Genomic DNA, 115,343 nt, shown 5'->3' with positions numbered 1-115,343 from the left:
AAGGAAATAGACGTCTTCTTGTCAAAAAGTAAAGCGTAAGCGCATTCGTGGTATTCATTTCGAATTGGAGTTGATCGACGATATGTGTGCCAAGCGTTCCGGCGACCCGGCGATTGAGCAATTGCTGGAGGCCATTATGAAGCTGCAAAGCATTGAGGAATGTTATGATTTTTTTGAGGAATTGACGACACCCAAAGAACTGCAGGCACTGTCCCAACGGTTGGAAGTCGCCAAATTGCTGTTGAACGGCAACACGTATATGGAAATCGAAGCGGAGACTGGCGCAAGCACGGCCATTATTTCGCGCGTCAAGCGAATCCTGCACAATGGCAACGGAAGTTACCAGCTCATGCTCAGCAGACTTGAGCAGCAATCGTAATAAAATTCGGTGCTTACAGTGTTACGGGCTCGTCAAAGCCGACACATGTTAAGTGGGGGAGTTAGCACATGTCGGCCTCTCTACCCGTCTTGCTTGACTTTTCGAGCCAAATTGGCTGAAGTGCGGTGCAACTGTCGCGCCCCGCATTTTGTTTTCAGCGTGGGGGACAAATGCTGAATATGACAGTATGCTTATTTTCCGCATCAGCCAGAAAACAACATTTCATTTGCAAGCAGCATTACACTGCTTAATTTTCCTCTAAAAACCTGAACAACATATTCATTAGCTATACACTCGAAAATATCATCATGAAAAGTAAAAATATAGTGTTTTCTCGCGTCCCATAACTCTTGCTTGAAATTAGAGTGTACTGAATTGATTTTCTTTTGTTCATTTATCCAGGAAGAATTTTTTATTTCGTGCATCTCATAACCTTCAAGCCCATGCTCATAGAGCGGATGTCCATGCAGCACTTCATCATTAACTCCACCGAATCTAATGCTGTAACACCTTTCAAATTGGATAAGTGCAACATAATCTTTCGATTGCGGATCAAGTACGTGAATGATGTTTGTACTTTCATCCCAATCGGGGTTACTAGTGCCTATATAGTATAATAAATAGGTTTTGTATCCATTTGAAACAACATGAGGAAGCGGAGCTCCAACATCCTGCGGAAATGTTGTTTTAATGGGTATAGCTGTTTCTTCACCCTTCATTAAGGATACTTTCCTGTTCAATATTCTGCGCTCATCAATTAGGTCATACATTTCTTGATCTATTTTGTTTCTCTTTTTATTTAAAATGCTTTTTATTTGCGAAAGCCTTTGCTCAATCTCCATGATGCTCGCCATTAGTTCCTTCACACCTCCTAATTTATCTAAATAAGAGATTTCGCCTCCCTCCCCATACAATCTTCCTTCGCTGCATGACTCCCTGTCTCCCCGCACAAAATGAATAAGGGCTGCCTCTGCGTTATGAACACAACGCAGAGGCAGCCCCTCTCCTCACAGCAATTATACCTGCGGACCGGCAAGCTTGATGGACTCCGCTACATCGCTGAATTTTATTTCGAAATTGCGAGCAAAGATCTCCGCCAGCTGCTTCGCCTTACAATCATAGGCCGATTTATCCGCCCACATCCTTCTCGGATCAAGCAATTCATAGGGAACGAATGGCACCACATCAGGGATAAGCATGCCGAATACAGGATGAGGAGTGAAGGCTGCTTTCTCGATACTTCCATTTATAATCGCCTTGACCATCGCCCTTGTGTACGACAGATTCATCCGCTCACCAATCCCGTAAGGACCGCCGCTCCATCCTGTATTGACCAAATAAACCTTCACACCGTATTTCGTGATTTTGTCGCCGAGCATTTCTGCGTATACATCCGGTCTCAAGGGGAGGAATGGAGCTCCAAAGCATGCCGAGAATGTCGCTTCTGGTTCGACTACGCCGCGTTCCGTACCTATCATTTTGGATGTATAGCCGGACAGGAAGTGATACATCGCCTGCTCCTTCGTCAGCTTGGATACGGGAGGCAGGACGCCAAAGGCATCGGCGGTCAAAAAGATAATGACATTCGGATGGCCTGCGGTACCCGGAATGATCGAGTTATGAATATTATCAATCGGATAAGCGGCCCGCGTGTTCTCCGTTAGTGTATTACTATGGTAATCTGCCTCACCGGTTACGGTGTCAATCCACACATTTTCCAGGACAGAACCGAACCGGATTGCATTCCAGATTTGCGGCTCCTTCTCCTGCGACAGCCCGATGCATTTGGCATAGCAGCCGCCTTCGAAATTGAATACGCCCGCATCGGACCAGCCATGCTCATCATCGCCGACTAAGCCGCGATCCGGATCAGCCGACAAAGTCGTCTTCCCTGTTCCCGATAATCCAAAAAACAATGCCGTGTCTCCATCCTCCCCGACATTCGCCGAGCAGTGCATCGGCATGACGCCACGGAAGGGAAGCAAATAGTTCAGCACGCTGAAAATCGATTTCTTTATCTCGCCTGCGTAATGGGTACCGCCGATGAGCACAGTCTTTTTCTCGAATGAGATCGCAATGAACGTCTCGGAATTCGTCCCGTCGACAGCGGGATCCGCCTTCATGCCAGGCATTGCAATCACAGTAAAATCAGGTTCATGAGTTAACAGCTCATTCGTTGTTGGACGTATAAACAATTGCTGAACGAATAAATTTTGCCACGCGTATTCATTAATAAAGCGGACAGGCAAACGATAAGCCAGGTCTGCCCCTGCATAACCGTCGAATACAAAGAGCTTGCGATTCTTCATATAGTTGATCGTTTTGTTATACAACGAGTCGAATTGCTCAGAGGTGATTGCCTGATTCACCTCGCCCCAAGCGACATGGTCTGCTGTGTCCGACTCTCTGACGATGAACTTATCCTTCGGGGAACGTCCCGTATATTTGCCCGTTGTGACTTGCAAAGCGCCAGTCGAAGTCAGATGACCTTCTCCGTTGCAGAGAGCGGATTCTACCAGCTTGGCAACCGCCAGGTTCCTCTGAGATTCATCTACATACAGACCAGCCAATTGAGTGCTTTCCTTATTTTTCGCGATCACGGTTATCCTCCCTATTCCACTGTTACCGAGTTCTTGTTTCATCCCGTCTCCAACAACTAAGAAAATGTATATTTTATCCTTTTTCATTTAATGTATACTATAAATAAATAATACGCAATATATAAAAGCGAATTGGGTGAATCCAATTATTTATTACGTCATTTTGAAAATGTTTTCACAATAGACAAATAAAAAAGGTGTCAATGCTTCTCTAAGAGATGAACTCTCTTTTAAAAAAGCATAACACCTTTTTCCCCATTTCTGGCTTACTTCCCTCAGCTTCCTTGACGCTATCTCTTCTATATATAAGTCAGAAAATAGGATCAACTCCTACTTCGCCCAAACGGATTGCACAACAATTCCTTCATCACTCAACCGTTGCCGCAAGCTTTGGGCAAAGGCAAGCGCATGTGTGCCATCACCATGAATGCATACCGTATCGGTTTGAATCGCCACATCAACACCCTGGACAGCATGGACAACCCCTTCTTTTACCATGCGAATGACCTGCTGTACTGCTTCTTCAGTATCCGTGATCAGCGCATTGGACTCCCGACGCGGCGTCAATGAACCATCCACTTGATACGTCCGGTCTGCGAATACTTCATGCACACAGCGAAGTCCAACGGCTTGACCCGCCTTGATCAGTTCACTTCCCGATAGTCCGAATAACACCAGCTCTGGATTCATATCATGGACAGCTCGGGCAATCGCCTCAGCCAGCGCGTAGTTGCTTGCAGCCATGTTGTACAAGGCACCATGCGGCTTCACATGCTGCATCTTGCCGCCAGCCGCTGTGACAAATCCGTATAGCGCCCCCACCTGATAGACGACCATATCATAGGCTTCCTCAGGAGTGATTGCGAGGTTGCGCCGTCCGAATCCAGCTAGATCTGGTAGTCCGGGATGAGCCCCAATTGCTGTCCCACGCTCAAGTGCTGCTGCTACAGTCCGCTTCATGACGGATGGATCGCCAGCATGGAAACCGCAAGCAATATTCACGGATGTTACGAACGGCAAAATTGCTTCATCAGAGCCGAGCCGATATGCGCCAAAGCTCTCTCCCATATCACAGTTTATATCGATTTGATGCATAGTACTTTCCCTCCTAACGAATCCGCAGGGATAGTCCCTGCCGGAATTGGGCAATCTCTTGTTCCCGCTTCACATACAAGTCCTGTGCTTCTTCTTGTGTAACCTCTGCAAATCGAATATACCCGCCTGGTCTCACTTGGGCGATGAGCGGCAAATCCACACTAATTACATGAGCGATTCGCGGATATCCACCGACCGTTTGTCGATCCGCCAACAACACGATCGGATTGCCTTCCGGCGGTACTTGAATCGTGCCTGTGCTAACGGCAGACGATATCATGTCAATAGGTTCTGCCACAGCCAGCGGTACATCTGCGAGGCGGTAGCCCATTCTGTCCGACTGCGTCGTAACGCGGAATGGCTCCGTCCATAATCGATGCTTGCTTTCTTCACTGAATGTATCGAATTCAGGACCACGGACGACGCGAAGCACCGGATTTTCTTTGTAAGCAGGACGAATCGCAAAGCTGGCTCCCCATGGCATGACAATCGTTTCAAGGGAACATAACTTGAACGGTTCGGCAGCTTCTCCCATCTCCAGCACATCTCCAGCTTCAAGCGCTCGACCATGCAATCCACCTATTCCTGCCCGTAAATAAGTGCTGCGACTACCCATCGCTTCCGGGACGGATATCCCGCCGCTTATTGCCAGATAGGTTCTGCAGCCCGATACAGTTCTCCCGAATTGTAATGTGCTTCCTGCAGGAACATATACGGGACGCCATAGCGGAATGCTCATTCCATCAATGCTAGGAGACAAGTTGCCCCCCGCTAGAGCGATTACGGCGCCCTTTTCAAATATAAGCTGCGGCCCAAGCAACGTAATCTCTAAAGCTGCTGCGGCCTCTTCATTGCCTGCCAGCAAGTTCGCCAGCCTGAGTGCGATCCCATCCATTGCGCCACTTGTTAGTACACCGTACTTTTGTAACCCAAAGCGACCGAGATCCTGAACCGTTGTCAGCATGCCCGCCGATTTTACCCGGATACACATGACCCGCGCTCCTCCCATTTCGCGTATTCTTCTTCTGTAATAGGCAAAAAACGTATTCTATCCCCTGCTCTTAGCAGGGTTGGAGGATTCATATCCGGACGAAATAACGGCACGGGTGTCCGACCGATCAACTGCCAGCCGCCGGGCGTGACGATTGGATATACTCCCGTTTGCATGCCGGCAATCCCTACTGTACCTGATGGAATCGCAAGCCGTGGAGTGGAACGCCTTGGTGCGGCAATCCGCTTCGACATTCCTCCCAGAAACGGAAAACCTGGCGCAAACCCTAGCAAATAGACTATATATTCCCCGCTGCTGTGAATGTGAATAACCTCATCCGGTGACAGCTGGTTAATCGCGGCGACTTCATTCAAATCAGGACCGAAGCTCCCACCATAGCATACCGGTATGTCGACAGTTCGAATATTGCATTCAAGCTTCATATGTAGCGATTGAGCAACAGCAATTTCCAGCCGCGCTTGTGCCTCATCATACCGCAGCAGACTCGGATTATAAAATACGGTTACAGTCGTATAAGAAGGGACATATTCAATCATCCCTTGCATCGGATGTTCGTCAAGGTAGAGTGACAACAACCGAACTTGCTCATGTGCAGTCTGCCCGATGAGGGTACCAAATTCCACGACAACCGCTGAATCCCCGAGCGGAAAATATCTCATGCAGCTCCCCCTTACGATATTATTTAGTTCATGATAGCATGATTTCAATTCCCCTATCCATGCCGGGTACGTATTGTGCGAAGTGATAGGCGTTAACGTTATTTGATAAGATGTATACCCCCATTATTTCTGATCCATGTAGAAAAATCTGCATGAAAAAGAAAAAGAGCAGGCTGCAAGGCATCCGCCTGCATCCTGCTCTCCACTGAACCTAAATTTATTCCGTTACGATATCATGGACAAGCACTGGTGCCTCTGCATGGTCGCTAATCCGAATGTTCTCATAAATCTTCGCAATGACGTCATCCACGTTCTCACGATTTGCATGAATCGTTACCAAGGACTCGCCTGCCTTAACCGCATCCCCAACCTTCTTGTTCAGCATCAAGCCTACAGCAAGATCGATCTCGGACTCCTTCGTTGCGCGGCCAGCGCCAAGCAGCATCGCTGCTGTACCAATCTCGTCAGCGACGATTTCTGCCACTACGCCGTCTTCCTTAGCAGGAACTTCGATCTTGTAAGCAGCCTGCGGCAGCTTGTTCGGATCGTCGACGACCTCTGGATTGCCGCCTTGGTTCGCGATGAATTCCTTGAACTTCTCCAACGCTTTGCCGTTCGTGATGACTTCCTTCAGCTTCTCTTCCGCCTCTTCCAAGGAGGACGCCTTGCCAGCAAGGAATACCATCTGTCTGCCAAGCGCGAAGCACAGCTCTTCCAGATCCTCAGGGCCATGTCCACGCAGTGTATCAATCGCTTCCTGTACTTCAAGCGAGTTGCCGATTGCACGTCCGAGCGGTTGGCTCATATCGGATATAACAGCCATCGTCTTGCGACCGACATTGTTGCCGATGCTGACCATTGCATGCGCCAATTCCTTCGCATCCTCAGCCGTCTTCATGAAGGCCCCTGCTCCAGTCTTCACATCGAGCACGATGGCATCGGAACCTGCTGCAATCTTCTTGCTCATAATGGAGCTTGCAATAAGCGGAATGGAATTGACAGTTGCTGTAACGTCACGCAGGGCATACAACTTCTTGTCCGCAGGCGTTAAGTTGCCTGTCTGACCGATTACCGCAATTTTATGGTTGTTGACTAGGTTTACGAACTCGTCCTTCGTAATTTCCACATGGAAGCCTTCGATTGCCTCGAGCTTATCAATCGTACCGCCTGTATGGCCAAGCCCACGGCCTGACATCTTGGCTACCGGAATATCCAATGCAGCAACTAGAGGGGCGAGTACAAGCGTCGTCGTATCGCCAACACCGCCAGTTGAATGCTTATCCACCTTAACGCCCTCAATTGCTGAGAGATCAATCGTTTCACCGGAGTTGACCATGGCCATCGTCAAATCAGCCCGTTCCCGCTCCGTCATATCTTGAAAATAAATGGCCATCGCAAATGCACTGACTTGATAATCCGGGATATCACCCTTGGTATAGCCATCAATAACAAAGTTAATTTCCTCTGTCGTCAGTTCCTTGCCGTCACGCTTCTTCGCAATCAGATCCACCATTCTCATCGTTGATTCTCCTCGCTCTCCATTGGATATATGCTTGAACGCAGGTTCGTTCATCATTCTTAACCAAAAACGAATTCACTATAATGCCAACCCTATAAACGCCTTTGCTTGTTGCTAATGACAAAACTACTTACAGCGAAATAGCTGTCTCCAGTGCCACTTCCATCATGTCATTGAACGTTGTTTGACGCTCTTGCGATGTCGTTTCCTCACCTGTCAGCAAGTGGTCACTAACTGTTAAGATTGTCAATGCATTCACACCATATTTCGCAGCCAGTGTGTACAGAGCCGTTGTTTCCATTTCCACGGCCAATACGCCATAATCCATCAGCTTCTGAACAACAGACTTGTCATCGCGGTAGAACATGTCGGAAGTGAAGATGTTGCCGACATGAACGTTCATTCCCTTCGCAACCGCATTCTCATAAGCCCCCTTCAGCAAGGAGAAGCTGGCGATTGGAGAGTAGTCATATCCACCGAAGACATGACGGTTCATGCTGGAATCTGTACAAGTTGCTTGAGCAAGCACGACATCACGCACATGAACGTCCTTCTGCATCGCACCGCAAGTACCTACACGGAACAAGTTCTTCACACCGTACTCATTGATCAGCTCATTTACATAAATGCTTGTTGTTGGAACCCCCATGCCCGTACCTTGTACGGAGATGCGCTTGCCTTTGTAAGTTCCCGTGAAGCCGAGCATCCCGCGAACCTCGTTATAGCAAGTAATATCCTCCAAGTACGTTTCTGCGATATATTTCGCACGCAATGGATCTCCTGGCAACAATATCGTTTCTGCAACGTCGCCTTGTTTCGCTCCAATGTGTACACTCATAGTTATGTTCCTCCAGTATGATGAATTATTTCAAATCCGAATTATTTCAAATCAGATAAAAAGCTCTTGCCATACGCTGGTGCCGCAACTGCAAAGTTCTCAGCAACCGTTGCCGCGATATCTGCAAATGTTCCACGAAGTGGAAGCTCCTTGCCTCCATCTACAAAGCGCGGTGAATATGCAATCAGTGGAACGTACTCCCTAGTATGGTCAGTGCCTTTGTACGTTGGATCATTGCCATGGTCTGCTGTAATGAGGAGCAGATCCTCATCCGTCATCTTCGCAAATACTTCAGGCAGCCGAGCATCATATTCCTCTAGCGCACGTCCGTAACCCGCTGGATCGCGGCGATGTCCGTACAATGCATCGAAGTCAACGAGATTTATGAAACTTAATCCCTTGAATGGCTCATCCAGTGTCGCGATAAATTTATCCATGCCGTCCATATTAGACTTTGTTCGAATTGCTTGTGTAATTCCTTCGCCATCATAAATATCTGAAATTTTGCCTAATGCGATCACATCGTAGCCTTGATCCTGCAGCTCATTCATTGTTGTGCGGCCAAATGGCTTCAAGGCATAATCATGTCTGTTCGACGTACGCGTGAAGTTCCCAGGCTCCCCTACAAATGGACGAGCAATAATTCGTCCAAGCATGTAAGGGTCATCACGAGTAATTTCGCGACAGAACTCACAAATCTCGTACAGCTCCTTCAATGGAACTACCTCTTCATGCGCTGCAATTTGTAGTACAGAATCCGCAGAAGTATAAATAATGAGAGCGCCTGTCTTCACATGCTCTTCACCGAGCTCATCGATAATTTCGGTTCCGCTTGCCGGCTTGTTGCCGATTACCTTGCGTCCCGTCTTCGCCTCAATGCGTTCAATCAGTTCCGCTGGGAATCCATCCGGAAACACGCGGAATGGAGTATCAATATACAGCCCCATGATCTCCCAATGTCCAGTCATTGTATCTTTGCCGCGGGAGGTTTCTTGCATTTTGCCATAATAGCCTAGGGGACGTTCGGCCACCTCTATGCCAGGAATCGAACGAATATTGGACAAGCCGAGTGCAGCCATATTAGGCATGTTCAGCCCTCCGCATTCCTGTGCGATATGCCCGAGTGTATCTGAGCCTACATCATCGAATTGTGCCGCATCAGGCGCTTCACCGATGCCTACCGAGTCCATAACGATAAGATGAATCCTTTTGAATGTTGTCATCATGTCGTTCCCCTTTCCCAAGCTGATTTAGATGCTTACAACGTCCACTTAACCAGAAGTGGACGTTGTGAATATAGTTATAGGAAAATACCTGCAACAATCGCAGACAATACGCTTACCATAGTAGCGCCGTACAGCAAGCGAAGACCGAAGCGTGCCACTACGTTGCCCTGCTTTTCATGAAGTCCCTTCACCGCACCAGAAATGATGCCGATCGAGGAGAAGTTCGCGAACGATACCAAGAATACAGATACGATACCTGTAGTACGCTCAGACAGAGCTAGCTTGCCAAGATCCAGCATCGCGACGAATTCGTTCGCTACCATCTTCGTTGCCATAATGCTTCCCGCATCGACCGCTTCCTTCCAAGGTACCCCCATCAGGAATGCGAATGGTGCGAACACATACCCAAGCACTTCTTGGAATGAAATTCCGAAGATACTGCCGAAGATGCCGTTGATAAGTGCAATCAAGGCAACGAAACCGATCAGCATCGCAGCAACAGTAATCGCGACCTTGAAGCCGTCCATAATGTATTCGCCCAGCATTTCGAAGAACGATTGCTTATGCTCTTCTTGTACTTCCAAGATATCTTCTTCCTTCGATACCTTATATGGATTCAAAATCGAAGCGATAATAAATCCGCCAAATAGGTTCAATACAAGCGCAGTTACTACATATTTAGGCTGAATCATTGTCATATAAGCACCGACAATGGACATCGATACTGTCGACATCGCAGAAGCACAAAGTGTATATAAACGGCGCTCCGGCAGCAATCCAATTTGCTTTTTCACCGAAATAAATACTTCGGACTGACCCAGAATTGCAGATGCTACTGCGTTGTATGATTCCAGCTTACCCATACCGTTAACCTTGCTCAATCCAAGACCGATGTACTTAATAATGAACGGCAAGATTTTCGTGTATTGCAAAATACCAATCAAGGCGGAAATAAAAACAATCGGCAGCAAAACGTTTAAGAAAAATTGAGTTCCTTGAATATCATTCACGATTCCGCCAAACACAAAGTTAATGCCTTCGGCTGCATAACCGAGCAATGATTCAAAAACTTTAGCAAATTTGCCGATTATCACTTCCCCGACACTTGTATTCAACAACACAAATGCCAGAATTGCCTGCAACACGACCATTATGGCCAATGGACGATAGCGAATGTTGCGTCGATCCTTACTTGCGATATATGTGAGTCCGAATACAGCCAGCAGACCAATGATCGCAATTACAAATTTCATGTAAAGTTCCCCCCATGCTAGAGCATGCATCGATTTCTTAAAAATGATTTAGAGCACCTTGTTACCGCTTTCAAATCGAACGTGATTTCTATCTTTGATTTACTCGCTATCCTTTTCCATATCGGCACCTGAAAACGCGCCAGGAAGCAGTTGGGACATTGTCCATTCCTCTGTGTCACCCTTAAGATTCGTCAAGTAAATCTTCGTATCACCATCGCAGAACTCTGCCAACACTTGGCGACAAGCTCCACACGGAGATACAGGACCTTCCGTATCCGCAACTACAGCAACAGCTTCTACCTTACGTTTGCCTTCCGATACAGCCTTGAATACAGCCGTTCGTTCCGCACAGTTCGTCAAGCCATAGGATGCGTTCTCTACGTTGCAGCCACGATAAATGGTTCCATCCGCTAAAATAGCCGCCCCAACCTGGAAATGAGAATATGGTGCGTAAGCCTGCTTGCGCGCCTCCAACGCTTCTTGAATCAACTGTTCTTTCATGGGCTGATCCTCCTCATTGGACAGTGAATCATCCCTTCCATAAGCGACTCGCCTACCGAAGGAATGATTCACGTCTCTATTTTAATAAGAAGATGTCGATGTAATGCCATTCATGATGCTGACGCCAGAGCTTGCTCCAATTCGAGTTGCTCCCGCTTCAATCATGTTGTTCACATCTTCCAAGCTGCGAACACCGCCAGAAGCCTTCACACCTGTCTGCTGGCCAACCGTCTTGCGCATAAGTGCTACATCTTCACGAGTCGCACCGCCTGTCGAGAAGCCTGTAGATGTCTTCACGAAGTCAGCTCCTGCCTTCACAGCCAGTTCACAAGCGCGAACCTTCTGCTCATCAGTAAGCAGGCAAGTCTCAATAATGACCTTAACGAGCGCTTTGCCTGAAGCCGCTTTCACAACCGCCTCGATGTCCTTCAGTACGAATTCATCGTTGCCGGCCTTCAGCTCTCCAATATTAATAACCATATCGACTTCGGTTGCACCATTAGCAATCGCATCTTGCGTCTCCAATGCCTTAACGGCAGATGTAGATGCACCGAGTGGGAATCCAATAACCGTACATACCTTAACTTCTGTACCAGCAAGCTGCTCTGCACAGTAAGCCACCCAAGTCGGGTTAACGCACACTGAAGCGAATTGATACTGCTTCGCTTCCTCAACCAGCTTGGCAATATCCGCTTGAACAGCGTCTGCCTTCAACATCGTATGGTCAATCATACGTGCTATGCTCATGCTGCACACCCCTTATATTCTTGTGTCATATCCATTTAACAAATGTAATATTGATTTCATGGGTATCATATCATGCGGTCTGAACAGATGTAAAGCTTGCTCAGAAATTTTGTTCATTACAATATTATGAACAGCTTTCTTACAATATTTTGAACAAAAAGCGCATAAAAAATCCCTCAGAATAGAATATGGGGCTTCGCCTCCACGTACCTACTCTAAGGGCTTTCATTGTCGCTGCAAAGCGGTAATTATTGCAATAATGCTTGCGCCGTAAATTGATCGGTTACGAGTATATTGGCATATTTACCAACAAGCGCTGCACGGATCGCATCAATCTTGCGCTGTCCCCCTGCTACAAGTATCGACTTGTCCTTCTCTCGCAAATCCGACAAATCAATTCCTACGGTTCGATCATTAATTCCTTCACTGCAAATGCGGCCCTCCGCATCGAAGAATCGCGAGCATATATCACCAACACCTCTGCTCTGCAGCAGCTTCTTCTCTTCACTGCTGAAGTAGCCAAGCTGGAACAACAATGCATCATCATTCACCGTACCCACGGTGAACATCGCAATATTGGCCTGCTTGCCAAGCTGAATGATTCGGCGGATATGCCGATCCTCCTCCACCATTTGCTTCAAGGCGACGCTGTCAAATATAACGGGCAGCGGCAAATAACGGGCAATCGTATGAAAGGCTGATGCAAACAGATTCACCGTCTCCGCCGCATAAGTATTCACATGCGAGTGGCTAATGCCTCCCTTGAGCTGTACGACCTCAACGCCTCGAACCTGCTTCTGTTGAAGCTGCTGTGCAACTGCATGCATCGTACGTCCCCATGTTACACCGATAATATCTGTATCTTGAACCGTTTCGGCTAAATACTCAGCTGCTCGCTTGCTAATATGTTTCTGAATTTCCTTGTATTCGTTCGCCGGCGAATAGCAGACGAGTGCCGTATCCAGTCCATACCGATGTCTAAGTCGTGCTCCCAATGCGTCCAGATCCTCAAGCGGATCGACAATATCGATCCGTACGAACCCTTGCTCCTTCGCATATTGCAGCAGCCGGGATACAGTCGGACGGGATACCCCTAACTTGGCTGCAATGTCCATCTGGCTATAATCCGATAAATAATATAATCTTGCCGCTTCAATACTCAATCGCTGTTTGTCATGATCCATGTCTACAACCCACTTTTGTGAAATGATTCTATGAATATGCCGTCAACACGCATAGGCAAGACAGCCGCAATCTTACTTCATTGAACCTATACTATCATAATCTGCAGATATGTAAACGCTCACGAACGAATCAGAGACTTCTGTCCAATTGTGAACAATCGTGAAAACATTAGCTCCAAATCCTATATTTCCATCACTTTATGAAGCCTTATTCTATTATTCAATAATTCAGTAATTACCAATCACAAGCGGGGAAATTACTTGAACATGCGAACAATCATGTCACAATCAGGCATGCTGAAATATTCACCCGCTTCAATCTTCATAAGCGCCAGACCTTGAATCATGGACCAATATAGCGTAGCCAGCCGCTTGGCATCCCCGCTGTGAATCTCACCCCTGCGCTGACCTTCCTCTATTATCCCTACCATATGCTTCATTGGACTGGTTAATTGCTGCATCTGTGACTTCACGGAATCCGGCATCGATTGATACGTAGAGGCTTGCAGCATAATGTGATGATAATACACGGCCTCTTCGCGCTCCGCGAACGCACTTAAAATTTGCTGCGTCATCCATGCAATCTGATCCAAGCTATTCCCTTGACTCGACACCGTCATCAGCATCAATTGATCGGAAGATTGCAGTGCCCGTTCCACTAAGGTTTCGAATATCTCATCCTTCGACTCAAAATAATGATAGACAAGACCATGACTCAAAGAAGCTTCCTTTGCAATGTCGCTAATCTTGGTAGCTACGAATCCTCTATTGGAAAATACCTTTAAAGCGCTGCTTAAAATCTGTTCCTTACGCTCGTCCCGAATCAACTTATTTTGATCCGCATTTCTAGGTGACATAAACATACAGCTCTGCACGAACAGCAGCTAATGGAACTAGCAACCGCACGGCAGAGCCCCCTCCTTTACACAATGAATCATTCTACGAATGCCTATACAGATGTATGATCCGAATACTTCGACTGCACAGCATTTGCCGCATGAAACCGTTCATTCCCCATCAAGAGACCCATCGGCAGAACTAGGGCGGCAGCTATAACCAGCAGCCAGAAGCCGGAGTGAATGGAAGCGACGAGCGACGCTCTTAATGCTGCAGCTGCATGGTCTGGTAACAGCGATGTCGACCCAATCAGCATTTGCGCATTGCTCAACTTATCCAGTACTGCCGAATCCAGCTGCAAAACCGAAGCCTGACGCTGAATTTCTGTTGCCAGATGCTGATTTACAATGGCCGCCATGATAGACGCTCCAAGCACACCGCCAATCGTACGAAAGAAGGTAACCATCGAGGTAGCGACTCCTCTGTATCGTTCAGGTGCAGTAAGTGTTGCAGCCGTCTGCGCATTCGGCATAAGGATTCCAATCCCGACACCTATTAAGGCTGTATTTCCCCTAACATACCACATATTTACGTCAAGCGGCAGAGTCGTAAATAAGAATGCACTCATTCCCATAAGACTTGACGCGAGCAGCACCGATCCCCTCCAACTGAGCCGCTTCATCAGCATTGTTCCCAGTACAGTACCAACCATAACCGAGAACATCATCGGCGTTAGCGCATTCCCCGCATCCTTCACGTTTCCCCCAAGCCCCGCCTGAATGAAAAATGGAATGTAGAGCAAAGCACCATACATAATCATCCCTTGAACAAAGGAAGCTAGCGAAACGCCAGCAATCGTCCGATTGCGGAATAAGTGAAGAGGGATAATGGCCTCAGATGCCCGCAGCTCGATCTCGATAAATAGAACCAGTGCCAGTGCCCCACCTAGCAGCATAAGCAGTACTTCCCACGACCCCCAAGCATAATCCTCACCCGCCAGCTTGAATGCTAACAAGAGAATCACAGTTGTCACAATAAGAAGCAGCGCGCCAGCATAATCCACCTTCGGCTTGCCTGAATTAGCGCGTGATTCAACCAATGACCAGCACATGATGAAGATGGCTGCGATACCAAACGGAATATTCACGAAGAAGTTCCAATGCCAGTTGAGTTGGTCCGTAATAAAAGCGCCAATTGTCGGCCCAACGACAGAAGAGAGCGCAAATACCCCCATGAAGAGAGCTTGGAATTTGCCTGTACGTTCCTGCGGAATAATCGTAAAAATAAGCGTGAACGTAATCGGCATGAGGAAACCAGCTCCTAGTCCCTGAATTCCTCGAAAGACGATAAGCTGCGTCATTGAAGTTGCGAGCCCACATAGCAGTGAGCCTCCCGTGAACAGGGCCAATCCTGCTATATAAAATCGCTTGCGCCCGTACATATCGGACAGCTTTCCCACTACCGGCATGATCGCTGTTGATGCCAGCATGTAAATCGTGAATACCCATGATACAACATCTAGCCCACCAATTTTCTGAACAATGGAAGGCAGTGCAGTAGATACAATTGTTTGATCCAAGGACGACAGGAATATGCTTAACAGCAGCGCTGCTATCGTCCAATTTCGTTTGCTTCGGTTCATTTCCATACGAATGTTCCTTTCTGCAATGCGGTAATTTGCGCGGGTTTTTACATTGACTAATTATTCAATCAAAAATATTGTAGAACCACCCTCACAAATAATCAAGTTAATATTCGGAATTCACCCTCTCTTTTTTTGTATTCATGAACAAGATCATCAAATAACCGCCTCAAAGGTGGTTTTTTGTTTCTCGCGTTTTACGCTCTCAACTGGCTAAAGCCTAAATAACAAAAACGAGAACCCGCTCCAATTCGCTTTGGAGGGGATTCCCGTTTTTTTATTTACTATTTATAAGTTCCAAATAGCTTTCGGCAATTTTCATCAAGCTTTCTTTGCTGATTTTATCCATCTTGCCCTGGACATTATAGACGTATCTTTTCTTTTTGTCCGGACTCTCGTATACCCATGTCAGATTGTGCACATGCGCAGGACCATATTCTGTAAGCAGCATTTCTACCCCCTTCACTTGAACCTTGTCCTGTTTAAACTCACTTTGCTCGTCAATATACATTCCTCCATTCTTTTTGTTCAGATTAGTGATCGTAACCTGGATTGTATCCTCTCCATTTCGATAAGTGACCCAAATACTATGAAATTGATCTGTCATTTCGACCGGCATCATGGCATATCCTTTTTTGGACTTTTCTGCCTGTTTTCTCAGCTTTTCCGTCATCGCCTTTTTTTCTTCCGGAGAAGGAGGATTTACTTCCTGAGCATTTTTAAAGAGCACTTGCGCTTCTTTGAATTTATAATTTCCATTGACACTGTCTGCAATCTTAACGGTTTTATCCGTAATCTTATCGCGCAATTGAGAGAGATTTTGGAATGGAGCCAACTTCGTTCCAAGGTCTGTTTGATGATTCTTGTTATTGGCAACCACATAGAACAACCCAGCTTCCCCGTTCTTTAGCACCTTCTCCTTAAGTTCAAAAAATGCATCGTAACGCTTTCTTTCATCCTTCGATTCTGTTTTTCCGGCCTCTAGCGTCTTCGTCGATTTCGTCTCATATACGACTTCGCCATCCTTATTCTTCAAAGAATGATACTGTACGGCCGCGTAACTCGTGGAGGCCATCAACATCATCCCTACAACCGCAGTCAAAGCAACTTTATATTTCATGAAAAATCTCTCCTTTTCTTTTGGCTCAGCACGTAATATTTGCATAACCTTTCATGTCAAGTCGGCATCGGGAATGCACGGATTCATCAAATTAGCCCGCTTCAATCTGCAAATCGATCTCGAATTTGCCGTATTCCATCCGGCATCTCTGCGATGATCTGACTTAACTCCACGTCATTCAATCCCTTCCCCCCTTTCACTCTATACAACGAACAGCTAGGCCAAAAATGTGACAACATAAAAAAATCATTCCGGTAATCATGGGATCTGACGACAAAAAACCTGCATCCGATTTTGCTCTTGAGCGTAATTCCTATGCGGCTCATGCGATTTGATCCGCCGCAATATGGCCGGCGGGAATCCGCTCCAATTCGCTTTGGAGCAGCCCTCATTTTTTAGTCGTTTATTATTCCAAATAGCTTTCAGCAATTTTCATCAAGGCTTCTTTACTTACCTTATTTATATCTCCATCTATCGTATAGACGTATTTCACCTTTTTGTCCGGGCTCTCGTATACCCATTTCAGCTCATGCCACTTTGAACGACCCCAATCTGTATACAGCATTTCTACTCCCTTCACTTGAACCTTCTCCTGCTTAAACTCTACTTTCTCGTCAATATACAATCCAGCGTTCATGCCCTTTCCACTCAGATTAGTGACATTAACCCCGATTTTATCCTCTCCATTTTGATACGTAGCATTGAGAATGAAAAACTGATTTGTCATTTCAACTGGCATCATGGCATATCCCTGATTGGATTCTTCTGCCTGCTTTCTCAGTTTTTCCGCCATCGCCTTTTGTTCTTCCGGAGAAGGTGGATTTACTTCCTGAGCATTTCTAAAGAGTACATCCGCTTCTTTGAATTTATAATTTCCATTGACACTGTCTGGAATCTTGATGGATTTATCCGTAATCTTTTCGCGTAATTGAGAGAGATTTTGGAATGGCATCGCCTTCGTTCCAAGATTTGTTTGATGATCCGGGTTATTGGCAACCAGATAGAACAGTCCAGCTTCACCGCTCTTTAACATCTTCTCCTTGAGTTCATGAAATGCCTTGAAATGCTCTTGTACATCTTTCGTTTCTGCTGGTCCCATCTCTTTCGCTGATTTAGTCTCATATACGACTTCGCCATCCTTATTCGACAATGAATTATACTGAACGGCCGCGTAACCCGTCGAAGCCATTAACATCAGCCCTACAATCACAGTCAAAGAAACTTTATTTTTCACAAAAAACCTCTCTTTTTTTTGGGGTTCAGCATGCAAAATTCTCATGACCTTTCCTGTCAAGTCAGCGTTGGGAATGCGCGGGTCATTAAATAATTTTTTCAAATCCCGATCCTTGTCCATATTCATCCACTCCCAGCCCCTTTACATGAGCATAATGCTCTCGGAATTTTGCAGCCGTACGTTCGTATTTTTTACGCAGGCTTGCGCTGTTTTTACCCAAAATCAAACCGATCTCTTGATAGCTCTTATCCTCGACGCAGCGTAAAATTAATAAGTTCCGTTCTTCGGCCGTTAATTTTGACAAGGCTTGATGCACGGATTCATCAAAATAGTTGGCTTCAATCTGCAAATCGACATCGTTATTTTCCTTCTCGTCCCGGTAAAAAAACGGCAAATATTTCACCAGCTTCCGCTTGCGGATCATATCAATGCATTGATGATAAGCAATCTTGTACAACCAGGCTCGAAAGGGGACCTCACTCTGATATTTCCGCAAATTGCGAAATGTCTTTAAAAATACTTCCTGTGCGTTATCCTCCGCTTCGGTATAATTGCCGAGCATGTGATAACAATAGAGAAAAATCGGTTTTTGGTATTTTTCCATAATCATCTCAAATTTTGCTGTGTTCCCATCCAGAACCTCTGCGATGATCTGACTTAACTCCGCGTCATCCAAGCCCTACTCCCCCTTCCACTCTGTATAACGAACAACTGGGCTAAGAATGTGACAACATGAAAAAATAATTTCGGCAACTATAGGATATGACGACAATAAACGACCTGCGGATTAAGGTAAATTGAGGATAAAAGGGCACGCAACGATCAATTCGTTCCCAGCACTTAATGAGGGGATGAAAATGGGGACGTAATCTGTCCATATGTAGGGTTCAACCTTTCCTCGTTCCAAAAAGGGAACTGAAGAATGGGAGGCCGCCAGCATTTCGAAAAAACCCACGCTACGCAAATTTCGATAGAAAAAGAGGCCGGGTTTCCCCCTGTAGCATTGAAGAAGCGGCCCCTTTCCGACATTATTTGATTTTTTCCAATATCATTTTCCCAGACGAAGTCGTTACATCCAGAACAGGCGACTCCGATGTGGCCTGATTGACACTTGCCTCGAAATTTCTCTTGCTTTCCTTATGCTCGAGCGTTACCGGAATTTTCAAATCGGCACGTTCCAGCTTCGTATCGCCTACAATTCGGAATACTGCGTCCGGCTGGACTCGAATGGTCGCATTGCCCGAACTTGTATGAACGCGAACCGATTCATGGAATGGATCAATAGCCACATCTACGTTGCCAGAGGAGGCCTCTATACTGCCTTTTCCCGCCATTCTTCCGAGTTCAATGTTGCCCGAACTAGCTTCCACCTTATATTCCTTCCCCGCATATCCTTCAACAGATATGTTTCCGGACGAAGCTTCGACAGACAATTGACCAGCTTCAATCTCACCTGTCGTAATATTACCGCTCGAAGCTTCTATCTTTAATTCCTCATAGACCTTCGCGGGAACCTCAACTTCCAGCGATAGAGACATGTTGGAATATAACTTTCCCATTATTGGCCCCACCTTGATCGCTAGCTGATCTTGATCCATTTCCGTGGCCAGGAGTTGTTCTTTCTCTTCTTCGCTGCCATCGAATGTGCCTTTTAATTGAACTTGAATCTGATCGCTAGTTCCAATCTTATATTGGATGTTGGAACTCTTCGTCTTAATCGATATGCGAGATACATTCCCAGCGTCCAAAGATCGCTCTACATGAACAGGGATATCTTTCGTAGAAAGCACATTTGATATTCCTTGCTTACATGCACTTAGGCCGAGTAGAATAGGGATCATCAACAGAGCAGTTATCCATCTTTTGTTATTCAATTTGATTAATCTCCTTTATGAAACTACATCATAATTTAAATGATATTGGAATGAGTTATCCGTATGACGCTGATTAGGATCATCGCTACTTCAACTTGTGAAATCTTTGAATCCTTATTTCCTCATCAATGAATCATCATTTATACTGCATCTCATCTACAATAACTTTGCCTGTCAGATCGAAGACACAGCATGGGCTTGCAGATCAACATATCGTTGTAAAAAATCGGAGGCTTTACTCACGGCACAGGTCTCCGGCAGCCGCTTATACGCCGAGCAAGCAGTCATCTTATAATTAGGATGAACGGAATAAGACTTCCAATAATACGGGATGTCGCTAGGTGACGCTAATTGCCATGCAGCCTCGCCAGTCAGACTAGGGGTGAATGAACACAAGTCAATAGGCATGGATAACCCTTTGCCATCAGCCTTCACATAACTTTCCTTATAGGTCCACAGCTCAATAAAGCGCTCTATCCGTTCGTTCACCGGTACAGAGTCAAGCACCCGCTTCTCATCGATTGACAAAATGCTTGCAAAGCTCCCTAGCTCCATATCTTCATCAATCTGTTCTATATCAATCCCTACTGGGTGATCCTGATCGTTCGCAATGCCGACAACCCATGTTCCTGAATGCGAGATATTGAATTGAATGTGATTGTAAGGCCCACTCATATAAGGCTTGCCGAACTGATCCGCTTGAATCGCAATTTGATCAGATGAACAGCCTGTCATCTCTATTATTAAGCTCTTGGCAACGAGCTCACTTAGCACACAACGAATAGAGTCCATCTCTCGATAGAAACGGCCTACCCTCTCTCTTCGCTCTGGCGATAGAAAAGGCAGCCAGTCGTTCAGCCTGATCATGCTGTCGATTCGAACGGCAATTACTTTCATGATGCCTCCTTCTGCCATACATTCCTGATATATGACAAAAATTATACACCCGCCCCAATCATACTACAATATTTTCCTTTATTTCCTCTACATACGCCCGTAATGGTAAAACAAATAAACACCCAACCGCACGAGTTGGGTGCCTCACTGCAACATTCTATTTAGTACGATGTTTACTGATTCCACATATACATCAACAACCAATTCCCCACCAGAACAATGAGAAAGATAGCAGCCCACACATGCTTTCCTACCACGTACAGCGATAATGCAGCCAGACCAAAAAAAGCGGCCTCGAACAGCGCTCGGATCCAGCCTTCAAGCGGTATCGTTGCCTTGGGAGAGCCAAATGTCCCCCATATCAACATCGCCACGATAACGAAACCACCACCGAGCAAAACCTTCGTTAGAGTGCTGTTGCCCATCTGTATTCCCCAATACGCAAAAGCTGCTAATGTACAAAGCTCTAACACGAACCGCAATCCTAAATTACACATTTGCAACACGTAGATGAACGTATCCATGCTCTCTCCCTCCATACGACTCGATTACACTGTAAAACAATTGGTATTATTGATATAGCTAATAACATTAGTTATAATAGATCATGGTAGGGGGGATTTGTCTACTGGACGATGGAAGTTTACATTTAATCTTAACAATGCACTACGAAATAAATGAAAAGCGATTAACCAATGACTTAAAAACAGAGGAGAAATGAACATGTCACCAAGAGTTGGTTTGACTCCCGCAATGATACTAGAAGCAGCTACCCTAATTGCGGACAAACAGGGGATCGAAGCAGTCACGCTGGCTTCATTAGCACAGCAGCTGAAGGTACGCCCCCCGTCCCTATATAATCACGTTGACGGTTTGCAGGGAATACGACTTTTGTTGTCTATTCATGGCCTGGAGCAATTAAACCACGCCTTGACACGTGCAGCTATTGGACGTTCAGGCGATGAGGCTGTTCGCTCGATAGGCAAAGCATATGTTGCCTTCGTCCGCAATCACCCTGGACTCTATGATGCAACACTCCTAGCCCCTGATCCACAAAACGCGGATGTGCAGCGTGTCAGTACGGAAATTGTTGAACTGGTCGTTCAAGTCCTGCATGCATATGAACTTACTGGCGATGCTGCGATTCATGCTGCACGCGGTCTTCGCAGCTTACTGCACGGGTTCGCATCATTGGAGCAAAAGGGAGGCTTCGGCATTCCCCTCGACCTCGATGTCAGCCTAGAACTGCTAATCAATGCTTTTATTGCCGGCATTCACACGATCAAGGAATCTGCAGAGACGCAATAGACAGCAATTCCACTCGACCAAAATCAATAATTGAAACATCGTTTAGACTAGCAACTTATTATTCGATATAAGTAGAACGAATAAATGCCGATCGAATGATCGGCATTTGTTCATCCGTGTATGCTGCTGACGAAATTTTGACCATTCCCCCTACGCACATATCCGCCTGTTCCATTCTAATCCGAGCAGCGGGTGATTCATGTGAATGAAGAAATTCAACGATTGGAACAGTATCAGCAATCGGTATCTAAGTACGCAGAACAGTATCAGCGCTTTCCCGAGCAGATGAATCAGTCTAGAAATTCCGTCTCCCAGATTGTCGAGGAGCATCGCTTGAAGCTCGTGCGTATCGATCCATACGGCAAGATTGAAGAAGCACAGCAGAGTAATGAGCAGATGCTTGATCGCCTGAAGCTTGGAGATATTCCTGCCACGGCACAGCATGCCGAGCGCGCAAGCCTACTGCTCGCTGAAGCTGTCCAGATCACGCAGCGTCTAGCGGACTTGAAGTTGAAGAACGCTCGCGATATCCAATCCATTGAAACGAAGCTGTCCCAATATGCAGCCCAGGATAAGGAACTGTCTGCATTGACTGCCCGTGCACAGACGCAATATCGAGGCAAGCACTGGGAACAGGCTTGGAGGCAGTATCGTGAGGAGCTTCAGGCTGTAGATACCGTACAATCCGCTCTTCGTCGAGTGACTCAATGGTGCGATGAGGACGTGCAGGAATATGAACAAGCAAGAAGCGAGCTCGATCACACCCTTGCACTCCTTCAGAAGCTTGATCAAGCGGCTGAACAGTACAACGACTTAATCCACAAGCTCGATCGCAAGTTGGAGGAAGCAAAGCAGATGCAAGCATCTGCTGAAGACAGCTTCGCTCAAGGCTTGCATACGATCGATCGCCATCGTATCTACTCCAATTGGCAGCAGCAGGAGAAGCGCTTGGCAGCCATGCAATCCAGCATACGCCAGCTCCTGGCACAGCAGCCGTATGATATTGATTTGCTTACAGATACGGCAACACGGTTCTTGAATGAAGCCAATCAATTCTTGAGTGCAATCGAACGAGCTGCGATTCAGAAACAAAATGTGGAACAGGAACTGGCTAGAATGGAGCAGCGATATCGTTCATCCAGCGCCAAATATGGCAGCAGGCTGAATGTTCACCAATATGGCTCACAGTTCTCATCCATTAGCACTGACGTTGATCGGTTAATGCATAATGGCGCTTACGACGAAGCCGCCCGCAAGGCAGCTGCCTTAGCAGGTATCCTTACAGCAATGGAGCAAGCTTACGAATCGATCATAAGACAAGAAAGACAGCAAGAGGAAGCTGCCGCACGGCAAGCAGCTAATCGCAATACGAGCGGCAACTCATCAGGGGGATCAAGCTGGGGCAACAACAATAATTCTAATTCCTCAGGCGGATCAAGCTGGTAAGCAACATGTTGAAGGATAACACAATTGGATAACACAACTGTAGGTAACTTTGCTCATCTAGTTACCTTAGGTTATCTTAGGTTATCTTAGGTTATAACAGGGTAACCATTGCTACCTCGCAAGTGCTGCATAGCAAGAAGAGAGCTATCCCAGTCACAGTATTCCTGTGTAAGGATAGCTCTCTTTCGATTGTAGAAGCATTACGTAAAGGACATGCACATATAGCTGAGTGTCCCCATCTCATAGCTGCGATGAATGACCTTCGGATCATAGGCAGCTCCTGCACTTCCAAGCGCAATGAAGAATGGGACAAAATGTTCTGCCCGCGGTACTGCTAATGCAGCATGGGGAGCATGATCCCGATAAGCAGCCAGCTCACTCCATTGCTTCTTCTCCAGCTTCTCAATGAGCCAGTCATCGAACTGAACGGCCCAAGCTTCCGGCTCTGTCTGCTCCCACTTCAACATGCGCAAATTATGCACGGTCGCTCCGCTGCCTATGAGAAGAATATCCTCATCCAACTCACTTAGCGCCTCGCCGATTAGCAGCTGCTGCTCTATGGGAAGGAATGGGTTTACCGAGATTTGTACGACCGGAATATTCGCATTCGGGTACAAATGCTTCAACAACGACCATGAACCATGATCTAGACCGCGTGATTCATCACGGTTTACGGCAATCCCACGTGCGGACAAGCAGCGTTCTACTTCAGTGGCAATTTCGATGGAACCTGTAGCCAGATACTTCACCTGAAACAGTTCATCTGGAAAACCATAGAAATCATAGATCGTCTCATACGTTCCAGTTTGGAACGATATTGTAGTCTCTTCGGTTTCCCAATGGGCACTGAACAGAACAATCGCCTTCGGCTGCATGCTTGCTCCGAGCTCAGTTAGAAATCGAGTATATTCATTATCCAATATGGCAATCATCGGCGAACCGTGACTAAGAAAGATTGATTTTGGCATCTCGATTCTCCTTTATTGTTCAACTTTGCTGTATGCTGGAGCCTAGCCGCAGCTAGGCATCCATTCATACGTTCGAATTGTTAATCGCAACGATTAATATGCTGCTGTGAAGCGACGGCCTGTAAATTGCGGGTTCTCCACTTCATCCAAGATGGCCACGGAGAAATCTTCTGCTGAGATGCGGCTGTTGCCTTCTGCGTCTACAACCAATTGGTCAGTACCAGTACGATATTGTCCAGTACGCTCTCCTGGCTCGATCAAGGCAGCAGGACTTACATTCGTCCATGCCAATGTGGATTCATGACGATATACATCAAGTGCATCACGGTGTGCGAGTGCAATTGGTTTCCATGCATCTGGGAAGTCCGGAGTATCTACCACTTGAACGCCTGGAGCCACTTCAAGACTGCCCGCTCCGCCAACGGAAATCAAGCGCTCAACACCTGCCTGTTTCACCCCGTTAATCAAGGCGCGAGTAGCTTCGACAAGCGCAGATTCTTCACCCATCTTAGGACCGATGGAACTAATCACAACATCATGGCCTGCTGTACGCTCCGCAACACTTGCAGAATTCAGAATATCTCCGGTTACCACTGTCAAATTCGTATGCGACTGTGCAACACGTGAAGCATCACGAACAACTGCAGTTACCTCATGTCCTCTAGTCAAAGCCTCGTTCACAATACGTTGTCCAATTGTACCTGTAGCACCATATACTGCAATTTTCATAATCATCGATCTTCCCTTCTATATTCAATATTCGTTATTGCCTTCAAGTAAGCAGTGCACGCTCACAACCACAATAAAACTTTAATGTAATAAAGACAGTTACAACTAGCCCGCGAAAAACTCCATTAGTCACTGGAGTATTTCTAATTCGAATTGATAACCGCCTGCATCCTAGAACGATTTACTCATTCTCTTCCATTCGATCCTTCAGGTCAACTGCCAGATGATCCAAGGTCATTTCTGCCAGCACCTGCTCCATGGCAGATTGCGCACGCAGCATAACCAGTTGTAACACCGATTCTATATTGGCTCCGATTGGACACTTCGGATTCGGATGATCATGGAACCCGAACAACTCTCCCTCTTCAACAGCCTCTACAGCACGATATACATCAAGAAGCGTAATATCGCCCGCCGGCTTGTTTAACGTTGCTCCACCAGTTCCAGGCCGTACATCGACGAGTCCAGCCTTCTTCAATTGAGACGTTACCCGCCGGATAACAACAGGATTCGTGTTGACGCTGCCCGCCATCCACTCCGACGTATGATGGGCGTTCGGTTCAAGCGCCAGCAAGGATAGAATGTGGACGGCTACACTAAAGCGGCTGCTTATCTTCATGCTGCTCACCCTTTCGTGTAACCATTATAGTTACAACCAGTTTGAATTGTCAAGCTTCCTTTTTTTCCACCTGCAAAGGAAAAGCGGCCACGCCGTTCGATACATTGGCGCACACCGCTATCTCACTTAATAGTGATAACACACTCATTCCTCGCAATTCCCTATATGTCCTAGCTGCCTATTTTGCAATTTGGCATAAATTACAGAAGCAAAGCGCTTATCTTTATGTGCAATTGAAATGAAGCACATTTGTACGTTTCCCTAGTAACTAAATTCGGATTCAACCAAATGATTCCACAAACAAGAGAGCTATCATCAGAACTTCTTTTACACAAACATGCAGAATAAGGACAAGTATTCATACAGGAGGAGACACGTGATTAACCGCAAAACGTACCGTTGGAATCATCGATATGCTGCTCACTCCATGTCTTATGACTCGCACAAGCTTTCATTAAAAATATTCAACGGTAATACGACCCTACGTTAAAGCACGGAAGCAAAAAGGCTGCAAAGAGCCCTTATAAATCAAAAATCATAGAGATTCATTTTCCCGAGATATGTACCTATGCCAATGTTCCAAAAGAGTTATGCATGCTCGATATTGCGAAGCGGAAGCGCATCAGGAGAAGGTTCATATACTTGTTCAAAAAAACGACTGGCCCCTGTATGAAGCAAATCATAGTAGTTGTGGAACAATTGATCCGCTTCCTTGCCTAACCACACATCTGGCAACAGTTCTTCAGGGAAGTCCGGATCAATGAATAAGAACTTCCGGTACCAGTGAACCAGTTTGCTCTTCTCTACGAAGCAGTAGCCGTCAGGTATGGCATCCCCCTGCTGCATCATCGTGAGCAATTTTTCATAACTTGGGCGGTATACCTCAATAAATTCAGCATAAGCCGCATTAATCTCATCGATGTTCCAGCACTTCTGCACCAACTGCCTAGATTTGCTCCAAGCGATATGATCCGCCTTAAAAATTTCCACATATCCGGATATCCCGCGTGATTCCACGATGTCCCTCACCTTGTCAGTCAGATCGTTAGGGCTGATCCAGGTGCTCGTCGTCAACATGCCGAAGCCGAGCCATGCCAGTTCCTTGCGCAATTGATCCCGTATGCCCCGATCCTTTTCGGGAATGTTGTAGCTCGCAATGCACCATTTGCCATCCCACACATCTGTCTCTTGCTTATAAATGCGGGCCGCCGCCTCATCCAAGCGCCGCTTGCCGCGCGGGGACATTGAATAATAGCTGCGATTTCCCACCTTGCGCGACTCCAGCCACCCTTGGCGAAGCATGCGCGAGATAGCGGCCCGTACGGCCTGGTCGGTCAAACCGAACTCCCCCATCAGGGCGGTCAGGCTCCCAACCCAGATTTCGCTACCATAATGACGTACATACTCGCCGTATATGGTAAACAGCATCGATTGCGGCCTCATGTTCACCACTCCTAGTCAATCACGTGATTTCCAAATGTTGTATCTCGTCAAATTGTATCACTTGATTCTCCATAGCTCAAGCAAAATGGAGGGCATATCGGAGTGGAGGAACCACCGCTCAGCTTGTCAAGACAGCTTCTGCTCTTCTTCCGCCTTGCGGCGCAAAGCCGTGAGCCGCTCTGCCATCGTATTTTTATAGAAAACCGCCTGCGTAAACGTTCCTTTGCCGACTAGATTGATTCGCGTCTCTGCTGTCACCTCGCACACCATGCGCTTCGCTCCCACCTCGACACATACAGCTCGAAACGTTACCTCCTGTCCGGCGACCGCAGGCCCTACATGCTTGATATCAAGAGCTAGCCCCGAAGCTTCTTCCTCTTCGTCCAAAAAAGAAACGATCATCTCTCGACCAGCCTTCTCCATATAGTAAATCATGGTGACGGTAGACATCACTTCGTGAATGGTCGTTCCGTCAAAAGCAGGATACATATCCGGTGTAACAGTCACAGCAAAAGCTATTTCAGCGCCTGGAACCAATCCTTGCTTCACGTCGATTCCTCCTCGCCAAAAAAATCAACCATGCCCATTCAGGCTGCCGGCCTGGTCATATTCGCTCAATTATAGTGGCGATGCCTTGACCGACGCCGATGCACATCGCAGCCAAGCCGTAACGCACCTCTCGGCGCTCCATCTCATTGAGCAGTGTCGTTAATATCCGAGCCCCGCTGCACCCGAGCGGATGGCCAATCGCAATCGCCCCGCCGTTCACATTCACCCGAACCGGGTCGATATTCAACTCCCGCATGCTGGCAATTGCCTGTGCAGCAAATGCTTCATTCAGCTCGAACAGATCAATGTCCTCAATACTCAGTCCAGCCTGCTGAAGTGCTTTGCGCGCGGCCGGCACGGGGCCGATTCCCATCACGGACGGATCGACGCCAGCAGATGCAGCAGCAACTACGCGGGCGCGTGGGCGAAGTCCGAGCGAATGTGCGGCCTCCTGTTCCATAATGAGCAGCGCCGCTGCCCCGTCGTTCAGTCCCGACGAGTTCCCGGCCGTCACAGTTCCCCCTTGCTTGAAGGCCGGCTTCAACTTCTGCAACTGTTCCAGCGTCGTCTCAGGACGAGGATGTTCATCCTGCTCGATCTTCATGATCTGGCCCTTGCGCCCGGTCACCTCCACCGGAACAAGCTCGGCTGCAAACTTCCCGGCTGCTTGGGCTTCAGCATACTTCCGTTGGCTGGAGAGCGCAAACTCATCCTGCTCCTCCCGGCTGACGCCGTATTGCTCCGCCACGTTCTCCGCTGTCTCCCCTAGACTGATGGGAGGATAGAGAGTGGCCAGCTTGTCATTGGTCATCCTCCAGCCCAAAGTCGTATCGTAGATCTGCTGGTGCCCACGCTGAAAAGCGGCCTCCGGCTTCATCATCACATAAGGTGCCCGCGTCATGCTCTCCGTTCCGGCGGCAATATACATATGTCCCGCCCCTGCCATAATGGCATAGGCGCTTTGCAGAACGGCCTCCATGCCAGATCCGCATAGGCGATTTACCGTCACGCCCGGCACCTCGACCGGCATTCCAGCCAGCAGCAGCGACATGCGCGCCACATTGCGGCAGTCCTCCCCCGCCTGATTCGCACAGCCGACAATAACGCCGTCTACCCGATCAGGGGCGACCGGATTCCGCTCCAACAGGCTGCGAATAACGATCGCGCCCAGATCATCGGCGCGCACATCCTTGAGCGCTCCGCCGTAGCGTCCGATCGGCGTACGTATCGCATCAATAATTACGGGTGTTGCCATCTTGTTCCCCCCCAATATCATAGGAATAGAAGCCTTGGCCGCTGCGGGAGCCAAACCGGCCTGCTAGCACGAGCTTGCGCAGTAGCGGAGCTGGGCGGTACCGCTCTTCACCCAGATCGCGGTGGAGCCCGCTCAGAACCGCCAGCACATCATCCAGCCCGATTCTGTCTGCCCATTCAAGCGGACCGTACGGATAACCGGTTCCCAGCTTCATAGCCGTATCGATATCCGTAGCGGAAGCCGTTCCTTCCATTAGAGCGAAAGCAGCTTCATTTACGATTAAGGCGAGAATGCGCGGGAAGACGAGCCCCGCCTCATCCTGCACAATGTCTACCTGTTTACCCAAAGAGCGGAACAGTTCCTCCAGACGATGAAGGGTTTCCTTTGATGTCTGCAAGGCAGGAGCCACTTCAATCAACTCGCGTTCTTCCAGAGGTGCGAGCGTTCCGAATCCGCATATTCGCTTCGGTTGAGATGCCCATGATGCGATCTCAGTGGCAGAGAGAGCTAACGAGGTAGCCGCGATTGGTATTTCTGGCGGCAATAGCCGATCCATTTTCACGATATTCGCCTGTTTTTCAACCACATCATCATTGGTTACTTCCATACCGTATCGAACCGAGGAGAGGGCATCCCTGCACTCCTCCGACTCTGCCAAGGAAATAATCTGATATCCGCTTCGTTTCAGCAGCACATGAAGGCCTTCCCGCAGTGGGCCGTTCCCATCCAACAGGATTGTGTTATTGGTCATATGAATAAAACCCCTCTCCTGTCTTCCTGCCTAAGCTTCCTGCCTGCACCATGCGCTGCTGTATCCGGCTCGGCTTGAAGCGGCTCTCATGATTGAACCGGGTATAGACCGATTCCGTTGTCGCCAGATTCACGTCGAGACCAATTAGATCCTGCAGCTCGAACGGCCCCATTTTGAAACCGCCAGCCTGCTTCATAATGCGATCAATCTGCTCCGGTTTAGCCACTCGGTCGCTTATGATGCGCAGCGCTTCATTATAATAAGGTCGGGCGACGCGGTTGACGATAAATCCGGGCGAGTCCTCCGCCAACACAGGCACCTTGCCAAGTTCCTCCGCAAACCTGCGAGCTGCAGCGACGCAGGCATCTGCCGACTTGTGGCCGCGGATGACTTCCACGAGCGGCATAACCGGCGCAGGGTTGAAGAAATGAAAGCCTATGATGCGCTCCGGATGAGGCAAGCCTGCTGCAAGTTCCGTAATGGAAAGGGAAGACGTATTGCTCAGCAGCAGAGCATCACTGCTGCAAAGCTCTGTTAAGCGGGCGAACACAGAGCGCTTCAACTCCTGATTCTCGGGGATCGCCTCGATGACGATCGAGCATGAGCTTAATGCTGCCATGTCCTGCACTAACTCAATAAGATTATGTGTCGACCGTTTCTCTTCCGCCGAGATTTTCCCCTTCGCAACATCCTTCGACAGAACCGTACCAATATAGGTTTGCGCAGCTTCCAGCACCTCTGGCTTAATATCCTGCAATCGAACACGGCGACCCCGCCGAGCGCATACGAGCGCGATCCCCGCTCCCATCGTGCCAGCACCGATAATACCGACCATGCCGAGGCTTCCTCCGGAAACATAGTCTTCCATCGGCTATACCCCCTTGAACATAGGCGGCCGCTTCTCTAGAAAAGCCTGCATGCCTTCCCGGTGATCCTGCGTGCGTCCGGCAATCTCCTGGGCATATGCCTCCTGCTCCAGTGTCTCCGCCAGCCCCTTTTCCAGTCCCCGGTTCATTGTCTGCTTCATCAGCCAGATCGCCCGCGTCGGAAGCTGAGCTAGCTTGGCTGCAAGCTCAGCTGCTTCCTCGTCCAGCCGTTCGGCAGAGCATACGCGATTGACCAAGCCAATCCGATGCGCCTCCTTCGCCGTAACGCGATCCCGAATCGTGGCAATTTCTATCGCCTTGGCCAAGCCGACAAGGCGCGGCAGGAAGTAGCATCCCCCTGAGTCGGGAACAAGCCCTATATTAATGAATGCACTGACAAAATAAGCCCGCTCAGACATCACACGCATATCGCAAGCGAGGGCAAGGCTCATCCCGGCTCCTGCCGCTACGCCGTTCACAGCCGCGATAACCGGCAGCTCCGTGTTGCGAATTTGCATAATGAGCGGATTGTAGCGCGAACGCAGCATGTCGCCGTGGTTTGCAGCTCCGTCCTGCCCGGCTACCCCCTCACCGCCGACACCCGGCACATCGCCCAGATCCTGCCCTGCGTTGAATGCTTTGCCCGCTCCGGTCAGGACGATACAGCGCGCCGCGGCATCTTTGCCTGCCTGACGGAACGCATCAATGATCTCGGCGATCATCTTCCCGGTGAAGGCGTTGTACTTATCCGGCCGATTCATCGTGATCCGGGCTACTCCTGCTGATACTTCGTACAGAATCGTCTCGTACACAGCCATGATTCCTCCTATCTGCCCTTGAATTGGGGACTTCGCTTCTCTTGAAAAGCAAGCATGCCTTCCTTCTGATCCTCGCTCGCGAACAACAGATGGAAACATTGCCGCTCAAAATCAAGCCCTTCGACCAGCGAAAGATCCTCCGCCTTGCGAACAGCCTGCATAATAAGGGAAACAGCCAGTGGCGGCTGGTTGGCAATGCGCCGCGCAAGCTTCAGCGCTTCCTCCAAATAAAGCTCAACTGGAGTTACCTTGTTAATTAGGCCACAGCGAAGAGCCTCTTCCGCGAGCATCGTATCCCCGGTCAGCAGCAGTTCCATCGCCTTGCGCTGCCCCACTGCCCTGGTCAACCGCTGCGTTCCTCCAGCACCGGGCATAACACCAATGCGAATTTCCGGCTGCCCGAAGCGCGCCGTATCCGAGGCAACAATGAGATCACAGTTCATCATCAGCTCACAGCCTCCGCCGAGCACATATCCGCTCACAGCGGCGATGATCGGTTTAGTGATGCCGCCGATGCGATCCCAGACATCGAACTGTCGCTTCAACAGCAGCGAAACAGCGGATTCATCCGCCATTTCCCTAATATCCGCTCCTGCGGCGAAGGCCTGATCATTCCCTGTAATAACAAGCACCTTCACAGCATCGTCCCGATCCATTCGTTCCAGTTCAGCCACAAGCTCCTGCATCAGCTCGCGATTCAAAGCATTCAACACGTCAGGCCGATTCAGGGTAAGCACACCTACAGCGCCGTCCACCGACACGATCACATTCCTACTGCCCATCTTCGTCATCCCGCCCCCACTCCTTCACTTTCTTGAACGTCTGCCGCTCGCTTGCGGTTATCAACAATGCGTACTGCTTTTCCCTCGCTGCGCGCAATCGAATCCGGCTCATTCACATGCAGTAAAACAGAGACACCGAGCGAGCATTTGATCGCCTTGCCGATCTCCTTTACCAGTTCGGCAACCTCCTGGCTTTCCAGAACGCTGCCTACCCGATTCCAGAATTCCGGCGTAATCTCGCAATGAATCTCGAAGCGGTCAAGTGCATTGTCCCGCTCAATGACGACTTGATAATGGGGCGCAAGTTGGGAGAAGTTAAGCAGCACAGCCTCGAGCTCGGTTGGGTAAACGTTGACGCCGCGTATAATCAGCATGTCATCTACTCTTCCTTTAATCCGGGACATCCGCATCGTCGTGCGGCCGCATTTGCAGGTACCCGGGTGAAGCGAAGCGATATCGCCCGTCCTGTAGCGGATGACTGGGAATGCTTCCTTGGTCAGTGAAGTAAACACCAGCTCGCCTTCCTGCCCGTACGGCAGCGGTTCACCCGTCTGGCGATCGACCACTTCCGCCAGAAAATGATCTTCGGCAATATGCAGACCATCCTGCGCTTCCTGACACTCGATAGCGATACCTGGCCCAAGCACCTCACTCAATCCATAAATATCAATCGCCTTAATGCCAAGAGCATCCTCAAGATGGCGACGCATTTCCTCCGACCAAGGCTCCGCGCCAAAAATGCCGTACTCGATGCTCGTTGAACGCGTATCAATGCCCTGCTTGCGCATTTCCTCCACCAGATTCAAAATATAAGACGGTGTACCTGACAACCCGCGCGGCTTGAAATCCTGAATAAGCGTAATCTGGCGCGGTGTATTCCCTCCCGACACAGGCACAGCGACTGCGCCCAGACACTCGATGCCATAATGCAGGCCCAATCCGCCCGTGAACAAGCCATACCCATACGCGTTGTGAAAAATATCCCCGGGCCGACCGCCTGCGCAGCAAATGGCGCGCGCAACAATTTCCGCCCAAGCTTCAATATCCTGCTTCGTGTACCCCACAACGATCGGCTTGCCTCTCGTGCCGGATGAACCATGGATACGTACAACTTCGCTCATCTCGGTCGCGAACAATCCGAACGGATAATAATCGCGCAGATCGGATTTCTTCATGAACGGTAGGCGGCGGATATCATCCAAACTGCGAATGTCCTCCGGATCAAGGCCCGCCCGATCCAACGCGGCACGATGAAAAGGTACTCGGTCATATGCCCGCTTGACGGCGTGACGTAGTCTCTCCAGTTGAAGCGCTCGCATCCGTTCATGCGGCATCGTTTCCATTTCGACATTGAATATCACGCGCTACCCTCCTACTCCCCACGGAAGACAGGCTTTCGTTTGTCCGCAAAGGCTTCTAATGCCTCCGCCCGATCCTTCGTCGGGATAATCATCTCATAGGCTTGTGCCTCAACCTCTAGACCGGAATACAAACCAACATGGCTGCCCCGGTTTATGGCGTATTTGGCCTGATAGACCGCAAGCGGCGCATTAGATGCAATCTCATTCGCCAAATCAAGCGTCATTGCGTGGAGCTGCTCTGCGTCATCGGCTATTCCGTTCAGCAATCCGTATTGCAGCGCATCTTGGGCGTTCATTTTCCGCGCAGTCAGGATAAGCTCCTTCGCCCGCGTTGGCCCGATAAGCCGCGGCAGCCGCTGCGTTCCACCTGCACCGGGAATGATGCCCAGACTCACCTCGGTAAGTCCCATACGGGCATCCCGGACAGCTAAGCGCAAATCGCAGGCCAGCATTAATTCGAAACCGCCGCCGAACGCATATCCATTCACCGCTGCAATCGTCGGCTGCGGAAGCTCCTCCACGGCGGTGAATACATCCCGGATCGTACGCACGTTGCGTCTCACCTGTTGTTCATTCAGCGTGCGCCGTTCCTTTAGATCAGCCCCTGCGCTGAAGGCTCGGCCCGCGCCCGTCACGATGACGGCACGAATCTGATGACGATCCTCCCGGATTTCCACGACGATTTCTCCCAGGCGCACCAGCGTTTCATAATTGAGGGCATTTAAGTCGGCAGGCCGATTCAGCGTAATGACGGCAACATGACCGTGGCGATCCAGCTTCACTGACTGTTCCGTCCCTTGCTCCTGAAGCGTACCTTGAACTTGTACCTGGTCTTTTACCTGGTCTTTTACCTGTTTCAGATTTTTCTGATTCTGACCCTGTTCTTGATCCTGCACTGGTACCTCACTTTGCACCGACACCTTGCTCAGCCTCTGCTCCTGCATCTCCATCGATTCGTTCAGCCCCCCTCTTTTCCGCTGATCCGTCTGCTCGACAACCTCCCACTGCTTTTACTCCATCGCCTTATTCCTGCTTCGTGGAACGCAATTCCGTGCCTTGCTCCCCTCGTTTTGGACTGACGCGCGCGTATGTCCCCAAAGCGACAGCGACAAGCTTCCCATCGCAGGTAATACGCGCGTCCGTCACAATTAAATTGCGCCCCCGCTTCAGCACCCGAGACTCCGCAACGAGAAGTTCGCCGATGGCCGGAGACAAATAATTAATCTTGCTCTCCACGGTTACACACTGCTGCACCCCGTCAATCGGGGGTGCAGCCGCATGGCCCATGGCGGCGTCAGCCAACGTGTTCGTCACGCCGCCATGTACGAAGCCTTCGATGCTGTTATGAAGATCAGGGTGGGTATGCAATTGCATAACACAGCCATCTTCATCCAGCCGAACGATCTCGATTCCAAGCAAATCATTAAACCGGTTGCGATGCGTCGGCTTGCTCACTCATGAACCTCCGCCATATGCATGGATACCACTTTGCCGGCAAATCCCATCAAATCCTTGCCGGACGCCTTGCCCTCAGCGGATGACAGGGCTGCCTTCAAGGCCTCTTTCGATTCAAAATACATCTCGCAAATCAGGTGCAGATCGCTCTCCCCCATTGGCGTTCCATAAATCGTTCCCACTTCCATCTTCACGAGTCCAGGCATTTTTGCTGCCAATGGAGAATGGGTATTAAAATAATGCTCGTTGAACGCCTCGACATCCTCAGGCTTGCGGTAGATCGCGATTAATTTGACCATGAATAAATCCTCCCTTATCTCTCAATATTCATTCATTACATGTATCAAAACGATGATTACAACCCGAACGAAACAAATTTCGTTTCCAAAAATGCATCCATTCCGTAGCGTCCGCCCTCCAGGCCAAGTCCGCTTTCCTTCCAGCCTCCGAATGGCGCCTGAGTCTGTGTTGGTGAACCATCATTAATACCTACGATGCCGTATTCCAAAGCCTCCGCCAGACGGAAACAGCGGCTGCTGTCGCGCGTATAGGCATAGGCAGCCAAGCCATATGATGTGTCGTTCGCCATTTGGATAACATCCGTTTCATCCGTGAAGGTCATCATCGGCACAACTGGGCCGAATGTTTCCTCGGCAGCAATCTCCATTTCCTTAGTTACGCCCGTAATGACGGTCGGCTCGCAATAGAAGCCTTTGCCGTATTCCCCCTCCATCAAGCGCTTGCCGCCGAAAACAATTTTCCCGCCTTTGTCCTGTGCATCCTGAATATGGCGCAGCACTTTATCAAGCGCCCGTTGGTTGACGAGCGGGCCAATTTCCGTCTCTTTGCTGCGTCCGTCGCCGACCTTTGCCTTGCTCAGCCGCTCGATCAGCTTGGCGCTGAATTCCTCCGCCACAGACTCATGCACATACAGGCGGTTCGTACAGATGCACATTTGCCCCGAATTGCGGAACTTGCTCTCGAACAGCCCTGCAACCGCCGCGTCCAAGTCTGCATCCTCGAACACAATAAACGGCGCATGCCCGCCCAATTCCAGACTGACCCGTTTCACGTGCTTGGCCGCCCCTTCCATCAACAGCTTGCCGACACGCGTCGAGCCGGTGAAGGCAATTTTGCGAACCTTTGGATTGTCGAGCAGTTCCTGGCCCACCGTCTCCGGCTGGCCGATGACCAGATTAGCGACGCCAGCTGGGAACCCGGCTTGTGCGATCAGCTCGAATAACTTAATTGCGCTTAGCGGCGTGCTCTCGGCTGGCTTCAAAACGACCGTGCACCCTGCGGCGAGTGCGGGCGCAATCTTCCGCGCGACCATATTAACCGGGAAGTTCCATGGTGTAATCGCTCCGACGACGCCGACCGGGTGGCGGCTGACCATAATCCGCTTGTTCGGCACAGAGGATGGAACCGTCTCGCCATACACCCGCTTCGCTTCCTCCGCATACCACATGAAGTTGTCGGCAGCTCCCAGCACCTCGCCCTTGGCCTCCCGCAGCGGCTTGCCCATCTCGGCCGAGATAATGCTCGCCAATTCATCACGATGGTTGCGCACCAATTCATATAATTGGTACAAATATTTTGAACGCTCACGGGCGGTCAAGCGAGACCAGCCTGGGAATGCCTGATGAGCCGCATCGATGGCCGCTCTTGCGTCCAAATGATCACCATAGCTTACCGTCCCTACCTCTTCTCCAGTTGCCGGATTAACGACACGGAGCATACCGCCGCCTTGTGCTTGCGTCCATTCTCCGTTGATAAACATCGACTTCAATTCAACAGTTTGCATGCTTTTTTCCATCGTTATCGGATACCCTCCCTCTTCCTCTGCAGCTTATTCCGCTCCAAAGGCAGCGCAAATGTGCGCAATAGTGTTTCTTGCCTTGCATGACGTTGCCTTTAAAATAACTTGATCAACCCTTACAGAACCTTGTAATACCACACAAAAAACGCAGTGCAACAAACCAAACGTCTAACAACATCACATTCCCGCTAAACTACAGGCATCAATCCTTAAAATCTTAAAGCCTTAGAGCACTAGAGATTAAGCATTAAGCATTAAATACTAAGCACTAGAGCATTAAAGGCATTACGAACCATACAAGCCCAAGCCTAGCCTCACAACACTTTCAAGGCTTCGAACGGATTTTTGCAGTGCCTGCAATATAAAATGCTGCGGCAAGCCGCGGGGCCGAACATATTGTCCATGCGAGTGTACGGAGAATCGCAGTAGGGGCACTGCACCTTCCACTCTTCGCCCGGCGTACAACCGCGCGGCGGTGCAACAATGCCGAACGAACGCAGCTTCTCCCGGCCTTCGTCGGTAACCCGATCCGAGATCCAGGCTGGCTCCCGCAGGAAGTGGACGGTCGCCTCGCGCACTTCCTCGATGGAAAGCAGCTTCTCCTGAATTTCGCTCCTCATCAATTCCAGAGCAGGACAGCCAATGAAGGTCGGCAGTACCTCCACCTCAACCACGTTCTCGTCTACAACTACCCTGTGGATCATCCCCATCTCGATCATGCTGATGACGGGGATTTCTGGATCCTTGACCTCCTGCAGCAGTGCCCAAATTCGTTCCTCAAGCCCCGTTGGCATCTGCCGCATAATCTGCGTCACGATGAACCGCCTCCTTTACCAGCTGGCCGCCGGGTCAATCCGGTACACCTCCGACAAGATGCCGACGACTTGCGTCAAATCGTCGGTATGCTGCCCGTCGCGTCCAGTCCTGACAGGAGTATTCCAGTCTCCTGGCCATGCGAGCCCACTCGCTTCGAACAAGCTCTGCGCCGATGTCTTCCAGCGCCGTGCCAATTCATCGCCACCTATGCTCAGACCGAAGCGTACGATCGCCTCCTCCTCGCTGCCTAGCGGGAACAGGCTTCCAATATCGCTCCACGCCTGGGCTACAGCCGCAATCAATCGGGAACGCGCCTCGTTCGTGCCGCCTGCCAGCCGCGTGAACCAGGAGCGCCAATACCGGCTGTGATACTGATGCTCGCGCAGCATTTTGCTGGCCGCCTGCCTTAGCGGCACATACGAGGAATGGGTCAGCACTTCCAGCCGGATTTCCTTGAATAGGCCGTATAGGCTGCAGCGGGCAATCGCGAACGCCCAGTCGTAATGCGGCTCATTCGCATATTCGCCTGGTCCGTTCGGTCGCTCGAGCAGTATGGCATTGCGGAACGCCTCCGGGCTGCGCAAATGCGCCAGGTCATCCGCCTTGCCAGCTCCCAACTCCTCCAGCATCTCGTATAGCATCGCTGCATGCCCCATCATGTCCTGCGCCATCGAGGAGAAAGCGACATCTTCTTCGATGTGAGGCGCCAGCCCAAGCCATTCCGATCCCCGGTATGCCACAATATAGTCATCGTCTGCAATCTGCAGCAAAAGCTCCTGCAGCGCCCGAGTATAATCCGGGCGGCGCTTGGCCTCTTCCGCCGCCGCTACTTCGATATGCTCCGACATTTCACCCCTCCTTCTGTGCTGCGATATCCACCTTGCTCTCATACTCTTCCTTGTGGCGCCGCCACCTCGATTGGATGTCGCCATATCCCTTTGTTTCGCGGTAGCTTTTGTTGTCCAGCCGTTCGAGGCTCTCGCGTTCCTCCGGTGTCAGTCCGTGAATATCATCGCGGTTCACAACCCAGATGTTGATGCAGGGCTCGCGGCGCATGAAGTTCTCCCGCGCCATCAGGAGCGCGGCTTCCGGGTTAGGCGCCAACAAGCTGAACTGGTGCACGAAGCCGGCAGACGGGCTCTTTTGGCTGAATACCTCATAGACGGCAAATTTCTCTTTCCGTTCGCTGCTCATATCGCCCCTCCTCCCGCCGCATAGGATGTACGGGGCGGAGGCGCCACCAGCGCTTCCCGCACCCATTCCGCCTCTTCGTAGGACGTTTTCCGCAGCCGCAGCCGCTGTGCCGAGCAAGGTCCGTTTCCACGCACAATTTGTACAAAGAGATCCCAATCGGGCTGCTGGTAATGCCAGACGCCCTCCGCTTCGTCATAACGAATCGTGTCGTCCGGAAGCGTCAAGCCCAAATGATAAATCCGGTTCACATATTTATGGAAAAAGGCCTGCCTCAGCTCCTCGTTCGTCTGCGTGCGAATCTTGTAACGCATGTTCATCTGCTGGTTGCTGGACACGGTTCCGCCTTCTGGCGGGCCAAAGAACATCAGCAAGGAAGGCCACCAGCGGTTTACGGCCTCCTGCAGCATCCGGCGCTGCGCCGGCGTTCCTTCGGCCAGCCCCAATACAATGCTTTCACCGTGCTGGGCATGGAATTTCTCTTCCGCGCATATGCGCTGGAGCGCGCGGGCATATGGCGCGTAGGATGTCTCGAGCGACATAGACTGGGTAATGATCGCGGCGCCGTCGACGAGCCAGGCGATGACGCCTGCATCTGCCCATGTGGGCGCCTCCATATGGAACACGTTGTGGAATTTCAGCTTTCCTGAGAACAGATTGCGCAGCAGATCCTCACGAGTCTGGCCAAGCGGCGCCATTAGATCCTCCGCGACCCGCAGCAGCAGCTGTCCATGTCCCATCTCATCCTGCACCTTGGCCATAATCGCCAGTTTGCGGCGCAGCGTCGGCGCCTTCGGAACCCATTCCTTCTCCGGAAGCGCCCCCATTATTTCACTAACGCCATGCATCGATATCAGCTTAATTAACTGGTTGCGGTAATCGTCTGGCATCCAATCGTCCGCTTCAATCTTGTCGCCCCGGTCAATTCGGTTCAGAAAATGCGCCAAACGCTCGTCGTCCAGCGATCCATCCTGGCCCTTCCGATTACTCATCTTCCAGCCTCCTCTCGTTCACAATGTGTATGGCATGCCCCAAAGCGGCGGCGGCGGCTTCCAGCCAGCCTTCACTAAGCGTCGGGTGCGGATGCACCGTCATAGCCACATCCTCCGCTCTCGCAGCCATCTCGAGGGCGAGAACCCCCTGGCCAATCAAGCTGCCGGCATCCGCCCCAACCGCATGCATGCCCAGCAGCAAGCCGGTTTCCTCTTCGACGACTACTTCCGCAAAACCGTCTGTCTTCCCAGCCGCCAATGCATATCCGTTGGCACGGAAAGGAAAGCGGCCCGTCTTCACCTTCATGACCTGCTGCTCGGCTTCCGCCCGCGTCAGTCCCACTCCGGCAATTTGCGGGTCAGAAAAAATAACGTACGGCACATACGGCGAGTCGAAAGCACTCGGCAAGCCGCCGATCACCTCCGCGGCGACGGTGCCCTGCCTCGCGGCGCGATGAGCGAGAGCAGGCCCCGGCGTAATATCACCAATGGCGAAAATGTGGCGCACATTGGTTCGGCATTCCGCATCGACCGGAACATAGCCGCGCTCATCCATTCGTACCCCGGCCTGACTGAGACCGAGTCCTTCTGTGTTCGGCATGCGTCCGACCGTCACAAGCACCTTGTCGCAGAGGACGCTCTCCTCCCCTTGCTGTCTCGATTCGAGACGCAGCTCGACATCATCGTCATGCTCCATAATCGCGCGCACTTCCGTGCCCGTCTTGATAACCATCCCTAGCTTGCCGGCGCGCCGCTTCACTTCCGCAGCGAGGCTGCCTTCCACAAGGGGGAGAATTCGTTCCTCGCGCTCAATAAGTGTGATGCGGCTTCCAAGCTTGGCGAATGCCATGCCCAATTCGATGCCAATATAGCCGCTCCCGATAATGACTAAATGCTCCGGTATGCTGTCCGATTCCAGCGCCCCCGTGGAAGTGAGGATGCGGGAACCACCTGCCGCAGCAAATTCTGGGAGATGCGGCCGCGATCCTGTCGCGATAACCGCCTGCCTGAACTTGTAGGTCTCAAATCCGAATTCCGTCTCTACCCCGACGCGGTCATCGGACAGGAAGACTGCGCTCCCTTTCACGACCGTAACCCCGTTAGCGGCGCAGAGCTGCGCCACTCCGCTTCCCAGCCTGCCGACAATTCCGGACTTCCACAACTGCCAATCGGACATATTGAAGGAAAGAGCCCCAGGCTCCATCCGCAATCCCAGCTTGGAAGCCGATCTGGCTTCGTCATACAATCCGGCCGCATGAATCAGCGCCTTGGACGGAATGCAGCCCGAATGAAGACAAACACCGCCGAGCTCCTCTTTTTCCACCAACACGACTGATTTGCCCAACTGACCCAGCCGGATCGCTGACGTATAGCCGCCGGGCCCGCCGCCAATGACAACAACATCCGTTTCTACTGCAATTTCACCGACAACCATCTATACCATCTCCGCCCATAATAAGTCAGGCTGCTCTAGCAGCTGCTTGATCCGATTCGTGAATCGAATCGCCTCCGCCCCATCGATAATCCGATGGTCGAAGGAAAGCGCCATATTCATCATGAGGCGTATGACACCTTCCCCATTGCGAACGACCATGCGCGGCTCCATTTTGTGCAGCGCCAGGATGGCCGCTTCCGGATGGTTAATGATCGGCGTTGCGAGCAGGCTGCCGATCGGGCCGACATTGCTGATCGTGAAGGTACCGCCGGTAATGTCCGCAAGCTTCAGCTTTCCTTCCCGCGCCCGCTCCGACAACCGCCCAATTTCTTCTGCCAGCTCAAATATTGTCTTCCGATCGGCGTCTCGGATAACCGGAACGATAAGACCGTCCGGTGTATCGGTCGCAATCCCAATGTGATAATAACGCTTCAATACAATTTCCTTCGTCTCGTCGTCAAGCGAAGCGTTGAAGAATGGGAATTCCTTAAGCGCGATGACAATTGCCTTGATGAAAAACGGCAAGTATGTCAACTTCACCTGCCGTTCGGCCGCCAGCGGCCGAAGCCGCTCACGCAGCGCCTGCAGGGCATCGGCTTCCAGTTCATCCACCTGCGTGACATGCGGGATGATGGTCACTGCCTTAACCAGCCTCTCGGCGATCTTCAAGCGAATGCCGCGCAGCGGAAACCGTTCCTCGGCGCAAGAAGTCGGTGCGGCCCCTTGCAACCTGGCAGCGGCATTCTGCGGCCGGACAGCGGAAGCCGTCCGCTCCAGCGCAGGCTGAACCGCATTTTCCCATGATAGGTCTGCCCCTGCCCCTTCCGCTTCCTTAGTCGTGCCCGCAGCAGCATAGCGCCGTACGTCCTCTTCCGATATCCGCCCGGCGGCTCCGCTTCCCTTCACCTGCTCGATGTCGACATTCAACTGCCGCGCAAGCTGGCGAACATAGGGAGCTGCGCGCACTCTTCCCACAGGTAATTCAGCAGACACCGACGGCGATGTCGCTGCAGACAATGGCAAGGCCACTGCTGGTGATGGCGAAGGAGCGTTGACAACCGCTGCTACTGAAGCCGCCTGTTCCGCCTTGCCTGCTTCCATTGCAGGAATGCGCCCCTCCGCTTCGAGAAGGAACAATACCTCGCCTACTCGAACTCCAGCACCCTCGGCGAACATCAGCTTGCGCACCACGCCGGCCGCCGGAGCGGTCAGCTCGGCGTTCACTTTGTCCGTCTGCACCTCGACGATCGGCTGATCGCAGGCCACCCATTCCCCTTCCTTAATGAGCCATTTTCCGATCTCCCCTTCGTGGATGCCTTCTCCTACGTCGGGAAGCTTGAACTCTATCATTCGCGTTCCTCCTCCTGAACGGTCAGAACTGTATCGCTGCAGCGATTCCTTCTCTTACCCGCCCGACCGTCGGAACATAGACATCCTCGAGCGAGAACTGCGGAACTGGCACATCAAAGCCAGTAATTCGCTGAATCGGAGCCCGCAAATACATCAGCGCTTCGTCATTGATCAGCGAAACAATTTCTGCTCCGACGCCGGCCGTTTTCTGCGCCTCATGAACAATTATCGCGCGGCCTGTTTTCTTCACGGATGCGGCAATTGCATCCCGATCAAGCGGATACAACGAGCGGAGATCGATGACCTCACAAGACCAGCCCTTCTCCTGCTCCAGCTGCCGCGCCGCTTCAAGCGCCACCCGCATCATGGCCCCCCATGAAATCAGCGTCACATCTGTGCCTTCCCGGACAATGTTCGCCTTCCCTAGCGGAATGCGGTACATCTCTTCCGGCACTTCTGCCTTGAAGGCTCGGTAAATCCTTGCCGGTTCCAAAAATACGACCGGATCGGGATCCTCAATGGCGCTAACAAGCAAACCCTTGGCATCGTAAGGATTGCTCGGTACGACCACCTTAAGCCCGGGCGTATGAACGAAGAATGCTTCCACACTCTCCGAATGAAGCTCTGGCCCTCTAATTCCCGCGCCGTAAGGCGTGCGAATAACAAGAGGGACATTGTACTGTCCCCGCGTCCGATACCGCATGCGGGCCGCATGTGTGACGATCTGCTCGAAGCCGGGATAAATGAAGGCCAAAAACTGAATTTCAACGACTGGAATGAAACCATTCAGCGCCAGCCCGATTGCCGAGCCAATAATGCCGGCTTCAGCCAGCGGCGTATCCACAACCCGTTCATGGCCGTACTTCTCGAATAGTCCTTCCGTTGCTCGAAACACACCGCCGTTGACGCCAATGTCTTCCCCTGTCAGCATGACGCGCTGATCGTCCGCCAGCTTCTGATCAAGTGCTTCATTAATCGCTTGCAAGATCGTTACGTTCCGGCTCATGCTTCACCCTGCCTTTCCGCACACTGGCCGCTCTGTTCCCGCTGCTCAGCCACAGGCCACAGCATGTCAGCATTTACGTGCATGAACATATCCTCAGGCTGGGAATTCGGATAGCTCTCCGCCTCTGCAACCGCGGCCTCGATAAGGCCGCTGATCCGATCCACAAGACGCTCCTCATGCTCCTGGCCCCAAATTCCCCTCTTCACGAGATACCGCTTCAAGCGCTCTATTGGATCGCGCTGCTCCCTCCACTCGGCAGAGAGCCGGGCTTGATCCCGATATTTGCGCGGATCGTCGCTGGTCGTATGCGGCCCGTAACGGAACGTGACTGCCTCGATAAGCGTCGGTCCGCCGCCGTTCAAGCCGCGTTCAATCGCTTCGCGTACGGTCAGCCAGACTGCGAACACATCGTTACCATCCACTCGAACACCCGGCATATCGTAAGCAGCCGCGCGCTGGGCGATCGTTCGGGAAGCGGACTGCGCATGGAACGGCACGCTGATGGCGTAGCCGTTATTCTGGCAGAAGAATACAGTAGCCGTCTGATATACCCCGGCAAAATTCAAGGCCTCATGGAAATCTCCCTCCGAGGTTGCCCCTTCGCCGAAGTACACGATGCTCGCCTGCTTCTCACCCTTCAGCTTAGCGGCCCACGATGTGCCTACGGCATGCGTCAAATGCGTGGCTATCGGCACGCATGGCGGCATAATATGGCGGCCTTCCGGACTGATCGAGCCTTCCATATGCCCCATCCAATAAAGCAGCACCCTGCTGAGCGCCTGCCCATGCGTAATTGCAGCAGCATGATCACGATAGCTGGGAAACAACCAATCATTGGGGGACAGTGCCAGTGCACTCCCGACCTGCGAGGCTTCCTGCCCCTCATAAGGGGCGTACGTGCCCATTCGGCCCTGCCTTTGCAGGTTGACCGCCTTCCGATCGAACATTCTTGTCAGCATCATGTTCTCGTACATTTTTATTGCCAGATCCTCGTCAATGGCTCCCTCGGTAGGGTGGCGAAGCTCTCCGTCCGGCGCCAGCACCTGATAGGGTTCAAGCACTTGATACGGCTCAAGCAGCCCGCGCATATCTTCATGCCGCATTCTCTTTCCTGCCTTCTCTATTACTGGCGAGGCAGACGGATGCCCCTGACTTTGAATCATCAATACCGCTCCCTTTCCCTTTTTTGCTATCCCAACAGCAAGCGGTCATCCGCGACTCCCTTCAACTGGGCGAATTTTTTCAACAATACCTCAATTGTCAAATGCTTCTTTTCCTCTTCCGGCACATCCAAAATAATCTCGCCTGCATCCATCATAATCAGGCGATTGCCAAGCTCGATGGCTTGCTGCATATTGTGCGTCACCATCAGCGTCGTGAAGTTGGAACGCTCGACGACTTCCTTTGTCAGCGCTGTAATCAATTGCGCCCGCGCCGGGTCAAGCGCAGCCGTATGCTCATCCAGCAGCAGCACCTTCGGCTGCGTGAAGGTCGCCATCAGCAGGCTAAGCGCCTGCCGTTCTCCGCCTGACAGCAGTCCGGCCTTAGCTGACAGCCGATTCTCGAGCCCTAGGTGCAGTGAGGCAAGGCTCTCGCGGAACAGATCCTTCCGCTTCTTGTTCACACCCCGGTGCAGGGTACGTCCTTTGTCACGCGAGTAAGCAACCGCGAGATTCTCCTCAATCGTCATCGTCGGCGCCGTGCCAGCCATCGGGTCTTGGAACACGCGCCCGATCTTGCGCGAGCGCTCGAATTCAGAGAGGCTGGTCACGTTCTCGCCGTCGATTTCAATGGCTCCGCTATCTGGAGTCATCCCGCCCGAGATCATATTCATCAGCGTGGACTTGCCCGCCCCATTGGAGCCGATAATCGTTACGAATTCACCCTCACGAAGCGTCAAGTTTATATGTTGCAGAGCAATTTTCTCGCTCGCCGTCCTGCGGTTGAACACTTTTCGAATCCCCTCAAGTTTCAGCATGGCTTTCCCCCCTTGCTCCGTGGTCGATGGACAGGTGTGGAGCATCTTCTTGAAAGGATCTCATTCGCCTTTCTTTCCATGTTGTTAGAACCCGTGACATGACAAGGGCAGCGACCACAATGACGGCGGTTAGCAGCTTCAGGTCATTCGGATTCAACCCGATGCGGAGTGCAAGCATAATAATGAGGCGATAGACTATAGCTCCTCCGATTACGGCGAAGGTTGCCCGCCGAATGGAAGCATGACCGAACACGGCTTCCCCCATAATGACGGAGGCCAAACCGATGATGATAATACCGATTCCCATTGAGACATCCGCAAACTCCTGATATTGGGCGAAAAGCGCGCCGGATAGCGCTACCAAGCCATTAGACAGGCTCAGCCCGATAATTTTCATATTGTCGGTGTTCGCAGAGAGGCTGCGGATCATTTTCGTATTGTCGCCGGTGGCACGAATCGCGAGGCCAATCTCTGTATCCAAAAACCAGTCAATGGCCCATTTAATGAGCAGAACGAATATCCCTACGGCTGCCAAAATCGCAAGCGGCTGCAGACTGGACAAGAAGGATTTGAGCTGTGTGAATAGAGTGCTTTCCCCCAGCAGCGGTGTATTCGCCTTACCCATAATCCGCAAATTGATCGAATATAAAGCAATCATCGAAATAATACCGGACAGCAGCGTATTGATTTTCCCTTTCGTATGGAGCAGTCCGGTCACGGTTCCTGCCACACATCCTGCCAGCAGCGCCCCCAATGTAGCGAGCAGCGGGGAATAGCCGGATGTAATCATGACAGCCGCAACGGCCCCGCCGGTGGCAAAGCTGCCATCTACGGTCAAATCGGGAAAGTCGAGAATTCGAAACGTTACGTAAACGCCCAGAGCCATTAACGCGTAAATGACCCCTGCTTCCAAAGAACCTGTCAGCGCATATAGCACGATAGCATCCTCCTAATTTGGAACGACTTATTTCTCTATCAGGATTGCGCCTTGTGTCATCTCTTCCGTCAATTTGATTCCTTGCGCCTCCGCCGCCTTCGGGTTAATCATCAGATCCAACTTCTTGGAGACCTCAACGGGGATATCTGCCGGCGATGTGCCCTTCAGAACCTTCACAGCCATCTCACCTGTCGCGTAGCCGAGATCATAATATTTGAATCCGATTGATGCGAACGCGCCTTCCCCAACCGATTCACTACTCTCGCAGAAGAGCGGAATGTCCTTGTCATTAGCGACCGAAACGACTGAGCTTAGCGCCGAAATGACCGTATTATCAGACGGGAGATAGATGATATCCGCGCGGCCTACCAGCGAATCGGCAGCCTGCTTCACCTCCGAACTGTTCGTCACGGTGGCCTCGACCGTCTCCAATCCGCCTTCCTGCAGCACCTGTTTCACATTGGCGATGTTGACAACAGAGTTCTGCTCCCCGGAATTGTAGATAACGCCTACCTTGCGGGCCTCAGGGAAAAACTTCTTCATCGTCTCCATCGTCTTCTTGATCGAGTCTGGATTCGTGTCGCGCGTGCCTGTTACATTGCCTCCTGGCTTTTCAAGACTGTTGACCAGCTTCGATGCAACCGGATCCGTCACAGCCGTGAACAGCACGGGAATGTCTTTCGTTGCCTTCACAATCGCCTGTGCGGTCGGTGTAGCGATTGCCAGAATCAGGTCATTTTTATCGCCCACCAGCTTTTGAGCGATCGTGAGATTGTTGTTCATATCCCCCTGTGCATTGTGGAAATCAACTTGCAAATTAACATCTTTCTCGTACCCAGCGTCCTTCAGCGCCTGCAAAAAGCCTTCTCTCGCCCCATCCAGCGAAGGATGATCTGCGAACTGCGCAATGCCGATTTTGATCATCTTCTTGCCGTCTGCATCCTTACCCATGTCCTTCGGTTCGTCTGAGTTCCCACATGCTGTCAGCAACAGTGAGCAAACCATAAAAATCGGGAAAAACAGTTTCATCCAACCTCGCTCCTTTGCAACAATAATTGGTATTGATTGCGCTTTCAATATAATGATTAGATAAAAAGCGTATTGGCGAGTTGTTTAGATATAAGGCTTTCAAGGCTCTCTAGTGGTATCAAGACATGTTAGGTATTCGCTCTGCTGCTTCGCAGAAAATTCGTTCCTAGTCTGTTGCTGTGTTTCATCTGGAAGGATAAATGTGAATGCGCTTGCCCTCGTGGCTGAGCGCTGCTGCCTGATGGCTTAGATGTGGAGATGTCGCGTATGTATGCGTTGTAAAGATCGCGTAGATGCACAGGGCCGTGCTAAATGCTGGAGTTTTTTCAATTCGAAATCGTTGAGTTGCTCAACATAATTGAACATTTGTAATACGTTTTTTCTATGGTGCGTTATTTTAACGTTATATTATCACGCCGTCATAACTAATGTCAATATTTGGACAAATTTTTATATGAAATGTGTGATTTATGTTATATCCAATTCCATAAAAGAAAAAAACCTGAAAGGTATAGGGCCATTCAAGGTCGATTGAGCACTTATGCAAGCTTGTATAAATTTGTTGACTGGTCAAAAAATAAAGCGGTGACACCGCGATCATCAGATCATCAGGGTACACCGCTATCCCGTATTTAGAGCAATAATCCCCATTCCTTTTGCTCAAAAAATTCCGTATGTATAGGATTAAAAATCCGAAATCTCCGGTTTTTTCCACAGCATCGCTGATCCACCCACAATAAGGAGTGCTGCTAATGTAATCCCGATTAGGGAAGAGCTTGCAAACGCGCTTAATGAAAAGACGGCAAAGAACAAAAGCGAAACACAGGTCAGAATACATATCGGAATCAAGAGCCATTTATTACGGTTCCCCATGATATAAAATTCAAATAATCCGAAGGCCACCGCAAGCGGAAATCCAGGCCAAACCGTACCGAATGCATCGAACAGCATCCCGATTTGACATACTACACCGCTAACGATCAAGATCCCACCAGGTATAAGCAGCCCCGCTGCGCGCCTCTTGGTGACAAAGAAGAACATAAAATGAAAAAACAAACCGAGTGGGATGACAAACAATGTTGGCCAAAAATAACCGAATATGCTCCCCGCAGTTGAAAACTTATCGGCGCCCCATCCGCTCCATGTAACCAGCATCAGCAAAATACCGAAGCCGATTAATGAGAGCGCCTTAATACTTCTACTATTCAAGCTCCTCTACCTCCCTTTACTTTCCCATTGTTACCCCTATTTCGTTATCCATACTCCGCTTCCTAGGACGACATTCCCTTCGTTAATCCCTTCATTCCCTTTATGAAAAAAATTTTATGTGACATGAATGACCTGCTCTCTCCGTTCAGCCTCCTTATAGGCGCTTGCAATCCCTGACTTGTGTATTTGCTCCTTGGCTACAACTTTATAAGATAACACGGCGGTAAACGGTTCCGTAAATGGAGTTGGAGTTACCCGAATTGTCCTGTCATCCAGCCACTCGCCTTGCAATTGCTCACCTGATTCCATATTAAAAGGCTCTGTGCGCTCGAAGCCGTCCTGGTACCAAGGGAACTCTTCTGCTTTTTGTACTCCTGGTTCATTCAGGCACACATACAGGGACAGATCATCGCAAAATTGAAGCATTCGAAAATGATTGGCTATCGTCGAATCGGACAAATCCACAACTTGTTCCCTAATTCGCTGCTGACGCTGCCGTTCATGCTGGAGAAATTCGATTACGTCCTGCTGCTCCTCTACATGAAAGAAAGAGGCGAAATGCTTGCTGCACAATAGGCTGGCATATGGATTGGCTTTCTCGATATCGTCCAGCCCCTTTCGATAGAACACAAGCTTTAAGGCCATCGGATAATCCATGAATGTATACGGCTCCTGTTGTGCGTCATTCCAAATTGGTGTATCGTCAAGTCCGATCCAGCTGCAATCATGCTCGTAGGCAGCATATACGGCATCCTCATATCTGTCACAAGTACCAAGCAATTCCGTGCGGAACTTCGAAGCGATTTCGCCGGATAGATATCCATGGTCGTGCTGTGCAATGCATACGATTTCATCTTTCCTCGTCCGAATAATCATTTTCATACAGCTCCTTTATCGTCGTACCGTCCATATAAGGCAAAGGAAATGCCATCTTTGATCCTTACTTAGGACTCACGGTTATTGATTTTTCCATTGGCAGCAGTTATGCTGTGTGAGATGAACATTTAGGAGGGATATTATGAGTAAGACATCCAACAAGCGCCGCAAGTCAGAGCGCGCAGGACATTTAGACCCGAGCTTACTGCGGGGAAGCTGGACACGGAAGCCGTATACACAAGTCGTGCCGAATAAGAAAGCAGAGCAGCGCCGAAGCCTATGCCGGAAACGGGTAGATGACGGCGCTGTTGCTATTTAACGACATCTAATCTATTTGTATCTCCTCATCTCCTCGAATTTGTTATCTTTTCGAAAAATGCCATTGATCATTTGCAGCTTCTTCCCTGCTTCGATACAATATGAGTAAGCAGATCCGATTGGACGGATCCCACAGAAAGGAAGGTGCCGCCGTATGGCTAACACTCACACCTATTCGCGCGGCGAAGAAATCGCTAACGCGATTACGCACGGCATTGGAGTCGTTATGAGCATAGCTGCCCTAACACTGCTTATCGTATTCGCCTCATTGTATGGACAACCCATCCATGTCGTCAGCTTTACGATTTATGGCATATCGATGCTTCTCTTGTATACCTCGTCGACATTGGTGCACAGCTTCCCTGAAGGAAAAGTAAAGGACTTGTTCGAGACCTTCGATCACGCATCCATCTATTTATTCATCGCAGGCACTTATACACCGCTTGTCTTAATCGCATTGCCTAAGATTATCGGCTGGACACTGTTCGCCATCGTATGGACCATTGCTGTCGGAGGCGTTGTATTCAAAGCCTTCTTCACGAAGCGATTCCTCTTCATGTCCACGCTGCTCTATATTGCTATGGGGTGGTTGATCGTGTGGGCGTGGCATCCACTGACGGAGGCTATGCCATCCTTCGGACTGACGATGCTGATCATTGGCGGTATCCTATATACACTAGGCACTATATTCTACGTATGGAGAGGTTTCCCCTTCCATCATATGATATGGCATCTATTTGTGCTTGCAGGTTCCGTTGCTCACTTCTTCTCCGTACTGACCTTAGTCCAAATTCATGTATAGCTCTATGTAGGATTTACCCGATTGATGAAGCCGTCAATCTCCGCTTGCCGCAGAGATTGGCGGTTTTGTGTAGGTTATTGCAGAAGTTATTGTTCGCTCTGGCATGGGCCAGTTGAACGTCTATTTACGAATTGAGGCTCGAGGATAACCTTGTGGTACGCTTCCTTGCTGGTTAGACCTTCCTGATCAGGACGCTCCATAATATCCGCTAATATAGTAGCGGCACGGCGTCCAATCTGTGCTTCATTCTGATAAATATGACTAAAGAATGTCTCTCGCTCCTCCAAGTGCTCTGGATCATCAAACGTTACGATCGAGATATCCTCTGGCACTCTCAGTCCCGACCGCTTCGCGATCTGATGCATGCGCATGCCAAGCTTGCCATGCAGCGCAATATACGCAGTGGCCATCTCACTCTTCATATATCGAGCAAGTACAGAATCATCGGCTTCCTCTCCGACAGGAAGCGTAAAATCAGTTAGAATGAGTGCCGGATTGATCATGGCCCCCCGTCTCTGATATTCATTCATATACCCTGCTATGCGATCCTGCACACTCACACAATCTCGGAACGCATCTGTGCAGATCGCAATATTCCGGTGACCGAGTTCCCATAAATGAGCTACCGCCATCTCCGCGCCTTTGCGGTTGTCCGAGCATACATAATGGGTGTCCACTCCAGGCAAATATCGATCGATAAGCACGAATGGGAAACCATTTACCTTCAATGACAATATTTCTTCATTGTAGATATCTTCATCCACAGGGAATAACAGCAAGCCTGATATGCCCATGTCCAGCATCTCCCGAATTTGCTGCTCTTCCCGCTCCTTCGAGCCTCCGCTAAAGGCCACGATTAGAGAGTATCCTCGCTCGTTCAACGTCTGCTGAATCGAATTAATAAGCCGCATCGCAAAATAATCATCCAATGTCGGCATCATGAATCCAACTACATTTCGTCTTCGTTCCTGGCTTCCAGAGCCTGCTCCATTGACATCCAGTCCTTCTGTACCTCCGGTTTGCTCTTCGCGCACCGAGCTGGTGCCAGTTGATTTCGGCTCCGCTACGAAGCTGCCTCTTCCAGGGACTCGATAAATCAATCCTTCCTTCACAAGAGCTGCAAGCGCATTCACAACTGTAATGCGGCTAACTTGGAACTGCTCCATCAGTTCCTTCTCTGTCGGAATCCGGTCATTCGTCTTCAATTGTTTCGTATGAATCATATCCTCAATATATCGCTGAACTTGCAAATATAGCGGCGATCGAGAATCATAGCTCATTTAGATCATCCTTAATTATTAATTTAATATATATAATATAGCATTTAGGTAGAAGTGACAATCATTAGGGAAAATTCGGAAGCAAAAAAAGAGCGATGCACCATCTCCACCGCTCTTTCCTCGATTCATATCTAAACGGACGACTATCGCTCGTGCTTCGGGATATACGCAAAGATATCACCAGATTCAAACGCATCTATCAATTGATTAAGCCATCCATAATACGCTTCCGCCTGCTCCATCTTGGCGATATCCTTCGCAATGACTGCCGCAAGCTGTTCATCCTCCGAGCTGCCGCGCAGCAGCTCCAGCTCTTTGACTGAACGCCGAATCGCAGACAAGTTCATCTCTACAGCTTTTCTCCATTTCAGACCGAAGTAATCAGCAAATGTCTGATGCCAGTCCTGTTCTGCCTCATATAAATCCTTGCGCGTCCCCTTCTCCCACACTTTATGCACCATCTTCATGTCTACAAGTGTGCGCACGCCCGTACTCATGCTTGTCTTGCTCATCTCCATCTCCTGCTTCATGTCATCCAACGTCATCGGATGATCACTGAAGAACAGCAGGCCGTACAAATGCCCAGTAGAATGGGGCATGCCGTACAAGTCCATATTTTGTCCGATCGCTTCAATGACACGATTGCGAGCCTTCTCAACAGCGCTCTTCTGCTCCTGTGTCAACTGTGCGAACGTAGTCATGAGTCATTCCTCCTGTACCGAATCCTATCCCTGCAGCAATGGCAGACCGATTCGAAACCGCCCTTTATATATTTGTCGAACATTGCTGTAAAAGCTCATTCTCTATGTTCCACGAACATTGTAAGAGAATAGGAACAAATTGTAAAGAAGCAAATGGGATAGCAATATTTAGCATATTGGAGAATTCGAAAGAATAAGTTTATAAAGTTTTTTCTGAACGTATCTTACAAACTGTTTTCATGGTTGTTCTCTGTTTTTTCCAAGGGTTAAAATGGATATAGCGTATACAACGCTCAATTCCATACGCAAGAGAGGTGACAGGATTGTCCATGATCAAGGTCAACCAAGTGACTAAAATATTTGGACAGCATGAACAAAAAGCACTCACTCTACTGCAACAAGGGTGGTCAAGAGAGCGGCTCGCCACAGAAAAACAAGCGACCGTAGCTGTGAACCAGGTATCCTTTGCCGTGGAAAAAGGAGAAATCTTCGTTATTATGGGCTTGTCCGGCAGTGGCAAATCCACACTCGTGCGCATGCTAAACCGACTCATTGAGCCAACCTCAGGTGAAATCTGGCTGAAGGATCGCAATATTTCGAGGCTGAATGCAAGCGATTTGCGAGAGGTGAGGCGAAGGACAATTGGGATGGTATTTCAAAAATTCGCACTCTTCCCCCACCGTACTGTGCTTGACAATGCCGCATATGGCCTCGAAATACAAGGTCTCTCCAAGGAACATCGCTACCGCAAGGCGACTGAAGCGCTAGAGCTCGTCGGCCTAGGTGGCTGGGAAGACAAATACCCGGAAGAACTGAGCGGCGGCATGCAGCAGCGAGTTGGATTGGCACGTGCCTTAGCTAATAATCCAGATATCCTCCTTATGGATGAAGCATTCAGTGCACTAGATCCGTTAATCCGCCGCGATATGCAGGATGAACTGCTTGCCCTGCAGCAGAAAATGCACAAAACCATCATTTTCATTACCCATGACTTGGATGAAGCGCTGCGCATCGGCGATCGCATCGCCTTGCTGAAAGACGGCAAGCTTATTCAGATTGGAACCCCTGAGCAAATGTTGATGCAGCCAGCTGACGAATATGTAGAGCGATTCGTTGAAGGTGTAGACTTATCCAAAGTCCTTACCGCCTCGCATATTATGCGCAGGCCAGAGACGATATCCTTAGATCGCGGGCCGCGAGTGGCGCTGCAATTAATGAGGGATATCGGTATTTCCACACTGTTCGTCGTCGGAAAGGATAAGTCCCTTCAAGGAGTCGTTACAGCCGAACAGGCTAGCGAGGCAGCACGCAGAGGCCTATCCTTGCAACAAGTCATGCACATCGACGTTCCCATCGTATCTCCCTCTATTGTTCTTCATGAACTGCTCGCTCTATCTGGCGAAGCGAAGCTTCCTATTGCTGTTGTCGATCCGGATGGCAAGCTAATGGGCGCCATCGTACGCGGTGCCGTACTCGGAGCGCTGGCAGGCAATCTAATTGACTCAGCGGATGAGATGGATGATTCTACGAAATCTATTTCAACTGCCTCACCAGGACTCGAACGCCTAGAACCCTTAGCTAACGCTGACAACAGCAGTCGCTCTACGGAAGGAGTGACAATCGATGCAGCTGAGAATCGGTGATTGGGTCGAGCACGCCGTCAATTGGCTAAGCACGAACGCAGATGGATGGTTCCGACTGCTCTCCAAATGGATTGAGCGAATCGTTGAGGGCATCTCAGATCTCTTTTTGCTGCCACCGTCTTATGTGTTCATCTTCATGGCCGCACTGCTTGCCTTTGTCATCGGCCGGTGGTCATTATCGCTGCTTACGCTTATCGGGCTCTTTATCATTGACTGGCTTGGATACTGGGAACCCACAATGAATACACTTGCACTCGTAATTGTCGCCACAATCCTATCAATCATCATCGGCGTCCCGCTAGGCATCGCTTGTGGGAAAATAAACCGATTGTCCCGAATTGTTAAGCCAATACTGGACTTCATGCAGACGATGCCAGCATTTGTCTACCTGCTTCCCGCCGTATTTCTATTCGGCCTAGGAATCGTTCCTGGCGTGATCGCCTCTATTATTTTTGCCGTTCCTCCTACCATTCGTCTAACTGAACTCGGCATACGTCAAGTGCCGCACGATATGATCGAAGCCGCTTCTGCGTTCGGCTCTACATCCATGCAGACCTTATGGAAAGTACAGCTTCCCGTAGCCATGCCGACACTAATGGCCGGCGTGAATCAGACCATCATGCTGACGCTATCCATGGTCGTGATCGCATCCATGATCGGGGCACAAGGGATTGGCACCGAAGTCTATCGAGCTGTCACAATGCTTAAAATCGGCAAGGGATTCGAGGCAGGACTGTCTGTTGTACTGTTAGCCATCATCTTAGATCGTTTCTCTCAACAATGGCTGAAAAAACGGAAAACGAATAAACAAGGAGCGTGATGGAAATGAAACAACGTCGCACAAGGTATTGGGTGCTGGCTGGACTTGTTGCTATGTTAGGCTGGACTTTGGCCGGATGCACTGGTACATCAAGCAGCACGGCCGGCAATGATGGAACCGCGAGTTCAACAGGTGATAGCATCGGGAAGCAGGTTGACTATAAGATTATCGGAATTGATGCCGGTGCAGGCATTATGCAATCAACAGAAGCAGCTCTTAAGGAATATGATCTGACCGATTGGAAGTTGATCGAAGGCTCCGGGGCTGCGATGACTGCCGCTCTGGACAAAGCAATCAAGAAGCAGGAGCCTATCATTATTACGGGCTGGACGCCGCACTGGATGTTCGCGAAGTATGAATTGAAATACTTAGAGGATCCGAAGGGTATCTATGGCGGCGATGAGCAAATTCATACGATTGCCCGCAAGAGATTGAAGGAAGATGAGCCAAGCGCGTACAAGACATTGGATCGATTCGAATGGGCGGCTGAAGACATGGCGAAGGTAATGGTGGACATTCATGATGGTCAGGAGCCGAAGGATGCAGCCAAGGCTTGGATCGAAGCGAATACAGACAAAGTCCAGGTTTGGACGAGCGGAGTCGACAAAGTTGAGGGTAAGAAGCTCAAGCTTGGATATGTGGCGTGGGATTCCGAAATAGCGAGTACAAATATCATTGCATCCGTATTAGAAAATGAAGTCGGGTATAAGGTCGATCTGATTCAGGTAGAGGCTGGTCCAATGTGGACAGGTGTTGCCAATGGCGACGTTGACGCAATTGTAGCAGCTTGGCTGCCTACTACCCATAAGGACTATTATGAGCGCTTCCAAAATAATGTGGACGATCTTGGACCGAATTTGAATGGTACCAAAATTGGGCTCGTCGTCCCTTCTTATGTTACTATTCAATCGATTGAGGATATGAAGAAATAGACCCCACATTATGGGCAGTTCCTGTCTGATAGATAGAGCGGAAGCATCGTACCGTGATATCCAAGCCATCGTAGATGATTATGCACATCGTAATGGCGAATACACGATACCATCATCCTTTTAAAAAAAGCGCCTGTGGCAAGGATCGGATTCCCGATTCAATGTCACATGGCGCTTCTTCAATTGCGTACATATAAGTTGTTATCCGTTAGCTTCTTCCTTGGTTCCATGAATCAAGGAACGGTGTCACTGATCCAACTGCCAACAAGGCAAGGCGATGCATCGCTCGCGTACACACCGTGTAGAACAGCTTGCGATCTGCTTCATTCCCATAAGCCTGCTCTTGCGCGTCAAATACAATAACTCCATCGAATTCAAGACCCTTCGCCAAGTAGGACGGGACAACCCATAGTCCGGATACGAACTGCTTCGTATGCTTCGATACCCGCTTCAATTGCGGGAAGCTGTGCTGCAAGCGTTCGTGAACCTGCGCCGCTGTCGCTTCATCCTTCGTAATAATTGCGATGGAAGCAAGCTCCCCTGCCTCTGTCCATGCCGATAGCTGCTTACTAGCTTGATCCAGCTGCTCCTCTTCGTCCTCGCAGCGAATGAGAATCGGCTCTTCACCCTCTCTACTGAAAGGCTCTACCTTCTCGCCATTCGGCAGCACACTGCTTGCGAGCTCCATAATATTGCGGGTGGAGCGATAGCTCTTGCGTAGTGTGATAACATCGGACTTCTTCTCTGAGAATACAGCTTGCAGCGCGGACGCAGACCCCATACGATTCGATTCGTAGATCGCTTGATTCCAATCGCCCAATATCGTGAAGCGGCTGCGTGGGAATAATCGAGTCAGCAGCGCATATTGGAACGGCGAGTAGTCCTGCGCCTCATCGATCACCACATGTCGAATATGGTTGAAGGTGTCGAATCCTTCTACACTTTCAATTAAATACAGCAATGGGGAAGCATCCTCAAATGGAATTATCCCTGATTCGAATTGATTTACTGCCCGCTGGCCAATTGCCCGTATCGTCTCCACGTCAATGGTTTCATTGACGCTCGCGATACCATCTGTCTGACGTGCCCAATGCTCAAGCTTGCGCATGCAGTCACAATACATCTCTTCCCAATCGACGAAGCGAAGCTCCTTCGCCTGCTTGCGGAACCGCTTCAACCACTTGTTCACCTGCTTGCGGCTCAAGTCGCGAAGCTCTTCTTCCGTCCCTAAATAGTTCGGCTGCTGCTGCAGCTTGCGATAGACACGCTTCTGTTCCTTCACTGCCCAAGCACGAAGCTGTTCCAGCAGCCAATCTCTCAGCTTGTCCATCCGAGCAGGCAATGACCAATCCGCAAGCTGGCCATAGAATTGCTCCGCAAGCTGTTCGGTGCTAATAATCGTCCGCTTCGGCGTTCCGAAGCGAATGAAGCGCATGCCTTCCCGCTGCAATGATTCAATATAGCGATCGAGGACCTGCTGATAACCCGCCGAAGCTTTCCATCTTGCCGCAGCCGCTTCGACTCTTGCCTCTCTAGAAGCTGTCCAGCGTTCCATGCCCTGCATGAGGCGTTCCGTCTGGTCATAAATGTCCTCAATATTACGCTCGGTGACGAGGCGATGCTCGATATAAGATTGGAACGTCGTCTGCGTCATATTCTCCTCGCCAAGCTCAGGCAATATGCTGGACACGTAATCGTTGAATAGATCATTCGGTGAGAATAAGATAATTTGCTCGGAACGCATGCTGCTGCGATATTTGTACAGCAGGTACGCAATTCGCTGCATAGCTGCTGACGTCTTGCCGCTTCCTGCCGCTCCCTGCACTATAAGCACATCATGCAGGTCATCCCGGATAATCGCATTCTGCTCGCGCTGTATCGTGCTGACGATACTCTTCATCTTCGTGTCAGCGCTCCGCTTCAGCATCTCCTTCAGCATGTCGTCGCCGATCTGAATACCGGTATCGAAGACAGCCTCCAAGCGGCCATTTCGAATAAGAAACTGACGCTTGAGCGTCATCTCTCCTTCAATAACTCCTGCTGGAGTCCGATATTGCACCGGACCTGGCGCATAATCATAGAACAACCCGGCAATCGGCGTACGCCAATCATAAACAAGATGTTCTCCGCTCTCTTCATCCGACACGGACATGAGACCGATATAGACTGGTAGTGTCTCCATGTCTCCATCTTCTATAAAGTCAACGCGCCCGAAGTAAGGCGCCTGAATATGCTTGCGCAGCTTGTTCAGCCATTTGGCTGCATGCTTCTGTACGCGTTCGTGACTTGCCAAGTCCTTCGCCTGCTGCATGATGCTCACATACGTCTCGAACATCTCGTCATTATCGACCGATACCTCGTCCCAGAATTGGCGCTTCATCTCCACAATTTCTGCTTGACGTTCCTCAGCGGTCGCTTCTAATGCAGCGATCTGGCGATCCATTAAGCGAAGCACGCCTGTTAGATATAATTCTTCCTCATCCCTCATGGATGGTTGTTCGTTCACCTTGCAACTCCTTTCCGCCTGCTGGCCGATTCGAATCCTCTTCGGATCTGTATCGAAAAGTACTATTATATCCTAAACTTAGGCCCCATGTAACGTCCCTGCACTTTCATTTGCATTCTCCGCATCATCTAAGTGAAGAATGACCGTTTCAAGCGCCTTCACCACATCATCCTGCGACATGCTCGGCATGTTGGAATAACGAGCTGCCTGTACGGGCAAAAAAGGGATATGAATAAATCCGCCGCGCTTATAATTTGGATCTTGCTGCTCATTAAGAAGGTGCATCAGCTGGTAAAATATCGCATTACACACGAACGTTCCAGCTGTATAGGAAATCGAGCAAGGGATGCCCTCTTCTTGTACAGCCGCGCGAATTGCCTTCAAAGGCATACGGGCCCAATAGGCAACTGGCCCATTCTCGACAATGGCTCCATCGGTTGGCTGCGCCCCATCATTATCAGGTATGCGTGCATCCTTCAAATTTATGGCTACACATTCCAGCGTAATATCCGGTCTGCCTCCGGCTTGACCGACACAGATCACGGCTTCCGGTTTCACTTGCTCCATTGCTTCCGCCAGCACGGTTCCCGCCCGCTCGAACGAGGTTGGAAGCTGGATGGCATGAACGTCGTAACGTCCAATACTGCGACCATGAAGCAGCTTAACTGCCTCCCAAGAAGGATTAATCGTTTCATTGCCAAATGGGTCAAACCCTGTGATGATTACTGTGTTGCTCATCGATACAGCACCCCGCTCTGTTTTATTTTCAATACGTAGGAAATATGCTATTCTTGTCAACGAATGTGAAAGGAGATACATACCATGTCACAACTAGATATTTCATCCCTCATCCTGCTCGGATTTGCAGGACTCGGCATTGTAAGCGGCAATTCTACCGTTACGATCGCAATGGTCGTTCTTCTGCTGCTCCGCGTGACGAACATGCAGAGCTTATTCCCTTGGATTGAGAAGTACGGACTAACCGTTGGCATCATTATCTTGACGATCGGAGTCATGGCACCGATTGCAAGCGGCAAGATGTCCATCGATACGATCGCGCAATCCTTTATGAATTGGAAGTCGCTGTTAGCTATCGCCGTCGGAATCCTCGTTGCGTATTTGGGAGGCCGCGGCGCCCAATTAATGACTCAATCTCCAACTGTGGTCGCTGGTCTGCTCGTAGGCACCGTCCTTGGCGTGGCCTTGTTCCGCGGTGTTCCGGTCGGCCCTCTCATTGCTGCAGGCATACTGTCTTTGCTGCTCGGGAAATCATAACGATGACCTCGAATCATCTTCATCATACGATGATTCCTGATATACGGCAAATCACCTATTAGGGCTATTTTTCTCGCATAGCAGCTGTTTTAGCTGCCGCATATTAGCAGTTAAACAGCATATATGATCGATGGGATTAGGCACTTCAAATGTTAAATTTGTGCAACAAAACGATTGACAATATTTCATCCACAGTGCTAGAATCAACAAGCAGACAGGACGATAACAATGAATCGTCCAACTAAATTGATGCAGAAAGGCAGGTAAACTCCATGTTGACAGTACAATTGCTAAATCAACACATTGATAACGCAGCTCAAGCAATTTCATATCAGTGGAGCCCTGCTGAACCGAGCGATCTGACTGGTTTCTAACCATTAGATCGAACGGAAGAATGAATCCATTTCGATAGATCATGAGGTACTGATTGGGTAATCGCCAATCAAGTGCCATGATGGATTTCGGATCGTGGAATCAGGATTGGACAACGGGCGCTCACCGCTCGTACATATGACCTTATTCATCAAGGGATATCGTTTACGAACGGTATGCCCTTTTTTTATTGTCTTACGATCAATCTGCAACAAATGACAAAGGATGTGAATGTATGTTTTCCGTACTAGGAAAGCTCGGCTGGTTCTTTAAAGAACACAAAACGAGATACTTAATCGGGGTAACCCTGCTCATCGCAGTAGGCATACTTGAACTTCTGCCTCCCCGACTGCTTGGTAATGCTATCGATGAGATCGTAACAGGTGCGATCACGTGGCAATCTCTTACGAAGTACCTATTTTACATTCTCGGTTCCATGGTGATCATTTATGGAATTACGTATGTATGGATGTATCAAATCTTCGGCGGAGCCAACCTTGTGGAGCGCAAGCTGCGCTCCAAGCTGATGCGCCAGTTCTTGAAGATGACGCCTCCGTTCTTCGAGAAGAATCGTACAGGCGACTTAATGGCCCGATCAACGAATGACCTGCGTTCCGTTGCCATGACAACTGGCTTTGGCATGCTTACCTTGACCGACTCGACTGCATTTCTCGCGACCGTGCTAGTCGCAATGCTTATTATGCAGTGGAAGCTGACACTTGCGGTGCTGCTCCCGCTGCCCTTCATCGCCATCGCAATGAAGATATTCGGCAAGAAGATTCATGAGCGCTACACCATTGCACAGGATGCGTTCGGCAAAATGAATGATCAGGTGCTCGAATCAGTTGGCGGTGTGCGCGTGCTTCGCGCCTATGTACAAGAGAAATCAGATGAACAGCACTTCCGCAACATCGTACAGGACGTGTATGAGAAGAATGTCGCTGTTGCCAAAATTGACGCGTTGTTCGATCCGGTTATTCGCTTGTTTATCGGACTTAGCTATATGATCGGGCTTGGATTCGGTGCTTATCTGATTATTCATAATGAGATGACACTAGGTGAATTGCTGACATTCAATATGTACCTCGGATTTATGATCTGGCCAATGTTTGCCATAGGAGAACTTATCAATGTTATGCAGCGCGGGAATGCCGCAATGGATCGGGTAAACGAAGTTCTTCATTACACCCCAGATGTACAGGATGCAGCGCAACCGAAGGAAGTCGATGTTCCAGCGACTTTTACTTGGAAGCATTACAAATTCCAGTATCCATCGTCGACGGTGCCTAATCTGGAGGACATTTCACTTACGCTGCGCAAAGGTCAGACGTTGGGCATTGTCGGGCGTACCGGCAGCGGCAAGTCAACGTTCATTAAACAATTGCTGCGGGAATACCCGATTGGAAATGGTCAGTTCTTAATTAATGATGTGCCGCTCGATCAAATTCCAATGGATCAACTCCACAGCTGGATCGGTTATGTGCCGCAGGAGCAAATTCTATTCTCAAAGACCGTGAAAGAAAATATTCTACACGGTTCAGAACACGGTACGGAACAAGATGTGATGAATGCCATCGATACGGCCTCCTTCACACATGACCTTCCTACCCTGGTCAACGGTATCGACACGATCGTTGGTGAGAAAGGTGTGGCGCTGTCTGGCGGTCAGAAGCAGCGCGTATCTCTGGCACGTGCCTTCATTAAAGACCCAGAAGTGCTTATTTTGGATGATGCCCTCTCTGCGGTAGATGCACGGACAGAAGCGAATATTATTAAGAATATTCGTGAGCAGCGTGCCGGCAAGACGACACTCATTACAACACACCGTCTGTCTGCCATCGAGCATGCAGATATGATTATTGTCATGGATGACGGACGCATCGTCGAGCAAGGCACGCACGAGCAACTGCTCCAGCAAGGCGGCTGGTATAAGGAACAGTATGACCGCCAGCAATTGGAGTCTGGATTGTAAGAAGGGAGGAAATACAACGTGGAAATAGAACAACAAAAAGAAGCGCCTCGTCATGTAGGCAGACGATTATGGCGCTATGCGTTGAAATATAAAGGTACATTCATACTTGCACTACTCATGTTGGCGCTGGCCGTGGCGGCAGAGCTGTCCGGCCCATTCATCGCCAAGACGATTATCGATAAGCATATCTTGGGGATTGAGAAGCCCTATTATGAAGTTAATACGCTAGCAGAGGGTGCCATCACATACGAAGGACGTACCTTAAAGCGCGAGGATCGTTTTGAGCCTGGCGAGGAGAAAGGCGCCGAAGCACGCATTCTGCAAGTCGGCTCCCAATTCCTATTCGTAAATGGACACATTCCTGAACAAGCAACGGGTGATCGGATATTCAAGGATGGAACCTTGACGATCGGAACGGGCGATAAGGCTTATAGCTCCCCTGCTGTCGTCATGTCTCTGCAAGAGATATTGCATTTCTACGAGCCGGAGATTGCAAGCATCGTGAAGTTGATGGCTCTCTATTTTGGATTGCTTGTTGTGAGTATCTTCATGAGCTTCGGCAAGACACTTGGCTTACAGACGGCTGCGAACCGAGTTATTCGAACACTTCGCGGCGATGTCTATGCCCATGTGCAGCGTCTGCCAATCCCGTACTTCGATAACCTGCCCGCAGGGAAGGTTGTCTCACGTGTAACTAATGATACCGAAGCAGTGAAAGACTTGTTCGTCTCCGTACTGGCGAATTTCACATCCGGGATCATTACGATATCCGGTATTTATGTCGCACTGTTCATCTTGGATGTAAAGTTGGCGCTCGTCTGCATGTTCGTGCTGCCACTTATCGTATTGTGGGTTATTCTGTACCGTAAGTTCGCAACTCGCTACAACAAGATCATTCGTTCGCGACTGAGCTCCATTAACGCCATGATCAACGAATCGATCCAAGGGATGCCTGTCATTCGTGCATTCCGCCGTCAGCGTCACACAATGGATGAATTCAATGCCATGAACGACGAGTATTTTACGTACCAGAATAAGATGTTGAACTTGAATGCATTCACCTCGCACAACTTGGTTAATGTATTGCGCAACATCGCATTTGCGGTTGTCCTCTGGTATTTCGCCGGGGCTTCCTTGAACGGCTCCGGGATCATCACGCTCGGCGTGCTGTATGCATTCACAGATCTGTTGAACCGCTTGTTCCATCCCATTATCGGAATGGTGAACCAACTGGCCAATCTCGATTCATCCATCGTCTCGGCTGGGCGCGTCTTCGAGCTCATGGATGAATATGGCGAAGAGCTCGACGAAGGCTCCATGCCGCGCTATAAGGGGCATGTTGAGTTTGACAGCGTCTCCTTCGCATATAAGGAAGATTACGTCTTGAAGAACATCAATTTCGAGGCGAAGCCAGGACAGACGGTTGCTCTCGTCGGCCATACTGGTTCCGGAAAGAGCTCAATAATGAACTTGCTCTTCCGTTTCTACGACCCGCAAAAAGGGGAAATCCGCATTGACGGTACGCCTATCACGAGCGTTCCGAAGCAATGGATTCGTGAGCATATGGGAATCGTGCTGCAAGATCCGTTCCTCTTCACCGGAACAATCGCCAGTAATGTCAGTCTCGGCGATCCGCGCATTTCGCGCCAACAGGTGGAGGACGCCTTGAAGGCCGTCGGCGCAGATCGAATATTGAAGCAGCTTCCGAACGGTATTGATGAGCCCGTTATCGAGAAGGGAAGCACACTCTCAGCCGGACAGCGTCAGTTGATTTCCTTCGCCCGTGCTCTAGCGTTCCAGCCTTCCATCTTAATCCTGGATGAGGCAACTGCGAACATTGATACGGAGACAGAGGCTCTGATTCAAGAGGCACTCGATGTATTGAAGCGTGGACGTACCACATTCATCATCGCCCACCGCTTATCGACGATTCGCAGTGCGGATGTGATTCTTGTGCTCCATCGTGGTGAGATTGTAGAACAAGGCTCCCATGATGAGCTTATGGAACTGCAAGGACGTTACTATAAGATGTACCAGCTCCAGCAAGGTTCAGTCGCTGCACCTATAGAGCATGCCGCAGCAGTTTCATCCAGTACGAACCTTGGAACGCGTTCGGCTTCTGCTGTCCCTACGACCTAATCGATCATGCTCAATAAGAAGAGCGTTCACTACGTCTGCATAAGCAGACATGGTGAACGCTCTTTCTGATCGATACAATCATTTAACGCAGGGAACACTTATTTTTAATAAAGTGGATTTGATTCTCTACTCGATTGAGTTCCTGCTCCAGATCATAAGACATCCCTCCAATCGCCTTTGAACGAAGCGATTCAAGTTCTGCCTTAAGCTGCGGCAAATCGGTACTTGCCTGAGAGCAGGAATAGTCGCTCTCCAGATTCAGATGATCCATCGTTTTGGCATCCTCCTTGAAAGGCGTTAGACAACAGGAACGGCAATACTTCATAACTGCAATATCGAGGATAAGTCAACATGATTGCTGTATACATGCTTAATTGCTGTTGCAATTACTTGTGTTTGCCTTTTGCATTATTGGCATCTGAAGTACGCGTCGTCGTATTTTGACGGGAATGTCCTTGTTGTTTATGTGCCATTTGTTTACACTCCTTTGTCTTGTACTTTGTCATCTGCTATCCATGAGTTGAGAAGGTCAGCGTTGCACGCAAGTTCATTCCTTCATCCGGAGTACGAGGCATCAGGCATCATATAATGAATGAGTATCCGTCTAGCCTTGCTGCTTCGGAATCTGGTTCAAGCTTGCTGCACGGTGGGCAATCTTGCCGGTCTTTGGAGTTATCTGCTCCTCCATGATGCTGGCATGATTCTGTTGTTGATGAATTCGCTGCGCTTTGTTATGCGGCATATCACTCACCTCCACTTATAGACTTCCCTCTTATCTCACATTTATAACGTCTTAAGGCGATCTAATTCCTGTAGGATCTCTTCAAGTATCTTCAAACATAGCTTGGTACTATCCTCCGAGCACAACCCGATCATCCACGAATTTCTCCCCACGAACACGCTCGAACTCGCGAAGCAAGGAATCTACCGTTAATGTCTGCTTCGACTTCGATGGAATATCAAGCACGATTTTCCCCTTATCCATCATGATAAGGCGATTGCCTAGCCGAATGGCCTGCTCCATGTTGTGTGTCACCATGAGTGTAGTAAGCGCTGATGCTCGCACAATCTCTTCTGTTAGACGAGTAATAAGCTCTGCACGGCCAGGATCAAGGGCTGCCGTATGCTCATCAAGCAGCAAGATACTAGGCTGCGTGAACGTGGCCATCAATAAGCTTAAGGCTTGGCGCTCACCGCCAGATAATAATCCCACCTTAGCGTTCAAGCGATTCTCCAAACCAAGCTTAAGTCTGGACAATTCCTCTTTGAACAAGGTTCGGCGAGCGCGCGTAACACCGAATCCCAGCCCCCGTCTCGTTGCACGGCGCAGGGCAATGGACATATTTTCCTCAATCGTCATATCCGGTGCCGTTCCAGCCATCGGGTCTTGGAACACACGACCGATCCAGCGACTCCGGCGATGTTCTGACATGGATGTTACCTCATGACCATCTAACGAGACGCTACCTACATCAGGTGCAATCACTCCGGAAATAATATTCATTAGGGTCGATTTGCCTGCACCATTGCTGCCAATAACCGTAACGAAGTCGCCAGGTTGTAAATGCAGTTGAATATGAGATAATGCCATCTTCTCATCAGCCGTATTCGCATTAAAAAACTTACTTACTTGATTGACATGCAGCATCTCTATTCACCACCCTTTTGAATCATCTGGATAGCCCGAAGCTTGCTTGCACGACGTTGATTCCATGACTTGCGAATCATCGGTATCGTTAAGGCAATAATAACGATAATTGCTGTGAGCAGCTTCAAATCGGTTGCATTCATTTGCATTCGCAAAGCAATTGCGATAATGACCCGATACAGCACAGCACCTAGCACCACAGCTAGCGTAGCACGCATGATCGTGCGATGGCCAAATATCGCCTCACCGATAATGACAGAGGCCAGCCCCACAACAATCATGCCTACCCCAGATTGGATATCCGCGAACCCTTGGGATTGCGCGACAAGTGCGCCTGATAGAGCAACAAGTGCATTCGAGAGACTGACGCCAAGAATAATCGTATTGTCGGTATGCACACCGAAGCTGCGAATCATCCGCGGGTTGTTCCCCGTCGCGCGCAGTGACAAACCAATTTCCGTACGCAAAAACCAGTCCAGACCAAATTTAATAAGCAGCGCAAATGCTCCCATTACCAAAAGCAGCGTAAGTCCATGCGATAGAGGCGTCAGCAGCGTTTCATTCTGCATCAGGCCAATATTGGCCTTGCCCATAATCCGCAAATTAATGGAATGCAAAGCAATCATCATCAATATGCCAGATAGAAGTGCGTTGATCTTCCCCTTCGTATGAATAAGACCCGTAATCATGCCTGCAATTCCACCACCGAGAAATGCAAGCAGCGTACCAATCCAAGGCGATATGCCCGAAGTTATTGATAATGCAGCGATCGCTGCACCCGTCGTAAAGCTTCCGTCTACCGTTAAATCCGGGAAATCAAGTATGCGAAATGTTAAGTATACCCCTAACGCCATTACAGCATATAACACGCCTAACTCGGCCGATTTCAGCATCGCTAATCCAAATCCATCCACGAGCCATCGCTCCTTCCTCGATTCGTATAAATGAACGAACGGCCCGTATCGAAATCAACCCGAACGACCACTATGATTGCGGTCGCCAAGCCGTTATCGTACAGGCCGTATGTATTACGGCTGCCTGCATACACGTGATGCATATAAGAGCCTCATGGAAACTGTTCGGTAAAGCATGTTGATGCCCTCATTCGCCATGTGCTCGTGCAGCGAAGCAGTGCCTTCCGTCGTTATTGGAACAAGTTCTCTGGCTTGGCCTGCTGCTTCATCGCATCCGATACATCGAATCCTTGAGCAGCTGCTGCCTTCAGGTTCAACGCCAAATCGAGAGATTCAGGAATACGAGCAGAAACATCAGCCGGTTTCTTGCCGTCCTTAAGGATTTCAACAGCCATCTTGCCGGTCGTATAACCTAGATCGAAATATTCGAAGCCGAAGGAAGCAACACCGCCGTTCTTTACTGAGTCTTTCTCTGCAACGAACACCGGAATCTTATTGTCATTGCCCACACCAATAACTGAGTTCAACGCACTTACGACTGTATTATCAGAAGGAACATAAATGGCCTGTACCTTGCCAATAAGCGATTCCGCAGCTTGCTTCACTTCTGAGCTATTCGTTACGGGAGCTTTGACGACCGATAGCCCGAGCTTTGTTAGAGCTTCCTCAGCTTTCTGGACATTGACAACAGTGTTTTGCTCGCCCTCATTTGCGATGATGCCTACTGATGCAATATTTTTGACGTTGTCCTTAATGAACTCCATCAGTTTGGAGATCGCTTCAGGGTGCAGATCTGTCGTTCCTGTCACATTGCCGCCCGGGCTCTCCATGCTCTGTACAAGACCTGCTCCTACAGGATCCGTAACCGCCGTAAACAGCACAGGAATATCCTTCGTCTCCTTCGCTGCAGCTTGAGAAACCGATGTGCCAATCCCTAAAATGAGATCCACTCCGCCCGTCGCGAATTTCTGCGCGATCGTAGCTGCATTTGTCTGATCACCCTGAGCATTCTGATAATCCAGTACTAAGTTCTCTCCTTCGACATAACCATTATCCTTTAATGCTTGAACGAAGCCTTTATAGGCCTCATCGAGGGATGCATGATTGACAACCTGGGTAATGCCAATTTTGACTTTCTTGCCTTCAGCAGAGCCCTTAGCTTCTCCGCTCCCTTCACTAGTGGCATTATTGGCAGATCCACCATTCCCACATGCAGCTGCAAACAGCATCAGAAGCGACATCATTGCAGCCATAACAAGATGACGACGAGATTTCATCATGACCATTCTCCCTTTCACATCATAAATTCTTGTAAACTATCATTTTTTCTTGGTTCACCACAACACTATTGTTGTTAGCAGTGGTCAATTTCAACAAAAAATGATTTATCGCGTAAAAGCATAAAACCACAAAAGCTTAAAAGCATGATCCAAGTAACGCGTTATAGGCATATTGTACCTACATATTCCAACTCGTCAATAATAACGTTTGATAAATATGGCATTTTCTAGTATTTTATTTCATTTTTTTGTGTTTTTCTCTACTTTTTAAATAATCGCTGTCCTACATATAAAACAGCCACCCCTTCAGACATCGTAGTTTGAAAGAGTGGCTGTCATGTATGATTGTTTTCAAATGTATTTCTAAGCATGAAACACAAGCAGAACAAGGTGCATCAGGAAGCCTCGAGACTTATCCGCTTCCTACGATATTCAATTTCAGCAAGAAGCATATCGACAAATGTAGCCTCCAATTGCATACGAACAGCTTCCTGATAAGCTTCTTGTAGTGATTCGTCGGTCAATAACGTGTACATAACGTGTAGATTATACCCCTTTGTTCACGTCTCTGTAATCACGTCTGCGTGCCACGCCATCCGCATAGGCCGCATCTACGACCGCATCACGAACCTTCGGCACAACTTGTGCATTAAAGACGCTCGGAATGATATAAAGTTCATTCAGCTCATCGGCAGGTACAACTTCAGCAATTGCATGTGCCGCTGCCAGCTTCATACGTTCTGTCACCTTGGACGCACGGCAATCCAGCACGCCGCGGAACAGCCCTGGGAAACAGAGAACATTATTGATTTGGTTCGGGTAATCCGAACGACCTGTTGCAATAATGCGAGCAATATCTTCGATTTCGTCCGGATCGATTTCTGGAGTCGGATTGGCCATAGCAAATACGATTGGGTCGGAAGCCATTGTCATGACATCCTCTCTCTTCAATACACCTGGCCCGGATACGCCGATAAATACATCCGCACCTCGGATAACATCACTCAGAGAACCGCTCTCCAAGTTCGGATTTGTCTTCGATGCGTACCGATTCCATGCTTCATTTTCATACACGGTATCGCGTACTAGCGCACCCTGACGATCGACACCAATGATATTCACAACTCCTGCTGTGAGCAGCATCTCCGTGCATGCCATTCCGGCTGCACCTACGCCGCACAGCACAATCTTGCAATCCTCGATCGACTTGCCAACGATGCGCAGCGCATTGAGAATTCCCGCCAGCATGACTACAGATGTACCATGCTGATCATCGTGGAAAATAGGAATATCCAATTTCTCGCTTAATCTCTGCTCAATTTCAAAGCAGCGCGGTGCCGATATGTCTTCCAAGTTAATGCCGCCAAATGCCGGCGCAATCGCTTCAATCGTTCGTATGATTTCTTCCGTGTCCTGCGTATCCAGACAGATCGGGAAAGCATCTACATTGGCAAACTGCTTGAACAGCATTGCCTTCCCTTCCATAACTGGCATTGCTGCCAGTGCTCCAATATTGCCAAGCCCCAGCACTGCCGTTCCATCCGAGATGACGGCAACCGTATCCCGCTTAATCGTCAGCGTATAGGCGCGGTTAGGATCTTCGTGGATGGCCATACATACACGGGCAACACCTGGCGTATACACGCGTGACAGATCGTCACGGTTACGAATCGGTACTTTCGGGGTCATTTCAATCTTACCGCCGAGGTGCATCAGGAATGTCTGATCCGAGACGTTCACGATCGTAACACCCTTCAGCTGCTTCAACCGCTGTACGATGCGATCACCAACACTGCCATCATACACATTGACCGTAACGTCTCGTACTGTAAATGCCGGTGTGCCGCGAATGACGTCTATCGCAACAATATCCCCGCCGCTCTCGCCGATTGCTGCTGCAATCTGAGCAAATGTACATACATGCTTGTCAATTTCCATTCGAATAATAATATTCGTGCTTGAACCTAGTGACTTGGCCATGGCTTGCACTCTCCCCTGAATCAACTGCTTCCTTAACGTTACAGACGTTCCAGTATACTAGCCAACAATGCAGTTCGACGCGGCAACTCATGCAGCCAAATAAATTCCGACGGTGAATGTGCGCCATCTCCGCGCACACCTAATCCATCGAGCGTTGGTGCTCCACATGCTGCTATGAAATTCCCGTCGCTTACACCGCCCGTGCTTGTCTCCTCCAACTCCAAGTTCAATTGTTCTTTCGCTGCTTCTCTAGCTATCTGATACAGCTTCGCAATCGAATCTGTCCGCTCCATAGGGGGACGATTCATGTCTCCAGTCAATCGGAGACGAACATCGGGATGAATTGAAGTAAGTCCATGAATCCTCTCTACAAATCGATTGAAATCTTCCATCGTCCGGACGCGCACATCAATGTCTGCTTCGGCATAATCGGCTACCACATTGGCTCCAATCCCACCGCTTATTTTACCAACGTTCACATGTATGCCGCGTTCTGGGTCCGACATGCGGTGAAGTTGAATAATTTGATGTGCTAACTCTTCGACCGCAGATACGCCCGATTCGGGATTGACACCCGCATGTGCTGCTTGACCCTCAACAGATAGATAGAATCGACCACTACCCTTGCGAGCTGTCTTCAATGCTCCAGTAGGCTCCATCGGCGGCTCTAGCACGAAGGCCGCCTCGCATTCTCTCGCATAGAATTCAATCCATTGTCGCGAAGTTGGACTTCCAATTTCTTCATCACTATTAATTAATAACACAATTGATAGCTGTTCGGGAAGTCTGTTTGTAAATTGTAGAATTTTTATCGCAAATAATGCTTGGATCAAGCTCGCCTTCATATCATATACACCAGGCCCGTAAGCTCGTTTGCTGTCTACGCGGAATGGCCTTCTCTTCGTCTCTCCCGCAGGCCATACGGTATCCGCATGGCCCACGAGCAATATGTTCCTCGAACCGCTGCCTACGCGAACGACGAGTCTATCTCCATATCTATCATTCGGAACTCGTTCTACTACTGCTCCAAGTTCCTTCTTGAAGCAATCCTCATACCAATCTATCATCCGGTCGGTTAACTCTTTATTCGTTGATGGGGAATCCATATTCACACTCTGCTCCAGCAGGGCAAGCATTTCGGGCAGCCACCGTTCCAATTGCTCTATGAATTTCATATCTACTTTACCTGCCTTAATGGGATTGCGAATTGGAGCCGAACAATCGATCCAATCCGTATACCCGTTCTAAGATGAAGATAAATACGAGACTTAGCAATATCATGATGGAAGAAATAGACGCGACAAGCGGTGTTAACGATTCCTGCATATAATTGAAGATAGCCATCGGAAGTGTTGTCGTTGATGGAGATATTAAGAATAAGGATACCGTGACATTATCGAATGACGTCAGAAACGCAAACACCATTCCTGAGAAAATAGCAGGCCGGATAACCGGCAGGGTAATGTCCCAAAACGTGCGAATCGGATTTGCACCTAAAATAGCCGCAGCCCGCTCCAATGTATAATCGAAGGAACTGAGCCCGGTCAGCACAAGTCGTACGACGTATGGAACCGAGATCAAGATATGAGAGAGCAGCAACCCCGTAAAGGTACCGGCAAGTCCGATTCTCGTAAAAAATAGAAGTGCAGATATCCCTATAATCAAGGAAGGTACTGTCAATGGGGACAAGAGCAGCGCGTTGATCGCTCCACTCCCCTTGGGCTTATATTTGTGCAGTGCGAATGCAGCCAGCGTACCAATGATTGTTGCGATTACGGCTGTAATGGATGCCAGCTTCACACTTACCCAAAAAGACTCAATGAACTCTGGACGGTCAAAAATTTTCACATACCACTGCAGCGAAAAGCCCTCTGGTGGAAAGCGAAGTACCCCCGTCGAAGTAAATGAAGTGGGCACGATAATAAGGAGCGGCGATATGACCATTAGAACGACGAGAAACGTAATGATGCCAAGCGGCGAAATTCGAATTCGTCTCGATTCGTTCATCATGACGAGAACACCTCCTTATATCGTTTCGTCTCAACCAATCGTGTAAATAGAGCCACGAGGCCAAGCGTCGAGCCAAGAAGCAAAAAGGCAAGCGCTGCGCCAAGCGACCAATCATAGGCAGCCATCATCTTCTCGTAGGCGATAACCGGCATTACCTTCACAGATGTCCCCCCCATAAGTGCAGGCGTGACAAAGGCACTCATCGCCAAGCTGAACACAAGCGTCGTGCCGGCAAATATGCCAGGCATGCTTAGCGGCAGCGTCACACTGAAGAACATCCGCGAACGGGAAGCACCTAGTATCCCTGCGGCCTTATACAGGGAAGCATCTACTGCATATAGGCTCGTTGCAATCGCAAGTACCATATAGACAATTAATGAATCTGCAAGACCGATAACGACGCCAAGTTCGTTGTACAACAGACGCAGCGGTTTCTCAATTACTCCTAGCGAGATAAGGGTGTTATTAATGAAGCCATTGTCGCCTAAAATGACCACCCAGCCGAAATTCCGGATGACGACGCTAATAAGATGAGGAGAAATAATGAGAAACGTAATGAATCCCCGCATTTTGGGCGTTGCCTGCGCCATATACATGGCTACGGGATAGCCAAGTAGCAGGCACACGATAACTGTGTACAGACTAAGCTTGATTGTCCGCCACAGCACCTCTACATAGTATGGATCTTGAAAAAATAATACATATTGCTCCAGTGTAAATGCACCGGTTCCTCCATCTTCACGAATGCTAATTACGAACATGTACAGCATCGGCAGTACAAATACACCCAGTATCACGATCAGGCTGGGAACAAGCAGCAGTAGAGCTGCCCAAGACTTACTTCCTGCGGGCTTCGCCATATGCTAGCCCTCCTTCCGCGGGAAGACGATGACATCTTGCTCATCCCATGTAAGCTTCACCAGCTGTTCGTCTGACACATGCTGATGACGACGCTGGGAATGAGTTCGCACACTGATCAAACCATCGGCTGTTCGTACAACCATCTCTCCATACGAACCAAGGAAGGACACCAGCGAAACAGCTCCATGCGAGCAATTGGATTCATTCGAGGAATCTCCAGCTTCCGATCGTGCTGCTTCCATTCGAATATGTTCAGGCCGGACATAAGCGAGCACCTGCTCTCCTTCCTTGAACGAGTACCCATTCCGTTCAGCCTTTAGCCTTATTCCTCCTGCTGTACGCAGCTCCCCCCAATGATCGTTTACAGCAACGACAGTAGCTTCGAAGCGATTGGATTTGCCAATAAACTCATGCACGAACGCTGAGGCCGGCTCATGATAGATTTGCTCAGGAGTCCCAATCTGCTCTACAGCTCCGTGATCGAGCACGACAATTCGATCAGAGAGATACATTGCTTCTTCTTGATCATGTGTGACAAATATCGTCGTTACGCCGATTTCCTGCTGCAGACGCTTCATTTCCTCCCGCAATTCCTCTCTTAGCTTCGCATCGAGATTACTAAGCGGTTCATCCAGCAGCAGCAGTGACGGCTCCGTCACAAGTGCCCGTGCGATAGCGATCCGCTGCCGCTGTCCTCCTGACAATTGCTTCGGATATCGATCAATGACATGCGGAAGCTTCACGAGATCAAGCACCTTCTTCACGCGATCCGCCATCTCCGATTTCGATGTCTTTCTCAGCTTCAAGCCGTATGCAACATTTTCTCCGACTGTCATATGCGGAAATAACGAGTACGTCTGAAATACCATGCCGAGATCTCGTTTATTCGCAGGAACACCGCGCATGGATTTGCCTTTGATTCGCAGTTCTCCTCCATCCGGTTCTAAGAAGCCGGCGATCATATTCAACGTCGTCGTCTTCCCACAACCCGAGGGACCGAGGAAAGTAACACACTCTCCCCGTTCCACTCCCAAGTTGAAATTGTCAACGACGACCGTTCCACCGAAGCGCTTATGAACGCCCTGCAATTCTACGTCGTACGTGATCGTCATGAGCATATCCTCCATCCTGATTATCTATAAGTTATTTACCTACGAGAGGCGCTACTTCCTTATTGAACTGATCAAGCCATTGCTTCGTATTGTCACTAATGACACCATAGTCGAATTTCACAATTTTACTTTTATCAAAATCAAGCAGCTTCGCCGTATCCTCAGGCAGCTTCACATCAACAGCCGTGTTGTAATACAACTTCGTCGCGTACAGCGTCTGTACTTCGTCTGTCAGCAGGAAATCGATGAATGCTTTGGCCGCATTAGGATGCTTCGCACCCTTGATTAAGGAAGCGACATTCGGCACGATGTTGGCGCCTTCTTTCGGAATGACGAACTGCAAGTCCACGCCTTGATCCTTCTGTACGATACTTCTTGCCATCGTCCAAGCTGTATATGCCGCCGTGTTATTTTGCAAATTCTGCTGCAGCTGAGCCGCAGTCTTCGCGAATGTCGGCATATAACCTGCGATTGTCTTCAGTTTATCGAAGCCTCCAGCCATGTCCTTCTCAGAACCGCCATTGGCATAAGCAAGCATAATAGTTGCTGAACGGCCGAAGTTGCTCGACATTTCAGTCAGCGTAATATTTCCCTTCATTGCAGGAAGAGCAAGATCATTCCAAGACTCCGGTACAGGCAGTCCCTTCTCCTTCACCAGCTTGACATTGTATGAGATGCCCATTGGGGTATAGTTGACCGTTACGCCGCTGTTTTCATTGATCTTCAGTTGTTCGTCAACTTTGGACATGTTCGGAATCTGTGCAGGATCGAGTGCTTCCCATAGTCCCTTCTCGCGGCCTGCCTCCTGCTCGCCACCTTCAATGACGGCTACATCAATTTGCGGAGATCCCTGCTGCGCCGTGACCTTGGCCACAATATCTGTCGATACGCCCGATACATAGGACAGCTTTACGTCTGGGTATTTTTCATTGAACTTTTTGAAAATTTCGTCCTTCATCAAGGTCTCCACCGTAGCTCCATTCCCGGCGATAACCAATTCACCTTCCACAGACGAACCATTGGAACCGTTTCCATCTTTGCTGCTGGAATTTGAAGATCCGCAAGCAGCCAACAAAGAGCCGATCAAGGTTAAAGTTAATATCAATGATGCCCAGCGACGTGCTTTCATTGTATTCCTCCCCCAAATTTGTTCACTATTCGTGAACAGTGTTTATAATTGGTGAATCTTGGTTTGATTTTAGCATAGGGGCATGGTATGTTCAATATAGAACCATGAAATTTGTCACATTTTAACACAATTTGTATCCAGCACTCGCACAATTACTTGAACAACGCCATATTTCCATTTGTCAGCATCATGCCACCAATTGAAAATATCGGCTAGTACGATTATAGGAGAGAGAATATGGAGCACTATCTGTCATCCGTTCAGAAATGCTGTACACTGCTGAAGCTGTTTCTTCACGGATCGAAGGAATGGGGAGTCACGGATTTAAGCCGCGAATTGCAGTGGTCTAAGGGGGCTGTCCATAAAATGCTGACCACCTTGGAGAGCGAAGGACTGATCAAGCAGCATCCACGGACGAAGCTGTATTCATTAGGGTATACACTGCTGGAATTGGGAAATAAGGTAAAAAATGATGATGATATGGTCAGCTTTGCAAGACCTTACTTGCAGCAGCTCGCAGAATTGACGAAGGAGTCGGTATGCTTATGTATTCGCGATCAGCAGGACGCGATCTATGTCGACAAGCTCGACTCCCCGCTGCCAATCCGCTTCATCATTGATGCCTATCGGCGGTTTCCGCTCTATGCGACAAGTGCCTCGCGCGTTATTCTGGCCTATAGCCCGGAGTCGCTTCAGCAGGCCTTGCTTGAAGAGCCAATGACTGCTTTTACGAACTACTCCATCACGGAGCGCGAGCAAATGAGCGAGCGTCTTGCAAATATCCGTGAACGGGGCTATGAGATGAGCTCGAACATGCGCAATATTGGCGTAACCGGCATTGCTGCACCGATCTTCCATGGTGATGGCTCTGTACATGCATCTATTAGCTTAATCGGCCCGAGTGATCGAATGGAGCCTCATGTCGATCGCTGGATCAGCATGCTGCTGCAGGTGACCCAAGAGATGTCGCGCCTGCACGGCTTTAGTTAGACGCGTATCCTTGCAAGGAATGCATCGCCCTCATCATACATAAGGGAAGCAGGATTGAAGAGGAACCTTCCCCTTAATCCGCTTCCCTTATTGTTGTTCTTGCTATTAGATGAGCACGATTAGCATACCGTAACCGTTACTCACGGTTCAGTTCGAGCCACTGCGACCCGTCATGTTTATTGATCGTAAACGTGAAGCCTAGCATTTGCGACAGTGAGCGGAGCGGAACATATAATTGCCCATCCTTCACTTCTGGTGCTAGCGGCATGACAAGCGTCTGCCCACCAACCTTCGCCTGCTTGCTATTCATCGTTAGTTCCGCTACTGCTCCCGTAATATCATCAGTTATGGTCAGCTTCGTCTTGCCTTCCCATTTCAGCTTCGCATCGAATTCCTCCGTAATAAAGCGCAGCGGAACCATCATCGTTCCACTCTTCGTATACGGCAGCGCCATATCATCATAGAACCAGTCGTCATAGTTCGTCGTTGAGACTGGGATTGTCGTCCACTTCTTCGTTACTCCCACTTGCTTCAGCCATTTGTGCGCTACAGATGAAGGGTCGAAGTGTCTGAGCCACTTGCCAGGCGTCATCTCTGGATCTGTTAGGGATACGGAAGAGGAGAAATCCACGTCATCCACCTTCACATTACCATTTAGGTTGCTGTATTCGGTTGATTGGTTAATGGTAACCTTCTTGAACGGAGCGCCAGCAGAAGCCGGAACAGCGATCGCGAGCGATGCATTCAGCTTGCGAATATTCGATTCCTGATCTGCATACAGATCCAAGACGAGCTTCGTATCTGGCCCGAGCAGAACGGCCGCGTCCGGATTGCTCTTCACCCAAGCCTCATAACCTTGATCGAGCTGTGAAATGATGGATGGCAGCTGTTCCTTGAACATTTTGTACGCCGATAATCCAAATGCCTCGCCATCCTTCAGCATATCTGGAACCTCTCCCTCCATCTCAGGAGCTGCTTGCGATAGCGCAGCCGTTAGCATCGGTACGTACCACTTGCCCATTTCCAGAAACCAAGCCTTCATGCCCTCTTCGTCCTTCAGAGCAGATTGAAGCAGTTGCTTCACCCATGGCACCAGTTCATTGCCTCCGAATTCAATATGGAGCTGCGATAATGGCAGCGATTGTCCCATTATTTGCTCTGTGACTTGCTTTACAGATGCATTTTGAGGATTCGGTGCATGCTTGCCAAATAGCGTTATCGTAGATTCAGTAAAAGCCTTCAATTGCTTTGAAGCAGGTTGAACCGTAGATAAAAGTTGAGTATTCATATCATTGCTCATTACAATAGGGGATTTAGCTCCCTCCAGCTTAAGCACCATGCGATTGTCTTTCCAGCCAATCGTGAACGGAACCTCGTCGCTTGCCACCTTCAGCTTGCCACTCATCGAAAAACGCTGGGCATCCTGCGCCTTCACTTGAATTGTCAATTGCGCATCGTTGAATGCTTTTATCATTGCAGTATCATCATCTTGCAGCTTGCCAGATGCCGGCTCAAAATGAATGCTCATCGTCTGCTGTGCTTCATACGAGTTGATGTCCAGCTGCTTCTTCATGACCTTCGTCACATCAAGTCCGCCAATTGATTGACAGCCTGTTAGCAGCACAAGCACTGCCGCCATGCACATTGCTAACCACTTGCATGTTTTCATGTCCCGTTTCCCCTCTTTCCATTTCATATCGAATACCTGCCTTTACAATTCCGATCTGATACGTAAGCTGTATGTATCTCATGACCATTATGAAGGACATCGGAATACCGTGTAAAGAAATAATTCCAACAATATATCGGAGATCCCCTGTTGGCTGCAGTTACTCCTGCAATTACTCTAGTGGTTGTTCTTGTAGTTGTTCTTGTAGTTGTTCTTGTAGTTGTTCTTGTAGTTGTTCTTGTAGTTGTTCTTGCAATTCATCTGCATCTATATCAGCAGTCCTCCAACCGTCTCAATGCCTGAATAGAAAAAGCGCTGCCAGCTATATTCCAAGAATACAGCGGACAGCGCCAATTGTAGCAATGCCTATTCAATCATTCATATGGAAGTACTAGACATCTAATTAGCTATTTGTTCATTGTGGAAAATCACTGAACTCCGCTTCATTCCACATTGCAAATTACAGAACCTTGATTGGAGCCAAGCTCCACACTTCCTGATGGGTTGCTACAGCTTCTGGTTCCAAGGTAACAAGCGGCCCGAGTGACTCTAGTTCCAATATATGCTCGTTCGTATACAATTCAAAGGAGCAGCCCCCGTCCGGATAACTCGCACCAGAAATCGGTTCATAGCGCTTCTCAAAAACGATTCCATTTCTTGTATAAGACGCCTTGCCCTCCTCTTGAAGCATACCGAACTTGAACGCTTGCTTCAGGTGAGCAACTTGCTTCACTTCGATGCGTCGTTCTCCCCATGTCACCCGCTCATCATTCATAGCAGCATATGGCCACAGCGAAATGGAGCGGTTCGGGAGCAGGCCGGTATCTCTTGTAATCTGCGGAACAACAGCTGTACCACCCGGTGCCATAACCGTGATCGCCCACGGTGCCAGCTGAATCGGCCATGCTCCCTTATTGGCAATACGGTGGATGACAACGACGTCGTCTTGCTGAAAAATCAGCTCGATCTCCTTGGCGCATTGCGTCCATGGTTCTACCGGAGCAATCAATCTCACGCCTGACGCTGTTCGTACGTATTCAATAGGCCGATCATCCGGCGTGTACGTCCGTGGATAAGCTTCTGGACTTGCCCATAACCGATGCCCGCCGCGAAGCAGCCAACCGTCGCTGCCTAAGGCATGGAACGCTTCTCCCTCCTGGCGGATTGCCCCTTCACGATCCTCGAACAGCATATTTTCTTGACCGCATAAGCTGAAATGCATAATTCGGATGCCAAATGTTAGCGGCACAATTACCTCATAGGTTCCATTCTCTAGGTGCAAACTCTCGCCCCAGCGTTCATGCTGAATGGTATTCATCTGTAAAGCAGCCACTGCCGCTCCCCCTTCCGTCCTCATTCCCTTTTGATCTTCTCTCTATACTGCTTTAATGGCACTATTACGTACTCTACTATATATACGTTTCAATCGTTTATATTAACAATCAATAACACTCAGCAACACTCGTTAATCCTTATGTTTCACTATCACTTACATCTCAGTATTAACAGTATTAACAGAATTCAGTATCTCTTATATCGCAGTATTAATAGAATTCAGCATCACTTATATTTAAGTATCAATAGGATTCAATTGTTAATATTACGATGTCTTCCAAAATCCGCTCATGGCTTTACTTGCTCATACCCACATGCCATGGCGAAGCGGCAGAAGGCCTCGCGTCCCAACTCATCATGCTTGAATACGCCCGCTTGACCCAGTATGGTCACAAACTTATTGCCGATCTCATGCAAAATGACCTGTCTAGCCTTATCAACTGCCATAATCCCGTATTGATCCAGTAATTGATCCACCCAAACACGATGAGGATATAGGCTATCGGTTTCTTTCAGTTGATCCCTTGCCTCCATCCATTGTCCTTGTTCGGACAACAAAGTCGTAATCCGCTCAATATCTTGCTTCAGACGCCCTGGGAGAATCGCAAGCCCCATCACTTCAATTAAGCCGATATTTTCTCTCTTAATATGGTGATGCTCTCGGTGTGGATGGAATATGCCCTCAGGGTGAACCTCATCTGTGCGATTGTTGCGAAGCACCAAGTCCATCTCGAATAACGAACCCCGGCGCCTTACAATTGGCGTAATCGTATTGTGACGAATCGATTCCCCGTCACGAGTCGTACTCGCTGCAATCCCTACGCTGTCATCACTGTACAGCTTCCACTGCTCATAGATTTCATCCGCACATTGAAGCAGGACATCCGGCTGCTCACCTTGCAGGCGCAGCACTGACATCGGCCAGCGAACAATCCCTGCGGTTACGCCAGGGTATGCCGAATGCGTGAACCGAGTCTCGATCGGCGCTCGTTCAATTGGGAACGTATGTCTGCCCGCTTGGAAATGATCATGACTGAGGATCGATCCGCCTACAATGGGCAGGTCAGCATTAGAACCAATGAAATAATGCGGGAATTGCTCCGTAAAGTGCAGCAAACGTGCAAACGTATTACGCGTCAGCTTCATCGGAATATGCTCACTGTTGAAAATAATGCTGTGCTCGTTATAATACACATACGGCGAGTATTGGAAATACCAGGATTCTCCGTTCAACTCCACTGGGAGAATGCGCAAATTTTGCCGGGCAGGATGATCCAGTCTTCCTGCATACCCTACATTATCCGCGCAGAGCAGACATTCGGGATAGTGAGATGCGGACAACTGTGCAGCAAGCGCAATTTCCTGCGGACTCTTCTCCGGCTTCGACAAGTTGATCGTCATTTCCATTTCACCGAACTCACTCATATGGAGCCAGTATTCATTGTTGCGGACACGATCAGTCCGAATATAATTGCACTTTTGATTGAGACGATAGAAATCATCGGTTGCCCGCTCCATTCCATCCGTCATCCGTATCCGTTGGAAACGGTCCTGCATCTCAGAAGGACGCGCCATGAGCAGCCCCATAATCCGCGCATCAAGTAGATCGCGCTGCGTCATAGTGTTATCTGGAAGAATGCCGCTCTTATAGGCATAATCCAGCAGCTCATCGAGTATAGGATGCGGTTCATCCGGAATTGCTTCCCATTGCTCATCTCGGAAACTTGAACAAGGCTCTGGCAATTGGAATAAAGCTAGTAGCTGATTGCGAACATAGGGCATATCAAGCCGATTCATCAGATCATGATGTACTGCATATCGAATCAAGGTCTCAATCGCGAAGCTTGCCCGCTGGGCAGATGCTCGCGACAGAGCTAATCCTTCCACACCTTGTGTCATCTCGCATTCCTCCTCAGCTATCGTATCCGTGTGGACGTGCTTGATGCCATTTCCAAGCACTCTCGATCAACACATTCAGATCATCCCGCTTCGGATTCCAGCCCAGAACAGACTTCGCTTTGTTAGCGGATGCGATAAGCACAGCAGGGTCTCCGGCTCGGCGCTCTTCCACCACAGTTGGTACACTTCTTCCCGTAACCCGTTCTGCAGTCTGGATCACTTCCAGAACCGAAAACCCGTTGCCGCTGCCCAGATTGAACACATCGCTCTGACCGCCGCCGCGCAAGTATTCAACTGCCAGCACATGGGCATCAGCCAAGTCGCTGACATGGATATAATCACGAATGCATGTGCCGTCAGCTGTAGGATAGTCGTTGCCGAACACCTTCATTTCCTTCCGCTGGCCAAGTGCTGTCTGCAATACAAGTGGAATGAGGTGCGTCTCAGGTCTATGATCTTCGCCGATCTTGCCATTCTCATGAGCGCCAGCCGCATTGAAGTAACGCAGCGAAACGTAGCGAATATCATGTGCTTGATCGAACCAGCGCATCATCCGCTCCATCGTCAGCTTCGTCTCCCCGTATACATTCGTCGGGTTCGTCGCTTCTGTCTCTTCGATCGGTGTGCGCTCCGGCTCCCCATAAGTTGCTGCAGTTGATGAGAATACAATCCGGGACACTTGATGCTTGCGCATCGCTTCAAGCAGAACAAGCGTGCCGTGGACATTGTTATCGTAATATTTCGCAGGATTGCTCATGCTCTCTCCTACAAGTGAGTAGGCAGCAAAATGAATGACTGCATCAATAGAATGTTGCGCAAATACAGAATCGAGAAATGCACTATCGCGAATATCACCAATATGAAGCGTACCTCCAAGAACCGCATCTTTATGTCCAGTCTCTAACGAATCTACAATCACGACCTCTTCACCGCGTGCCAACAATTCTGCAACCGTATGCGAACCAATATACCCTGCTCCACCTGTAACTAATACTGCCATGCTATTACCACTCCTCACCAATTGTTGCTGTCTGTATAGAAGGCTTGATCTCTCTTACCCCATCTCCTACGCGACAGATATAAAATTCCGGATGTAATCCGGTCTGCTGTTCATATGCGGAACCTACTTGCGCGACAAATTGTTCAGCATCCCCTTCACGTACGAGCGATACCGTGCAGCCGCCAAATCCTGCTCCCGTCATTCGAGAACCAAGTGTCCCTTCGATATGTCGTGCTTCCTCTACCATAATATCCAACTCGTTGCAGCTGACTTCATACAAATCACGCAAGGAGTCATGCGATGCATTCATCAATTCGCCGAAACGAATCAGGTCATTGTTCTTCAGCGCCTCAACCGACTGCTTCACGCGATCATGCTCTGCAATGACATGCGCCGCACGTGCACGCACGATATCATCTGCAATCGTATCGGCCGCAGCTTCGAATTGCTCCGCGGTAAGCTGCGCCAGCAGCGTCATATGCGGATATGTAGCTTGCAGCGCCCGTACCGCCTCATCACACTGTGCTCTGCGCTCATTATACTTCGAATCGACTAGCCCGCGGCGCTTATTCGTATTGCCGATAATAAGACAGTACCCCTCTGTCTGGAAAGGTACATGCGTATATTCCAACGTATCGCACATTAATAGAATGGCATGATCCAGCTTGCCTTGCGATACTGCGAATTGATCCATGATGCCACAGTTCACGCCGACGAATTGATTCTCTGCTCGCTGGGACAATACAGCGATGTCTGTTCGATCGATGCTGTGCCCTTCCATCGTGAGCAGCGCATAAGCGGTTACCACTTCCAGTGATGCAGAAGAAGACAATCCTGCCCCATTCGGAATATCTCCGTGGAATAGCAGCTCATATCCTCTAGTCAAGCCACGAGCCGATTTCGAGAGCTGATTCATGACTCCGATTGGATAATCCGTCCATTGATCCTGCTTCGCTTCTGCAAGTGCATCCAGTTCAATATCCAGCTGATATTCAAAATTCGTCGATGCCAGTCGTATGCATTGATCCTCACGTTCACGAATTAATAGAGTCGTCCCGAATTCCAATGCGGCAGGGAGCACATATCCTCCATTATAGTCAATATGCTCTCCAATCAAATTCACTCGTCCTGGAGCATGGAAAAAACGAACCGGTGCAGAACTCGTTCCATATCGTTGTTCAAAACCTGCCAGTAGTTTGCTTGCATCCATTACAATGACCTCCCGTTGTTTCACGTGAATACGATACCGTTACATCAATCATACGAATATCCGCTGGATTTCGTAATATATCGATGTGCGCTACATATGGACTTATGTGACTCTACCATCATTTTCATGCTACAATACTATTATTGTACACGCAAGGAGGATCTCGTTATGACTGACTCCCTTAATTATGAAGCGGCAGAGGCAGCAACTGCAACTAGCGATGCAGAGGCTAGTGTCGTCAGCGCTCTAGAGACCTATACGGTTGCATCAAATCCAACCTACGTCGAACAAGAAGGATTACGCGTCCTATTTGCAGGGGAAAGCCAGACCGTCCCCTCTCATAAGGTCGGCCCTAAACTTTACGACTACTATTTGCTTCATCATATTATGGAAGGACAGGGAAAATTTTCAACGGAAACGAAAACTTACGAGCTTCAGGCGGGAGATGCGTTCCTCATCGCACCCGGACGCCTCGTCAGCTATGAATCCGATGCAGCGCAGCCATGGAAATACTGCTGGATTGCCTTTCAAGGCAGTTCTGCTGATGACCTCGTAGGCCGTGCTGGGTTCTCGGAACAAACCCCCATTATTCGTGCAGACGATCACATGGATGTTCCCTATCAGATGAAGCACATTACTGCAGCATTTCAAGAGCGAAGTGTAGCAGCAGATCTGATTGCACACGGCTATCTCCATCTCATTATGGCGAAATATGCAGGCATACAGCGGCAATTGGATGACACGAATCGACTGCGTCCCGAGTCTGAAATGCAGCAGACCGTACGGCAGGCTATCCAGATGATGTCTACTCAATATGCGCACCCATTATCCATCGAGCATATCGCGGAGAGTTTAGGGTACAGCAGGGCCTATTTTTCTCGCATATTTAAGCGGATAACGGACATGACACCTGTTACCTTCCTGTTGAAGCTGCGAATCGATAAGGGCCGCCAATTGCTTCGAGAACGTCCTGATCTAACGGTTGAGCATATAGCCGCCTCGGTCGGCATCCCTGATGCGCTCTATTTTTCGAGACAATTCCGGCGGTTCTATGGGCAGCCTCCTACAACCTATCGCAATCAAGTTATCCAACCCGACAGCACTTATCAGCGTAAATCTTAGTATGGATGTACACCAAGAATTAGGAGGGAACACCTATGAAAAGACTGAGCATCAAGGAAGAGTGGGAGCAGCAGGCGCGATTAGTGGAGTCCGGTCGCAAGGAAGCTGCATCCAAATCCATTTCGGAGCTTATTCAAGACCTTACGAATACTGGTGGAGTCTACGTACAGGATCACAAGCAGACTAGCGCAGTTGGCGAGCTGTTCCGCCGCGCGGTAGACAAGCTGAATCCATTTCACAAATCCTAATTTAGCTAAATGAAAAGGAGCGTTGCCCTGATAAACAGAAAAAAGCAACGCTCCTTATTATGTGAATGACATATCCACTCTAATGCTGTAGTTGTTTCAAGGCTTTTGATATGGACTCTTATCGTTATTGCTTCCAAGTTATGTTATGAATCCCGCTCTGTCGTTCCACGCCGATGAGACTTTCATTTCTCTTAATGGATCGCTACATCCCGCACAACGCTTCTGCGACAGGCATATAGCGTGAGTCGTATACCTGTTGATAACGAAGGTGACGCTCTGCATGAGGATGATAGGTGTCTACGCCTCGACTTTGCATCGCCTGACGCACTTCCTCTGCATGGGCATAATACCCGCCCCCAAGTGCAGCTGCGCATGCAGCGCCAAGCATCGTCGCCTCCTCAATAGGCGGCACGACGAGCGTTGCATTCGATATATCCGCCTTCATTTGCAACCATGCAGGAAGCCTTGTTCCGCCTCCAACTGCGCACATATTGCGAATCTCATGCTCCGAATTGCGTTCCGCACTTTGACGAATCATCTCCAGCTGATAAGCCGTACCTTCAAATACTGCCCGCAATAGCTCCTTCTTGCCGTGCGACTTGGACAGACCGATAAAGGCAGCACGCGTCTTCGAATTCGGATAAGGGGCGCCGCTTCCCGACAAATACGGGAAGAACAGAGCTTCCCCTGGGCCATCGTTCACATCGTTCATGAGCTGCTTAATCTCTTCGTAGGACAATGTCTCATCGGCAAGCTGTCTCCGAATCCATTCCACTGCACCGCCTGAAGAAGCATTGCCACCCATCCAGAAGTGATAACCCGGCACAACATGATAGCCGTAGGATAATCCGGTATCAAACTCTGCTTGTCCGAGTGGACGCTTCGCGATTGTGCCAACGAGCGTCTCTGCTGTTCCCATAGAAACATATACGTCGCCCGGCTGCACAGCCCCAACTGCAAGTGCTGCACAGACATGATCATGCCCGCCAATTGCAACTCGTGTATGGGCAGACAGACCAAGGGCTCCCGCTACCTCTGGCGCTACAGTTCCTAGGGGTATGCCGCTTGGCAGAACTTCCGGGAAAATCTGCTCATCCAATCCGAAATGCCGAATCCACGGGACATCCCAGCTGTCCGTCTCCATACTGTATGCAAATGTTCGCGTCGCAAGCGATGGGTCGAAGGCCATTGCACCAGTTAATCGGTATGCAATATATCCCGATACGGACAGCCACACAGCCTGCTCGAACATACTCGCCTCTCTATCCTTCAGCCAGAGCAGCTTTGGCAATCCATGCTTGAACGACAGGTGCAGGCCTGTACGCTGGAACAGCTCCAACGGCGTTCCTTCTTGACGAACCCGCTCCGCTTGCTCGGAAGAGCATGTGTCGAACCACGGCAGGAGCGGAGATTGCACCTTGCCTGTGTGACGGTTCACGAGCAGTCCACTCTCCGCCATGCTCGTAATCCCGATATAATCAACAGGAACTTCACCGTGAGCATCCATTAGCTCGCGAACCATTTCGGATACGTCATTCCACATCGCATCTGGATCGTATACAACGTAGCCTTCATTCGTATCTACGGTAACAGTTGGACGACTCGCTTGTCCTAGAAGTCTGCCTGACTCATCGAATAGTCCGACCTTGCGATTGGTCGTCCCGAGGTCAACCCCGATCATGCGCATAGGGCTATACCTCTTTCCCTGTCATCTTGTAATATGCGAGTGCGAATAATTCCCCCATCGGTTCACGATATACCGCATCCGCATGTCCATCCATGCTCGTCGCTGTCCGATTCATCAGCACCAGCTTCGCCTTCGTTGCTAATCGAACAAAGCTGGCCGCTGGCTGCACAGTAAGCGAAGTGCCGCCCACGATTAACAGATCCGACTCCCGGATCCGTTCAATCGCTCTTGAAATAACCGCATCATTCAATTGCTCTTCATACAGTACAACATCAGGCTTCAATGTCCCTCCGCATTGCTTGCAGGAAGGGATAACCTGTTCACTGTTCAACACTGCATCCAGTCCATATTCCGTTCCGCAAGCGGTGCAGCGGTTCCGGTGCACCGAGCCATGAAGCTCCCATACTTCCTTGCTGCCTGCTGCTTGGTGCAGTCCATCAATATTTTGTGTGACGACTGCCGACACAATACCATCCTCTTCTAGCCGGGCCAATGCACGATGTGCTCCATTCGGCTTCGCAGAGGGATGCAGCATCTTCGCGCGATAGAAACGATAGAACGTCGCCGGATCACGATCATAGAAGGAACGGCTCAGCATGACTTCCGGAGGATATCGGAATGCCTCATCATCCGCAAATACCCCATTGTCCGATCGGAAATCGGGAATCCCGCTCTCTGTCGATGTTCCTGCTCCGCCAAAAAAAACAACATGCCTGCTGCTGCGCAATAAATCTGCCAGCTCCTCTGCATGAGCATGAAGAATAGGATTCATTTGTTCTGTCATCGTCGTCGCTTCCTCCCTTTTCCACCTAAATAGTTCAATTTTAAGTATACCGTACCTATTCATCTAGGGAAAGATTTCAAGGGCGGCATGCGCGATCCCACACTGACAAGCTATTCTTCTGCTCCTACGAAGAAGGCCTGAGAAGGCATCAAGTACAGATGCGTTCTCAGGCCTATATGGATTGAGTAAAATATATTAACCTAGCCTATTATAGATACGGGTTCTCGCTCTTCGCCTTGAGCACATTCCAGCGCCGCTCTACTTCATGCTCGAACGACTGCAGCGCCTCCGCATTCTCCGGCTTGCTCATATGCTTCGTCTTGCCCATCATAACCAGCCATTCGAGTAACGGAACTTTCTTATTCTTATCCTCCGGATTGTACGTAATTGTTGTAATCCCTTGTTCCACTTCATACAACGGGAAGAAGCAGGAATCTACGGCCGCATTGACAATCTGTGTGCCCAGCTTGTCTTCGGACAGCCAGTTAAGAGGACAGGTAATTAAAATTTTGCCGTATACAAGCCCCTCATTCTGAGCATACCATTGTGCTTTAGCCGCCTTCTTAAGCAAATCCTGTGGAAATGCTTCACTACCTGTGAAGACATATGGAATGTTCGTTGCCGCCATAATTTGCGCGGTATCCTTATGATGGAACATCTTGCCCGCCTGCACCTTGCCTACGTTAGAGGTGGAAGTGCGGTGGCCAAGCGGAGTCGAATATGACAATTGCGCCCCCGTATTCATGTAACCTTCATTATCGTATTCCAAAATAATCATCTTATGATTGCGCAGAGCCGCTCCAATCGCCGGCCCCATACCGATATCCATCCCGCCATCGCCTGTAATCATCACAAACGTGAAATCATCTGGCAGGTTCAGGTGATCCAGCTCACCGCGCCGCTTCCGTTCCCAGAACATTTCGACGACTCCGGACAGCGTTGCTGCCCCATTCTGGAACAGGTTGTGAATATATGTCGCCTTGTGGGCAGAGTAAGGATACCCGGTTGTGACAACCATTGCGCAGCCCGTATGGAACAGTGCTACAATATCCCCCTCGATCCCCTTGAAGAACAGCTCAAGACCGGAAAAGATGCCGCAGCCTGGACACGCGCCGTGGCCTGGAGCAATTCGCTTCGGCTTCTTCGTCAATTGGCGCAGCGGCGGAACGCGAACGCTTAGCTTGCCGGACTCCTCATCCTGCTTCACCGTAATTAGCCCTGTCTTCAAATCTTCATATTTCATCGGTTCAATGACACGCTGCGGGGCCTTGGCTGGGTCACCAGGCGTATGTCCATGGTAATCGAATGGCTTCTCGACATACCCCTTCTGTGCTGCCTCAATGGCACACTCGAACAGTGCGTGGCCATCCTCAGCATAGAAATCCTTGCCGCCAAGCCCGTAAATACGGCTGATAATCATCGTATCACGGTTACCATGCGTGAACAGTGCTGACTTCACTTCATTGACCATATTGCCGCCGTGACCGCCATAAGAATCAGCACGGTCTCCCACTGTCACGACTTTAATATGAGCCAGCGCATCCGCTATCTCCTTCGCTGGGAATGGGCGAATGATGTTCGGCGATATGGAACCGGCTTTAATTCCCTGCTCCCGAAGCTGATCGACGACATCCTTAATAATTTCCGCCGCGGAATTGAGCAGGAATACAGCTACTTCTGCATCCTCCATCCGATATAAATCCAGAATCGGATAATCTCGTCCCGTCAGTGCAGCATATTCGGTGCGGATGCGGTCGAACACCTCTTCTGCCTTATACATAGCCATGGACTGCTGATAGCAGTTATTAATATAATCCGGCTCATTCATATAAGGTCCTACCGTGATCGGATTATTGCGATCCAGTGTATCAGCGAATCCGCGCACAGGCTGTTCGCCAACGAAGCGATGTACGTCTTCTCGCTTGGCGAAGGTCTGAACACGACGCTTCTGGTGCGAGGTGAAGTAGCCATCGAATGCAACTAGCACTGGAAGCCGAACCTCTGGATCCTCTGCAAGCTTAAGCGCCATAATGTTCATATCGTACACCGCTTGTGGATCTCGGCAGAGCAGAATCGGCCAGCCTGTATTCAGTGCAAAGTACAAATCCGAATGATCCCCATGGATGTTCAACGGACCTGATACGGAGCGGCACACTAAATTCATGACCATCGGGAATCGCGTACCTGATTGGACAGGCATTTGTTCAAGCATATACATGTATCCGTTCGCACTCGTCGCATTGAATACCCGTCCACCTGCAGTCGAGGCTCCATAGCATATTCCTGCCGATCCATGCTCACCGTCTGCTGGAATTAGCTTAATGTCATGCTGTCCGTTCGCCTTCATCAGATCAAGGAATTGTGCCACTTCTGTTGATGGCGATATCGGAAAATAGCCCATAATATGATAATTAATTTGATGTGCGGCATATGCAGCCATTTCATTGCCTGACTCATACACCATTCGCTGCTCAACCGTACCGCCGGTCACTTCTTTTTCATACTCAATTGCCATAGCTACTCATCCTCCTTACCTTCTATCTATCAATGGCGTTCAGCCAGCTCGAACATATGCGGAACACGATGTTCATCCGCATATCCGTCCTCTTCCCGCTCATCGGTCAATGCTTCTGTAGGACATGCATATACACATTTCAAGCAGCCTTTGCAATATTGATAATCAATGCCTTGGAGGAACATTTGCGGTCGACCCTTCTTGTCCGGCTGTTCTTCCCACACAAAGCAAAAATCAGGGCACACATTATCACAGGCCGCGCAATGAATACATTTATCTGAGGCAAAGTGCGGCATCATACCGGCACGAGAGATGCTTAAATCCTTCAAGATGGAGTTGCCTGGATTCACGACGGTACCGCCGATAGGCTGCGTCTCATAGCCAAGCGCTGGCCTATCCCAACGAATTGGCTTCGGCAGCAGAACTCCCTCAGGGAAGGAAAATGATTGGAATTTCACTTCATCATATCCACGTTGGAACGTATTCAGCGCTGGCTGAACCGCCCCTGGATATTTTTTCTCCAGTGATTTGCGAATAACGCTCTTCATTTGCTCCGCATCCAAGAAGTCGCATAAGCGGAACAGCGCACCGAGCATCGCCATATTCACGCGATTTTTCTCTTCCAATGCAATTCCGATTGCATCGACCACCGCGATGGTTCCACCCGGCAGCTTCAGCTTCTCCTTCAGTTCCTCAGGAGATTTGGCAGAGTTGACGAGTATGAGGCTGTCCTCATATATGCCGCTCGTTACATTGACTGTCTTGTATAAAGACTCATGGAAAACACCTACGATATGAGGACGTTCCACCGGAGTCGTATCCCGGATTAGCGTTTCTGGCATACAGAACCGGATATGCGCCTTAACTGGAGAACCCTTTTTCTCTGATCCATATGAGGAAAAGCTGACGCCGTTCAAATCGCTGCCGGTAACTCCAGCTTCCGCCAGCATTTTGCCGGCCAAATTCGCTCCAAGTCCCCCGATTGACTCCAATCGGATTTCAAAAAAACCTAGTTCATTAACCTTAGGCAGTGTAACCATATAGGTACTCCTTTCCTAACTGCTCCTGCCTTACGGCGCTTACGACGCTGGGAGCAGAACCTTTGTCATTATGTGCAGCTGTCTCGTAGACAGAAAGAACCGAGAATGGTGGAGGTTGTTCGCATCGTTCTCATCGAAGTGCAGAATGCAGGTTGACTCAGGCTGTATTCGGACAGCAAAATACACCACTTTGCCCGCACTAGATGTGACGAACCAGTTCTAAGTGTTCCGTGCTGCACCTCGAATGCACCACAAATGAAACAATGGGAACTCGCACTTGTTACGGTATGACAAAATGGTAAAACTGATGGGATGGTACAAAGTATGATTTATGTCACTAATGACTAAGGGTAAATTGACCAATCGATGAAATGTGAATAATGAATGACTGCAATCTAATAGAAAGAAAAGACTAGACAGCCCAGATGCGTGGTAATGTGAGAATGAGAATCCAATAGATCCTTGAAGGTTGAGGTGAAAAGTCGTGCAATGCCATGCATGATCATGCACGCATACGGATTAGATACCGTGTGCCGAAGTAAGATTTGATTTCAAAAAATTATGATCTGTCTCAAATAAAGGCATGTGTCATAGTTCGTAACATATATGCTAGAGGTCTATTATGTTATGACTGTCAGGGCTCAATCATTCCTAATTGAATCCATTGCAAGCGCGCGAGCCGATGATAAGCAGCTCTCTCAAAGTTGGGGAAATGCTATGTTTCTATCCATAAAAGGAATATACCAATACTAGCAAATATCCGCAGCCCCAGATTCAGAAGGAGTGCAGTTGTCACGAGTTATTACGAATCAAATGTCGCACCAAAAATTGGCAACGCTTGCAAGTGTCATCTCCCTTCTTTTCTTGTAGAAATGTGCTCTATTACGGCCTATCATAACCCTATATTTGCCAACTAGTCAACCTGAATTAAGCAGTCTTCACTGCCTACAAACAATGGGCACAATTGAAAGCGTTATTTGTGATTAACATCACAATGTGTGCTTATTTTCTATGTTACGTTGAACTTGTAATTGACAGCTAATGAGCTCGCCGGCTTACGGAGCTACATTCATAGAGAAATCCGTAAACCGACTACACCTAGGTAAGGAGGGAACCATCATGCGGGAGCACCTTAGTATCCCCACTGCCCCCGGATGCGGGCCGTCAACGTTAACGAAAAGTGGAGAGACGTTCGGCTTAAATTTGCGATTTCTACTAATTGTATGCGTCTTTGTCGGCAATGCGATTGAACCACTCATCATGCGCATGCCTGAGATGAAAGCTATTTTCCTTTGGATTTTTACATTCCACATGCCTTTATTCGTGTTCATCACAGGATATTTTGCACGCAGCAATCTAAACGGTGCAGCAGGTATTCGTATCCTGAAGCAAATCGCACTTCAATATATTATTTTTCAAACGATCTACTCGCTGCTTGATTATCTTGTGTTTCGCGTACCAGGCATTAGTCATTCCTTTTTCATTCCATATTTGCTGCTCTGGTTCTTAGTCGGCCATCTATTTTGGAGACTTATGATGAAAATGTTCACGCGTTTTTCGATAAGTCATCCACTGCTTATCTCCATTGTATTAGGATTTCTAGTCGGCTTTCTGCCGCTCCAGGGCGCGTGGCTCGGCATTTCTCGTTCGGTCGTCTATTTGCCGTTCTTCGTTATTGGGTACACATTCTCTTATGAGAGATTTCGGGCATGGCTGACACCGTTCGTGCGGTATATAGGGGTTGCCATATCCATGGCGCTGCTTGTCGTGCTCTATATGATGTCTGAGCCTATCAATCCTATCTGGTTCATGAATCATATGACCTTCCATGAGCTTGGATGGACACAGTCCGGTTGGCTTGCCCTATTCAACCGTACCGTCATCTACTTGACGCAAATAGTTGCTTCCGCTGCCTTCTTGGCTTGGGTGCCAATACGGGAAACTCATTTAACAAGCTTAGGCAAGCGAACTTTGTACGTGTTTCTCCTCCATGGGCTAATTATTCGCTTCGTCGTGCTGACAGGTGTATATGCCCATATTACGTCAGGTTGGAGCGCAGCACTGCTGATCACGGCGTCTATTGCCGGTGCTGTTCTGCTGGCGCAGCCGCAGGTTACGGCATGGCTCCATCCGATTATTGAGCCGAAGTGGGATCCGATTGCAGGATGGATACGCCATAAGCTGTTCCGCGCGAAAATCAAGCATAGCTGATCGATTATACTTGCTGTCACATACGAGCTGGTTTCGGCTCACAATCATTGTCCAAACACCGCGAGAATCTGCATTTTTGCATGCTGTTTTCTTGCGGTGTTTTTGTACGTGCAACAGCGTGTTCACCTAGAATGGATTGGTAGAAAAACCCCAACAGTTGTGATAGACTACTAAGAAACCCATTGGCAAGCACTAGAAAAAGCCATTCAAAAGTTCGATTTTATGTAAGACGTAGAAAAATAGGACTCGTCCCGCGCGACGGGAAGGACATGAGATGGAGGTTTACCATATGACAGCCAAAAAGATGCGCTCAGACATGATTAAAAAGGGCTTTGATCGTGCACCTCATCGCAGCTTGCTGCGTGCCGCAGGCGTTAAGGAAGAAGATTTCGACAAGCCGTTCATTGCAGTATGCAACTCGTATATCGATATCGTTCCCGGTCATGTACATTTGCAGGAATTCGGTAAAATTGTAAAGGAAGCCATTCGCGAAGCCGGCGGTGTTCCATTTGAATTCAATACCATTGGCGTCGATGATGGGATTGCCATGGGCCATATCGGCATGCGCTACTCGCTGCCAAGCCGTGAGATTATCGCAGATTCCCTTGAAACCGTTGTATCCGCACACTGGTTCGACGGTATGGTATGTATTCCGAACTGTGACAAGATTACACCAGGTATGATTATGGGCGCATTGCGCGTCAACATCCCGACTGTATTCGTCAGCGGCGGGCCAATGAAGGCTGGTAAGGATTCCAACGGCCGCTCCATCTCCCTCTCCAGCGTGTTCGAAGGTGTTGGTGCTTATCAAGCCGGCAAGATTGACGATAAAGGACTTCAAGAATTGGAGCAGTATGGTTGTCCAACATGCGGATCCTGTTCCGGCATGTTCACAGCCAACTCTATGAACTGCTTGGCAGAAGCACTCGGAATTGCGCTTCCGGGCAACGGAACGATCCTTGCTGTAGCGCCTGAACGCCGCGAATTCGTCAAGAAATCCGCGAAGCAGCTGATGAGTCTCATTGAGAAGGACATTAAGCCGCGCGACATCGTAACAATGGAAGCTATCGACAATGCCTTTGCCGTTGATATGGCGATGGGCGGTTCCACGAATACGGTGCTTCATACGCTTGCTATCGCAAGAGAAGCTGGCTTTGAATATCCAATTGAACGTATTAACGAAGTAGCAGCGCGTGTGCCTCACTTGGCCAAGATTGCGCCTGCTTCCGATTATCATATTGAAGATGTGCACAACGCTGGCGGCGTCAGCGCGGTTCTAAACGAGCTGTTCAAGAAGGAAGGCGCCCTCCACGGCGAGTGCATTACCGTAACAGGCAATACATTGCGTGAGAATGTGGCGGACAGCCCAATTCTCGATACCGATGTGATTCACACCTTGGATAACCCGCACAGCGAGCGCGGCGGCTTGGCCGTTCTGTTCGGTAATCTGGCTCCAGAAGGTGCGATTGTTAAGGTCGGCGCGGTTGATCCGTCCGTTGGCGGGCATCACATGGGCCCTGCAATCTGCTTCGACTCCCAGGACGAAGCATTGGCTGGTATCGCGAACGGCAAAGTCAAGGAAGGCCATGTAGTAGTCATCCGCTATGAAGGCCCTAAGGGCGGTCCAGGCATGCCTGAGATGCTTGCTCCGACCTCGCAAATTGTCGGCATGGGCTTGGGCGCTAAGGTAGGTCTGATTACAGACGGACGCTTCTCTGGCGCTTCCCGCGGCATCAGCATTGGTCACATCTCGCCTGAAGCAGCAGAAGGCGGCCCAATCGCCTTCGTTGAAGATGGGGATATTATTGAACTCGACCTTAACAACCGCAAGATCGAGCTCCAAGTATCCGATGAAGAGCTTGAACGACGTCGTGCTGGTTGGAAAGGCTTCGAGCCGAAGGTGAAGTCCGGATATCTCGCCCGCTACTCCAAGCTCGTTACGAATGCAAGCCAAGGCGGTATTTTAAAGATCTAATTCTATTTTTAATACGTATTGTTGCAATAAGGAAGCCCGCTCTGTTATACCGAGCGGGCTTCTTGTTCTGCAAAAATAAATTGTAGGCTAAACAATGCTGGATCCAATCCCGATTTTCATGATGATAGTTTTGATTATTGACATGCAATATTATGTTCTATAGATTAGTTGTACAACGCCAGAGGAGAATGTTCTTGTATGAACCAACTTTACATTCAACCTCTGTTTTATATCCATAAACAATGGTTTCCCTTCGCCCAAAATAACAGGGTGAACTGATAATCTGAATTCATCAACAAGACCTAAACGGATAAAAGTTGTGATAAGGCTTGCTCCACCATACAGCCAGATGTCTTTACCAGGCTTATTCTTTAATGCATTTACTTCTTCAAGGATATTGTCATTTATGAATATCGCTTGATTATCAGTTCCTTTTTGCGTCTTGGAGAACACATACTTCTCTTTACTGTGCACGAGTTCCCACATTTCTTTTTCAGCTTCCGTACTTTCGCTTCCTGGCGTAAATTGTCCCCATAAATCGTAACTTTTTCTTCCATACAAAATCGTATCAATTTGATGTAAGAAATGAGTAAACCCCATCTCAGCGTCCATCATGCACCAATCTACTTCTCCATTCTTCCCTTCAATAAAACCGTCTATCGTAACGGCTAAATCAAGAATGATGCTTCGCCCCATAAATGGCCACCCCTTTCATTGATTGTTTCCCTCATTATAGACCTTAATGATGTCATCCTCTGTCATATTACTAAAGGAAAGTTCTCTCTGCCAGCGTACGCAAAACAGGCTGCCTCATCTTGGATGAGACAGCCTGCAAATAACGAGAATTATTCAAATTAGACCAAATGGCAAGCAACCTGATGTCCGCCGCCCATATCACGATACTCCGGAACCGCCTGCTTACAGATGTCTGTCGCAAACGGACAGCGCGTATGGAACTTACAGCCGGATGGAGGGTTCGCCGGGCTTGGAATATCCCCTTGCAATACGATCCGATCAGGCTTGCGTGTTGGATCTGGTACAGGCACCGCAGACAGCAATGCCTTCGTGTACGGATGAAGCGGATTTCTGAACAGCTCATCACGAGGAGCCATCTCAACGAGCGAGCCCAAGTACATAACCCCGATACGGTTGCACAAATGCTCAACGACCGACAAGTCGTGAGAAATGAACAAGTACGTCAGGTTCTTCTGCTCTTGCAGATCACTCAGCAAGTTGATGATCTGTGCTTGAATCGATACGTCGAGCGCCGATACCGGCTCATCCGCTACGATAAATTCAGGATTCAATACTAAGGCACGTGCAATCCCGATACGCTGGCGTTGACCACCAGAGAATTCATGAGGGTAGCGATCGATATGGTAAGGAGCAAGACCGCAAATCGTCAAAATTTCTTTGACCCGATCACGCACTTCGTTCTTCGAAGAAATGCCGTGGTCAATCAAGGCTTCGCCGATTGCATCGCCGATCTTAATACGCGGGTTCAAGGAGCTGTACGGATCCTGGAACACAAGCTGCATCTTGGGACGCATACTGCGCAGTTCCTTTTTCGACAAGTCATGAATCTCTACGCCGTTGAACAATACTTGACCATCCGTCTTGTCGAGCAGGCGAAGAATGGTACGACCTGTAGTTGACTTACCGCATCCAGATTCCCCTACGAGACCAAGCGCTTCCCCTTTATTCAAGCTGAAGGACACACCGTCAACCGCACGAACATGGCCTACCGTTTTGGATAAAATACCGCCCTGGATGGGGAAGTATTTTTTCAAATTGTCTACTTGTAGCAACGGTTGTTGACTCATTGTACGTCCCCTCCCTTTTCATACAGCCAGCATGCTGTCTTATGTTTGTTGTCATACACCTTAAGCTGAGGCTGCTTATCCGTACAGATGGACATGCAATGCTCGCAACGATCATTGAAATAACAGTTCTCTCCGAGTTCAACAGGGTTCGGAACCTGTCCCGGAATCGTATATAAACGCTCCATACGCTCATTGATGACCGGCTTTGCCTTCAAGAGGCCCTGCGTATATGGATGCTTCGGATTTTTGAAGAGCTCAAGCACAGGAGCTTCTTCAATCACTTTACCTGCATACATAACGACAACATGGTCAGCCATTTCCGCTACGACACCAAGGTCATGCGTGATCATCATAATCGCCGTATTGAATTCCTTCTTAATGTTGCGCATCAAATCCAAGATCTGTGCTTGAATCGTTACGTCGAGCGCCGTTGTCGGCTCATCCGCAATGAGAAGCTTCGGATCACAGCTAAGCGCAATCGCGATCATAATCCGTTGACGCATACCACCGCTAAGCTCATGCGGATATGCATCGAAGATTTGTGCCGCACGTGGAATGCCGACCAGTTCGATCAGATCAATCGCACGTTTTTTTGCTTCCTTCTTCGTAACGCCTTTATGCAGCAGGATCGGTTCTGTCAGCTGTTCCCCGATCGTAAATACCGGGTTCAGAGACGTCATCGGCTCCTGGAAGATCATCGCGATTTCGTTACCGCGGATCTGGCGCATTTCACGTTCCTTAATTCCAAGCAAGTCTTTGCCATTATATAAGATCTGTCCACCCTCCACTTTACCCGGAGGAGAGACAAGACGCATAAGAGACATCGCTGTTACGCTTTTTCCGCATCCGGATTCACCAACGACACACAGCGTTTCTCCTTCTTTAATTGAGAAGCTGACATCATTGACCGCTCTTACGACGCCACTGCTAGTATAGAAATTCGTCCGCAAATTGCGAAATTCGATCAAGTTATTTGACATAACGTATCCCTACCTCTTCATTTTCGGATCGAGGACGTCCCGCAAGCCGTCACCAATGATGTTAATCGAAATTACTGTCAAGAAAATACATACGCCAGGCGGAATCCACAGCCATGGACGCTTCTGGAAATCAATCAAGTTGTTCGCGGCCGTAATCATGTTCCCCCATGACGGTGTCGGCGGTACTACCCCTAGACCCAAGTAACTCAATACCGACTCTTGCAGAATTGCACCTGCAACCGTCAATGTCGCTACGACGATAATGATCGGAATCGTGTTCGGCAACAAGTGGCGGAAGATTTTGCGGCGGTCACGCAGACCAAGCACTTCTGCCGCTTGCATGAACTCCTGTTCACGAAGCATTAAGATCTGCCCGCGCACGAGACGGGACAAGCTCGGCCAGCTCATGAATCCAAGCAAGAACATAACCACGTAAATCCGCTTATCCGGCGGAACCTTCATATCCGATAGAACCGCACCAAGAATGATCAGGAGCGGCAAACTAGGAATCGACATCATAATATCTGCTAGACGCATGATGATGGAATCAACCCATCCGCGATAGTAACCTGCAATCGCGCCAAGCGTACTACCGATTGTGACAGAGATAATCATCGCCACGAGTCCGACGATCAAGGAAACGCGGCCTGCGAGCATAACCCGCAGCAGGATGTCGCGTCCCAGGTTGTCCGTACCAAGCCAGTGCGTAGCGGAAGGACCTTTATTTTTCATTGGGCCCATCGTATCCAATGAATACGGCGAGAACAGCGGGCCAATAAAGCAAATGATGAACATCAAAAGTACAACGACAATTCCGCCCATTGCGAATTTGTTCTTGCTAAGTTGCTTAAATGCCAACCTCCACGGGGAAGCAGGCTTCGTCTTCGAAGCAGCTGTTGCAGCTGCAGAGTTAGTAGCAGTTTGAGACACGAGCTTTTTCCCCTTTCTATTTCATGCGTACACGTGGATCGGCCACGCGGTACAGCACGTCAGCTAAGAAGTTACCGACTACAGTGAGCAATGCCAAGAACATCGTGAAGCCCATCAACAAGAAGTAGTCACGCGACGTGATTGCTTCCAGGTTGATGCGGCCGATACCCGGCCAGTTGAAGATTTTCTCCGTAATCATTGCGCCACCGAACAATCCCGGAAGCTCGATACCCAGCAAAGTAATTGCAGGCAGCATTGCATTGCGAAGCGCGTGTTTGAAAATAACCGTTCTTTCTTTTAGGCCTTTCGCACGTGCAGTACGGATATAATCCTGACGGATAACTTCCAGCATGCTCGTACGGAAATAACGAGTAAGTGAACCTACACTAAGTGCAGTCAGCACGATGACTGGCAGCATTAAATGATGAACCAAATCCCAGAATTGCGCCAATCCGGTAGCATTGCTTCCGGAGGTGTACATTCCGCCAACAGGGAATATTTTGAAGTCGACAGCTAACGCTTTAATTGCATATAAGCCAACAAAGAACGATGGCAATGACATTAAGGCAAATACGAGAAACGTAACTACCCCATCAAAAAATGAATATTGCCTGATAGCAGAAAATACACCGACAAGAATTGCTATTGCCCATGATAAAACTAATACGATTGCAGCGATCATAAAGGAATTCCACATATAGCGATTAAGTACAGTTGTAACCGGTTGCTTATGCTGTATGGACATCCCCAAATCACCCTTGAGTGTGTTGCTCGCCCAAGTGAAGTAACGCTCAGTAAGCGGCTTGTCCAAACCGTGAATCGCTTTAAGTTCAGCAGCGCGCTCTTTGGAAATCGTCGGGTTCGAATCGATAAAGTTACCCGGTGCCAATGCAAACACGGCGAACAGGATAACGGATACCCCTATTATCGTAGGAACCAATTGTAACAGCCGCCGAATGGCGTATTGCTTCATAATTATTCCTCCTAGCTTTATATAAGCCTAAATGCCCAGCCCGGAGGCTGAGCATTTTGCAGGCATAATTCATTTGCCTTGCGGCTATTGAATTTGCAATTGTGGCAAGCTGTACGTGAAGTTGCGATATGGCGACATATCGAAGCCTTGCAAGCGAGCGTTGTTCGCCCACATATCACGACGTTGGTACAAGAAGATGTAAGGAAGATCCTCATTCAACTCTTTATACAGTTCTTTAAAGACCTCTTTACGTTTTTCAGTGTCTACCATTGCTCCAGCTTTCGTGAACAACTCATCAACCTTCGGATTGGAGTATCCAACATCATTCTGGGAACCGCCAGTCTTGAACACATTTTCACCGGATTGCGGATCTGGTGTTAAGCCCCACGCCAAGAACATCATGTCGAAATCGCCTTTTTTACGCTTGTCTACAGCAGCATTGAAGTCCATTTGTTCTGCAACGAATTCGATGCCAAGCTCTTTGTAGCTTGCTTGAGCAAGTGGAATGATTGCATCGTTTACAGGGTTAGGAGTAGTTGCTGTGAACGTAATCTTGAATTTCTTGCCGTCTTTCTCACGAATGCCGTCACCGCCGACTTTCCAGCCTGCTTCATCCAGCAATTGTTTTGCCTTTTCCAGATCGAAATCGTACTTATTCACATCATCTGTGAACGCCCAAGATACTTTGGATTGCGGAACGTTCAGAACGTCTGCATAGCCTTGGTATACCGCATCAACGATTTCCTTACGGTTCAAACCGTATGTCAATGCTTGGCGAACACGCTTGTCCTTGAATTGGTCATGCTTATGGTTAAACGCGATATAACCGTAGCTGTTCGCTGGGAACAGGTTAACGTCAACGAATCCAAATTCTTTCAATTGCTCGATTGTGTCTTTGTTAACATCGATGAAATCCATATCCGTCTCGCCGGCTTGCAGCAATTGCACATTCGTTTCCGACGTCGTGAATTTGTAGATCAATTTCTCGATTTTAGGTTTGCCTTGGTAGAAGAGCTCGTTTGCTACCAATACTGCCTCTTGACCTGGAGTGAACTTTTCAAGCTTGTACGGTCCATTGCCGACCGGATGCGTGAAGAGGTCTCTCATGTAACCAAGACTGCCTTGCTTGTAATCCTTGCCGTAGATTGCTTTAGGAAGCACGCCTACGGAACCGATAGCGGAAAATGCCAATGCATTCACTTCTGTCGTTGTCACTTGAATCGTGCGTGGGTCAAGAACTTTAATACCTTCGATGGATGTTGCTTTTCCTTCTTTATACTCTTTGCCGCCCTTGATATGAGCATCCTTGATAATGTCAGAAGGACCGTCATAGGACTTGTCGTGCAATACAGTCAAGCTGAATGCTACGTCGTCCGCTGTTACAGGAGTGTTATCACTGTACTTCAAACCATCGCGAAGTGTAAACGTATAAACAAGGTTGTCAGGAGAGATTTCCCACTTCTCCGCGATCCCTTCTTTATAAGTACCGTCTTTGTTCACTTCAATCATGCTGGTGAATAGGGTGCTATTAATAAAGTTATCATATTGCGAGTCCGCAAAGAGTGGGTTAAAAATACCGCTTGGTGACGTGATGCCGATAATCATCGTGTCCTTACGATTCTTCGCAAGCTCTGGAGACAAGGATACATCCGAAGCTTTAATCAAGCCATCGGTTACCAATTCTTCAGCAGGTTGTTCTGTATTTTGGCCAGTAGACTTATCTGCACTTTCAGAGGAATTTCCGCCTCCGCAAGCAGACAGGATAAGTGTCAATGATAACAATAAGCAAATCATGGTGCTAAGACTTTTTTTCACAACATTCTCCCCTTATTTCTTAGATGACATTTATAAATAGTATAAAAGTTGTATACATATTACCTAGTTAGCTTCGAATGTTCGGCTATATACTCTTTTATAGAACATTGGTCAATAAAATAAGAAAGAATGACCAATTCCTCAGCAAGAGACGAATATTTTTTCATAATACTACTTGATAATTTCGTATTTGTAAATGCTTATGTCAGCTTTACCTTAAAAGATTTTAATTTTCATTCGATAACTTTTTTTTATCAATCATAGGAAAATCGTCTCAAAAAATCAAACTATTTTTATACTAAAAACGGAAATCTGATCCTATTTCACTATATTGTATCCCCTCAGTGGATAACTGTCTACTTATTCCTCTCAGAATGTGCATTTCTGCATTTTTATTTTTTTGCATAAAAGTTGCATAAATACTCATTCCGTTAAGGAGTACAAAAAAAGCTCTAAAAAATGAACAATGTCATTTTTCAAAGCTTTTAAATCAAATGTTATTATTTGGTAAATATATCGAATTATAACGGATGCGCCACATTCTCTACTTTCTTATCGACGAGCACAAGCCGCTCAGATGCATTCGCATCAAATGCATAATTTCTATCTCTTCCATATCGCGATAACAAGGTTTCTGTCGACATGATAATCAACTTCGGAATCATCTGTTCCGCTTGCTGCCTCAATCGATTCTGTCCCTGTGGATGAATAATGCTCATCAGCAGCCGCAAGTATCTCCGAGACACCCAAGAGAATAATCCTCTTGGCAAATCTCGTACCGTAAATCCGAATTGCTCGGGTCCCCGGTGCATCATGCTTACTCCGTACAATGCTTTCACATTCGCCCGTAAATTCTGATCGCTTAGCAAGTAATCAGCAAGCTCTGGCAGCGTACGTTCTACGGAACGTATCATCTGAATTGCAATTTGCATCGCACTCCTCGACCGATGACCAATATCATATAATAGTCGATTGTCGAAATGCAGTTCCAGCACCAGGTCATTATGCTTCAATTCTACTCCGTCATCTAAGACTACGGCCTTGCCATGATACGGACGAACACGGAAATGAAACACAGGCTGTTCATGGTTCGTTGTCTTCAACGCAAAGACGGAGTGGAAAGCTTTCTCATAGAGAAACCAGAAACGTACGACCATGCGTCTAAGCAAGCTTGGATTCTTCATCCGGGCTTGATCGGTCAATCGAATGAGCTCATCGATACGGACACAGCGCAGCTCGCGCTTCTCCGCTTCGTCTAGAAACCGTTCCAATGCCGCCAGCATATTCGCTGGCGCTTCCCGATCTGCCCCAAGTGTAAGGCCGCAATCATGCAGCAGTAGAACTTCCCCACCCCGACATCGCTTCATCATACGCCGATACAAGCGTTCAGAGCCGAGCTTCTTCCGCCAATCCCCGAATAGAACAGACCACAATATAATTTGCAAGTGACCCAATCTGCCATAATCGAATAGATTGACAATCCCCCAAGGCGGTCGATAGTAATTCGATCGTTTGCCAGTTACTGATTCAATAATGTCTGACGTTTTACGGATTTGTCGTTTCACCGTTTTTGGACGCATCAGCCAGTTGGACTTATGAACATAATTGTGAATACCGATAAGATGACCCTCATCGTGCATTCGCTTCAGCACGTCTGGATGCTGCTCTGCGTGGATGCCAACCACAAAGAATGTTGCCTTGGCATTATATTTCTTCAATAGGTCTAACAGCTGAGGTGTATAAATCGGATCTGGACCATCGTCGAATGTCAACGCCAGTTCCCGTTCTGCACGTCCCTTCTGGAAGACACGAAATCCAAACAGGCGGCTGATTAAGCCAGGGAGAAACGCATAAAACGTCAGGATGTAAAACCCCCATAATAAAATGAATTCTACCATCCCAGTTCCCCGTTTCTTATTTACATAATAAAATGCAACGTTCTCAAGCTCTTCAGACTTGAACATATACGTATACTTACTCTACGTATGAACTGTTATTATTGTAACATAATGAACAAAGAATAGGCACGGGAAATCGTTTCGTGTACAATGATTATCATATTGTTATTTGGTGAAAAGGAGTCTGTTCTATGATTGCATTTTACCGTAAGTATTGGCGGACAGCATTTGATATCGCTTTGTTGATTTTGACTGCATATTTAATCATGTACACGTTTAGCTACTTGTACTCGATAGCCGCCCCTATTTTTCTAGCCTTCATCGTATTCATGTTCATCGAACCGCTGGCGGCATTTCTTCACCGGCGGGGTATGCGGAAAGCTATCGCTTCGGCCATCTCCGTCTTATTGTTCGTACTTGTCATTCTAGGAGCCATGTTTGGGCTCGGTTTTATACTCGTGCATCAAGCAATCGAGCTGCAAGCCAAGCTGCCTACCTATATTAAGGCAGTTCAGAGTGAAATGGTGAACATCGCCACGTATTTGCAGAACCGGTATGAATCACTGCCGCCTGATGTATCTGGCCGCATCAATGAATATGCCGGCAATGCGGCCCAGCATATTTCCGAATTTATCGTCGGATTGCTCAGCCTGCTCATTAAGCAAATAACGTCCTTCTCGACGTTTACGCTGAACTTTTTCATCGCCATCATCCTTGGCTATTTCCTCAGCATCGAGATTGATACTTGGCGCAGAGTTGCCCGCAATAAAACACCGCGCACGTTTCTTAAAGCCTACATATTTCTAAAGGAAAATGTTCTGAAGGGGTTATCTGCTTACTTAAAGGCTCAACTGAAGCTGATTTCCGTTACCTTTGTCATTGTGTTTATCGGTCTGCTTGTACTTGGCGTGAGCAATTCCTTCTTAGTCGCTTTATTGTCGGCACTTTTTGATTTACTGCCGCTCTTAGGGATTCCATTTATCTTTATCCCTTGGATCGCCTACCTGCTTATTATCGGAAATACATCGCTAGCCATTGGACTTGCAGTCGTTATGGGCGTCACCCTTCTAATCCGGCAAATTCTTGATCCGAAGATTACGGGGACATCGCTTGGGGTATCCGCATTTACGATGCTGTCCTTCATGATCGTGTCCATGTCATTGTTCGGGGTTATCGGCATCGTCATGTCCACCGTCCTCTTGATCTTAATAAAAGCTCTTTACGATCAAGGTTATTTAAAACGTTGGATTCGTATGCCTAAAGAAGAATTTGTATCTGGACATCCATTTGACAATTCTCCTGATCAAAATGAGGACAATAAAGATAACGAAGAACCAAAGAACAAGTAGAAACCAAGATACCTTGTTGATATGAAATAGCAGGCCAATCTTCCTTGATGAGATTGGCCTGCTATTTATGTGGAGGCTGTGCAGCCAGCACATCCATTACAGCTCGGAATACCTCTGTTGCCTTATGCGAAGTGCCAGATTGGTCATCTTCGCTGACGACACTCACTGCATACTTTGGCTTCTCAACTGGGCCGTACCCTACAAACCATGTATGTACGTTAGCCGTCCCAAATGCCTCAGCTTGGGCAGTACCACTCTTGCCTGCAACATTCCAGGAAGCCTGTTTGAGCGATTGCCCCGTACCGTACTGGACGACATCCACCATCATTTTCATTACGTTACGGGCTGTCTCCAGCTTCATCACTCGCTCCTTTTTGACTTGTACAGGGAATCGAACGATCGGCATCCCTGTGGCATACTGCACTTCCTGAATCAATCGTGGTGATCCGAAGTTTCCATTCTGAAGCAGCGTTACGACGAAGTTGGCTGCAGCCAAAGGTGTCAATCGAACATTCCGCTGCCCGATACCAGATTGAGCTCGTTCTCCGCCCGACACATTCCCCGGCTGTACATTGTCAGGAAATATTCGACTTCCTTCCTCTCCTTCGAAGTGCCGCAAACTCCGGTGGCCCATCCCATCATCCGAAACCATACCAACAAGCCCGCTTAGCCCCATTGTCTTGGCATAGTTCAATAGCTGCTGCCCTGTCAATCGTTCTCCCAACTCAGCAAACACTTCATTGCATGACTCTGCCAATGCCTCACGCAATGTCAACGTACCATGCCCTTCTGGAAGCCAGCACGCTAAACCGTACTTCCCATAATGCCCATCGCAGGAAAAGCGTTCATTCAGTTGCGTCAGTCCCGCTTCCATTGCGGCAGCCGCAATGAACAGCTTATAGACAGACCCCGGCTGGAGGGCCTTGGTTGCCCGATTGTTCCACGCTGCCTTCTCCGGCTCAATATGATAAGGATCTGCGGCAGGGCGAGACACCATCGCCACCACATCCCTTGTTGCTGCATCAAGGACGACTACCGATCCCTTCTCAATATGATACCGATCAAGTACTTGCTCAATAGCGGCTTCGATTGTCTGATCCGTTGTCGTAATAAGCCTTAATGGATAATATGGATTATCAGGACGCCGTAAGCGCACATCGAGTCCATGCAGCGGCAGTTGACTTGCATCTGTATAATGGACGACTGTCGTGGCGCCCAATCCCTTGAGCAATGGTTCAAACGTTCGTTCCAAACCCGATACACCAACAATACTTGAATTAGCATTGTTGCCACTCTTCTTGAAATACTCATTGTTCGATGTATCCGTCATATCCGCAATAGCCCCTACCCATTGCGGAGTATGCTGACGAAGCGGATATCGAACTGTATATGGAAGTACTCGAATCCCTTCCCAATCAGATAATTGAACTCGATCGGCCTGCTCCGCACTCAGCTCGAAGGGCAATTTTTTATCCTTCTCATTCGGCCAAATGTAAGGTTCGACAAGCTCCTCCCATCGACGCCGGACTTCTTGTTCTGACTCGTGCAGCCAGAGCGCCATGCTCCGAACTGCATCCGTACGAATAGCATTTTTATTCACTGGGAAGAGGACAAGGGCCTTCACGACCTGACCCGTATACGGGCGCCCAGCCCGATCTACGATCGAGCCGCGTCCATCATCCAGCACTACACCACGTGCCCGTTGAATGACGGTGCGCTGCAGAACAGTATGGACTCCATCATCCACCTTGCTGTGCACGAACAACAGCTGGAGCCAGCCTAATCTAACAATATAGATTCCGATCATTACGGTAATGGCACATGCGAGCAGAACAAGCCGATTGTACATGAGCTTCTGCCGCTTCGAACGTTGGCGCGACAACACTTCATCCACCTCCTTATCCACAAACGAAGTCCGTTTCTCCTTATCAGTACCATTACTGCCCACTTCTCCTTATGCATAACCACAAGCGCTAGTTCATGCGCGAATCTATCCTTTTGATCACACCTACTCGGCATTATTTCTGCACAAAAAAACCCCTACCATTCCGGTAAGGGCTCACTTTTTCCGTTATTCTAAATCACTTACGCTTTGGCATTCTTCTTACGCATCATATCGAAATACGTAACCGGCTGATCGACCTTCATACGCACAAGTTGCAGCGGATGGCGAGCTGCATCTAGCTCATTGCCTTCTGTATCCCACAGCTTCTCTACCTTCTGCTTGAAGAACGTATTGTTCGGGCCGAAGAACTCAACCTCAGCTCCAACCTTGAAGTGATTGCGCTGTTGAACCGTCGCGATGCCTGTCTCAGCGTCGTAGTCCATAACCAATCCAGCGAAATCATAAGGTGCCGGCTTGTCTTCCGGCTCGTAAATATGATCCTCATGATCCGGCTCTTCGTAGAAGAAACCTGTATTGACAGGACGGTTAGCCGCCTTATAAATCTCGTCCAGCCATTCCTGCTTCAGCTCATAATTGTCCGGATCGGCCATATACGCATCAATGACTTTCCGATACACATTAACGACCGTAGCCACATAGTGAATCGACTTCATCCGGCCTTCAATCTTGAAGCTGTCCACCCCAACATCGATCAGATCCGGCAGATGCTCGATCATGCATAAGTCCTTCGCACTCATGGCGAACGCATTGTCATTCTCATCGAACAACGCCTTTTGATTGACGCCTAGACGGAACTGCTCCAATACAGACGAACCAGATGCTTCCTGTTCGCTGATCATATCCATTGCATCTGCACGGTCATCCTCGAACAGATCGTATTTCCAGCGGCATGATTGACAGCAGCCGCCACGGTTGGAATCGCGGTCTGTAAAGTGGTTGGACAACACACAGCGTCCAGAATAAGAAGAACACATCGCACCATGAATAAAAGCCTCAATTTCGATGTCAACGTGATTTTTCATTTCCTGAATCTCATCCATGCTCGTCTCCCGAGCTAAGACGACGCGAGGCATGCCTTCATCTTTCCAGTATTGAATCGTCTGCCAGTTCGCGATGGACTGCTGTGTACTTACGTGAACCTCCAGCTTCGGCGCCACGCGCATGGCAGTATCAATGATAAATGGATCTGCAGCAATAATGGCACTAATGCCCGCATTCTCCAGATTGCGAAGATACTCTTCCAAGCCTTCGACATCTTCATTATGCGCATAAATATTCGTCGCCACGAACACCTTCGCCCCATATTTTTTAGCAAACTCCACACCTTCACGCATTTCTTCAAAGCTGAAATTGTCCGCATTGGAACGCAGACCGTATTTTTGTCCGCCAATGTACACGGCATCCGCACCGTAATGAATAGCGAACTTCAACTTCTCCAAATTACCGGCGGGAGCAAGTAATTCCGGCTTATCCAAGCGATATCGCTTGCCGTTATATTTACGTTTCGTTTGTGTACTCATCGTTGTACGCCCCCTCCTTAATACATTTGTTCTTTATAGAAAAATCCGAATGAGAGCTCTCGCTCTGGATCTTGAACTGCACGAATGCGTTCCAGCCATTCTTCCTTCATGGAATACCCTTCAGGATCGACAATATAGCTATCAATCGCTTCGCGATACACGCGAACAACGGTTTCATTATATGAAATCGACTTCAAAATTCCTTCGATCTTAAAGCTGTCAATGTGTGCATCGAGCAGCAACTTCAAATCTTCGATGAAGCACATATCGTCTGAGCTCATGATATGTGTTCCGTTCGCATCTTCATACATCGGGAACTTCTCATCCTGACGTTCTCGCTCTACGAGGAACAGCTTCTGCTCCATCCCTACCTCATATGTGCCTTCTTCTTTGCCAAGATGACGCATGTAATGGTGAACTAAATGGCGCTTGGAATGATAAATATTCGTCATCCCATGGATTTGAACTTGAACCTCCATATCCGGAAGCTGCTGCTTCATCTCTACCACTTGCTCAAGGTTCAGCTCGCGGGCAGCAACGATACGGCTTGCGCCACGCTTCTGCCAGTACTGAGCTGTCCGGTAGTTCGTCGATGTCATCTCCGCATTCCACTGCAGACGAAGAGTTGGCGCTGCTGTTCGTGCAACCATAATTACAGCTGGATCGCCATAGGCAATCGCATCAACGCCCAGTTCCTCAAGTCGCTTCAAGTAAGACGACAGATCTGTCAGATGCTCATTATGCATAATATTATTTACTGCAACATACAGTTTGGCGTTATGGCTGCGGACGATCGGCAGGCTTGCCTCGATATCTGCAATGGTCATTTCGCCTGGCATGCGCATGCTATATTTTTCTTCCCCGACGAGGACTGCATTCGCGCCTGCTTGAAGCAAGCGTTCCAATTCCTCAACACTGCCTGCGGTAACAAGCAATTCAGGTTGATAAGTCATGTTCATTTCACCGCTTTCTATTGTGCTGCCGTTTTCTTGCTCTGTTCGATATTACGCTGATGCTCTGGGAATGTCTTGGCGAACAGATGCGTGTGAGTGCCGTCTTTTTTCGTCACATAATACAAATATTCTGAAGCCTCCGGCTTCAATACTGCTTGAATGGAGGCCGTACTTGGACTGGAAATAGGCCCTGGCGGCAATTTATCTATTTTATACGTATTGTAAGGACTGTCGATTTCCAAGTCCTTATAATACAAACGTTCCTTCGGCTTGTCCAGTGCATATTGAACGGTGGCATCAATTTGCAGGCGCATCCCCTTCGCAATTCGATTATCGATGACGCCCGCAATCAATGGACGCTCTTCATCCACAACCGCTTCTCGCTCAACAAGCGAAGCCAAGGTCAGCATATCGTGCAGCGTCAGACCACGTGTCTTCAAATCGGATTCCCAAGTTGGGGAAGCCTGCGACAATCGCTTCTCTGTCTCTTGCACCATCCGTGCAATAATCTCTTCCTCAGAGCTCCCCTTCTTCAACTCATAGGTCTCAGGGAACAAGTATCCTTCAAGTCGATGCTTCAACTTGGCGTCAGTCGGAATATGCGCAGCGATCGGGGCCTGTCCCTTAAGCCAAGCCGTATCATTCGCCAGCTTCAAGAAGCGATTCTTATCCACAACGCCATCATTGCTTAGTTTGTCCGCAATTTGTTCTACGGTATAACCTTCTGGAATTGTGAAGCGAACCATTTCTTCCGGAACGACTTCCCCGCTGTTGAGCTTCGCGATAATGTCGTCATAGGTAACACCGGGACGGAACGTGTATTTCCCCGCTTGGAAGCGGCTTCCCTCCCCGTTCCATTTCAAATACACTTTAAAAATGAGTGCATTGCGAATAATTCCCTGCTCCTCCAGCTGTGATGCGATTGCTGCTGTTCCAGAGCCCTGTTGGATCGAAACGGGAATCTCCCGTTCTTCTTGCGCGAGCGGACGCATTCCGCTCCATATATAACCAACACCAGCGCCAGCTACGAGTAGAAGCACAAGGCTGATCGTGAGCAGCACCTTCGAGCCTTTCTTCATCCACACACTCTCCTACATGGAAAAAGAGCGGAAATCCGCCCTTTTTCCGTAAAATATCAGTTAGCCGATGCCATCCACCGACTCTACAAACGACAAATTAAAATTCGTCTCGGTACGTTAATTCATCATACAGCTCAGCTACTTCTTCCCACTCGTCATCATCTTCGATCGTTTCGAGCTCCCAGCCTTCTGCTTCGCTCCCGATAATGCGATACAGTTCCTGCTCCGGTTCTTGAGCACCTTCTGGAAGAAGTACTGCATACGCTCGATCATCAAGCCGGAATTCAGCGATTAACGATAGGACACGACTGTGACCGGCCTCATCCGTCATCTCAACGAATTGACCGAAGGCATTCTTTAGCTGTTCTGTCAATTGAAGTTCAAGTCGTTCGGTCACCCTTCATTCTCCTCATCCGCTGTAAATAACGTATTGAACGTTTCCTCGACAATATTCCATTCTTCTTCGTCCGTAATGGTAAACAGCTTCAAATCGTCATCCTCTTCTTCATAACGGAACGCATACACTTCATCCGCATCTTCATCATCAGAATCGACAGGTACGACCATCATATATTTTTTGTCCGTGCCATCTACATCGAACTTCATAATGACTTCGAATTCTTCCTCGTTGCCCTCGTCGTCCGGAATATAAATGATCTCCGGTTCTTCTTGCAAATGTTCATCTCGTGTCATAGTAACCCCTCACCTTCTTGATTGATAGTCAAGATATGTTTGTAATATAATGGTTGCCGCCATCTTATCGATGACTTGTCGACGCTTCTTGCGACTGACGTCAGCTTCCAGCAATGCGCGTTCTGCCGACACCGTACTCAAGCGTTCATCCCACAGGTGAACGGGCAATCCGAACGACTGCTTCAACTGTTCTGCAAATGACATGCTTAGCTCGCCCCGAGGTCCGACTGTGCCATTCATGTTCTTCGGCAGTCCAAGGACGAAGGCTTCCACGCCGTGCTCCTTCACAATGTCACCAAGTCGCTTCAGATCATTCTCTGGTTTGCGACGCTCAATGACTTCAAGTCCTTGTGCCGTCCAACCAAAAGCATCGCTTATCGCGACACCGATCCGTCGATCTCCGTAATCCAAGCCAAGAATCTTCATTCAGTCTCTCCCAGTATTCATCCAGTGATGCTTACTTCTCTATCCGTGCTGCATTCATCCTCGCGACTTATCGGTGATGATTCAAGTAGAAGCGAACTAATTCTTCAATCAGTTCGTCCCGCTCTTTCTTCCTCACGATACTTCGAGCATTGTTATGCCGCGGGATATAAGCGGGATCCCCGGATAGAAGATAACCAACGATTTGGTTAATAGGATTGTATTCCTTCTCGAGAAGCGCATCATAGACAGACAACAGGATATCTTCGTTGGAAGCTTGCTGTTCCTCCGCTTTTACATTGAACTTCATCGTCTTATCCATGGAATTCATCGCTAACACCTCGCTTTACTCTTATCATAACACATACCCGAACAAACTAGAAAATATTCCGATCCAAAGCTTGGCATTGTTCACAAATTTGACGACAATAACCTCCCTATGGAATCGGATCAGGGAGCCCCTATTGCAGGGCTCCCCTCTCTTATATTATACGCCAAGCTGCTTCCCAACAAGCTCATCCACGAGAGCCAATGCCTCTGGCAGCTTGGAAGCGTCTTTGCCTCCAGCTTGCGCCATATCAGGACGGCCGCCACCGCCACCGCCGCACACAGAAGCGAGCTCTTTAATCAACTTGCCGGCATGAAGCCCCTTCTTTACAAGCTCTGGAGCAACAGCAACAACGAAGTTCACTTTATCTTCATTTACTGCACCGAGTGCGATAATCGCTTCTGGAAGCTTCGCCTTCAGTTCGTCTGCCGTCGTACGAAGTGCATCCATACCGCCTGCATCGACTTGTGCAGCCAGCACTTGAACACCAGCAACTGTTCTAACTTGGTCTGTCAATTGTCCTGCTTCAATGCTGCTCAGCTTGCTCTTAAGCGATTCATTCTCGCGGGACAGCTCCTTCTCACGTGAGAACATAGCTTCAATACGCTTCGGTACATCCGCTACATTCGATTTAAGCAAGGAACCTGCTTGCTTCAACAGCTCCAATTGCGCCTCCATATACTGATACGCATGACGGCCCGTTACAGCCTCAATACGGCGTACACCAGAACCGATGCCGCTCTCGCTTACGATCTTGAAGAGACCGATTTCTGAGGTGCTGCTAACATGGCAGCCACCGCATAGCTCAATGCTGTAATCGCCAACTTGTACGACACGTACAACATCGCCGTACTTTTCGCCGAACAACGCCATTGCGCCCATTTCTTTGGCCTCATCAATCGATTTCGATTCGATAACAAGCTGTGTGCCTTTCCAGATTTGCTCGTTGACACGATGCTCGATGTCCACAAGCTCCTCTTCGCTAATGCTGCCCAAATGTGTGAAGTCGAAGCGAAGACGGTCAGGCTGCACGAGAGATCCTGCTTGGTTCGCATGCTCACCCAATACAATCTTGAGCGCCTTATGAAGCAAGTGTGTCGCAGTATGATTCTTAATAATATCCTCACGAATCGCGCGAGCTACTGCAGCTTGTACTTGCATGCCGACACGCAGTGTTCCTTCTTCCACGCGCACTACTGCGATATGCTGACCATGAGGAGCTTTCCATACATCTTCAACTGCTCCTTTGAATCCAGCTGCTGTAAGGACACCGCTGTCGCTTACTTGACCGCCGCTCTCCGCATAGAATGGCGTGCGATCAAGCACTACTTGGCAAGTCGATCCTACTTGTGCTTCTTCTGCCATTTCGTTATCCACGATCAGTGCCAGTACACTGGATTCAGTTACCAACTCATTATATCCAACGAACTCGCTTTTAGTCGTGTAATCAGCAAGTGGCCCGCCTTGTACCTTCATGCTTCCCGTATCTTGACGAGCTGCACGGGCACGATCACGCTGTTCTTGCATCGCCTGGTCGAAACCTTCACGATCAACCGTCAATCCATGTTCAGAAGCATAATCTTCTGTCAAATCGAATGGGAATCCATACGTGTCATACAATTTGAACGCTTCTTGTCCGCCAATTTGCGTGCGTCCTTCCTGCTTCGCAGCAGATGCCAAGCTTTCCAGAATCGCCAAGCCTTCTACAAGCGTCTCATGGAATCGCTCTTCCTCGTTTTTGATTACCTTCTCAATGAACTCGCGTTTTTCAACGATTTCGTTGTAATGTGAGCCCATTACTTCACATACCGTCTGTACCAGCTCTACCATGAATGGACGGTCGATACCGAGGATCTTGCCGTAACGGACTGCACGACGCAGCAAGCGGCGGATTACATAACCACGGCCTTCATTCGATGGCAGAACGCCATCGCCTACAGCGAATGTTACGGTACGAACATGGTCTGCGATTACTTTCAAGGCAACGTCGAACTCTGGACGCTCATTATACTTCACGCCTGCAATGCGGCATGTTGCTTGAATGATCGGCTGGAACAAGTCTGTATCGAAGTTGGAGTCGACATCCTGCAAGATTGAAGCGAAGCGCTCCAAGCCGGCGCCTGTATCAATATTTTTGTTCGGAAGCGGCGTGTAGCTGCCGTCCTTGTTATGATTGTATTGTGAGAATACATTGTTCCATACTTCCAAGTAGCGCTCGTTCTCTCCGCTTGGATAGCATTCTGGATCCTCTTCCAATGTTCCGTACTTCTCTCCGCGATCGTAGAAGATCTCTGTACAAGGACCGCAAGGGCCTTCCCCGATATCCCAGAAGTTGTCGTCGCCTGTCTTCACAATGTGGTCAGCAGGAAGGCCGATCTTCTCATTCCACAGCTTGTACGCTTCTTCATCATCGTTATGGACAGTAACATAGAGACGATTCGGATCGAAGCCAATCCATTCTTTGCTTGTCAAGAACTCCCAAGCCCATGTAATAGCTTCCTCTTTGAAATAATCGCCGATGGAGAAGTTCCCCAGCATTTCGAAGAACGTATGGTGACGGCGAGTCTTGCCGACATTCTCGATATCGTTCGTACGAATACATTTTTGCGAGTTTGCGATACGCGGGTTCTCAGGCTTCACGCGTCCGTCAAAATAAGGCTTGAGCGGTGCCATACCCGCATTAATCCAGAGCAAGGATGGGTCATTGTGTGGTACAAGCGATGCGCTTGGCTCAATGTGATGCCCTTTGCTTTCAAAGAATTTCAACCATTTTTCGCGAATTTCACTAGCTTTCATGAGTAAACGCCCCCAATAGTTTGTTATATAAAAATAAAAAAATCGCCCCTGAAAATCAGGGACGATTCATATATCGCGGTACCACCCTGGTTATCGCATACATCATCCCCCATTTTATCAAGCCTGCGTATCATGCAAGCAAGGGCAAGAAAAGCGTCTGCGATCGCCTCGACGTTGATAACGGGTACGTCCCGGTGAAGTTCCATTCACACTCAGAAATTAGCGTTCAGCTGTTCTTCAAGGTGAAGATTCTTGCAGCCAGCCGGCATATGCCGATCCGGAATCTTCTCTCTGTTCCTAGGGCTTCAGCTTACTCGTTTTCGTCTTCGTTTTGTTCCATATACCTATCCAATAATTTAGTATAAGCAGCAGGCAGACGGTTGTCAAACTTCTTTCGTTTGATCCCATCTGCCTGCTCAACGGATTTTCGCTGAAATGCGATTATCCTAAATATTCAATTTGCTCTAGCATGCGTTTCAGCATAACTGCTGCCTGCGCACGTGTCGCGGTAGCCTTAGGCTGGAATGTATTCGCGGTCATCCCTTGCACGATCCCTGCGGATACTGCCTTGCCTACGCCGTCGCGAGCGTAGCCGCTCACTTGTCCGCGATCATTGAACTTGTTGAGTGCGCTTGGGTTCGAAGCCACATTGCGTCCTGTATATTCCATAGCTCGAACGAGCATAATTGCCATTTGTTCACGGTTGATCGACTCGTTCGGACGGAACGTGCCATTTTCATAACCGCCAATAATTCCTGCCTTGGTCGCAGCCCCAATATAGGGAGCCATCATGCTGGTCTGATTCACATCACGATAAGCGGAAGCACCGGATGCATCAGCTTGAAGCCCCAGCGAGCGTGCCAGCAAAATCGCGAATTGCCCGCGCGTAATGT

108 protein-coding genes (1 of these 108 only partly in view) are annotated in these 115,343 nt (G+C 49.0%); 17 read left to right on the top strand and 91 right to left on the bottom strand.

From position 1 onward, the window contains the following. The first annotated feature begins 82 nt into the window (after positions 1–82). Entirely contained in the window at positions 83–379 is a 297-nt protein-coding gene (locus PBN151_RS20290) for a YerC/YecD family TrpR-related protein (RefSeq protein WP_072730437.1), read from the top strand. 203 nt (positions 380–582) lie between these two features. On the opposite strand, the gene PBN151_RS20285 is transcribed toward PBN151_RS20290, so the two are convergent. From PBN151_RS20285 to PBN151_RS20190, 20 genes are all read right to left on the bottom strand, one after another. Next, positions 583–1,233 carry a hypothetical protein gene (locus tag PBN151_RS20285; protein ID WP_072730436.1) on the bottom strand — a complete coding sequence of 217 codons (651 nt, stop codon included), beginning with the start codon at positions 1,231–1,233 and terminating at the stop codon, positions 583–585. Positions 1,234–1,395: 162 nt separating this feature from the next. Continuing rightward, positions 1,396–3,021, bottom strand: coding sequence for a phosphoenolpyruvate carboxykinase (ATP) (gene pckA, locus PBN151_RS20280; protein WP_370510439.1), 1,626 nt, complete (start codon positions 3,019–3,021; stop codon positions 1,396–1,398). 288 nt (positions 3,022–3,309) lie between these two features. Beyond that, positions 3,310–4,074: a LamB/YcsF family protein gene (locus PBN151_RS20275; RefSeq protein WP_072730434.1), complete on the bottom strand. Its 765-nt coding sequence runs from the start codon at positions 4,072–4,074 to the stop codon at positions 3,310–3,312. A 13-nt stretch (positions 4,075–4,087) separates the two neighbouring features. Then, complete coding sequence (locus tag PBN151_RS20270; protein ID WP_072730433.1) at positions 4,088–5,065, bottom strand: 5-oxoprolinase subunit C family protein; 978 nt, start codon at positions 5,063–5,065, stop codon at positions 4,088–4,090. Continuing rightward, the gene (pxpB, locus tag PBN151_RS20265) at positions 5,050–5,745 is read right to left on the bottom strand and encodes a 5-oxoprolinase subunit PxpB (protein WP_072730432.1); all 696 of its coding nucleotides are present in this window, start codon (positions 5,743–5,745) and stop codon (positions 5,050–5,052) included. Before pxpB ends, PBN151_RS20270 begins: the two co-directional genes overlap by 16 nt. A gap of 217 nt (positions 5,746–5,962) precedes the next feature. After that, a complete protein-coding gene (locus tag PBN151_RS20260) occupies positions 5,963–7,264 on the bottom strand; it encodes a pyrimidine-nucleoside phosphorylase (RefSeq protein WP_072730431.1) in 1,302 nt (433 codons plus the stop codon). A 130-nt stretch (positions 7,265–7,394) separates the two neighbouring features. Beyond that, positions 7,395–8,102, bottom strand: coding sequence for a purine-nucleoside phosphorylase (gene deoD, locus PBN151_RS20255; RefSeq protein WP_028531338.1), 708 nt, complete (start codon positions 8,100–8,102; stop codon positions 7,395–7,397). A gap of 41 nt (positions 8,103–8,143) precedes the next feature. Then, a complete protein-coding gene (gene deoB / locus PBN151_RS20250; protein ID WP_072730430.1) occupies positions 8,144–9,325 on the bottom strand; it encodes a phosphopentomutase in 1,182 nt (393 codons plus the stop codon). Positions 9,326–9,402: 77 nt separating this feature from the next. Next, entirely contained in the window at positions 9,403–10,581 is a 1,179-nt protein-coding gene (locus PBN151_RS20245) for a NupC/NupG family nucleoside CNT transporter (protein WP_021256909.1), read from the bottom strand. A gap of 99 nt (positions 10,582–10,680) precedes the next feature. Next, complete coding sequence (locus tag PBN151_RS20240; RefSeq protein ID WP_021256910.1) at positions 10,681–11,082, bottom strand: cytidine deaminase; 402 nt, start codon at positions 11,080–11,082, stop codon at positions 10,681–10,683. Between the two features lie 81 nt (positions 11,083–11,163). Further along, a complete protein-coding gene (gene deoC, locus PBN151_RS20235; RefSeq protein WP_072730429.1) occupies positions 11,164–11,829 on the bottom strand; it encodes a deoxyribose-phosphate aldolase in 666 nt (221 codons plus the stop codon). A gap of 248 nt (positions 11,830–12,077) precedes the next feature. Then, complete coding sequence (locus tag PBN151_RS20230) at positions 12,078–13,013, bottom strand: DNA-binding transcriptional repressor DeoR (RefSeq protein WP_072730428.1); 936 nt, start codon at positions 13,011–13,013, stop codon at positions 12,078–12,080. A 257-nt stretch (positions 13,014–13,270) separates the two neighbouring features. After that, positions 13,271–13,870: a TetR/AcrR family transcriptional regulator gene (locus PBN151_RS20225; RefSeq protein WP_072730427.1), complete on the bottom strand. Its 600-nt coding sequence runs from the start codon at positions 13,868–13,870 to the stop codon at positions 13,271–13,273. Between the two features lie 92 nt (positions 13,871–13,962). Next, positions 13,963–15,492, bottom strand: coding sequence for an MDR family MFS transporter (locus PBN151_RS20220; protein ID WP_175560760.1), 1,530 nt, complete (start codon positions 15,490–15,492; stop codon positions 13,963–13,965). Positions 15,493–15,769: 277 nt separating this feature from the next. After that, positions 15,770–16,612: a DUF4367 domain-containing protein gene (locus PBN151_RS20215; protein ID WP_072730425.1), complete on the bottom strand. Its 843-nt coding sequence runs from the start codon at positions 16,610–16,612 to the stop codon at positions 15,770–15,772. Positions 16,613–17,018: 406 nt separating this feature from the next. Then, complete coding sequence (locus PBN151_RS20210; RefSeq protein ID WP_072730424.1) at positions 17,019–17,966, bottom strand: DUF4367 domain-containing protein; 948 nt, start codon at positions 17,964–17,966, stop codon at positions 17,019–17,021. Further along, positions 17,932–18,522 (bottom strand): RNA polymerase sigma factor, encoded by a 591-nt coding sequence (locus tag PBN151_RS20205; protein ID WP_072730423.1) that lies wholly within the window; start codon positions 18,520–18,522, stop codon positions 17,932–17,934. The genes PBN151_RS20210 and PBN151_RS20205 overlap by 35 nt, the downstream gene beginning before the upstream one ends. A gap of 352 nt (positions 18,523–18,874) precedes the next feature. Continuing rightward, complete coding sequence (locus PBN151_RS20200) at positions 18,875–19,720, bottom strand: DUF4097 family beta strand repeat-containing protein (protein WP_072730422.1); 846 nt, start codon at positions 19,718–19,720, stop codon at positions 18,875–18,877. A 174-nt stretch (positions 19,721–19,894) separates the two neighbouring features. Continuing rightward, on the bottom strand, positions 19,895–20,617 hold the full coding sequence (locus PBN151_RS20195; RefSeq protein WP_072730421.1) for a 4'-phosphopantetheinyl transferase family protein: 723 nt from the start codon (positions 20,615–20,617) through the stop codon (positions 19,895–19,897). A 173-nt stretch (positions 20,618–20,790) separates the two neighbouring features. Next, positions 20,791–21,141: a YrdB family protein gene (locus PBN151_RS20190; protein ID WP_175560759.1), complete on the bottom strand. Its 351-nt coding sequence runs from the start codon at positions 21,139–21,141 to the stop codon at positions 20,791–20,793. A 199-nt stretch (positions 21,142–21,340) separates the two neighbouring features. Here PBN151_RS20190 and PBN151_RS20185 point away from each other — a divergent pair, with 199 nt between their 5' ends. Beyond that, the gene (locus PBN151_RS20185) at positions 21,341–21,925 is read left to right on the top strand and encodes a TetR/AcrR family transcriptional regulator (protein WP_072730420.1); all 585 of its coding nucleotides are present in this window, start codon (positions 21,341–21,343) and stop codon (positions 21,923–21,925) included. Positions 21,926–22,126: 201 nt separating this feature from the next. Continuing rightward, on the top strand, positions 22,127–23,371 hold the full coding sequence (locus PBN151_RS20180; RefSeq protein ID WP_072730419.1) for a hypothetical protein: 1,245 nt from the start codon (positions 22,127–22,129) through the stop codon (positions 23,369–23,371). 200 nt (positions 23,372–23,571) lie between these two features. On the opposite strand, the gene PBN151_RS20175 is transcribed toward PBN151_RS20180, so the two are convergent. From PBN151_RS20175 to PBN151_RS20040, 28 genes are all read right to left on the bottom strand, one after another. Beyond that, the gene (locus PBN151_RS20175; protein ID WP_072730418.1) at positions 23,572–24,339 is read right to left on the bottom strand and encodes a DODA-type extradiol aromatic ring-opening family dioxygenase; all 768 of its coding nucleotides are present in this window, start codon (positions 24,337–24,339) and stop codon (positions 23,572–23,574) included. Positions 24,340–24,432: 93 nt separating this feature from the next. Continuing rightward, positions 24,433–25,068: an NAD(P)-dependent oxidoreductase gene (locus PBN151_RS20170; protein ID WP_072730488.1), complete on the bottom strand. Its 636-nt coding sequence runs from the start codon at positions 25,066–25,068 to the stop codon at positions 24,433–24,435. 181 nt (positions 25,069–25,249) lie between these two features. Next, positions 25,250–25,687, bottom strand: coding sequence for an Rrf2 family transcriptional regulator (locus PBN151_RS20165; protein ID WP_072730417.1), 438 nt, complete (start codon positions 25,685–25,687; stop codon positions 25,250–25,252). Positions 25,688–26,275: 588 nt separating this feature from the next. Continuing rightward, positions 26,276–27,130 carry a phenylacetic acid degradation operon negative regulatory protein PaaX gene (gene paaX / locus PBN151_RS20160; protein WP_072730416.1) on the bottom strand — a complete coding sequence of 285 codons (855 nt, stop codon included), beginning with the start codon at positions 27,128–27,130 and terminating at the stop codon, positions 26,276–26,278. 126 nt (positions 27,131–27,256) lie between these two features. After that, positions 27,257–27,679 (bottom strand): thioesterase family protein, encoded by a 423-nt coding sequence (locus tag PBN151_RS20155; protein ID WP_072730415.1) that lies wholly within the window; start codon positions 27,677–27,679, stop codon positions 27,257–27,259. Between the two features lie 55 nt (positions 27,680–27,734). Beyond that, positions 27,735–28,934: a thiolase family protein gene (locus PBN151_RS20150; RefSeq protein WP_072730414.1), complete on the bottom strand. Its 1,200-nt coding sequence runs from the start codon at positions 28,932–28,934 to the stop codon at positions 27,735–27,737. Then, positions 28,912–29,685, bottom strand: a complete 774-nt coding sequence (locus tag PBN151_RS20145) for a 3-hydroxyacyl-CoA dehydrogenase family protein (RefSeq protein ID WP_072730413.1) — start codon at positions 29,683–29,685, stop codon at positions 28,912–28,914. The genes PBN151_RS20150 and PBN151_RS20145 overlap by 23 nt, the downstream gene beginning before the upstream one ends. After that, entirely contained in the window at positions 29,675–30,553 is an 879-nt protein-coding gene (locus PBN151_RS20140; protein ID WP_072730412.1) for a 3-hydroxyacyl-CoA dehydrogenase family protein, read from the bottom strand. Before PBN151_RS20140 ends, PBN151_RS20145 begins: the two co-directional genes overlap by 11 nt. 3 nt (positions 30,554–30,556) lie before the next feature. Then, positions 30,557–31,363 (bottom strand): enoyl-CoA hydratase-related protein, encoded by an 807-nt coding sequence (locus tag PBN151_RS20135; RefSeq protein ID WP_072730487.1) that lies wholly within the window; start codon positions 31,361–31,363, stop codon positions 30,557–30,559. Between the two features lie 14 nt (positions 31,364–31,377). Then, positions 31,378–32,160, bottom strand: a complete 783-nt coding sequence (locus tag PBN151_RS20130) for an enoyl-CoA hydratase-related protein (protein WP_139295383.1) — start codon at positions 32,158–32,160, stop codon at positions 31,378–31,380. Further along, a complete protein-coding gene (locus tag PBN151_RS20125) occupies positions 32,157–33,512 on the bottom strand; it encodes a phenylacetate--CoA ligase family protein (protein ID WP_072730411.1) in 1,356 nt (451 codons plus the stop codon). Before PBN151_RS20125 ends, PBN151_RS20130 begins: the two co-directional genes overlap by 4 nt. Positions 33,513–33,523: 11 nt before the next feature. Beyond that, positions 33,524–34,462 (bottom strand): enoyl-CoA hydratase-related protein, encoded by a 939-nt coding sequence (locus PBN151_RS20120; protein WP_083545236.1) that lies wholly within the window; start codon positions 34,460–34,462, stop codon positions 33,524–33,526. Between the two features lie 73 nt (positions 34,463–34,535). Next, positions 34,536–34,967, bottom strand: a complete 432-nt coding sequence (locus PBN151_RS20115) for a PaaI family thioesterase (protein WP_072730410.1) — start codon at positions 34,965–34,967, stop codon at positions 34,536–34,538. Beyond that, positions 34,964–35,266: an EthD family reductase gene (locus tag PBN151_RS20110; RefSeq protein ID WP_072730409.1), complete on the bottom strand. Its 303-nt coding sequence runs from the start codon at positions 35,264–35,266 to the stop codon at positions 34,964–34,966. Before PBN151_RS20110 ends, PBN151_RS20115 begins: the two co-directional genes overlap by 4 nt. Before the next feature lie 56 nt (positions 35,267–35,322). Continuing rightward, entirely contained in the window at positions 35,323–36,783 is a 1,461-nt protein-coding gene (locus PBN151_RS20105) for an NAD-dependent succinate-semialdehyde dehydrogenase (protein WP_083545235.1), read from the bottom strand. Between the two features lie 317 nt (positions 36,784–37,100). Continuing rightward, complete coding sequence (gene paaD / locus PBN151_RS20100) at positions 37,101–37,601, bottom strand: 1,2-phenylacetyl-CoA epoxidase subunit PaaD (RefSeq protein ID WP_370510438.1); 501 nt, start codon at positions 37,599–37,601, stop codon at positions 37,101–37,103. Between the two features lie 15 nt (positions 37,602–37,616). Then, the gene (gene paaC / locus PBN151_RS20095; protein WP_072730408.1) at positions 37,617–38,450 is read right to left on the bottom strand and encodes a 1,2-phenylacetyl-CoA epoxidase subunit PaaC; all 834 of its coding nucleotides are present in this window, start codon (positions 38,448–38,450) and stop codon (positions 37,617–37,619) included. 1 nt (position 38,451) lies between these two features. Next, positions 38,452–38,796: a 1,2-phenylacetyl-CoA epoxidase subunit PaaB gene (paaB, locus tag PBN151_RS20090; RefSeq protein WP_072730407.1), complete on the bottom strand. Its 345-nt coding sequence runs from the start codon at positions 38,794–38,796 to the stop codon at positions 38,452–38,454. After that, positions 38,793–39,785, bottom strand: coding sequence for a 1,2-phenylacetyl-CoA epoxidase subunit PaaA (gene paaA, locus PBN151_RS20085; protein WP_072730406.1), 993 nt, complete (start codon positions 39,783–39,785; stop codon positions 38,793–38,795). The genes paaB and paaA overlap by 4 nt, the downstream gene beginning before the upstream one ends. Continuing rightward, positions 39,778–41,220 carry a dihydrolipoyl dehydrogenase gene (gene lpdA, locus PBN151_RS20080; protein WP_072730405.1) on the bottom strand — a complete coding sequence of 481 codons (1,443 nt, stop codon included), beginning with the start codon at positions 41,218–41,220 and terminating at the stop codon, positions 39,778–39,780. Before lpdA ends, paaA begins: the two co-directional genes overlap by 8 nt. Continuing rightward, complete coding sequence (locus PBN151_RS20075) at positions 41,221–42,570, bottom strand: dihydrolipoamide acetyltransferase family protein (protein WP_072730404.1); 1,350 nt, start codon at positions 42,568–42,570, stop codon at positions 41,221–41,223. Between the two features lie 22 nt (positions 42,571–42,592). Then, on the bottom strand, positions 42,593–43,576 hold the full coding sequence (locus PBN151_RS20070; protein WP_072730403.1) for an alpha-ketoacid dehydrogenase subunit beta: 984 nt from the start codon (positions 43,574–43,576) through the stop codon (positions 42,593–42,595). Then, positions 43,573–44,679: a pyruvate dehydrogenase (acetyl-transferring) E1 component subunit alpha gene (gene pdhA, locus PBN151_RS20065; protein WP_370510440.1), complete on the bottom strand. Its 1,107-nt coding sequence runs from the start codon at positions 44,677–44,679 to the stop codon at positions 43,573–43,575. The genes PBN151_RS20070 and pdhA overlap by 4 nt, the downstream gene beginning before the upstream one ends. Positions 44,680–44,765: 86 nt before the next feature. Then, a complete protein-coding gene (locus tag PBN151_RS20060; protein WP_065291957.1) occupies positions 44,766–45,554 on the bottom strand; it encodes an ABC transporter ATP-binding protein in 789 nt (262 codons plus the stop codon). After that, positions 45,541–46,491 (bottom strand): ABC transporter permease, encoded by a 951-nt coding sequence (locus PBN151_RS20055; RefSeq protein ID WP_072730481.1) that lies wholly within the window; start codon positions 46,489–46,491, stop codon positions 45,541–45,543. The genes PBN151_RS20060 and PBN151_RS20055 overlap by 14 nt, the downstream gene beginning before the upstream one ends. Positions 46,492–46,518: 27 nt before the next feature. After that, positions 46,519–47,520, bottom strand: coding sequence for an ABC transporter substrate-binding protein (locus PBN151_RS20050; RefSeq protein ID WP_072730402.1), 1,002 nt, complete (start codon positions 47,518–47,520; stop codon positions 46,519–46,521). Between the two features lie 684 nt (positions 47,521–48,204). Next, on the bottom strand, positions 48,205–48,729 hold the full coding sequence (locus tag PBN151_RS20045) for a hypothetical protein (RefSeq protein WP_139295382.1): 525 nt from the start codon (positions 48,727–48,729) through the stop codon (positions 48,205–48,207). A gap of 114 nt (positions 48,730–48,843) precedes the next feature. Then, complete coding sequence (locus PBN151_RS20040; protein WP_072730401.1) at positions 48,844–49,605, bottom strand: DUF3891 family protein; 762 nt, start codon at positions 49,603–49,605, stop codon at positions 48,844–48,846. A 142-nt stretch (positions 49,606–49,747) separates the two neighbouring features. On the opposite strand from PBN151_RS20040, the gene PBN151_RS31425 reads away from it, so the two are divergent. Both PBN151_RS31425 and trhA read left to right on the top strand, forming a co-directional pair. Further along, on the top strand, positions 49,748–49,924 hold the full coding sequence (locus PBN151_RS31425; protein ID WP_021256951.1) for a hypothetical protein: 177 nt from the start codon (positions 49,748–49,750) through the stop codon (positions 49,922–49,924). 153 nt (positions 49,925–50,077) lie between these two features. Beyond that, positions 50,078–50,725 carry a PAQR family membrane homeostasis protein TrhA gene (gene trhA / locus PBN151_RS20035; RefSeq protein WP_072730400.1) on the top strand — a complete coding sequence of 216 codons (648 nt, stop codon included), beginning with the start codon at positions 50,078–50,080 and terminating at the stop codon, positions 50,723–50,725. Positions 50,726–50,811: 86 nt separating this feature from the next. Here the strand turns inward: trhA and PBN151_RS20030 are convergent, their stop codons facing one another. Further along, positions 50,812–52,005: a GntR family transcriptional regulator gene (locus PBN151_RS20030; RefSeq protein ID WP_072730399.1), complete on the bottom strand. Its 1,194-nt coding sequence runs from the start codon at positions 52,003–52,005 to the stop codon at positions 50,812–50,814. Between the two features lie 143 nt (positions 52,006–52,148). Continuing rightward, positions 52,149–52,706, bottom strand: a complete 558-nt coding sequence (locus PBN151_RS20025; RefSeq protein ID WP_072730398.1) for a GbsR/MarR family transcriptional regulator — start codon at positions 52,704–52,706, stop codon at positions 52,149–52,151. A gap of 323 nt (positions 52,707–53,029) precedes the next feature. Between PBN151_RS20025 and PBN151_RS20020 the strand changes: the two genes are divergently transcribed. Genes PBN151_RS20020 through PBN151_RS20010 form a run of 3 tightly spaced genes read left to right on the top strand, consistent with a single transcriptional unit; the run spans position 53,030 to position 56,101 of the window. Beyond that, positions 53,030–54,349, top strand: coding sequence for a quaternary amine ABC transporter ATP-binding protein (locus PBN151_RS20020; protein WP_275936817.1), 1,320 nt, complete (start codon positions 53,030–53,032; stop codon positions 54,347–54,349). After that, entirely contained in the window at positions 54,330–55,169 is an 840-nt protein-coding gene (locus tag PBN151_RS20015) for an ABC transporter permease (RefSeq protein ID WP_072730397.1), read from the top strand. The genes PBN151_RS20020 and PBN151_RS20015 overlap by 20 nt, the downstream gene beginning before the upstream one ends. Positions 55,170–55,174: 5 nt before the next feature. Then, on the top strand, positions 55,175–56,101 hold the full coding sequence (locus PBN151_RS20010) for a glycine betaine ABC transporter substrate-binding protein (RefSeq protein WP_072730479.1): 927 nt from the start codon (positions 55,175–55,177) through the stop codon (positions 56,099–56,101). A gap of 208 nt (positions 56,102–56,309) precedes the next feature. Here the strand turns inward: PBN151_RS20010 and helD are convergent, their stop codons facing one another. Next, positions 56,310–58,607, bottom strand: coding sequence for an RNA polymerase recycling motor HelD (helD, locus tag PBN151_RS20005; RefSeq protein WP_083545233.1), 2,298 nt, complete (start codon positions 58,605–58,607; stop codon positions 56,310–56,312). A gap of 78 nt (positions 58,608–58,685) precedes the next feature. Further along, positions 58,686–59,345, bottom strand: coding sequence for a pyroglutamyl-peptidase I (gene pcp / locus PBN151_RS20000; RefSeq protein WP_072730396.1), 660 nt, complete (start codon positions 59,343–59,345; stop codon positions 58,686–58,688). An 84-nt stretch (positions 59,346–59,429) separates the two neighbouring features. Here pcp and PBN151_RS19995 point away from each other — a divergent pair, with 84 nt between their 5' ends. From PBN151_RS19995 to PBN151_RS19985, 3 genes are all read left to right on the top strand, one after another. Continuing rightward, positions 59,430–59,882 carry a DUF441 domain-containing protein gene (locus tag PBN151_RS19995; RefSeq protein WP_021260612.1) on the top strand — a complete coding sequence of 151 codons (453 nt, stop codon included), beginning with the start codon at positions 59,430–59,432 and terminating at the stop codon, positions 59,880–59,882. 607 nt (positions 59,883–60,489) lie between these two features. Then, positions 60,490–62,226 (top strand): ABC transporter ATP-binding protein, encoded by a 1,737-nt coding sequence (locus tag PBN151_RS19990; RefSeq protein ID WP_028531369.1) that lies wholly within the window; start codon positions 60,490–60,492, stop codon positions 62,224–62,226. 18 nt (positions 62,227–62,244) lie between these two features. Next, a complete protein-coding gene (locus PBN151_RS19985) occupies positions 62,245–64,365 on the top strand; it encodes an ABC transporter ATP-binding protein (protein WP_072730395.1) in 2,121 nt (706 codons plus the stop codon). An 82-nt stretch (positions 64,366–64,447) separates the two neighbouring features. On the opposite strand, the gene PBN151_RS19980 is transcribed toward PBN151_RS19985, so the two are convergent. From PBN151_RS19980 to PBN151_RS19930, 13 genes are all read right to left on the bottom strand, one after another. After that, positions 64,448–64,636 (bottom strand): hypothetical protein, encoded by a 189-nt coding sequence (locus PBN151_RS19980; protein WP_021256963.1) that lies wholly within the window; start codon positions 64,634–64,636, stop codon positions 64,448–64,450. A 333-nt stretch (positions 64,637–64,969) separates the two neighbouring features. After that, entirely contained in the window at positions 64,970–65,107 is a 138-nt protein-coding gene (locus PBN151_RS31420; RefSeq protein WP_175560758.1) for a hypothetical protein, read from the bottom strand. 108 nt (positions 65,108–65,215) lie between these two features. Then, positions 65,216–66,013 carry an ABC transporter ATP-binding protein gene (locus PBN151_RS19975; protein WP_065291970.1) on the bottom strand — a complete coding sequence of 266 codons (798 nt, stop codon included), beginning with the start codon at positions 66,011–66,013 and terminating at the stop codon, positions 65,216–65,218. 2 nt (positions 66,014–66,015) lie between these two features. Next, positions 66,016–66,927, bottom strand: a complete 912-nt coding sequence (locus PBN151_RS19970) for an ABC transporter permease (protein WP_139295381.1) — start codon at positions 66,925–66,927, stop codon at positions 66,016–66,018. Continuing rightward, positions 66,909–67,070, bottom strand: a complete 162-nt coding sequence (locus tag PBN151_RS31415) for a hypothetical protein (protein ID WP_175560757.1) — start codon at positions 67,068–67,070, stop codon at positions 66,909–66,911. Before PBN151_RS31415 ends, PBN151_RS19970 begins: the two co-directional genes overlap by 19 nt. A gap of 87 nt (positions 67,071–67,157) precedes the next feature. Next, positions 67,158–68,204 (bottom strand): ABC transporter substrate-binding protein, encoded by a 1,047-nt coding sequence (locus PBN151_RS19965; RefSeq protein WP_072730476.1) that lies wholly within the window; start codon positions 68,202–68,204, stop codon positions 67,158–67,160. A 398-nt stretch (positions 68,205–68,602) separates the two neighbouring features. Beyond that, entirely contained in the window at positions 68,603–68,743 is a 141-nt protein-coding gene (gene sda, locus PBN151_RS19960) for a sporulation histidine kinase inhibitor Sda (RefSeq protein ID WP_081677094.1), read from the bottom strand. A gap of 10 nt (positions 68,744–68,753) precedes the next feature. Further along, positions 68,754–70,187, bottom strand: coding sequence for an NAD-dependent malic enzyme (locus PBN151_RS19955; RefSeq protein ID WP_021256967.1), 1,434 nt, complete (start codon positions 70,185–70,187; stop codon positions 68,754–68,756). A 38-nt stretch (positions 70,188–70,225) separates the two neighbouring features. After that, the gene (locus tag PBN151_RS19950; RefSeq protein WP_072730394.1) at positions 70,226–71,362 is read right to left on the bottom strand and encodes a M20 family metallopeptidase; all 1,137 of its coding nucleotides are present in this window, start codon (positions 71,360–71,362) and stop codon (positions 70,226–70,228) included. Between the two features lie 16 nt (positions 71,363–71,378). Continuing rightward, complete coding sequence (locus tag PBN151_RS19945) at positions 71,379–72,197, bottom strand: ABC transporter permease (protein WP_072730393.1); 819 nt, start codon at positions 72,195–72,197, stop codon at positions 71,379–71,381. Further along, on the bottom strand, positions 72,194–73,057 hold the full coding sequence (locus PBN151_RS19940) for an ABC transporter permease (protein WP_065291972.1): 864 nt from the start codon (positions 73,055–73,057) through the stop codon (positions 72,194–72,196). The genes PBN151_RS19945 and PBN151_RS19940 overlap by 4 nt, the downstream gene beginning before the upstream one ends. A 3-nt stretch (positions 73,058–73,060) precedes the next feature. After that, on the bottom strand, positions 73,061–74,170 hold the full coding sequence (locus PBN151_RS19935) for an ABC transporter ATP-binding protein (RefSeq protein WP_072730392.1): 1,110 nt from the start codon (positions 74,168–74,170) through the stop codon (positions 73,061–73,063). Between the two features lie 31 nt (positions 74,171–74,201). Continuing rightward, entirely contained in the window at positions 74,202–75,299 is a 1,098-nt protein-coding gene (locus PBN151_RS19930; RefSeq protein ID WP_072730391.1) for an ABC transporter substrate-binding protein, read from the bottom strand. A 237-nt stretch (positions 75,300–75,536) separates the two neighbouring features. Between PBN151_RS19930 and PBN151_RS19925 the strand changes: the two genes are divergently transcribed. Next, positions 75,537–76,289: an IclR family transcriptional regulator gene (locus tag PBN151_RS19925; RefSeq protein ID WP_072730390.1), complete on the top strand. Its 753-nt coding sequence runs from the start codon at positions 75,537–75,539 to the stop codon at positions 76,287–76,289. 136 nt (positions 76,290–76,425) lie between these two features. Here PBN151_RS19925 and PBN151_RS19920 read toward each other — a convergent pair whose 3' ends face one another. The 5 genes from PBN151_RS19920 to PBN151_RS19900 form a co-directional block, all read right to left on the bottom strand. After that, positions 76,426–77,958 carry a copper amine oxidase N-terminal domain-containing protein gene (locus tag PBN151_RS19920; RefSeq protein ID WP_072730389.1) on the bottom strand — a complete coding sequence of 511 codons (1,533 nt, stop codon included), beginning with the start codon at positions 77,956–77,958 and terminating at the stop codon, positions 76,426–76,428. Positions 77,959–78,418: 460 nt separating this feature from the next. After that, the gene (locus PBN151_RS19915; protein ID WP_227774882.1) at positions 78,419–79,291 is read right to left on the bottom strand and encodes a hypothetical protein; all 873 of its coding nucleotides are present in this window, start codon (positions 79,289–79,291) and stop codon (positions 78,419–78,421) included. A gap of 290 nt (positions 79,292–79,581) precedes the next feature. After that, on the bottom strand, positions 79,582–81,192 hold the full coding sequence (locus PBN151_RS19910) for a UDP-glucose--hexose-1-phosphate uridylyltransferase (RefSeq protein ID WP_072730387.1): 1,611 nt from the start codon (positions 81,190–81,192) through the stop codon (positions 79,582–79,584). Between the two features lie 13 nt (positions 81,193–81,205). After that, positions 81,206–82,192, bottom strand: a complete 987-nt coding sequence (galE, locus tag PBN151_RS19905) for a UDP-glucose 4-epimerase GalE (protein WP_072730386.1) — start codon at positions 82,190–82,192, stop codon at positions 81,206–81,208. Between the two features lie 4 nt (positions 82,193–82,196). Further along, on the bottom strand, positions 82,197–83,402 hold the full coding sequence (locus PBN151_RS19900) for a galactokinase (protein WP_072730385.1): 1,206 nt from the start codon (positions 83,400–83,402) through the stop codon (positions 82,197–82,199). A 168-nt stretch (positions 83,403–83,570) separates the two neighbouring features. On the opposite strand from PBN151_RS19900, the gene PBN151_RS19895 reads away from it, so the two are divergent. Continuing rightward, positions 83,571–84,524, top strand: coding sequence for an AraC family transcriptional regulator (locus tag PBN151_RS19895; protein ID WP_072730384.1), 954 nt, complete (start codon positions 83,571–83,573; stop codon positions 84,522–84,524). Positions 84,525–84,559: 35 nt separating this feature from the next. Further along, positions 84,560–84,772: a hypothetical protein gene (locus tag PBN151_RS19890; RefSeq protein ID WP_072730383.1), complete on the top strand. Its 213-nt coding sequence runs from the start codon at positions 84,560–84,562 to the stop codon at positions 84,770–84,772. Between the two features lie 202 nt (positions 84,773–84,974). On the opposite strand, the gene PBN151_RS19885 is transcribed toward PBN151_RS19890, so the two are convergent. From PBN151_RS19885 to PBN151_RS19870, 4 genes are all read right to left on the bottom strand, one after another. Beyond that, positions 84,975–86,459, bottom strand: a complete 1,485-nt coding sequence (locus PBN151_RS19885; RefSeq protein WP_072730382.1) for an FGGY-family carbohydrate kinase — start codon at positions 86,457–86,459, stop codon at positions 84,975–84,977. A gap of 4 nt (positions 86,460–86,463) precedes the next feature. Further along, complete coding sequence (locus PBN151_RS19880) at positions 86,464–87,243, bottom strand: NAD-dependent protein deacylase (RefSeq protein WP_227774880.1); 780 nt, start codon at positions 87,241–87,243, stop codon at positions 86,464–86,466. A gap of 208 nt (positions 87,244–87,451) precedes the next feature. Continuing rightward, entirely contained in the window at positions 87,452–89,758 is a 2,307-nt protein-coding gene (locus tag PBN151_RS19875) for a thiamine pyrophosphate-dependent enzyme (protein ID WP_072730381.1), read from the bottom strand. Positions 89,759–89,787: 29 nt separating this feature from the next. Beyond that, complete coding sequence (locus tag PBN151_RS19870) at positions 89,788–90,798, bottom strand: 2-oxoacid:acceptor oxidoreductase family protein (RefSeq protein WP_072730380.1); 1,011 nt, start codon at positions 90,796–90,798, stop codon at positions 89,788–89,790. A 1,119-nt stretch (positions 90,799–91,917) separates the two neighbouring features. Here PBN151_RS19870 and PBN151_RS19865 point away from each other — a divergent pair. Both PBN151_RS19865 and ilvD read left to right on the top strand, forming a co-directional pair. Beyond that, the gene (locus PBN151_RS19865; RefSeq protein ID WP_072730379.1) at positions 91,918–93,009 is read left to right on the top strand and encodes an acyltransferase family protein; all 1,092 of its coding nucleotides are present in this window, start codon (positions 91,918–91,920) and stop codon (positions 93,007–93,009) included. Between the two features lie 289 nt (positions 93,010–93,298). Beyond that, positions 93,299–94,984, top strand: a complete 1,686-nt coding sequence (gene ilvD / locus PBN151_RS19860) for a dihydroxy-acid dehydratase (RefSeq protein ID WP_072730378.1) — start codon at positions 93,299–93,301, stop codon at positions 94,982–94,984. Positions 94,985–95,134: 150 nt separating this feature from the next. On the opposite strand, the gene PBN151_RS19855 is transcribed toward ilvD, so the two are convergent. The 7 genes from PBN151_RS19855 to PBN151_RS19825 all read right to left on the bottom strand — a co-directional run bounded on the left by PBN151_RS19855 (position 95,135) and on the right by PBN151_RS19825 (position 103,403). Further along, entirely contained in the window at positions 95,135–95,680 is a 546-nt protein-coding gene (locus PBN151_RS19855) for a dihydrofolate reductase family protein (protein ID WP_072730377.1), read from the bottom strand. Between the two features lie 158 nt (positions 95,681–95,838). Beyond that, a complete protein-coding gene (locus PBN151_RS19850; protein ID WP_072730376.1) occupies positions 95,839–96,807 on the bottom strand; it encodes an ABC transporter ATP-binding protein in 969 nt (322 codons plus the stop codon). Further along, complete coding sequence (locus PBN151_RS19845) at positions 96,804–97,787, bottom strand: ABC transporter ATP-binding protein (protein WP_021256989.1); 984 nt, start codon at positions 97,785–97,787, stop codon at positions 96,804–96,806. The genes PBN151_RS19850 and PBN151_RS19845 overlap by 4 nt, the downstream gene beginning before the upstream one ends. 9 nt (positions 97,788–97,796) lie before the next feature. Beyond that, entirely contained in the window at positions 97,797–98,717 is a 921-nt protein-coding gene (gene opp4C, locus PBN151_RS19840; RefSeq protein ID WP_072730375.1) for an oligopeptide ABC transporter permease, read from the bottom strand. A gap of 16 nt (positions 98,718–98,733) precedes the next feature. Further along, positions 98,734–99,690, bottom strand: a complete 957-nt coding sequence (locus PBN151_RS19835; RefSeq protein WP_072730374.1) for an ABC transporter permease — start codon at positions 99,688–99,690, stop codon at positions 98,734–98,736. Positions 99,691–99,774: 84 nt separating this feature from the next. Next, the gene (locus PBN151_RS19830) at positions 99,775–101,505 is read right to left on the bottom strand and encodes an ABC transporter substrate-binding protein (protein ID WP_072730373.1); all 1,731 of its coding nucleotides are present in this window, start codon (positions 101,503–101,505) and stop codon (positions 99,775–99,777) included. Between the two features lie 521 nt (positions 101,506–102,026). After that, positions 102,027–103,403, bottom strand: coding sequence for a polysaccharide deacetylase family protein (locus PBN151_RS19825; protein ID WP_072730474.1), 1,377 nt, complete (start codon positions 103,401–103,403; stop codon positions 102,027–102,029). Between the two features lie 191 nt (positions 103,404–103,594). Here PBN151_RS19825 and ytvI point away from each other — a divergent pair, with 191 nt between their 5' ends. Then, complete coding sequence (ytvI, locus tag PBN151_RS19820) at positions 103,595–104,752, top strand: sporulation integral membrane protein YtvI (protein ID WP_072730372.1); 1,158 nt, start codon at positions 103,595–103,597, stop codon at positions 104,750–104,752. A 61-nt stretch (positions 104,753–104,813) separates the two neighbouring features. On the opposite strand, the gene PBN151_RS19815 is transcribed toward ytvI, so the two are convergent. The 10 genes from PBN151_RS19815 to PBN151_RS19765 form a co-directional block, all read right to left on the bottom strand. Further along, positions 104,814–106,658 (bottom strand): peptidoglycan D,D-transpeptidase FtsI family protein, encoded by a 1,845-nt coding sequence (locus PBN151_RS19815; RefSeq protein ID WP_227774878.1) that lies wholly within the window; start codon positions 106,656–106,658, stop codon positions 104,814–104,816. Positions 106,659–106,837: 179 nt separating this feature from the next. Then, positions 106,838–108,178: a peptidase U32 family protein gene (locus tag PBN151_RS19810; RefSeq protein WP_072730371.1), complete on the bottom strand. Its 1,341-nt coding sequence runs from the start codon at positions 108,176–108,178 to the stop codon at positions 106,838–106,840. A gap of 17 nt (positions 108,179–108,195) precedes the next feature. Continuing rightward, positions 108,196–109,131: a peptidase U32 family protein gene (locus PBN151_RS19805; protein ID WP_072730472.1), complete on the bottom strand. Its 936-nt coding sequence runs from the start codon at positions 109,129–109,131 to the stop codon at positions 108,196–108,198. A gap of 17 nt (positions 109,132–109,148) precedes the next feature. Next, positions 109,149–110,210 (bottom strand): endolytic transglycosylase MltG, encoded by a 1,062-nt coding sequence (gene mltG, locus PBN151_RS19800; RefSeq protein ID WP_072730370.1) that lies wholly within the window; start codon positions 110,208–110,210, stop codon positions 109,149–109,151. A gap of 97 nt (positions 110,211–110,307) precedes the next feature. After that, a complete protein-coding gene (locus PBN151_RS19795; RefSeq protein WP_065292202.1) occupies positions 110,308–110,607 on the bottom strand; it encodes a DUF1292 domain-containing protein in 300 nt (99 codons plus the stop codon). Continuing rightward, positions 110,604–110,903, bottom strand: coding sequence for a DUF1292 domain-containing protein (locus tag PBN151_RS19790; RefSeq protein ID WP_021257000.1), 300 nt, complete (start codon positions 110,901–110,903; stop codon positions 110,604–110,606). Before PBN151_RS19790 ends, PBN151_RS19795 begins: the two co-directional genes overlap by 4 nt. Positions 110,904–110,912: 9 nt before the next feature. Further along, positions 110,913–111,329 carry a Holliday junction resolvase RuvX gene (gene ruvX / locus PBN151_RS19785; RefSeq protein ID WP_021257001.1) on the bottom strand — a complete coding sequence of 139 codons (417 nt, stop codon included), beginning with the start codon at positions 111,327–111,329 and terminating at the stop codon, positions 110,913–110,915. A 67-nt stretch (positions 111,330–111,396) separates the two neighbouring features. Beyond that, the gene (locus PBN151_RS19780) at positions 111,397–111,657 is read right to left on the bottom strand and encodes an IreB family regulatory phosphoprotein (protein ID WP_005547503.1); all 261 of its coding nucleotides are present in this window, start codon (positions 111,655–111,657) and stop codon (positions 111,397–111,399) included. Between the two features lie 156 nt (positions 111,658–111,813). Beyond that, a complete protein-coding gene (gene alaS, locus PBN151_RS19775; RefSeq protein ID WP_072730369.1) occupies positions 111,814–114,450 on the bottom strand; it encodes an alanine--tRNA ligase in 2,637 nt (878 codons plus the stop codon). A gap of 441 nt (positions 114,451–114,891) precedes the next feature. Further along, positions 114,892–115,343, bottom strand: partial view of a SwmB domain-containing protein gene (locus tag PBN151_RS19765; protein WP_072730367.1) — the 3' portion only. 2,893 nt of this gene lie beyond the right edge of the window; the window shows 452 of its 3,345 coding nt (coding positions 2,894–3,345); the start codon falls outside the window, past its right edge; it ends in the stop codon at positions 114,892–114,894.

This window comes from Paenibacillus sp. NAIST15-1, from assembly GCF_001894745.1.
Taxonomy (GTDB): domain Bacteria; phylum Bacillota; class Bacilli; order Paenibacillales; family Paenibacillaceae; genus Paenibacillus_B; species Paenibacillus_B suaedae.
The sequence above is the reverse complement of the archived record's forward strand: the minus strand, read 5'-3'. Positions and strand labels throughout refer to the sequence as shown.

Excerpts from the sequence above, each read along its gene's own strand:
- paaX (WP_072730416.1), bottom strand. The coding sequence starts at position 27,130 with ATGAGGCCGCAATCGATGCTGTTTACCATATACGGCGAGTATGTACGT.
- PBN151_RS19990 (WP_028531369.1), top strand. The coding sequence starts at position 60,490 with ATGTTTTCCGTACTAGGAAAGCTCGGCTGGTTCTTTAAAGAACACAAA.
- PBN151_RS20230 (WP_072730428.1), bottom strand. The coding sequence starts at position 13,013 with ATGGATCATGACAAACAGCGATTGAGTATTGAAGCGGCAAGATTATAT.
- PBN151_RS19850 (WP_072730376.1), bottom strand. The coding sequence starts at position 96,807 with ATGAGTCAACAACCGTTGCTACAAGTAGACAATTTGAAAAAATACTTC.
- PBN151_RS19885 (WP_072730382.1), bottom strand. The coding sequence starts at position 86,459 with ATGCGCATGATCGGGGTTGACCTCGGGACGACCAATCGCAAGGTCGGA.
- PBN151_RS19910 (WP_072730387.1), bottom strand. The coding sequence starts at position 81,192 with ATGACACAAGGTGTGGAAGGATTAGCTCTGTCGCGAGCATCTGCCCAG.
- PBN151_RS20025 (WP_072730398.1), bottom strand. The coding sequence starts at position 52,706 with ATGACTACGTTCGCACAGTTGACACAGGAGCAGAAGAGCGCTGTTGAG.
- PBN151_RS20010 (WP_072730479.1), top strand. The coding sequence starts at position 55,175 with ATGAAACAACGTCGCACAAGGTATTGGGTGCTGGCTGGACTTGTTGCT.
- PBN151_RS20190 (WP_175560759.1), bottom strand. The coding sequence starts at position 21,141 with ATGGATACGTTCATCTACGTGTTGCAAATGTGTAATTTAGGATTGCGG.
- PBN151_RS19900 (WP_072730385.1), bottom strand. The coding sequence starts at position 83,402 with ATGGATGCAAGCAAACTACTGGCAGGTTTTGAACAACGATATGGAACG.
- PBN151_RS19805 (WP_072730472.1), bottom strand. The coding sequence starts at position 109,131 with ATGACTTATCAACCTGAATTGCTTGTTACCGCAGGCAGTGTTGAGGAA.
- PBN151_RS20070 (WP_072730403.1), bottom strand. The coding sequence starts at position 43,576 with ATGAGCCGGAACGTAACGATCTTGCAAGCGATTAATGAAGCACTTGAT.
- PBN151_RS19920 (WP_072730389.1), bottom strand. The coding sequence starts at position 77,958 with ATGAAAACATGCAAGTGGTTAGCAATGTGCATGGCGGCAGTGCTTGTG.
- PBN151_RS20140 (WP_072730412.1), bottom strand. The coding sequence starts at position 30,553 with ATGGAAGACTATGTTTCCGGAGGAAGCCTCGGCATGGTCGGTATTATC.
- PBN151_RS19855 (WP_072730377.1), bottom strand. The coding sequence starts at position 95,680 with ATGGGGCGAAGCATCATTCTTGATTTAGCCGTTACGATAGACGGTTTT.
- PBN151_RS20050 (WP_072730402.1), bottom strand. The coding sequence starts at position 47,520 with ATGAAACTGTTTTTCCCGATTTTTATGGTTTGCTCACTGTTGCTGACA.
- PBN151_RS20175 (WP_072730418.1), bottom strand. The coding sequence starts at position 24,339 with ATGCCAAAATCAATCTTTCTTAGTCACGGTTCGCCGATGATTGCCATA.
- deoB (WP_072730430.1), bottom strand. The coding sequence starts at position 9,325 with ATGACAACATTCAAAAGGATTCATCTTATCGTTATGGACTCGGTAGGC.
- PBN151_RS20210 (WP_072730424.1), bottom strand. The coding sequence starts at position 17,966 with ATGGACAAGGATCGGGATTTGAAAAAATTATTTAATGACCCGCGCATT.
- ruvX (WP_021257001.1), bottom strand. The coding sequence starts at position 111,329 with ATGAAGATTCTTGGCTTGGATTACGGAGATCGACGGATCGGTGTCGCG.
- PBN151_RS31420 (WP_175560758.1), bottom strand. The coding sequence starts at position 65,107 with ATGCCGCATAACAAAGCGCAGCGAATTCATCAACAACAGAATCATGCC.
- PBN151_RS19980 (WP_021256963.1), bottom strand. The coding sequence starts at position 64,636 with ATGGATCATCTGAATCTGGAGAGCGACTATTCCTGCTCTCAGGCAAGT.
- PBN151_RS20220 (WP_175560760.1), bottom strand. The coding sequence starts at position 15,492 with ATGAACCGAAGCAAACGAAATTGGACGATAGCAGCGCTGCTGTTAAGC.
- PBN151_RS19940 (WP_065291972.1), bottom strand. The coding sequence starts at position 73,057 with ATGGCGAAGCCCGCAGGAAGTAAGTCTTGGGCAGCTCTACTGCTGCTT.
- PBN151_RS31425 (WP_021256951.1), top strand. The coding sequence starts at position 49,748 with ATGAGTAAGACATCCAACAAGCGCCGCAAGTCAGAGCGCGCAGGACAT.
- PBN151_RS19995 (WP_021260612.1), top strand. The coding sequence starts at position 59,430 with ATGTCACAACTAGATATTTCATCCCTCATCCTGCTCGGATTTGCAGGA.
- PBN151_RS20170 (WP_072730488.1), bottom strand. The coding sequence starts at position 25,068 with ATGAAAATTGCAGTATATGGTGCTACAGGTACAATTGGACAACGTATT.
- pxpB (WP_072730432.1), bottom strand. The coding sequence starts at position 5,745 with ATGAGATATTTTCCGCTCGGGGATTCAGCGGTTGTCGTGGAATTTGGT.
- PBN151_RS19780 (WP_005547503.1), bottom strand. The coding sequence starts at position 111,657 with ATGAATTCCATGGATAAGACGATGAAGTTCAATGTAAAAGCGGAGGAA.
- mltG (WP_072730370.1), bottom strand. The coding sequence starts at position 110,210 with ATGAAGAAAGGCTCGAAGGTGCTGCTCACGATCAGCCTTGTGCTTCTA.
- PBN151_RS19825 (WP_072730474.1), bottom strand. The coding sequence starts at position 103,403 with ATGGTAGAATTCATTTTATTATGGGGGTTTTACATCCTGACGTTTTAT.
- PBN151_RS19955 (WP_021256967.1), bottom strand. The coding sequence starts at position 70,187 with ATGGCCAAGTCACTAGGTTCAAGCACGAATATTATTATTCGAATGGAA.
- PBN151_RS19790 (WP_021257000.1), bottom strand. The coding sequence starts at position 110,903 with ATGACACGAGATGAACATTTGCAAGAAGAACCGGAGATCATTTATATT.
- PBN151_RS20240 (WP_021256910.1), bottom strand. The coding sequence starts at position 11,082 with ATGAAAGAACAGTTGATTCAAGAAGCGTTGGAGGCGCGCAAGCAGGCT.
- PBN151_RS19810 (WP_072730371.1), bottom strand. The coding sequence starts at position 108,178 with ATGAGTACACAAACGAAACGTAAATATAACGGCAAGCGATATCGCTTG.
- ilvD (WP_072730378.1), top strand. The coding sequence starts at position 93,299 with ATGACAGCCAAAAAGATGCGCTCAGACATGATTAAAAAGGGCTTTGAT.
- PBN151_RS20215 (WP_072730425.1), bottom strand. The coding sequence starts at position 16,612 with ATGAAATATAAAGTTGCTTTGACTGCGGTTGTAGGGATGATGTTGATG.
- PBN151_RS20195 (WP_072730421.1), bottom strand. The coding sequence starts at position 20,617 with ATGAAAGTAATTGCCGTTCGAATCGACAGCATGATCAGGCTGAACGAC.
- paaA (WP_072730406.1), bottom strand. The coding sequence starts at position 39,785 with ATGAGTAATCGGAAGGGCCAGGATGGATCGCTGGACGACGAGCGTTTG.
- lpdA (WP_072730405.1), bottom strand. The coding sequence starts at position 41,220 with ATGGTTGTCGGTGAAATTGCAGTAGAAACGGATGTTGTTGTCATTGGC.
- paaC (WP_072730408.1), bottom strand. The coding sequence starts at position 38,450 with ATGTCGGAGCATATCGAAGTAGCGGCGGCGGAAGAGGCCAAGCGCCGC.
- PBN151_RS19895 (WP_072730384.1), top strand. The coding sequence starts at position 83,571 with ATGACTGACTCCCTTAATTATGAAGCGGCAGAGGCAGCAACTGCAACT.
- PBN151_RS20185 (WP_072730420.1), top strand. The coding sequence starts at position 21,341 with ATGTCACCAAGAGTTGGTTTGACTCCCGCAATGATACTAGAAGCAGCT.
- PBN151_RS19950 (WP_072730394.1), bottom strand. The coding sequence starts at position 71,362 with ATGAAATTCATAGAGCAATTGGAACGGTGGCTGCCCGAAATGCTTGCC.
- PBN151_RS19890 (WP_072730383.1), top strand. The coding sequence starts at position 84,560 with ATGAAAAGACTGAGCATCAAGGAAGAGTGGGAGCAGCAGGCGCGATTA.
- PBN151_RS19865 (WP_072730379.1), top strand. The coding sequence starts at position 91,918 with ATGCGGGAGCACCTTAGTATCCCCACTGCCCCCGGATGCGGGCCGTCA.
- pcp (WP_072730396.1), bottom strand. The coding sequence starts at position 59,345 with ATGAGCAACACAGTAATCATCACAGGGTTTGACCCATTTGGCAATGAA.
- deoC (WP_072730429.1), bottom strand. The coding sequence starts at position 11,829 with ATGAGCATAGCACGTATGATTGACCATACGATGTTGAAGGCAGACGCT.
- PBN151_RS20285 (WP_072730436.1), bottom strand. The coding sequence starts at position 1,233 with ATGGCGAGCATCATGGAGATTGAGCAAAGGCTTTCGCAAATAAAAAGC.
- PBN151_RS20130 (WP_139295383.1), bottom strand. The coding sequence starts at position 32,160 with ATGACGAAGATGGGCAGTAGGAATGTGATCGTGTCGGTGGACGGCGCT.
- alaS (WP_072730369.1), bottom strand. The coding sequence starts at position 114,450 with ATGAAAGCTAGTGAAATTCGCGAAAAATGGTTGAAATTCTTTGAAAGC.
- PBN151_RS20270 (WP_072730433.1), bottom strand. The coding sequence starts at position 5,065 with ATGTGTATCCGGGTAAAATCGGCGGGCATGCTGACAACGGTTCAGGAT.
- PBN151_RS20290 (WP_072730437.1), top strand. The coding sequence starts at position 83 with ATGTGTGCCAAGCGTTCCGGCGACCCGGCGATTGAGCAATTGCTGGAG.
- pdhA (WP_370510440.1), bottom strand. The coding sequence starts at position 44,679 with ATGCGGCATGAAGATATGCGCGGGCTGCTTGAGCCGTATCAAGTGCTT.
- paaB (WP_072730407.1), bottom strand. The coding sequence starts at position 38,796 with ATGAGCAGCGAACGGAAAGAGAAATTTGCCGTCTATGAGGTATTCAGC.
- sda (WP_081677094.1), bottom strand. The coding sequence starts at position 68,743 with ATGTACACGTTATTGACCGACGAATCACTACAAGAAGCTTATCAGGAA.
- PBN151_RS20245 (WP_021256909.1), bottom strand. The coding sequence starts at position 10,581 with ATGAAATTTGTAATTGCGATCATTGGTCTGCTGGCTGTATTCGGACTC.
- deoD (WP_028531338.1), bottom strand. The coding sequence starts at position 8,102 with ATGAGTGTACACATTGGAGCGAAACAAGGCGACGTTGCAGAAACGATA.
- PBN151_RS19975 (WP_065291970.1), bottom strand. The coding sequence starts at position 66,013 with ATGCTGCATGTCAATCAAGTAAGTAAGTTTTTTAATGCGAATACGGCT.
- PBN151_RS20165 (WP_072730417.1), bottom strand. The coding sequence starts at position 25,687 with ATGAAGATAAGCAGCCGCTTTAGTGTAGCCGTCCACATTCTATCCTTG.
- PBN151_RS20150 (WP_072730414.1), bottom strand. The coding sequence starts at position 28,934 with ATGGCAACACCCGTAATTATTGATGCGATACGTACGCCGATCGGACGC.
- PBN151_RS20260 (WP_072730431.1), bottom strand. The coding sequence starts at position 7,264 with ATGAGAATGGTGGATCTGATTGCGAAGAAGCGTGACGGCAAGGAACTG.
- PBN151_RS20145 (WP_072730413.1), bottom strand. The coding sequence starts at position 29,685 with ATGACCAATAACACAATCCTGTTGGATGGGAACGGCCCACTGCGGGAA.
- PBN151_RS20060 (WP_065291957.1), bottom strand. The coding sequence starts at position 45,554 with ATGCTGAAACTTGAGGGGATTCGAAAAGTGTTCAACCGCAGGACGGCG.
- trhA (WP_072730400.1), top strand. The coding sequence starts at position 50,078 with ATGGCTAACACTCACACCTATTCGCGCGGCGAAGAAATCGCTAACGCG.
- PBN151_RS20015 (WP_072730397.1), top strand. The coding sequence starts at position 54,330 with ATGCAGCTGAGAATCGGTGATTGGGTCGAGCACGCCGTCAATTGGCTA.
- PBN151_RS19930 (WP_072730391.1), bottom strand. The coding sequence starts at position 75,299 with ATGAAAGCACGTCGCTGGGCATCATTGATATTAACTTTAACCTTGATC.
- PBN151_RS19965 (WP_072730476.1), bottom strand. The coding sequence starts at position 68,204 with ATGAAATCTCGTCGTCATCTTGTTATGGCTGCAATGATGTCGCTTCTG.
- PBN151_RS19880 (WP_227774880.1), bottom strand. The coding sequence starts at position 87,243 with ATGACAGAACAAATGAATCCTATTCTTCATGCTCATGCAGAGGAGCTG.
- pckA (WP_370510439.1), bottom strand. The coding sequence starts at position 3,021 with ATGAAACAAGAACTCGGTAACAGTGGAATAGGGAGGATAACCGTGATC.
- PBN151_RS19845 (WP_021256989.1), bottom strand. The coding sequence starts at position 97,787 with ATGTCAAATAACTTGATCGAATTTCGCAATTTGCGGACGAATTTCTAT.
- PBN151_RS20120 (WP_083545236.1), bottom strand. The coding sequence starts at position 34,462 with ATGGAGATGCAGGAGCAGAGGCTGAGCAAGGTGTCGGTGCAAAGTGAG.
- PBN151_RS19945 (WP_072730393.1), bottom strand. The coding sequence starts at position 72,197 with ATGATGAACGAATCGAGACGAATTCGAATTTCGCCGCTTGGCATCATT.
- PBN151_RS20105 (WP_083545235.1), bottom strand. The coding sequence starts at position 36,783 with ATGGAAAAAAGCATGCAAACTGTTGAATTGAAGTCGATGTTTATCAAC.
- PBN151_RS20225 (WP_072730427.1), bottom strand. The coding sequence starts at position 13,870 with ATGTCACCTAGAAATGCGGATCAAAATAAGTTGATTCGGGACGAGCGT.
- PBN151_RS20275 (WP_072730434.1), bottom strand. The coding sequence starts at position 4,074 with ATGCATCAAATCGATATAAACTGTGATATGGGAGAGAGCTTTGGCGCA.
- PBN151_RS20110 (WP_072730409.1), bottom strand. The coding sequence starts at position 35,266 with ATGGTCAAATTAATCGCGATCTACCGCAAGCCTGAGGATGTCGAGGCG.
- PBN151_RS19925 (WP_072730390.1), top strand. The coding sequence starts at position 75,537 with ATGGAGCACTATCTGTCATCCGTTCAGAAATGCTGTACACTGCTGAAG.
- ytvI (WP_072730372.1), top strand. The coding sequence starts at position 103,595 with ATGATTGCATTTTACCGTAAGTATTGGCGGACAGCATTTGATATCGCT.
- PBN151_RS19875 (WP_072730381.1), bottom strand. The coding sequence starts at position 89,758 with ATGGCAATTGAGTATGAAAAAGAAGTGACCGGCGGTACGGTTGAGCAG.
- PBN151_RS20075 (WP_072730404.1), bottom strand. The coding sequence starts at position 42,570 with ATGATAGAGTTCAAGCTTCCCGACGTAGGAGAAGGCATCCACGAAGGG.
- PBN151_RS19870 (WP_072730380.1), bottom strand. The coding sequence starts at position 90,798 with ATGGTTACACTGCCTAAGGTTAATGAACTAGGTTTTTTTGAAATCCGA.
- PBN151_RS20030 (WP_072730399.1), bottom strand. The coding sequence starts at position 52,005 with ATGAGCTATGATTCTCGATCGCCGCTATATTTGCAAGTTCAGCGATAT.
- PBN151_RS31415 (WP_175560757.1), bottom strand. The coding sequence starts at position 67,070 with ATGCATCACGTGTATGCAGGCAGCCGTAATACATACGGCCTGTACGAT.
- galE (WP_072730386.1), bottom strand. The coding sequence starts at position 82,192 with ATGGCAGTATTAGTTACAGGTGGAGCAGGGTATATTGGTTCGCATACG.
- PBN151_RS19835 (WP_072730374.1), bottom strand. The coding sequence starts at position 99,690 with ATGAAGCAATACGCCATTCGGCGGCTGTTACAATTGGTTCCTACGATA.
- PBN151_RS20040 (WP_072730401.1), bottom strand. The coding sequence starts at position 49,605 with ATGATTATTCGGACGAGGAAAGATGAAATCGTATGCATTGCACAGCAC.
- PBN151_RS19935 (WP_072730392.1), bottom strand. The coding sequence starts at position 74,170 with ATGACGATCACGTACGACGTAGAATTGCAGGGCGTTCATAAGCGCTTC.